Source organism: Streptococcus sp. 2018WUSS126 (assembly GCF_044427425.1).
Taxonomy (GTDB): domain Bacteria; phylum Bacillota; class Bacilli; order Lactobacillales; family Streptococcaceae; genus Streptococcus; species Streptococcus hashimotonensis.
Genome location: NZ_JAOTGB010000005.1, coordinates 1 through 90515 on the forward strand (window position 1 = coordinate 1; position 90515 = coordinate 90515).

Below are 90515 nucleotides of genomic sequence, written 5' to 3' on the forward strand. Positions count from 1 at the left end.
GATTTACGTTGGTATGAAGCCACTCGTCAGTCAGATGGCAGTTATAAGTTAACTGTCAATAAGAAGGACCATAAGTACCGCACAGGCACCTACACGGTTCATTTATATTATAAGGATTCAAATGGTGGTTTGACAGGTGCAGGTGGTACAACGACTCATTTATCAGAAGCGAAGCCAACAGGCACCATCACAATTGAAAATCGTAACGATGCCCAAGGTACCTTTGATGTTCGTGTTACTAATGTTTCATCGCCGAAAGATATATCAAGTGTTATTTTACCTACTTGGTCCCAGACGGATGATTTACGTTGGTATGAAGCCACTCGTCAGTCAGATGGCAGTTATAAGTTAACAGTTAATAAGAAGGACCATAAATACCGCACAGGTACCTACACGGTTCATTTATATTATAAGGATTCAAATGGTGGTTTGACAGGTGCTGGTGGCACAACGACTCATTTATCAGAAGCGAAGCCAACAGGCACCATCACAATTGAAAATCGTAACGATTCCCAAGGTACCTTCGATGTTCGTGTTACCAATATCTCTTCTCCTAAGGATATAGCGAGTGTTATCTTGCCGACCTGGTCGCAGTCAGATGATTTACGTTGGTATGAAGCAAAGCGTCAGTCAGATGGCAGTTATAAGTTAACTGTCAATAAGAAGGACCATAAGTACCGCACAGGTACTTATACAGTTCATCTATATTATAAGGACTCAAATGGTGGTTTGACAGGTGCAGGTGGTACAACGACTCATTTATCAGAAGCGAAGCCAACAGGCACCATCACAATTGAAAATCGTAACGATGCCCAAGGTACCTTCGATGTTCGTGTTACTAATATCTCTTCTCCTAAGGATATAGCGAGTGTTATCTTACCCACTTGGTCTCAGTCAGACGATTTACGTTGGTATGAAGCCACTCGTCAGTCAGATGGCAGTTATAAGTTAACTGTCAATAAGAAGGACCATAAGTACCGCACAGGCACCTACACGGTTCATTTATATTATAAGGATTCAAATGGTGGTTTGACAGGTGCAGGTGGTACAACGACTCATTTATCAGAAGCGAAGCCAACAGGTACCATCACAATTGAAAATCGTAACGATTCCCAAGGTACCTTTGATGTTCGTGTTACTAATGTTTCGTCACCGAAAGATATATCAAGTGTTCTCTTACCTACCTGGTCCCAGTCAGACGATATACGTTGGTATGAAGCCACTCGTCAGTCAGATGGCAGTTATAAGTTAACTGTCAATAAGAAGGACCATAAATACCGTATAGGTACTTATAGTGTTCACTTATATTATAAGGACTCAAGTGGAGGTCTAACAGGTGCTGGCGGCACAACGACTCATTTATCAGAAGCGAAGCCAACAGGCACCATCACAATTGAAAATCGTAACGATGCCCAAGGTACCTTTGATGTTCGTGTTACTAATGTTTCGTCACCGAAAGATATATCAAGTGTTCTCTTACCTACCTGGTCCCAGTCAGACGATATACGTTGGTATGAAGCCACTCGTCAGTCAGATGGCAGTTATAAGTTAACTGTCAATAAGAAGGACCATAAATACCGTATAGGTACTTATAGTGTTCACTTATATTATAAGGACTCAAGTGGAGGTCTAACAGGTGCTGGCGGCACAACGACTCACTTATCAAATCCGTCAGCACAGCGATCCTACACAGTCTATATTGACCCAGGGCACGGAGGGCGAGACTCGGGCGCTTCTTACGGTGGCGTACATGAAAAAAATCTTGCATTGTCTGTTTCAAATAAGTTGCGTGAAAATCTCTTGAAATATGGAATCAATGTTTTGATGACCCGTACAGGTGATTATGATGTAGACTTCAAAACAGAGCGTTCACGAATGACGAATGCAAGTAACGCAGATTTATTTATTAGTATTCATTTTAATGCGACGGGAGCAGGAGTTTCGAATGCGACTGGTATCGAAACATACTGGTATCAATATAATCCAGAATACCAACCTAAAATTAATAAAGAAATGCATAATAACCCTACTCGTTTAGCTGAAAGTGAGATTTTAGCCAACAAGGTCCAGGAGAGTTTAATTAAAGAAACAGGTGCAGTTAACCGTGGCGTAAGAAGAGAAACTTTTGCAGTCCTTCGTGAGACAGCAATTCCTGCTATTCTAGTAGAGTTAGGATTTATGGATAATCCTTCGGAGTTGCAAGTTATCAAACAAGATTCTTACCACACTCGCCTTGCGAAAGCATTGGCACAAGGCGTAATGAATTGGTACGGTGCTGTTGAGGGAAAGTAGAAATTGCAGGTACAGGTATTGAAACAGAAAAACTTTCTAATAATCAAAAAAGTTTCATAGCTAATCTAGTACCTGCAATTGAGCAAAGTTCAAAAGCTAATTCTATCCTTTCGAGCGTCATGTTATCTCAAGCCATCCTCGAAAGTGCATGGGGAACGTCATACTTGGCAACTCATGGGAATAATCTTTTTGGCATCAAAGCGGATGCTGCGTGGACAGGTGCTACAATTGAAATCATTACCAATGAATACCGTGATGGTGAGAAGAAGCAAGAAAAGCACTTGTTTAGAAAATATAATTCATGGAATGAAAGTGTAGCAGACTATGCTAAGTTCTTTACCTCTACTCCGTGGAGAATAAAAAATTACCAGAGTTTCAGAGAGGCAACTGATTATCAACAAGCGATTCTTGCGCTAAGACAATCAGGATATGCTACTGATCCGAAATATGGTGAAAAAATACGATCAATTATCGAGAATTACAAGCTTTATCTTTTAGATAATTAAGTTTTTGGGATGATTGATGATAAATAAATAGCCTTGCTCAAGAACGAGCAAGGCTATTTTTATCACTCATATAAATCTGTTAAAGGTTGTTTGTCAATGGCACTATTGTATTCTAGTTGTAAGTATGTTTGGTAAAGTGGTAGGGTTGATAGATCTTCAATTTGTTGGCCATTATTATCGATATTTCCCCAGCTAGTAATGATAGGTGCTTCGATTTGCATATCACTCAAAAATTGTTGGTAAGGTGATCGAGGAAGGGCATAGTCGGATTCGGATAAAATATCCATCAAATATGGAACGAGATAGTTTGGGCTGATTGTTGTAGATTCGCGCTCCCTAATATCAAAATTCGACCAAATCACTAAAGGGGTAGAATATTTAGCAGCAGGATTATTTTCATCCATAAATTGTGCGTAAAATTCTTGAGTCAAACTAGGTTGGTGATCGCCGTACATGACGATGACCGTTGGCTCTTTGTAAGTGCTAAAGAAAGTAATTAAATCTGCAAATGCTTCATCTGTTCTTTTCATGCTGGTCAAAAATTCTGTTTCAGCTAAGTGTTCAGATGTTGAACCATTAATGCTGACTTCGCGAGGATAAATTTCTTCCGTACTTGGATAGCCTCCATGTCCTTGCATGGTAACAACAAAGCTAAATAGAGGCTGGTTTCCTTTTTGGGTATAAAGTTCTTTTATTCCGTTGAACAAGAATTGATCAGATGGCCAGCCACGATCGATTGTTAGTGGTGCTAAGCTACTAATAGCAGGTTCCGAATCTAAAAAATAAGATTTATTAAACCCTAGTAGAGGATACACTGCATTGCGGTTGTAATTATTTCCAGATTGAGGATGTAGAGCTACGGTGTCGTAATTTTTATTTTTTAGATAAGTTGCGAAACTTGGACGTTCTTGTGTGATAATCTGCTGATATGGGAATAAATTAGAGGATAATAAACTGATTGGGTTACTTGTCAGCACTTCATACTCGGTATTTGCAGTACCACCGCCAAAGACTGAGACATTGAGGGTGCCATGAATAGTATTGTCTGTTAATGCATGTTGGTTTGATAGCGGATCAGGCTCCATATTTAAGCCCTGTAAGTTTGAAAAATCACTCTGTGATTCATTCTGTATAAAGATAATATTAGGTCTGATTGTTTGTTTTTCTGTTTCAGGAGGGTACTTCTCAAGAACTTCATTAAGTTTTGGGAGTGAATATCCCTCAGGCTTAGTTATTTTACTATCTTCATAGAAAGAGGCGAGTGAGAGTGGTAGCCCAAATTGACCATAGGTGACGTACATTCTCCAGTAGTTTAATGATATATTTGCATTAGAGACGACAGTTTTATTAATCATTGGAACGATTGTTATTAAAGTTATGTAGCCCAGTAAAATTCTGCTGAAACGTTTCGGCCATTTGAAATCATAACTAGAATAGAACGTTCTAGAAGGTAGAAGTTTTGGTAAATATAATTTGGGGATAAAGAAAAAGAAGGTCAATAAGATATAAGAAAATACCATGCTTTGTAGCATTCGATTGTTGATATTAATTGCTACGCTAGAAGCTACATTTAATCCGTCTGTAATTTGAAAAAGATTATAAAATAATAGAGGAGCACCACGGCTGTCAATCAAAAGTTGGTTACTTATACCAATAAATACTGAAGCGGATAGAATTAATAGGCTGGCAAATCGTAGGTTAGTTGTAAAGACCAGTATTAGGTAGAGGACTCCGATAATGATTAGATTGTTCCAAAGACTGTTTGGGGAAAGAGTAGAGAATTGTGAGTAGCTATTTTCAATAATAAATAATGAAAAAATGGGAACTAGAAGATAAATCACTGATAGGCTAATCGTTTTGAAGGCTTTAGAGATATGACCTCGGAGCTGTTTGTATCCTAAAAGACCAAAAAATATCAGGAAAGTTAGTGCAACTAATAGCTGTTGAGTTTCCATTTTATTAAAGTTCGAATTAAATAGCACTAATTCATTGCGATATAAACGTGGAAATGTAAAAGTAGTGAATATATATTGAACGATTAATAATATTGTTAAGATACGGATATCTCTTCTTTTGATTCTCCGTGTTGCTCCATTTAAGATAAAGCATGTTAGACCTAAAGCAAGGACTATTAAGTGGAGGTACCAAAATTGATTATCTTTAGTTATCCGTAAAGTATAGGGAAGCTCAATAAAGGCTAAATTTTTATATTTATCTCCAGTTGATGTGTCAATGGATTCAACCAATTGTCCACCGACTTTAATTTTTACAATAGTCGGATTTTCACTAACAAAGTATTCAAATGATAAGGTTCTTACAGAAGAGGAAGATTTAATTACGAGTGAATTTTCTTCACCTAGAGAAGAAAAATTAGGAATTAAATCAGCATCATTGATTCCCCATTGGTTTTCTATAATTTCTGATGAATGAATATAGTGTCCATTTATTTGGATGCTGTCGATTACTTGGTTTGGTTGTTCTGCGATTATTTCTATAGTTCCATCATTTTTTGTAGAACCTAATTCGTTTTGAATGAGATGTGCATAGAGAAAAAAACTTCCAATCAATCCGATGGAGATTAGTATGTGAATAAGCTGTTTGATTAGTTTCATATTTATTAACAATTCTAAGTTTTATATTTTTATGTAAAAGCCAGTACATATTATATCAAATTTTTCTTATTAACTCAAAATTTGTTTTTATCTATACTGTGGAGTTAGAAGTGTAGAAAAAGAAAAGGCTTTATAGCCAAACTAGGATAGAATTAGGAAAAAAAACTAAAAAATGGTATAATGAAAAGAACTGCAATTTGATGGAGAGGATTCATGAAACACGTTTTTATTATCGGTAGTCGTGGACTGCCAGCAAAATATGGTGGCTTTGAGACCTTTGTCCAACAATTGGTCAGTCACCAACAATCTGAAAAGATTCATTACCATGTGGCGTGCTTGTCTGATACAAGTCATCACCAACATTCGACCTACCTGGGTGCAGATTGCTTCACCATTAATCCACCAAAACTTGGACCCGCTCGTGTGATTGCTTATGATATGATGGCGATTACTTATGCCCTTAAAATCATCAAGGAACAGCAGATAGAGCGACCAATTTTCTATATCTTGGGAAATACCATAGGTGGCTTCATAGTGCCTTTTGCAAAAATGATTCACTCTGTTGGAGGTACCTTGTTTGTCAATCCAGATGGTTTGGAATGGAAACGGACCAAATGGGCTAAACCAGTTCAACGCTATCTAAAATTTTCTGAAAAAATGATGGTCAAATATGCTGATTTGATTGTCGCTGACAATGAAGGTATTGAAGATTACTTGCAGTCTGAATACTCAGCTACAAATACAACTTTTATTGCCTATGGTACAGAGTTAAGTCCGACTAAGTTAACCAAAGAATCTGAACAAGTTCGCCAATATTTTACAAATTGGAACATTAAAGAGAAGGAATATTTCCTGATAGTTGGTCGCTTTGTTCCAGAAAATAATTATGTAACAGCTATCAAGGAATTTATGGCCAGCAAGACAAAACGCGATTTGGTCATTATAGCCAATCATGAAGGCTCTGCTTATTTCCAACAGCTCAAAGAAGAAACAGATTTTGCATCTGATTCACGTATCAAATTTGTTGGAACAGTGTACGATCAAGAACTGCTAAAGTATCTTCGACAGGAGTGTCGAGCTTATATCCATGGACATGAAGTTGGTGGTACTAATCCTGGTCTACTTGAGGCCTTGGCACAAACCAATGAAAATTTGGTTTTAGGTGTTGATTTTAATAGAAAAGTTGCCCTAGAAGGTGCTCATTATTGGAGCAAAGATGCAGGAAATTTGGCTCATTTGATTGATCAAATAGATGGACAAGCGGAATCCATTGAGCTTGGAAAAGTTGCAAAAAAACACATGCAAGAAGCCTATACATGGGAAAAAATTGCACGTGAGTACGAGGAATTATTTTTACAATGAAAGTAAATATACTCATGTCGACCTACAATGGTCAACAGTTCTTAGCTGAGCAAATTCGCTCTATCCAAGAACAGACTTACACAGACTGGACACTATTTATTCGTGATGATGGTTCCAGTGACAATACAAAAGAAATACTTAAAGATTTTGAGCGTCAAGATAGTCGAGTTCATCTTATTGATAGTGATAAGAGTGACAATCTTGGAGTTATTAAAAGTTTTCACAAACTAGTGAACCACGATAGGGCTGACTATTATTTTTTTAGTGATCAGGATGATGTTTGGTTGCCAAATAAATTGGAACTCAGTCTAAACGAAGCCCAAAACTATCCAGCTAATCTCCCCTTAATGGTTTATATGGATTTAAAAGTGGTGAATCAAGATTTAGAGATTATGACTGAAAGCATGGTAAAATCTCAATCTCATCATGCCAATACGGAATTGGTGCAAGAGTTGACTGAGAATACTGTGACTGGCGGTGTCGCCATGATTAATCATACTCTCGCTGAAATGTGGCAAGAGACAGATGATATACTCATGCACGATTGGTACTTGGCCTTACTTGCTTCAGCCTTTGGGGATTTGGTGTTTATTGATCAACCAGGTGAATTGTACCGCCAACATTCTGATAATGTTTTAGGTGCTCGAACTCTCTCAAAACGCTTTAAAAAATGGATTCGTCCTCACATTTTATTTGCGGTCTATTGGGACTTGATCAAAAATAGCCAAAAACAAGCCCGGCATTTATTACAAATGCCACTTTCTCAATCAAATAGAGAATTAATAGAAGCCTTTGTAACCATTATGGATAAACCAATGCTTGAACGATTCAGGATTTTGAGAAAATATGGTTTAAGAAAAAACAAAACCTTTCATACATTAGTATTCACAACATTGATTGTGACAAAATTTGCATATAAGGAATAGCTATGAATTTATTAAATAAAGAAAATCAAATACTCTTAAGAGAGATGATTAAAACAGATTTTAAATTGCGTTACCAAGGTTCTCTCATTGGGCATCTCTGGTCGATTTTGAAGCCGATGTTACTTTTTACAATTATGTATTTAGTATTTGTTCGTTTTTTGCGCTTTGATGATGGAACTCCTCATTATGCAGTAGGGCTACTATTGGGTATGGTAACATGGAACTTTTTTACAGAAGCAACTAATATGGGGATGATGTCTATTGTTTCACGCGGGGATTTGTTGCGCAAATTGAATTTTTCGAAAGAGATAATCGTCTTTTCTTCAGTTGCAGGAGCTGCAATTAATTACGCCATTAACTTAATGGTTGTGTTTGTATTTGCTGCTATTAACGGGGTTCCCTTTACTTGGTCCATTTTAATTATAATCCCATTGTTTTTTGAATTGGCATTACTAGCAACAGGTATAGCTTTCATTTTATCCTCTTTATTTGTAAGATTTAGAGATATTGGTCCAATTTGGGAAGTGTTCTTACAGGCTGGATTGTATGCAACACCAATTATTTATTCACTAACATTCATTTTACAGCGTGGGCAAGTAACATTTGCTAAATTGATGATGTTGAATCCTGTTGCACAAATTATTCAAGACTTGAGACATTTTATTGTTTATTCTGGGAATACTACAGTTAGTGAATTGATTGAAAATCCTGTTATTGTGGCAATTCCGTATATTCTTCCAGTCGTTGTTTACCTATTGGGTATAACTGTGTTTAGAAAAAATGCCAAAAAGTTTGCGGAGATTTTGTAATGGTAAAAAAAAATAATATTGCTGTAAAAGTAGAACATGTTAGCAAGAGTTTTAAGCTTCCAACGGAGAGTAGTCAGAGTTTAAGAACTACACTAGTTAATCTATTTAAAGGAATTAAAGGCTACGTAGAGTATAATGTTTTGCAGGATATCAGTTTTGAAGTTGAAAAAGGGGACTTTTTTGGAATTGTTGGTCGCAATGGTTCTGGTAAGTCGACACTGTTAAAAATTTTATCTCAAATATATGTTCCTGAAAGAGGGACTGTAGCTGTGGATGGTAAATTAGTTTCTTTTATTGAACTTGGTGTTGGTTTTAATCCGGAACTAACTGGTAAGGAAAATGTATACCTAAACGGTGCGATGTTAGGATTTACTGCAGAAGAAATTGATGCAATGTATGATGATATTGTTGAATTTGCGGAATTAAGTGAATTCATGAATCAAAAGCTGAAAAATTATTCTAGTGGTATGCAGGTACGTTTAGCCTTTTCAGTTGCCATTAAAGCTCAGGGAGATATTTTGATACTTGATGAGGTTCTAGCAGTCGGTGACGAGGCCTTTCAGCGTAAATGTAATGATTACTTCCTAGAGCGTAAAAAAAGTGGAAAAACGACTATTCTTGTCACCCATGATATGGGAGCTGTGAAAAAGTATTGTAATAAAGCTCTTCTTATAGAGAAAGGATACGTCAAGGCATTAGGAGAACCTGATGATGTAGCTAATCAATACAGTTTTGATAATGTGCTTGCCTCAATAAGCGAAGTTACAGAAAACGAAGAACCTCTACATCAGAGTGATATTGTAAAAGATTTGCAGATTAATCTGGTCTCAAAAAATCAAATTGAACCAGATGAATCAATTGAAATCGAGTTTAAATATACGGTTTTAGAAGATATTGAAACACATATTGCATTTACATTTTTAGATTTAGAACGTCATTTTGATGTATATAACGACAATTCTATGGATTTAAAAACATTTGGCAAAGGTGAGAAGTTTATCCGAGTGAAATGTAAGCTACCTTCAATTAATCAGGCAAAATTAAAAATGGCGGTGTCAGTACGAAATAGTAATAAACAGCCGTTATTATTTGCAAAGACTTCTGACACACCAGCTATTTTTATTAGTAGGAAGTTTAGTACTGATAATATTGCAGAGGAAGACGCAGCAACCGGGTTTATTCAGAGAAATAGCCAATGGGAACTACTAGAATAATAAAATATAACGGAGGCAGAATGTCGCGTTTGTTGGTATATGTTCACTATAATAAATATAATGTTGTCAGTGAATATATTTATTATCAATTAAAGTCGATACGAAGTATTTATTCAGACATAGTTTTTGTTTCTAACAGCCATATTTCAAAGGACATAGTACAATATTTACAGTCGGAACGACTGATTGATTTTTTTATCCAGAGAGAGAATATTGGTTATGATTTTGCGGCATGGAAAGAAGGGCTGAATCAAGTAACATTTTATCAATATGATTCGATAACTCTGATGAATGATACATGTTTCGGCCCCCTCTGGAACCTAGAGGATTATTATAGTCAATTTGAAAGTGATGTTGATGTAGATTTTTGGGGGATGACCAATCACTTAGAGACAAAAATAGATAGTGTAGTTGTCCCGGAACATTTACAGTCATATTTTATGGTATTTAAAAAACGAATCTTGCAGAGTCAAGCATTTGTTGGTTTTTGGTCATCGGTAAGTGAGTTAACAGATATTCAAGATGTTATAAAATTATATGAGAGCCAATTGACAAAAATACTTTTATCAGAGGGCTATAGCTATAAGTGTGTATTAGATACATCCATTTGTTGTAAAACCCTTGAAAATAGAAATGTTACACTAGAATATCCAGAAGTTATACTTAAAAATAATGTTCCATTCATAAAAATAAAGAGTTTTACCGAATATCCAGACAGAATATATTCTTTATTACATCTTATTAGGATGAAAACGGAATATCCAGTTGAATTAATCGAGAGGCATTTGAGGCAGATAATTATTCCGGGTACGAGTTTTATTCCTCAAATACGGGTTTCGCAAACGATGGAAACTGTTCTATCTTCGAGGTCGGTACTTCTTCATGTTCACATAGAATCAGTGTCTATTTTTGAAGAGTATATTGAAGAGTTATGCAAAATAGCCGATAGGTGCCAGTTACTAATAACATTGCCAGAAACTGATTTTTCAAATAATTTTAGTATAGTTGAGAGATATTTATTCACCTACCAATTGAGAGCACAGATTGTAAAACTCACAGATGAATTGCATTTTTTTGAAATAGTAAATAACTATATGGGAGATGCCAAATATCTTGCTCATATAACTGTCAAACAAACAAAGGAAATAAAATATTCTGGAGAGGATATTATTGACAGGCATCAGTTGAGGAAAATGTTTTTTACATCATTCGATGCAGTGATTTCTAATTTTGAATCACAATCTAATTTGGCTGTAGTTATTCCGGACTTAACAATTAATCAAAGATATGATAGAAAAAGCCTTCGTGAGGGCAATCCAGAACTTATTCGTCAATTGAATATACTCTATGAATCACTTGTGAGAACTAAGAAAGTTGATTTTTATAAAGTGCCTTATATAATTGGAGAAGAAGTAAGTTGGTATTGGATAAAAACAGAACACTATAAAAAGCTTGAGGAAAAATTTAGAAACATTGATTTTTCAAAAGAAGATAGATTATTGCTAGTTCCAATATTATTTATTTATAGCGCGTGGGATTTATCAAATGATTATGCAGTGGTCGAGAATACTGAAAATGTGAGTCCAATATTGGAAAAGATTAGTTTTTCCAGCGAAAGGGAATTACGTTTAATTATTGAAGAAAAAGAATTTTTACAAATTGGACTGAGAAGGACACTAAAGATAATATCTGTTGGAATTGTAAGTGTGTTTAAGATGATAAAGAAATCTCTATTAAAAAATTAGGGATAACGGATGACAAACAAGGGGAAGATAGTGTGAAGAGCAAAATAGTATCACCGAAAACAATATTTATTTGGAATTTATTAGGAAGTATTTCTTCAGCAGCAATATCAATATTTTTATTGTTACTAGTAACACGTTTGTTGACGGAATTAGAGGCTGATATTTTTAGTTTTGCTTATGCAGTAGCAAATCTTTTTGTAATCATTGCTAGTTTTCAGGTAAGAGATTATCAAGCGACTGATGTTTCGAAAAAGTTTTCGTTTAGCCAGTATCTTGCAACAAGGCTTATAACAATCACTATTATGCTATTACTTGCCTTAAGCTATATTTTTCTGTCTAAATATGAATTTCAAAAATCTGCTTGTATTTTCCTAATATGTTTGTATCGCGGAAGTGACGCTCTGTCGGATGTTTTTCAAGGATTGTTCCAACAAAATGCTCGGCTAGATATTGCAGGTAAATCACTTTTTTTGAGAAACTCTATTGTGATTTTGACATTTGGACTTGGTTTGTTTATAACCAATAACCTGCTACTCTCATTAATCTATCTAGTCATTAGCTCATATTTATTTGTTTTCTTTTTTGATGTTCCGAATTTGTTTCAATTTACGAGGGTTATCAAAGAAGAAATTAATTTGAAAGCCATTAAAAATATATTGTTAGAATGCTTGCCGTTATTTATTAATGCATTTTTACTTGTTACTATCTATAATCAACCTAAATATGCTCTCAATACTTTTTTTGAGAGAGGTGTTATAGGAACAGGTGTTCAAAGGGATTTTAACATTTTATTTATGCCTGTTTTTTCAATGAATATTTTATTGATTTTGTTTAGACCCATGATAACTCAGTTGGCTATATATAGAAGAGCTGGGGACTATAATCAATTTAAACAATATCAGAAGCGTATCGTTAAAATGGTTGTCGGGTTGGCTGTGTTAGTTTTGGTCGGGGGGATAGTATTGGGGATTCCAGCATTAAATATTCTCTATGGAACGAATCTTAATAAATACTGGCTAAGCTTTATTATAACAATGCTTGGGGGAATTGCGAGTACCTTTGCAACCATTTGTGATAACATGCTTACTGTTTTGAGGAAGCAAAAGTATCTCGTAATTTCATTTGCAATTTCTTGTCTATTATCCATATTGATTTCTAATCCATTGGTAGAATATTATGGAATATTGGGGGCAGCTATTGCTTTTGTGAGTTCGATGTGGACTTGGTTTTTAATTTCTTTAGTAATATATCTAAAATTGCAAAAACATTTGAATTGGGAAGTACAAGAATGAAGATAGAAAAATTATTTTTAAGGTTAGCAATCCCCTTTTTGTTAATTTCAATATTTGTTATGCCTGTGACAAAGGTTCCTGATGAAGCAACACATGCTTTTATGTCGTGGAATATATTATTTGACTCTCCTACAAGTAGAGATACAGAGGCAATGAATGAATTACGGGCAGCAGATTTTACGTATTCAGAACCGGAGATTCATGCAGTTGATTCTACAGAATATTCAAGCCTTTTTACCAAAATTCGTGATTTTTCAAAGGACAAATTATCTATCGATTTTTCTCTGAAATCGTTAATGAGTACACCTCAGCTAATTGGTCTAGTTGTAGGTAAATTGATTTATCCGTCATATGGTATGATGGTCACTATAGGGCGCCTTTTTAATACAATAGTCTATATTATAGGTATCTACTATTTGATAAAAAAAATAAAGTATGGGAAGATGACGCTGTTTTTTGTCTCGCTTTTACCTATGATGATTCAGCAGGCTGGCTCACTGTCTTATGATGTGGTGAACTATCTGGCTGTTGTTGCATTTTTTGTTTTTTATGTTAACTTATTGGTAGACAAGGTGCTGACCACCAGGAAATTTATTAATTTAATATTATTATCCTTGCTATTATATTTAACAAAAGCAAATAATATTTTACTTTTGGCACTATTGTTTTTTGTTGATTTTGAATTTGAAGGTGTCTTATCTAAGTTTAATTCGATTTTAAAATGGATTCAAAAGAGAAGATTACCAATTCTTATTTTGGGATTAGGACTAGTTTTACTTGTTAGCTATCTGTTCCTACATAATAGAGGTGGTGTCGTGCACTTTGTTAAAGTGATGATAAACAGCTTATTTATCAATAATAGAAATGATCATCTTAATGGTATTTTAACGGTTGGTATTTTTGGTTATTTTGGCTGGTTTGTCACTCAATTACCTCTTTGGTTAATTTTCATAGATATTTTCATTTTTACGTTATTATTATTTAATGATGGAAATTTAAAGATAAGTAAAACAGAAGGTCTTGCTTCGTTATTTGTACTCCCTGTTCAGGTAGCTATCATTGTAGCGGGCATGTATTTTGCATGGACACCGACAGCTATTGGACCAAATGCAATGATTTCTCAAGGGGCACAAGGAAGATACTTTACTCCATTTTTAGTCTATCTATTTCCGGCATGTTTAATGTTAAAAGAGCAGGTAAGTGTATCGGTAAAACAGAAGTATTTGATACGGTTGATCACTGGCACAGTAGTCATTAACTTTATCATGTATCTATTTTTGATAGTGGATTATTATTGGTTGTAATTTAAGATAGTGGAAGAGGGAAACGTGAATATATTATTTACATTGAATGATGCTTTTGTCCCGCAAGTTGCAGCTTGTATGGGCTCAATCATGCGAACATTAAACGAAGACGATACATGCCATTTTTATCTTTTCTCAGATGGTATTAGTCAACAGAATAAAGAAAAACTTCATCAATTTGTTACCGACGGAGGAAATAAATTGACAATCGTTGAATTGGAAAACTTGGAATCATATTTTGATTTTGAAGTTGACACAAATGGTTGGGCTTCGGTTGTACTTGCAAGATTACTTGTAGATAAATTACTGCCCGAAGAAGTTGATAGAATCATCTATTTAGATGGAGATACTTTAGTTTTAGAAAATATTCGGGAGCTATGGGAAGTAGATTTAGAGGGGAAAGTCCTTGGAATGTGCCCAGAACCAACAGCTTCATCTGAGAGAAGAGAGAGTTTGGGTTTGGGTACGTATACATATCATAATGCGGGAGTTCTTCTAATCGATTTGAAACGGTGGCGTTCAAAAAGTATAGGAACAATTATTTTTGATTATTATAAAGAAAAAAATGGAGAGCTTTTTGCTAATGATCAAGATGCACTGAATGGAGCATTGAAAGAAGAGATAAAAACACTCTCAATAACTTATAATTATTTTAATATTTTTGATGTTTATCCATATCGTACGTTGGAAAAATTAAGTAGGCCTTCAACGTTTATTTCAAAAGAAGAATTTGTAAAAATTCGTAAGCAACCACGTATTGTTCATTTTTTAGGCGAAGAACGTCCATGGAGAATCGGAAATAAACATCGATTTAGAGAGGACTATGTTTCTGCATTAAATCAGACGCCATGGAAAGGTACTCAATTTGAGAGTGGTTGGCAGCTTTACTTTTTCTGCTTTAATCTTTTTAACATGGTTATGAAGCCTTTTCCTATGTTGCGCTATAAAATTATTACAGTCTTAATTCCTGTATTCATGAAATATAGGAAAATTAGATTACAAAAAGGAGTCTAGGTGTGAAGTTTTCCGTTATTATCCCAGCGTACAATGTTGCTGATTATCTGGAAGAATGTGTGTATAGTGTACTGAATCAGACTTATGAAGAATTTGAAATATTGTTGGTAGATGACGGTTCTACAGATGGTATAACCTCCAATATATGCGATAAATTAGCAGCTAAAGATGATAGGGTGAAGGTATTTCATCAGTCTAATGGGGGATTATCTGCAGCCAGAAATACAGGGATAAAGAACGCTAGTGGTGACTATATTTTATTTTTAGATGGAGATGATTTTTGGACTGATATATGCTTTTTAGATGAAATTAATAGAGAAATAATTTCACATGACGAAGTTATTGATGCAGTTATCTATCCATTTTCCTACTTTTACGGTAAGGATGATGTAGCAGTTCGAAATTTTTCTAAAAAATTACCGTTTCATCAGGTTATTACAGATACGCGCTTACTCGTTGAAACAGGAGCCCTAATCACCCCTGCTTGGAATAAGTGTGTCAGAAGAGATAAATTTACCTCTGCTCTTAATTTCTTGAGTGGATATCTATATGAAGATGGTATTTGGTGTGCAAATCTCTTGAAAGAGTTGAATGTATTTATTGTTGTAAATAATACACAATGTATGTATCGTCAGAACCGACAAGGAAGTATTACAAATAATGTCACGCTTCGACATGTAGAACATGCCTTTAGAGGAATTGAAGAAAATTTAAAGAATTTTAAACAACTATCGAATGAGAAACAAGAAGCACTTTTGATTTATTTATCAAATTCTTATATTTCCATCTTGCCATTTGTATTTCCATATCTGAATAATTCTGATATAAAAATGTTTGTGAAAAAATTTAGATATTTGCTAAAATATTCACATAGGGTAGAACTTGTTTCGTTTAGAATCTCAGGTTTAATGACCAGAGTTCTGGGGATATATGTATCAACATTTATTCAAAACAAACTTTTGAAAATTTATAAAAGTAGATAATAATAGAAAGTGATTGGTAACACTGTGAAAAGGTGGATTAGAAATTTCACAACGCGATTATTTATCTTATCAGGTAAATACAAGCTATTGTTTTATATATTAGAGCTTACCAAAAATATTGCAAAGTTTTTCTGGAGCATTCCAAAATATATAAAGCGAACTCTACTAGCTTTGCAACGTGATAAGCAACGTAGAAATAATTATTCAGATATCAAAAATCGTTACTTGATTTACACAATTTATGAACATCAATCGTATTTACAGGACTATAAAGTAATTTTTTTAGAGGCATTGGCTAAAATTTCTCGAGATGTTTTAATTGTTGTAAATGGTAAACTTCCACAGGCTGATATAAATCGTTTAGCACAATATGGTAAGGTTGTGGAAAGAGAAAATGAGGGGTATGATGTTGCGGCTTTCCGACATGGGATAATGCATACTGGAAAAGAGGCGTTACAACAGTATAATCAGGTCATCTTGGTTAATGATACGAATATTGGTCCTTTTAGAGATTTGGAAGAGGTTTTCTCTGAATTTAATTCCAATCAGCTAGACTTTTGGGGAATTTCGATGGGTGAGGAGCAGCTAGACTTTACCGGCTATAACCCTTATGGTAAAATTCCTAAGCACTTACAATCATATTTTGTTGTTATTGAAAATAGCTTGCTTAGGTATGAAGGATTTTATGATTATTGGGAAAAGCTCTCTGATACGGATTCTCGTAATAAGGCAATTGGAAAACATGAAACTGTGTTTGCAAAATATTTTTATGATCGAGGCTTTAAGTATGATGCATTGATTAAAGACACGAAAGATAGTGCATTGTATATTCATCCGCTTAAATTATTAAAGCAAGGTTGTCCATTAGTTAAGTATTCGGCCTTTAGAAATTATGACAGAGAACAATATTTTTGGCATGGTTTAGAAAGAGAATCTGAGATTCCGGATTTGATGGAGTATATTGCTAAGGAAACAGATTATCCGATTGAAGTGGTGTCTTCTATATTAGAAGATTTTAAAACTAGAGAAAATCAATCTTATATTTTGATTATTGATGGTGTCGAAAATATTATTCCACAATGTACACGTTATCGTGTGTTAAATAAGGCTGAGCAATTGCGAGAACTTGGTTATACAGTTCGAGTGATAAATAATTCTCTTGTACAACTTCAGGATGCACAGTTTGCTAGTCATATTATTATTTATAGAGCTCCATTCAATGATATGCTGAAAGAAATTTGTAGAGCAGCACACATAAAGAACAGACCTGTTTATTTTGATATTGATGATTTGGTTTTTGATACAAAATTTACAGATGAACTTGAATTTACCCAAGGCTTGAGCAAGAGAGAGAAAAAAGGCTATGATACAAGTGTCTTAGCTTACAAAAAAATGCTTTCTCTCTGCGACTATGCTATCACATCGACTTCGAAATTGAAAGACGAGCTTGAACAATATAAAAACAAGGTTATCTTGAATCGCAACGTCATGTCTAAAGAATTAGTTGAGCGTAGTTTACAAGTTAAGAAAAATTCGAACGACAATAAAGTCAAAATAGGATATTTCTCAGGGTCAATTACACACAACGAAAATTTTGATTTAATTAGCCAAGCATTGCTACATCTGCTTCAAAAGTACCCGCAAGTGGAATTACATATAGTAGGATATTTAGACATTCCTAAACCATTCCAAAAATTCAAAAAACAGATTGTGAGTCATGAGTATGTTGATTGGAGAAAGCTTCCAAATTTAATTTCACAAGTTGATATTAACTTGGCGCCGCTTGTAACCACAACCTTTAATGAAGCAAAGTCGGAAATTAAATGGATAGAAGCGGCAGCAGTTAAAGTTGTGACAGTTGCAAGTAATCTTGGAGCATTTGAAGAAATGATTCAAGATGGAGTGACTGGAGTTCTAGCAGATGATAACGAATGGGAAAGTAAATTGGAGAGATTGATTCTTGAACAAGACTTGAGAGAACAAATAGCAGAAAATGCTTTTGAATTTGTAATGAATCATTGCACTACAGCAAATAGAATTAATGATTTTTTGAAAGAAGAGTTAGTCTAATGAAACGTATTTTGTTTATTTCTCCTACGACTAGTATGGATAATGGTGCGGAGAAGTCTATTTATTATCTAATGAAGTACCTTATTCAACTGGGACACACAGTTATAAATGTTACTCATGCAATAGGAGGGGAACCGCAAGATAAGCATGAGCAACTTTATAAAATGATAGGGGTTAAGAATTACTATTTGCCAACTGTCAAGTGGTGGTGGCCGGATGCACCAGGTGGAGAAATCCTTAATAGAGAAGAGGCTACAAGCTACTATCGCCAGAATGTTCAGGACATAGCTGAAATTATTGAGCAAAATGAGATAGACTTGGTTATTTCAAATACTGTTAATGTTTTTCAGGGAGCAATTGCTGCCTCATGTCAAAAGGTTCCCCATTTCTGGCTAATTCATGAATTCCCTAAAAATGAGTTTGCTTATTATGCTGATAAAATTGACTTCATAGAAGACTATTCTTCAGAATTATTTAGTGTGACTGGAGAGTTAAATAATTTTTTAACACCACTATTTAATAAGAAAGTCCGTCCGTTTATTTCTTATACTGAGCAAGAAACAAAAGATTTAAAAAAAGGCAACCAAGTTAGAATTGTTTCTGTTGGTCGATTAACAGAAGGAAAAAATCAATTAGAACTTATAAAAGCATATAAGACACTAAATAGATTAGATATTGAATTGGTTTTTATTGGAGGATGGGATAGTAAATACAAAGCTATTTGTGATGAATATATCCATGAAAATAAATTACAGAAAAATGTTAAATTTTTAGGTAACTTAGATAATCCTTGGGAAGAAGTAACTGATAGAGATATCTGTGTTTTCCCCTCATCTATGGAAACTTTTGGCTTAGTCTATGTTGAAGCAATCTTAAGAGGGCTTCCAGTAATTCTATCAGATAATTTAGGACATTTGACGGCATTTGAAATATTCTCAGCAGGTCAAATTTATAAATTGGGCGATATAGAAGACTTGGTGACTAAGTTAGAGCAAGTGATTGAATCCTTTAGAGATTTTTCAGATAGGGCTCGGCTTGATGTGGAACGTTTACGTACTCTATATACACCGGAAGTTGCCTATAAAGAAATACTGAACGGCATCAATCACTTAGAATATGCTGGACACCAAAATACAAATTTAAGTCACATAAAAGAGTTACTGACTTTAAATATGCATCCAACAAGATTGGAGCGTTATGCAAGATTAATCAGCAATATCGCGACAAAAATCAGACATAAACTTCGACTTTAATGAATAATAGGATAGCTATGCTAAAATATGTATATTATAGTTTCTTCAAATGAGTAAGTAGAATCTGAAAAGTTATATAGAATTCTAGTTTTAGAGAGAAAAAATGAAAGTATTAATGATTATTCCTGCCTACAATGAAGAAGAGAGTATTCTTCAAACGGTTCGGGAGATTATAGATTATAGAAATAGTGTGAATTTCCAATTGGATTATGTTGTCATTAATGATGGCTCAACAGATCGCACGAAAGAAATTTTGATAAACAATAAATTAAATGCAATTCACTTGGTACAAAACTTGGGGATTGGCGGAGCTGTTCAAACAGGATATAAATATGCCTTGGATAATGACTATGATGTAGCTGTTCAATTCGATGGTGATGGTCAACATGACATTCGTTCATTAAATAGCTTAATTCAGCCAATCTTAGTTGGTCAAGCTGATATGGTGATTGGCTCACGCTTTGTTGGTGAAACCTTGTCAGAATTCCAAACCAGTTTTATGAGAAGATTTGGAATAGGTGTTATTTCAAATATGATAAAAATAACAACTGGAAAACGCATTTGGGATACAACATCTGGTTATCGTTTGGGAAATAGAAAAGTAATTGCTCAATTCGCCAGACGATACCCTACGAAATATCCGGAACCAGAATCAACTGTTCATTTACTAAAGCAAAATTTCCAAGTAGTAGAAGCACCTGCTAATATGTTTGAGAGAGTAGGAGGGGTTTCTTCGATTACTCCATTTAAGTCCATCCGCTACATGGTAGAAGTTTGCTCATCTATTTTGATTGCTTCGCTTATGAAGGAGGGGGAATAATGACTATACAAGCATTAGCTATGTTTCTTGCCTCACTAGGTTTTTTGTATTTTATTTTTAGGAATATTAATAAAAATAAGATTTTATTCGAACATGCCTTTATGTGGATTGTTATTGGCTTCGGGCTGATTGTTTTTGCACTCTTTGATGTTATTCCTATTAAATTGGCTTATTTATTCGGGTTTGGTCTGACTTCCAATTTCTTGTTATCTGTGGCAATTTTTGTTCTCTTGGTGATTGGATTTTTGCATAGTATGGCTTTATCTCAACAAAAGCAGCAGATTAAAAATTTAATTCAAGAAGTATCAATGGCTAAAAAAAGAATCTCTGAGTTGGAGGAGCATCATGCAGAATAACCATACATTTGTTATCTGTGCTTATGGAGATAGTAAGTATCTAGAAGAATGCATCCATTCGTTAAAGCAGCAAACACTTCAATCACAACTCATCCTATACACTAGTACTCCGAGTGAATATATAGAACAAATTTGCCAAAAGAATGCAATCGTAATGCATACCGCACAAGGAGGAGGTATTGGAAAAGATTGGAATTTAGCACTCTCTTTTGTAACAACCCCTTATGCTACAATTGCTCATCAAGATGATATTTATTTACCAGACTATTGTGAAAAAATAATGTCTCAGATGACAGAGGAAACGTTGATTGCTTATTCAGATTACCAGGAAGTTAAGGAAGGTGTGGCTATTCCCTTAACTTCAAACTTGAAAATCAAGCAACTCATGTTACGGACAATGGCCATGTTTCCCAAATGGAAGTTTTGGCGGAATAGGGTTTTAGCCTTTGGTAATCCAATTTCTTGTCCAGCTGTGACCTATAATTTGAAGAAACTGAATGATTTCAAGTTTAATGAAGCAATGAAAGTTTCTCTTGATTGGTTTGCTTGGTATCAGATTGCACAAAAAAATGGGAGCTTTACCTTTGTAGATGAAAGTCTCATGTATCACCGCATTCATGAAGAATCTGAGACGACAAATAGCATTGAAAACAATCTTCGTACAAAAGAAGACTATGAAATGTATTTGTTGTTTTGGCCAAAGTTTATTGCCAAGTTTCTCCTGAGTTACTATGTTAAGAGTCAAGAGACGAATAACTAAAATATTTTGGTTGTTGATCATTGTGTTCTCACCAATTCCTACTCAAAATATTTCAAAAACATTTCAGAAATTTTACAAAACATTCAACGTTGTCATGTAAATGTAATAAAAAATTTCAAAAGATAGAGGTTTTCATAGGAAAATCTCTTTTTTTGTGCTAGAATAATAGATGGAGGTCCGATATGATCAAAATTTTTGGTAAAATTCGTTACCATTGGCAACCGGATTTATCATGGGCCATCATATACTGGTCACTTACCTTCACACCTATTTTTATTGGTATGGCACTTTTATTGGAGAAGTTGCAAGTTTCAAGATTATTTATTCTACTTGTCTCACTCTTTGCTGTATTAGTAGTGCTCGGCTTACATCGCTATTTCGAGATAAAAGATGAGCATTTACGGATTGCTTCGGCTAATCCTTTTGCAGTGCAGAAAATTGAAATTGCTACCATAGAAAAAATTGAAGTTTCTTATTTAGCCATTCGTATATTTGCAAAAGAGTTTCCCAACGGACGGATGTATTATATGCGTAAATGGACAAAAAAATACTTTATTAACCATTTAGCTATTCATAGTTGCTTCAAGGGTAAAATTGAATTAATAGACCATTTAATAAAACAGGATTATTTTGAAGAGTATTATACAAAAAAAGCCAAATCAATCCGCTGAAATGGCTTTTGTAGGGCATGATTTGATGGCTTTAAGAATATCTGGATTGGGCTCAATTGTTTTCTCTAATTGTGAGTCGTCTGAAAAAACAACGATACCATTGTCATCATAATCAAACAGAGATGAGTAGGTTTGGCAGAGCCCGCAAGCAATGCACCGTTCAGGAATAAGTTTTACTTTCATATTAGTATTGTAATCATATTTTAATAAAAATACAAGGAGTTTTCTCAATAATGTCACAAGAGCCATGGAATGAAGAAGTTTACCACACAGAAACAACTAGTCGTAAAGAACGTCTGAGTAAGGGGGTAGCGAATACAACAGTATTTACAGTTTTGGCAATTATTTTCTTTGTTATCGTACTGATTATTGGAATTATGGCTGTCTATCTCTCAATCGGTGGCGGTAGTAAAACAGATTCAACAAAAGAATTTTATACCCCAAGCACTACAACAGTCGTAGCAGAGAGCTCTTCATCGGCTGCTGAGACACAAGAATCTACTTCGACTGACACGACAGAAACAAGTTCTAGCCCAGCGGAAGCAACGGATGGCTCTACCCTTACTGTTCAAGCAGGTGAAGGTGTAGGACAACTGGCTGCTCGTGGTGGGATTTCAATTGCAGAGCTAGAGCGTTTGAATCCAGAGAAAATGACAACAGGGTCTTGGATTGCGCATCCTGGGGATGTAGTTCGTATTAGATAAAGAGGAGTTATGAAATCAATTCAAATTGCAATTGACGGTCCAGCTTCAAGTGGAAAGTCAACGGTTGCTAAAATTATTGCTAAAAATTTTGGATACACTTACTTAGATACAGGAGCTATGTATCGCTCGGCTACCTATCTAGCCTTGACAAACGATGTAGAGGTCACAGATCAAAAACGAATCGTGGCCTTGCTTGCCCAGTATCCCATTCGATTTGGGCGTGATGAAAACGGTCAGCAACTTGTTTTTGTCGGTGATGAAGATGTTACTTTGCCTATTCGAGATAATCAAGTAACAAATAATGTATCAGCGGTAGCAGCGCTTCCTCTAGTACGGGAAGAATTGGTCCGCCTGCAACAGGACATTGCGCAAGCTGGTGGGATTGTCATGGATGGTCGTGATATTGGTACGGTTGTATTGCCACAAGCAGAACTCAAAGTATTCCTTGTTGCCTCTGTTGAGGAGCGTGCCCTTCGTCGATTTAAGGAAAATACGGAACGTGGCATTGAGACCGACTTGGAATCCTTGAAAGAGGAGATTGCGGCTCGTGACTATAAAGATTCTCATAGAGAAGTTTCTCCTTTAAAGGCAGCAGATGATGCCATTACCTTTGATACAACAGGAGTATCCATCGAAGGTGTTGTTCAATTTATTTCAGAAAAAGCGAAAGAAATTATTGACAAGTAGTTTTAGACATGTTAGAATAGTCGTATTGAGAAAAGCAGAAGTGAGAACTTCTCGCCTTGCGACTAACGTTGTCTGGCTCTACGGATTAAGATTTCTTCGGAAAGAATAATGGTGTAGTGCGGACTTGTTTAGCAAGTCCGTTTCGTTTTTCTCGAAAAATATAAAATGAGGTGAAAAGCCATAGCAAAGCAAGATTTGTTCATCAATGATGAAATTCGAGTGCGTGAAGTTCGTCTTATCGGTCTTGAGGGTGAACAGTTGGGAATCAAACCACTCAATGAGGCTCAGGCCATTGCTGATAGCGCCAACGTGGATTTAGTATTGATTCAACCCCAAGCTAAACCACCAGTAGCGAAAATTATGGACTACGGTAAGTTCAAATTTGAATATCAGAAGAAACAGAAAGAACAACGCAAAAAACAAAGTGTTGTCACTGTAAAAGAAGTGCGTCTAAGTCCAGTTATTGATAAAGGGGACTTCGAGACAAAACTTCGTCATGCCCGTAAATTCCTTGAAAAAGGAAATAAGGTTAAGGTTTCGATCCGTTTCAAGGGTCGTATGATTACCCACAAAGAAGTTGGAGCGAAAGTATTAGCTGAGTTCGCTGAAGCAACCCAAGATATTGCCATTATCGAACAACGTGCTAAGATGGACGGACGTCAAATGTTTATGCAATTGGCCCCAGCTTCAGATAAAAAATAAGCTTTTTAAGCAAAAGGAGAATTAACATGCCAAAACAAAAAACTCACCGCGCATCAGCTAAACGTTTCAAACGTACAGGTTCTGGTGGATTGAAACGCTTCCGCGCTTATACTTCACACCGTTTCCACGGTAAAACTAAAAAACAACGTCGTCACCTTCGTAAAGCAGGTATGGTACATGCTGGTGACTTCAAGCGTATCAAATCAATGCTTACAGGTTTGAAATAAGCCGACTACTAGAATTTAGATTATTTGGAGGAAAATTAAATGGCACGTGTTAAAGGTGGCGTTGTTTCTCGTAAACGCCGTAAACGTATTTTAAAATTAGCTAAAGGTTACTACGGAGCTAAACATCTCTTGTTCCGCACTGCGAAAGAACAAGTCATGAACTCTTACTACTATGCATACCGTGACCGCCGTCAGAAAAAACGTGATTTCCGTAAATTGTGGATTACTCGTATCAACGCGGCTGCTCGTATGAACGGTTTGTCATACTCACAATTGATGCACGGTTTGAAATTGGCTGAAATCGAAGTAAACCGCAAAATGCTTGCTGATTTGGCAGTAAACGATGCAGCAGCTTTCACTGCTCTTGCAGATGCTGCTAAAGCAAAACTTGCTAAATAAGTATAAAAATCTAAAGAACTTGGTAGTGATGAACCAGGTTCTTTATTTTTGGAAAGTAGCTCACCACTTGCTAAATTTCGATATGGGTGATATACTTAACTAGTAAATAAATCGACGGTTTTTAACTTTCTCGTCATTTAGTTTTTCTTTTATTACTTCGACGAATGAGGAAACTTTGTTTCCTTATTTCCAACTTCAAACACTCCACTGGAGTGTTTGAACTCGCCTTGCCTGATTGAAACAGTCTGGGGGACTGTTTCAAGTCAATGCCTAGAAATAAGAAAGCATTGAGTTATGCCTGTGGCTGTTGACACAAACTTCGTTTGTTTCATTTCCGACCTTCAAAGGTTCCCCGAACCTTTGAAGCTAGTAATAAAAGTAAACTAAAAGACTATAATAAGTGGATGTGGTGATGCTATTTTACAATAGTTGATTACATTTATCATGTCGGTAATATAATAATGGTAAATAAGGAGAGAAACATAGATATGAAACAAGGTAAGACTTTGCTTTATGTAGCAGGAGTATCGCTTATTTGTGCTGTAGCATTGGTTACTTATCAAGCGTCTAACTATAGAGAGCAATCGAACTATCAAAAAACAACAAGCATAGAAACATCGCAATCAAAGCAATCAAAAGAGATTCCTTCAGATTCGAAAAAGGAAGTTCCAGGGATTGATAAGGCGACGGATGATGGTTTTTTACTCACTGATGAGTCACAAATTGAGGAAAAAACTGATTTAGGAATTATTGTCAATCATGGCGATCATAAGCACTTTTTCTTTTATTCAGATTTAAAGAATACAAAATGGGCTTATTTAATTCCTGAAAACTATCAAGAAAAAAACCATTCTTCTCAACCTAAGAGAAGCCAATTATCGTCAGGCTCGAAACAGACCGAAGATGAATACGTTTTTGATCCTAAAGATATTGTCGCAGAGGATGCCAATGGCTATACTGTTCGGCATGGGGATCATTATCACTATATTTTAAAATCAAGCTTAGATGGCACGACACACAGACAATTGACCTCTGATAGTCGTCAGTCGCCAACTTTTTCTATCGTTCACCAACAGGAAGGGATTCCGGGGATTGATTTTCAAACGAGTGATGGTTTCTTGTTTGATGGGCAAAATATCAGCGGTGTAACGGAAACCGGGATTCTAGTAAGGCATGGGAAACATTTGCATCTTATTCATTTTGAAACATTGAAAAGGAGTAAATGGTCTTATCTTGTGAATCAGTATAAACCAAATGTTGAATCGGATAAGAAGTCACAACCTGAGGTAGAAAATATTGAGTATCAAACCAAATTGGACTACTTAGCAAAAGAACTGAATTTAGAGCCATCACGTCTTAAGAAAGTCATTGTTGACGGTCAAATTGGATTAGAGTATCCGCATGGAGATCACACACATATTGTTTTATTAAAGGAAATTGATATAACGAAGCCGTTTGAAAGTCCGGAAGATCGTATTCTTAAACAAAAGGATGGAGAAACTCTTGAACAGAGAAAAGAACGTCTCATTAAACAGTACATGGAGCGTTTTAAAGTAAAACGTGAGGATATTACAATTGATGGGAACTATATGAGTGTACGCCATGGGGACCATGCGCACGTTTATAAAATTGATCCTAGTTTGCCAGATGATCCTGAGCGTGATGTTAAGAGCGAAACGGTAAATCTTGCTATTGAGAAACAATCAGTATATGGACCTTTTTATACAGAAGGTTCGACAGAAAATTTAACACGTAATGGTGTCCATCAAAAGTATCATCCGGAAGGTCTTCAGGATATTAAAAATTTCATTCTAGTAACATTCAGTACAAATAGTGATTTTGGTGATTTTGTCGTTAATGGTAAAAAAACGAAGAGAGTTTATTATTTGGTTCGTAAAGATTTAAATTGGGAGGATTTGAATATCGCCTATCCGCAGACCCTTCAACAAAAGGGACGCGTCTTTAACGGTTGGAATGCTACTTTGCCAAAGTCCGGCAAGATGGCAAGAGAACATCAAAGTTTTTATGCTGATTTTGATAATGTTTATCGTAAGCCAACCAAAAATATTTACACTCCAAGTGATGATGTTTCAAATATTGATCTATCAGACTATGTACCTGTTAAATATAGTGCGATAGCCAATGGTCGTTTAAAATTAAATGGTGAGATTCGAGCAGGGTTCATATACTTTGTGAAATCTGACTTAACTTGGAAACAAGCTAAGGAGCAGGGGCTTGTTGTACCAGAACCGGTTCCAAGCAAAGATTATGAGTTCATTGAGTTTAGGACAGTTATTACTGGTGGAGAAAAAGATACAGATTATGTTAGTGCCACAACGAGCTTGGCAGCATTTGGGACAACGGCTCCTCGTATAGGGCCTTACATTGCTAATAATACGGATAATCCAACGGACATCAATGATCCAAGTAGACATCCAAATTACTATTGGCATGATCCAAAGAATTATGTAGCCCTCGCATTTCGAGCAGGTGAAGGCGGTCAACTTCAGACCCATTTGGGAACTAGTAAAACAGTGGTTTACCTTGTTAGAAAAGGGTTAACACTAAACCAAGCTGGAATTTTTCCGCCATCTTTGAAGAGTGATACAGGTTATAAACGAGATTATACAAAACCTGTTATTCCAAATGTAGCATGGGATACACCTATTTTGGAAGATACTGTCTACGATATTCATTTCGATAAAGTTGAAAGTGATAGCAAAGATGGGACAGTTGAGCCAGGTGATACTTGGTTGCCTGGGAATCCATTGCCGAATACTCCCGATGTCCCTAATGGAGAAGGGAACGCAGATAGCTGGTTAGATGATTTGTTGACACCTAGTCCAGAAGCGACAGATGTAGAAACTGTAACAGAAGCTGAAACTACAACAGAAGATACAAAAGCAATTGAAAGTAGTACTGTTGCTCCCATAGATATCCCTAAAAAATCATCAACAGAGGAAGAGCCTAGTGAGGATTCTATATTTCCTTGATGAAATAGAGATGAGTGATTTGAAATAGTGGTCTAATACTCTTCGAAAATCAAAATCAGACGTTGTTGACTTGATTTGATGAACTTCAGTTCTATCTGCATCTGCGTCGCCTAGCCTGTTTTTGATTTTCATTGAGTATAAAAAGGCTTAGAATCAATGTAGTAACTGACATGATTCTAAGCCTTTTAGTGTATTACCGTGAATTTGAACTGGTACTTGTTGAGCTAGTGCTTGTACCAGTATTTGGTGTGCTAGTAGCAGTTGTACTACCGTGAAGTTCTAGGTAGCTTGGTGCTTTAAATAGGTCAATTGTCGACTTATTGCCGTTTGTACTATACAAACTTGTTGATTGTTTGCCAAGTTTATTCTCTAGTGCAATCTCGGCAGCCAATGAGTCAATGTAGTTATATTGACTTGAATCCAAGGCTGGCAATCCATTGTCAAAGAACCGGATAAGATCACCAGTTTGAATGGCATCGCTAGTCGCCAGTTGTGCTGCAGTAGCTTCTTTAATTGCATCAATTTCTTTCTGAGTTGTCTCATCTGGATTTGTAATTTCAAGACCAGTTTCTGTATAGTAGATTTTACCTTCGTAGCTAGTGTATTTTGGTGTGATGAAACTGCCAGCGGTTCGAAGAGCCACAATTTGGCTGTGTTGGCTGGAAAGTAGGTCTTGACCAACTTGGAGATAGTTATCGGATTTGATTCCTAAAAGATGTTCGAGAGTAGGAAGTGCATCAATCTCACCACCATAGGTATCAAAAATCCCACCGTTGGTCATTCCAGGTACAACAATCATATATGGAACACGTTGCATCATGGCATTGTCAAAATCTGACCAAGTCTGAGAATCTTTTCCAATCAACGGTGCCAAGTCAGGATTGCGTGAATTAGAAATCCCATAGTGATCACCATAGAGAACGATGACGGAGTTTTCGTACAAGCCAGTCGCTTTTAAGTAATCGAAAAATGCCTTTATGGACGCATCGAGATAGTTTGCAGTAGCAAAATAGCCATTAATGGTTTCATCATCTGTATTGGCTAATGGAAAGCCTATCTCATCTCCAATCAAGCTGGTTGTATAGGGGTAGTGGTTGGAAACTGTGATAAATTTAGTATAGAAGGGTTGCTGTAAATGTTCAAGATATTGGATAGAGTCGGCGAACATGATTTTATCATTCAGACCGTATTGGAATGAATTTTCAGCAGTGGCTTTAGAGAAGTAGGATTGATCAAAGAAGTAATTGTAGCCCCACTGTTTATAGGTGTTGTTCCTATTCCAGAAACTGGCTGCATTACCGTGGAATACAGCAGATGTATATCCTCCATTTTGAGAGAGAATATATGGTGCAGCTTGTTGGGTATTGCTTCCACCGTATTGGACCATGAAAGAGCCTTGATTGAGGCCAAAAAGAGAGGTTTCAATCATGGTTTCGGCATCAGAGGTCTTACCTGCCTTAACTTGGTTAAAGAAATTGGAAAAGGCGAGAGTAGAGCTAGAATGATACAGAGAATTGAGGAAAGGTGTGACTTCGTGCTCGACACCGTTGACGTTCAACTTATAGTCAATAACAAATTGTTGTAAGCTTTCTAGGTGGAGATAGATAACATTTCGCCCTTTGGCAATACCGAAGTAGTTGTCATTCGGTTGAGCATAATGTTCTGCAATATATTGTTTCACAGGCTCCAAATCTGTAGATTTTGCTCCAGAACGATTCTTGTGGGCATTGTAGGTTTGATTAGCATTGTAACCAAGGAAAGCAGGTAAACCAAGGGCTCTGACGATATAAGTATTAGAAAATCCTCTCGTAAGTAGCTCTGGTCTATCAATTTCTGCTAAAAAGAGGTTGATGGAGAAAAGCATGACTGATAGTGCTGTAATAGCAAAGCTAGATTTTTTATGAAATGTCTTTTTATCCCACCGGAGTAGTTTACGATAGACTAGGATTCCAAAAATGATAAAATCAATAAAATAGACAATATCCCATAGCCTAAATAACTTAAGAGCTGCTTCCCCTAATCCAGCAGATACACTAGAGGTAGCCATTATAGTAGAGATGGAAATATAATCGGAAAATTCTCTATAATAGACTGCATTTGAAAAGAGCCAGGCGGAAAGAATAATGTAAATGATCATCGCTACGCTATAGAAGACTTTTGTATTCTTTATATAAAGCGAGAGACCGAGTAATAAAATCCCGACTGGTAGAGGATTCATGACAGCAATAAAATTTTGGAAAAACCCTTGTGTATCTAAGTTGAAATCAACATAGTAGGCCCAGAGTGTTTTGAGCCAGTAAATGATTAGCAAAATCAAGACGAAACCAAGTCGAGTTTGTCCGCTCTTCTTGACGTAGTCAATTAGTTTTTTCACAATAAAACCTCATGGTCCTTTCTAAAAGTTTAGTTCATTATACCATAATTTTAAAATAAGCCTCAAAGTTTAGAGTTTTTTTGGCATATATGAAGAAACATGTTATAATAATTCTATGAAAATAAAGGTAAACCGTATTGCAGAACAGAAAATAAACAGAGGGATTCAACTCTTGGATAGCGCTGATTTTTCAGGTTTTTCATTTGATGAAGACAGGCTGGCTGTTTTGTATTCAGAGTCTGGAACCTATTTAGGTCAGGCTTATTTGTCCAAACAGAATAAGGGGATAGGCTGGCTGTTTGGTAGAAGCAACCAAGACTTGACCATGGATTTTTTTGTTAAATTATTCGTGGATGCTAAACAGAAACGCCAACATTTTTATCAATCTGAGATGACGAATGCGTTTCGTTTATTTAATCAAGATGGAGATAATTTTGGTGGAATGACGGTTGACTTGTATGATGAATACGCAGTTTTTTCATGGTATAATACCTTTGTTTATTCTATCAAAGAGATGATTGTTGCGGCCTTCCAACGGGTATTCCCAGAAGTAAGAGGAGCTTATGAAAAGATTCGTTTTAAAGGTTTGACCTTCGAGTCTACTCATCTTTATGGAGAAGAAGCCCCTGAATATTTCACTGTGTTGGAAAATGGAGTTCACTATCAGGTTTTTATGAATGATGGTCTGATGACGGGCATCTTTTTGGATCAGCATGAGGTACGTGGTTCCTTGGTGGATGGTCTGGCGGCAGGCAAGTCACTTTTGAACATGTTTTCGTACACGGCAGCATTTTCTATTGCTGCTGCTATGGGCGGAGCAGGGGAAACGACTTCTGTTGACTTAGCCAAACGCTCACGTGAACTTTCTAAAGCTCATTTTAAGGTTAATAGTTTAGACTTAGATAATCATCACTTTGTAGTAATGGATGTATTTGAATATTTCAAATATGCCAAACGTAAAGGCTTGACCTATGATGTGATTGTCTTGGATCCGCCAAGCTTTGCACGAAATAAGAAACAAACCTTTTCAGTAGCCAAGGATTATCACAAGCTGATTTCTCAATCTTTGGAAATACTAAATACAGGTGGAACTATTATTGCTTCGACCAACGCTGCAAATGTTTCTGTTGAAAAATTCAAGCGGCAGATTGAAAAAGGGTTTGGTGTTAGAAAACATCGCTATGAGGCAACTTATCGCTTGCCAGCCGATTTTGTAATCAATAAAAATGATGAAAGTAGTAATTACCTAAAGGTCTTTACGATACAGGTAGATAAATGAAAATAGTAGTTCCTATTATGCCTAGAAATCTGGAAGAGGTAGAGGCCATTGATGTAGAACGTCTAGCAGAGGCAGATATTGTTGAATGGCGAGCAGACTATCTTCTGAAAGATGATATTTTAAGAGTAGCACCTGCTATATTTGAAAAATGTAGTGGTAAGGAAGTAGTTTTCACCATTCGGACAACACGTGAAGGCGGTCACTTGGATTTGGACGATCAAGAATATGTCAATTTAATCAAAGAAGTTGCAGCGCTTTATCAGCCAGATTATATTGATTTTGAATATTATTCTTATAAGTCGGTTTTTGAGCAGATGTTGGATTTTCCTAACCTTGTGTTGAGTTATCATAATTTTGAGGAAACACCGTCTAATTATATGGAAATCATGTCTGAACTGACTAGCCTATCACCAGCTGTTGTTAAAATGGCTGTAATGGCTAAGACAGAGCAGGATGTCCTAGATGTTATGAATTATACTCGTGGTTTTAAATCACTGAACACTGAGCAGATATTTGCGACGATCGCCATGGGTGAACTAGGGAAGTTAACACGTATTGCAGGTGTGATTACAGGCTCCTGCTGGACTTTTGCCAGCTTAGATGAAACATCTGCACCAGGACAAATGTCTTTAAGCAACACTCGTAAGTTTCTGGAAATTTTGGAGAATTAAGTTATGCGTTATTTAACAGCTGGTGAGTCTCATGGACCACGTCTAACAGCCATTATTGAGGGAGTTCCAGCGGGTCTTCCTTTAACAGCCGAGGATATTAATGAAGAGTTAAAACGGCGCCAAGGTGGATACGGTCGTGGTAGTCGTATGCAGATTGAAACAGATTGCGTAGAGATTACAGCTGGTGTTCGTCACGGTAAGACAACCGGTGCTCCAATTACATTGAATGTGACCAACAAAGACCATCAAAAATGGTTGGATATTATGGCAGTTGAGGACATCGAAGAGAAGCTCAAAAGTAAGCGTCGTATCAAACATCCACGACCAGGGCATGCTGACCTAGTTGGTGGTATGAAATATCGCTTTGATGATTTGCGTAATTCCTTGGAGCGTTCTAGTGCGCGTGAGACAACTATGCGTGTGGCTGTTGGTGCGGTTGCCAAACGGATTTTGGCTGAGTTGGATATTGAAATTGCTAACCATGTAGTCGTTTTCGGAGGGAAAGAAATTGATGTCCCAGATGGTTTAAGCGTAGAAGAAATCAAAGAGCGTGCAGCCCAGTCAGAAGTATCCATTGTCAACCAAGAGCGTGAAGAAGAAATCAAAGCCTATATTGATCAAATCAAGCGAGATGGAGATACTATTGGCGGAGTGATTGAGACTGTTGTTGGAGGAGTTCCAGCTGGCTTGGGGTCATATGTGCAATGGGATAAAAAGTTAGATGCAAAATTAGCGCAGGCTGTTGTTTCGATCAATGCTTTTAAGGGAGTAGAATTTGGAGTAGGCTTCCAAGCTGGCTATCTCAAAGGGAGCCAAGTTATGGACGAAATTCTCTGGTCCCAAGAAAAAGGATATACACGCCGAACCAATAATCTAGGTGGTTTCGAAGGTGGTATGACCAATGGCGAGGCCCTAATCATTCGCGGTGTTATGAAACCAATTCCGACCCTCTATAAGCCATTGATGTCGGTTGACATTGATACCCATGAACCTTATAAAGCTACTGTGGAGCGTTCAGATCCAACGGCTCTCCCAGCAGCTGGCGTAGTCATGGAATCAGTCGTAGCTACAACTCTAGCGACAGAAATCCTAGAGAAGTTCTCTTCCGATAATATGGAGGAATTGAAAGCTGCAGTAGCCAGTCATCGTGACTATGTTAAAAATTTCTAAGTAATTAATGAAAAAAACGATTTTAATTGTAGGTCTAGGGTTGATTGGAAGTTCACTTGCGCTCTGTATCCGTAAAGACCATCCTGACTATCACCTCATTGGCTTTGATCCTAACGAACAATCATGCCAAATTGCCTTGGGCAAGGGGATGGTTGATGAGGTGTCAACGGAATTGGAGGGTGTAGCAAAGCAGGCTGATGTGATTCTTCTTTGTGTTCCAATTCAAGTTTCTTTGCGCTTGATTGAAGAATTTAGCGCCCTTGAATTGAAGGATACGGTCTTGATTACAGATGCAGGTTCAACGAAGTCTGCAATTGTGGTTGCTGCAGAGGAACATTTGGCGCCAAGACAAATTAATTTTATCGGTGGACACCCTATGGCAGGTAGTCATAAATCTGGTGCCAGTGCAGCAGATCTCTATCTATTTGAGAATGCTTACTACATTATGACACCGTGTCAGGCTACCAAGCAGGATGCGGTTCCCCGATTGACAGATTTGTTATCTGGAACGGGGGCACGTTTTGTTCAGATTGATGCAGCAGAACATGACCGTGTGACCAGTCAAATTTCACATTTTCCCCACGTATTGGCTTCTAGTTTGATGCATCAAGCTGGAGAGTTTGCGCAAGAACATCCCTTTACGAATAATTTTGCAGCTGGAGGATTTAGAGACATGACACGGATTGCGGAAAGTGAGCCGAGCATGTGGACTAGCATTTTGCTGACCAATGCAGATTCTATTCTAAATCGAATCGAGGAATTTCAAGAACGTCTTTCAGAAATTTCAGATGTGCTCAGATCTGGCGATCAAAAAGCAATTTGGGACTTTTTTGATAAGGGGCGTCAAACTCGTAAAGCCATGGAAATTCACAAGCGTGCAGGTGTTGATTCTTTCTACGATTTATTCCTTAGTGTTCCTGATGAGGAAGATACGATTTTGAAGGTTTTGGAAGTCTTACGGGGTATTTCCATTGTCAATATTCGTATCAATGAAGAGAACCGTGAAGATATACACGGTATTTTACAAATTACGTTTAAAAATAAGGGAAATTTGGAAGACGCTGCGAAACGTTTAAGAGAGCAGACGACTTACAAAATTCATTTAGATTAGGAGAAAATTATGTCAACAAATATCTATGATATAGCAAATGAATTGGAACGTGCAATCCGTAACCTGCCTGAATATAAGGCGGTGGAAGCCGTTAAGGTCTCAGTTGAGGGGGATTCAGAAGCCAAAGAAATATTGGAAAGTTATATTTCTTTCCAAAAAGAAATCCAATCTAAATTGCAGGCTGGTGAAATTCCTACTGAAGCTGACCAAAAGAAAATGTTGGATTTCAACAAGAAAGTTCAGGGAAATCCACTTTTGACGGAATATTTCAGCAAGCAACAACAATTGGGAACTTATGTAGCTGATTTGGAACGTATCATCTTCAAGCCTCTCAACGAATTGTTGTAATATATTTATATTTGATAGGAGCAGGGTGTTAGGTCATGGATTGACGCCTAGTATATACTGCTTACGTAGAGTTCTTATCTCCAAGTACAGATTCAGAAACGGTACTTTGGGGAGTAAGAACTTTTTTTCTACCTTCTCACAGCATCCATTTCTTATAAAGTTATGGTAATTACTTGACATTTTCTAATAGAAGTTCTACAATATATTTAGTATATGGTTATAACCAGTTCGATGAGTATATATATCAATAAAGGAGATAGTATGACAGTATTTATAAAAGCAAAATCTATTATTTTACCAGAGAGTGAGGTCGAATCAGCCTATTTGGAAATTACTGACAAGGGTCAATTTGGACGGATTGTGACTGAAAAGCCTGAAGGGGAAATTGTTGATTATTCGGACTTTCATTTAGCACCAGGGCTAGTTGATACACATATCCACGGCTACGCTTCTCACGATGTTATGGACAATGATTTTGAAGGGATCAAGGTAATTTCAGAAGGCCTCTTGTCTTGTGGGGTAACCTCTTGGCTTCCAACGACCTTAACAGATACGACTGAAAATTTAGATGCAGTTTGTGAAACGATTGGGACTTATGCAGGGCAGGAAACAGGCGCCAAGATTCAAGGTATTTTCTTAGAAGGTCCCTTCTTTACAGAAAAATACAAGGGAGCACAAAATCCTAAGTACATGAGCGATCCATCCATTGAAAAGTTGGACAACTGGCACAGCTTATCGAAAGGTTTAGTCAATAAAATTGCTATTGCTCCAGAACGTGAAGGTGTCAAAGAATTCATCGAGTTTGCTAACAGCAAGGCAATTCATACTGCCTTGGCTCACAGCGATGCGACCTATGCACAAGCGGAAGCGGCAGTAGAAGCTGGTGCCAATATCTTCGTCCATGTGTACAATGGGATGAGTGGGCTTCATCACCGTGAACCAGGTATGGTCGGAGCTGCTTTGAATTTAAAAAATGTCTATGCGGAAATGATTTGTGATGGACACCATGTTCATCCAGTTGCGGCAGAAATCGTGGTCAAAGCACGTGGAGCAGAGGAAACTGTTTTGATTACGGACTGTATGCGAGCTGGCGGTATGGGTGAAGGGGAGTCCCGCCTCGGTGAATTTGAAGTTGTTGTAAAAGATGGAACTGCTCGTTTAAAAGAAAGTGGTAGTTTGGCAGGTTCTATCTTAGAATTGATCGAAGCAGTGCAGAACGTTGTGAAATGGGGCTTGGTGTCCCTACCTGATGCCCTTCGTATGGCCTCTCTGGCACCAGCTCGCTCTGTCAATATTGACAATATTTGTGGTCGGATTGCAGAAGGCCGAGCTGCAGACTTTATCGTCGTAGATGATGCAGGACGCTTACAAGCGACCTATCTAGATGGCGTGAAACGATTTGGTTAATAAAATTCCTTAGGAGGAAACTAATGACAAAATTACAACTTTCTCAGGCTAAATTCAATCACATGACCCGCTTGTCAAACAGCAATCAGGTGATTGCTGCCTTGGCGATTGACCAACGGGGGGCTTTGAAACGCTTGCTTGCTGCTGCAGCAGGCGGTGGCGAATTTGGAGATGACATTTTGATTGACTTCAAGAAAGTCATCTCAAGTGATTTGACCCCTTATGCAAGCTCTATCCTCTTGGATGCTGAGTATGGTGTTCCAGCTTCAGAATTGCGTCATGCAGATTGTGGCTTCATTGCAGCTTATGAAAAAACAGGTTACGATGCGTCCACACCAGGTCGTTTGCCAGACCTTTTGCCAAATTGGTCAGCCAAACGCATCAAGGAATTGGGTGCAGATGCCGTAAAAATCTTGCTTTACTATGATGTAGATGACAAGCCAGAAATCAACGACATTAAGCATGCCTGGGTAGAACGTATTGGTGGTGAGTGTATCGCAGAAGATATTCCTTACTTCGTCGAAATCTTGACTTACGATGCCAGCAATATGGATGTGACTTCTCGTGAATACGCAGCCCTCAAACCACACAAGGTCAATGGTGCCATGCGTGAATTTAGCAAGTCACGTTATAATGCCGACGTGCTCAAGGTTGAAGTGCCTGTCAATATGAACTTTGTAGAAGGCTACACAGATGAAGAGCCAGTCTACACAGTTGAGGAAGCCAAGGCCTTCTTCAAGGAACAAACAGACAGTACTCACTTGCCATTCATCTATTTGAGTGCAGGTGTATCTGCCAAACTCTTCCAAGAAACACTTGTCTTTGCTAAAGAAGCAGGTTCAAGCTTTAATGGTGTTCTTTGTGGTCGGGCGACTTGGAAGGATGCAGTAGCCATATTTGCAAGCGAGGGTGAAGAAGCAGCCAAAGCTTGGTTGGCAGATCAAGGCCGCCGCAACGTAGAAGAACTCAACGAGGTTCTAGCAACTACAGCATGTCCTTGGACTGAAAAAGTTGAAGTAAAATAATTGTTTTAGTAGGGTCTGGGCTTAGGTTCAGACTTTTTTGTGACATCAAATATAGTCACTTATACTCTTCGAAAATCAAAATCAGTCGTTGTTGACCTGATTTTGCAATCCGCTCTTATATCTCCCGCCTTGAACAGTCCATTTATTGTGCAAGCAATCCCAGAAACAAGAAAGCATTGAGTTATAGCTGCGGCTGTTGACAGATCGTTTTATAGCTAATAATATAGGGGGTTATTTTTAGAAAAATTCGAAAAAACTTGAAAAATCTGAAAATTTACGCAATTTCCTATTGACAAATAATTTGAAAACAGTTATGATAGTTACAAATAATTGAGAAAGGGAAACAGAGATGTTACAAATGTGTCAAAATCATTCAGCTAATCATACTTATTTCTACGGCTATTTTAGATAGTGTTTGTAGACATGGTAAACATGGATGCAAACACGGGAACGTAAAGTTTGTATCTATGTGGCTGTAGCTATTTTGACATGTGCCCATAGATGATACATCTAGATGGCACGGATAATTCATTCTGTTTTCCTATACAGATGAAATATAAGGACCGTTTAGAGTGTAGTCTAAGCGGTCCTTTCTTGTTTGCTATTATATTTATAAAAGGAGAATAATCATGGGATTTAAAAAAATTATACTTAGTTCAGTAGCACTTTTGTCAGCAGTAACGCTTGCTGCATGCAGTTCCAATTCGTCAGATTCAAGTTCAGTCAATGTTGGTATTATTCAATATGCTGAACATGAAGCATTGACCTCAGCTCGTGAAGGTTTTGTAGAGGCACTCGAAGAAGCAGGCTACAAGGAAGGTGAAAATCTGACGATTGATTTGCAAAATGCCCAAGGTGATCAAGCAAACTTACAGACAATGGTTGAGAAATTGGCAGGGAAAAATGATCTTAACTTTGCCATCGCAACACCGGCAGCCCAAGCCATGCTTAATGCAGATAGTGAAACATCAAGTGTATTCACAGCTGTCACAGATCCAGTTGAAGCAGGTTTGGTTGAATCATTGGAAAAACCAGGCGGGACCATGACAGGATCGACTGATGCAACTGATGTGGAAGGTCAAATTGAGATGTTGCTCAAAGTTGTACCAACTGCGAAGACTGTCGGTATTTTCTACAATTCTAGCGAGGTAAACTCAGAAGTTCAAGCTGAGCAGGCTAAAAAAGCACTCGAAGCAAAAGGTGTAAAGGTAGAAGTGACAACAGTTACGACGACAAACGATGTTCAGCAAGCTATTACTTCACTTGCAGGAAAAGTCGATGCTATCTATCTTCCAACTGATAACACAGTTGCCTCTACAGCTTCAACAATCGGTGATATTTTAAAAGAAGCAAAAGTTCCAGCTATGGGAAGTGACGCAGCAGTTATTGACGCAGCTCTATTTACCTACGGTGTCGACTACCATGCTATCGGTGTTCAAGCTGGTGAATTGGCTGTGAAGATTTTGAAGGGTGAAAAGCCAGCTGACTTAGCAGTTGAAAAACCAAATACAGCGGCTATTACCGTCAATGAAGAAATGGCTAAAGCTGTTGGTATTGATGCAGCGACTATAAAAGCATTAGAAGAGTAAAATATTTAGGAGAAGAAACGTTTATGTATTATAAGCTAGTAAAAAAATTGGCAACTATTTCAGTAGCAAGTATGGGTTTGCTAACACTTGCAGCTTGTTCCTCATCATCAGAACAAGCTTCCTCAGATGTGGTCAAAGTTGGAGTTCTCCAATATATGGAGCATGAATCATTGACAGCTGCCCGTGAGGGTTTTGTGGCGGAATTAGAAGCAAATGGCTATAAAGAGGGTGAAAAATTGGTTTTGGATTATCAAAATGCCCAAGGCGATCAAGCTAACCTTCAAACCATTTCAGAACAATTAATCGATGGAAACGATATTGTCTTAGCAATCGCTACGCCGTCTGCCCAGAGTTTAGCGACTGTATCTACTGAAACGCCGATTGTCTTTACTGCGGTTACAGATCCCTTGTCAGCTGACTTGGTAGAATCCATTGAAAAACCAGGTGGACTTTTGACAGGTACTTCTGATCAAGCTTCAATTGACAAACAGGTTGAATTGCTAGGACAAGCTGTTCCTGATGCTAAGACAGTTGGTATTTTGTACACTACTAGCGAACGTAATTCAGAAGTCCAGGTAGAGCAAGCTAAGGAATTGCTAGAAAAAGCAGGTTATAAGGTAGTGGTAAAAGGAATCACTTCGACTAATGAAGTACAAGATGCGACAACAAGTTTGATGAAGGATGTAGATGCTCTCTTTATTCCAACAGACAATACTGTCGCTTCAACCATGACCATGATCGGTGAATTATCTGTGGAGCATAAGGTTCCAGTAATCGGTGGTTCAACGGACATGGTGGATGAAGGAGGTCTTTTGACTTACGGTACCAACTATGAAGCTTTAGGTCGTCAAACTGCAAAAATGGCTATTAAGATTATCGAAGGAGCCAATGTGTCAGAAACAGCGGTAGAATACCCAGAGACCGTCAGTCTTCACGTTAATGAAGAAATGGCTCAGAAATTAGGTATCGATACTTCTAAGCTTGCTGTATCTGAATAAGATCGGTAAGTATAGAACCTAGTATTGACTACGAATTTAGAAAAAGGAGAAAATCGTGGATATTATTTTATCAAGTATCTCGCAAGGCTTGCTTTGGTCAGTTATGGCGATTGGTGTTTACTTGACGTTTCGTATTTTAGATATTGCTGATATGACAGCTGAGGGGTCTTATCCGCTTGGAGCTGCTGTTTGTGCGACAGGGATTGTGAACGGAGTGAATCCCTTGCTGGCAACCTTTATGGCTATGGTAGCTGGTATGGGTGCAGGATTGATTTCTGGTTTACTTCATACAAAACTAAAAATTCCAGCCCTTTTGACTGGTATTGTAACCTTGACAGGACTCTACTCCATCAACTTGAAAATTTTGGGTAAGGCCAACGTAGCCCTGCTCAAACAAGAAACACTGGTGACCAAATTGCAGGATTTCGGTTTGACAAAAACAAATGCTGTTTTGGTGATTGGTCTGGTCTTTGTACTAGCAGTTGTAGGCCTATTGACGCTCTTGCTCAATACACAAATTGGTCTAGCTATTCGTTCAACAGGGGATAACATTCCAATGAGTGAGGCCAATGGTATCAATGTAGACAATATGAAAATCTACGGCTATATGTTGTCGAATGGTCTAATTGCCCTTTGTGGTGCTCTTCTTACTCAGAATAATGGCTATGCAGATCTCAATTCAGGTACTGGTACCATTGTTATCGGTCTAGCATCTGTCATTATTGCAGAAGTTATCTTGCGTAACTTACGCCTGGGTTGGAGACTCCTATCGGTTGTTCTCGGCGCAGTTGTTTACCGTTTGATTATCTTAGCGATTTTGGAAATTCCAGGTATGGATGCAGACCTTGTTAAACTCTTCTCAGCTATCCTTCTGGCAACCGTTCTCTATGTGCCAGAATTGCAGAAGAAATTGAATATTCGTCGTCCAAAATTGAATGGAAATGCTTAGGAGGAAGTCATGTCTACAATTTTATCAATCCAAAATATTCATAAAACCTTCGAAGCTGGAACAGTTAATGAGAACCATGTCCTTCGTGGGTTGAACTTAGATGTAAAAGAGGGTGATTTTATTTCCATTATCGGTGGTAATGGTGCTGGTAAATCAACTTTCATGAACTCACTTGCAGGTGCCTTGACGGTTGATTCGGGCGATATTTTGCTTGAAGGTAAATCCATTAAGCATGTCTCAGCTGCCAAACGTTCTAAGGACATTAGCCGTGTCTTCCAAGATCCTAAGATGGGAACAGCTTCTCGCTTGACCATTGAAGAAAACATGGCTATTGCCTATCGTCGTGGATTGTCACGTGGTCTTGGCTGGGGTGTTAAGGATAGTGAACGCGCGATTTTTAAGGAAGCCTTGAAAGAACTCGGTTTGGGTTTGGAAAACCGTATGAAGGTTGATACGCAATTTCTTTCAGGTGGTCAACGTCAGGCTCTGACCTTGATGATGGCTTCACTGGTGAAACCAAAGGTTCTGCTCTTGGACGAACACACTGCGGCCCTTGATCCAAAAACTAGCGATATGGTCATGGAATTGACTAAGAAGATTGTCGAGAGTCACCAGTTGACAGCTCTGATGATTACGCATAATATGGAAAACGCCATTGAATATGGTAATCGTTTGGTCATGTTGCACCGTGGTCAGATTGTTGTCGATGTAGAAGGAGAAGAGAAGAAGAACTTGACCGTTCAAAACTTGATGGACCTTTTCTACAAAAACAGTGGTGAAAAGCTAACTGACGATGAGATGATTTTATAAAAAAATAAGACTACTGATGATTTTGAATCAGTAGTCATTTTTCTTATATCGTCATTTAGTTGACCTTTATTACTTCGACGTAAGAGGAAACTCCGTTTCCTTATTTCCAACTTCCAACTATCTACCAGATAGTTAGAGCGAGTACTAAAAGTAAACTAAAAGACTATACTTGTAGAAATTCTAGCATTTCTACCATTGGAATTTGATGGATGGCAGCCTGTCCCAATTGAGGGACGATGACGAGTTTGATGGTCTTGCCACGTGCTTTTTTATCGTGAGTTAGGGCGGCGTATAATTCATCTACATTCCAAGGCTGGTATGTAGTCGGCAAGCCGAATTTTTCACACATGGCGATAATCTTTTCTGTCATATCAGCTGGCATCAGTCCTTTTTTCTCAGCTGCGCATGAGATTTGTACCATACCGATGGCAACAGCTTCACCGTGCATGACCTGACCGTAGCCAGCGGTCGCTTCAATAGCATGTCCAATCGTGTGACCGAAGTTGAGGTAGAGTCTGACACCGTTGTCTAATTCATCTTCGACAACAACCTTGCGTTTGACTTCACAGGAGTGGTAGATGATATAGTCAGCATGCTCCAGAATGCTCTCGACAGAGCCGTCTAATTGGTCTAGGGTTTCCCAGAGATCCACATCATCTATTAAGCCATATTTGACAACCTCGCCCATTCCTTCAATCAATTCTCGTTTGCCGAGTGTTTTTAGGGTATCAGGGTCGATGAGAACGCCGTCTGGTTGGCAGAAGGTCCCCACCATATTTTTGGCAAATGGGGTGTTCACGCCAGTTTTTCCCCCGATAGAAGAATCAACTTGGGCAGTTAGGCTGGTTGGGATTTGTAGGAAATGGATACCACGCATATAGGTAGAAGCGACAAAACCTGCCAAATCACCAACGACTCCCCCGCCGAGAGCAATGATTCCATCACTTCGTGTCATACCATTTTTTACGAGAAATTCGTAGGCCTGATTGACGGTATCAAGATTTTTTGAGGCTTCACCTTCTGGAAATTCAAAGACAATGGTTTCAAAACCAGCTTGTTCTAAGCTTGACTGAACTGTTTCACGGTAGAGTGAGCCAACATGGTCATCTGTAATAATGGCGATTTTCTGAGGTTTCCAAAGTTCTTTGACCCATGTACCTGTCTGTGCTAAACTTCCTCTTTGGATAAGGATGTCGTAGGGAGTGTTGGGAAGATTGACGGTCAGTTTCATCTGATTTCCTCTCTATTTGATATCGTATTTCTGGACTAATTGGTCCCAAATCAAGTCAGTCGGCATTTCCTTACCAGTCCAGGCGTGGAATGCTTCAGCCGCTTGGAAAAGGAGCATGCCCAAACCATTGATAGTTGGATTGCCTTGTGACTGGGCATGCTTCATTAAAGGTGTTTCGAATGGTTGATAGATCACATCTGCAACCAAAAGATTTTCAGGAAAGCGAATGGTAGAAGGAACAGGTTGAGAATACCCATCCATGCCTACACTGGTTCCGTTGACTAGTAAGTCGGAGTTGGTAATATGTTCCTGTAGTAATTGGCTATCTTCAAGCGCTAGAACCTTCATGGGAACTCCAGTTGCTTGAGCAATAGGTGTTAGACTTACCTGTGTTCTTTCCAAGCTTTGTTGACGGCAGAAAATGGTAATTTCCTTTGCACCATCCAATGCAGCCTGAGCTATGATAGCAGTAGAAGCACCACCACCACCTAGAATGGTCAGTCGCTTGTTGCGTACTTGGAATCCTCTTAGTTTTTCTAAACTTTTGAAGAATCCAATGCCATCGGTATTGTGACCGATTAGTAAGCCATTCCGATGAATGACAGTATTGACAGCGCCAATCAGGCGTGCAGAGGCTGTTAAATCATCTAGATAAGGAATGACAGCTTGTTTATAGGGCATGGAAAGATTGATGCCAAACATATCGTAGCGTTTGATATTTTCAAGAGTAGCAGCCAAATCCTCTTCTGGAATTTCCAAAGCGACATAGACACCGTTTACACCTGTTTCCTTAAAAGCCAGATTATGAATGAAGGGGGAAATGGAGTGTTTGATTGGCTTTGCAACAACGGCAGCAAGACGAGTGTAACCATCAATGTTCATAGCTTACCTCCAAATTATTTATCCTATAAAAAATTAAGGAAAGAATTAGACAGTTTGATGAATTTCACGAATTAGAGCTTCCGTTTTTTCCCAACCTAAGCAAGGATCGGTAATGGATTTGCCGAACACCTCAGGGCTATCTTGACGGCCGTCTTCCAAGTAGGATTCAATCATGAAACCACGAACATATTTGCGAATAGCTTCATTCCAATCACGGTTGATGAGGGTTTGACGGACGATACGGATTTGTTCCAGGTAATTTTTACCAGAATTGTCGTGGTTGGTATCAATTACGATAAATGGATTTTTAAGACCAAATTGTTCATACTGTTTGATGGTTTTCAAGAGAATATCGTAGTAGTAGTTTGGCTCATAACCGCCCTTTTCAGTATTGGCACCACGAAGGATAGCATGAGCTAGAGGGTTGCCATCTGTATCAACTTCTGCGTCGCGGTAAATAAAGTTCTGTTTGTTTTGTGCGGCGTAGATACCATTGAACATAACGGTCAAATTACCAGAAGTTGGGTTTTTCATACCAGTTGGCATATCGACACCTGATGCAACAAATCTGTGTTCTTGGTCTTCAACCGAACGTGCTCCGATAGCATGGTAGGACACCAAGTCTTCCACAAGAGGGTAGTTGGCAGAGTAGAGCATTTCATCAGCAGTTGTGAGTCCGGTCTCAGTAATGACACGGTAATGCAAATTACGAACGGCTGCAATTCCGTTAATGAGGGCTGGTAATTTAGAAGTATCTGGCTGATGAACCAGTCCTTTATAGCCTTCCCCATTGGTACGTGGTTTAGCTGTGTAAACCCGCATGACCATGAAGATTTTATCTTTGACTTCCTCTTGAAGCTTAGAGAGACGACGTGCATACTCTAGAACGGCCTCTTCATTATCTGATGAGCAAGGGCCGATAACCAAGAGCAGACGGTCATCTTCACCTCGGATAATTCTTTTCAGTTCTTCATCGCGCTGATTTTTTGCAACTAGAAATTCTCCTTCTAGCTTGGAAAGTTCCTTTACTTTATCAATGTCTAAACTGGTGCTACGTTTGTGGATTCCCATAGTATTTTCCTATCTGTTGTAAATTTCTCGGATGAGTTCTTGTGTTTTTTCCCAGCCTAAGCAAGGGTCTGTGATGGATTTTCCATAGACATCTGGATTGTCTTGGCGACCATCTTCAATGTAGGATTCAATCATGAAGCCGCGAACGTAGTTACGAATGGATTCGTTCCAGTCACGGTTGATTAAGGTTTGACGGACGATACGGATTTGTTCCAAATAATTTTTCCCAGAATTGTCATGGTTGGTATCGATAATAATAAATGGATTTTTCAAGCCAAATTGGTCATAGAGCTCAATGGTTTCTAGAAGATTGTCATAGTAATAGTTTGGTAGGTATTTACCATTTTCATTGACTGCGCCACGAAGGATAACGTGAGCAAGTGGATTGCCAGATGTTTCAACTTCAGTATTGTTGAAGAGGAAGGATTGCTTCTTCTGAGCAGCAAAAAGACCGTTGAACATGACTTTGAGGTTACCAGATGTTGGATTTTTCAAGCCTGTTGGAACATTGATGCCTGATGCTACAAAGCGGTGCTGCTGATTTTCAACCGAACGAGCTCCGATAGCGATGTAGGAAACCAAGTCATCAACCAAAGGCAGATTTTCAGGATAGAGCATCTCGTCAGCAGTAGTTAAACCTGTTTCCGTAATGACACGATAGTGGAGGTTACGAACTGCTTTGATTCCGTTGATGAGGCTTGGTGCAGCATCTGTATCTGGTTGGTGTATGAGTCCTTTATAACCATCACCATTGGTACGTGGCTTGGCAGTATAGACGCGCATGACCATGAAAATTTTATCTTTGACTTCTTCTTGGAGCTTGGCCAAGCGGTGAGCATAATCTAAGACAGCCTCTTCATTGTCAGATGAACATGGTCCAATCACTAGGAGAAGACGATCATCTTCTCCTTTTAAGATGGCTTCAAGTTCACGGTCACGAGCTTGTTTTTTAGCAAGTGTTTCAGGAGAAAGTTTAGAATGCTCTCGGACTTGATTGATGTCAATTTTTTCGCTGATTGGTGTAAACAATAGATCTCCCTCTTTCATTTATAGATTCCTCAATTATACCATTATTTTTAAGAATTTAAAATTAATATCCATGATTTTATGTAAAGTTTACAGTAAATTCTGAATATTTTATATAAAGGAAATTTAAGAAATTTTGCTTACAATAGGTTAACGATTTTTGCCTCATACACTTTGGATAAAAATGTAATGGAGAGAAACGGAGAAGATATAAATTTATCAAAAAAGTTTGTTTATGTCCTTGAAAAATCTTCCCAAAAGGAACGATAGTCCTTGAGTGTGGGAAGATGCTTGAAGATAATGGCTATGAGATAAAAATCTTATTCATTTATTGAAAAGACAAGAACCATAATTTGGATAAAGGTGAAGCCGAGGATAAAGGGGAGGGCATCCCACGAAATAACAGCAAGCATTTCATCAATAACGACAGTTGGTCTGGTAAAGATGTCCCATGAATTCAGTCTTGCATATCGTCCGATATGAATGGCAAAGCTGGATAGTAGGGAAAGACCACTAATCATAGACAGTTTTAGCCAGTAGGATTTGATAGAAAAAGCAGAGAAAATAAGTCGTACACTTTCAACGCCAGCCATGACCCCAAAGAAAATACTTGGGACGTAAAGCATAAATAGAATCATGCTTTCTCGTTGCCATAGTACTGTGTTGGCAAAGTGCATATGGACGATGTCTGTCACCATGTAAAAAGTATTGGGGTAGAAAAAGAGCCAGAGGAGACCTGCTATCACTTTGAGGATATGGGACTTTGTATGATTGGTAAGGATTGCAAAATCAAGTGCTACCAATGCCAAGAACATATTCCATGTCAAGTCAGGTGCCGTGACACCGTACCGTTTTAGTCCGACTGCTATGATGAGGAAAAAGAGATGAGTAAGAATATTTTTCTTTGTAAACATAGATGACCTCTTTCTGTTTGAGTTGTATCATAGTATAGCATAGATAGAGGAAGAATTGTAGTTAGAACCATTTTGTGATTTAGCTGAAAATATGATAAAATAGGATGTTGTCAATAACAGGGTTTCATTTGCTCTGAATTTGAAAGGAAAAAAGCATGACAAAAACACCGTTTTATATCACCACACCGATTTATTATCCGTCTGGAAAACTTCATATCGGTTCAGCCTACACGACCATTGCCTGTGATGTACTGGCTCGTTACAAACGCCTTATGGGACATGATGTCTACTATCTGACAGGGCTTGATGAGCACGGACAGAAGATTGAGGAGAAGGCAAAAGAGGCTGGTCTAACACCGCAAGCCTACGTTGACGGTATGGCGGTTGGCGTCAAGGAGCTCTGGAGCTTGCTAGACATCTCTTACGACAAGTTCATCCGCACGACTGATGATTACCACGAGGAAGTGGTGGCGGCTGTTTTTGAAAAATTGCTGGCGCAGGACGACATTTACTTGGGAGAGTATTCTGGATGGTACTCCGTATCGGACGAGGAATTCTTCACCGAGAGCCAATTGGCAGAGGTCTTCCGAGATGAAAACGGTAAGGTAACAGGTGGTATCGCTCCGAGCGGTCACGAGGTTGCCTGGGTATCAGAAGAGTCTTACTTCCTCCGCCTCAGCAAGTATCAGTATAAATTGGTCGAGTTTTTCAATGCTTATCCAGACTTTATCCAGCCAGACGGCCGCCTCAATGAAATTATGAAAAACTTCATCGAGCCAGGTTTGGAAGATTTGGCAGTATCTCGTACATCATTTACTTGGGGCGTGCCTGTTCCGTCAAATCCTAAACACGTTGTCTATGTCTGGATTGATGCCCTACTCAACTACGCAACTGCCTTGGGTTATGGTCAGGAAGAAACAGCCAACTATGACAAGTTCTGGAATGGAACAGTTTACCACATGGTTGGGAAGGACATTCTTCGTTTCCACTCGATTTACTGGCCAATCATGCTCATGATGCTGGATATGAAGTTGCCAGACCGCTTGGTTGCTCATGGCTGGTTTGTCATGAAAGACGGCAAGATGTCCAAGTCTAAGGGCAATGTGGTCTATCCAGAAATGTTGGTCGAGCGTTTCGGCCTGGATCCACTCCGTTACTACCTCATGCGTAGTCTGCCAGTTGGCTCTGACGGTACCTTTACACCAGAAGACTACGTTGGCCGTATCAACTATGAACTAGCCAACGACCTTGGAAACTTGCTCAACCGTACAGTTGCGATGATTAACAAGTACTTCGGCGGTCAGGTACCAACTTTTGTTGCCAACGTGACGGATTTTGATGCGGACTTGGCGGCAGTAGTAGCTGACAACTTGGTAAGCTACCATACCTACATGGACGCTGTGGACTACCCACGTGCCTTGGAAGCGGTCTGGAACATCATCTCCCGTACCAACAAGTACATCGATGAAACAGCTCCGTGGGTCTTGGCAAAAGAAGAAGCTGACCGTGACAAGTTGGCAGCCGTTATGGCCCACTTGACAGCAGGTCTTCGTGTGGTGGCTCATTTGATTCAACCATTTATGATGACGACGTCTAATGCTATTATGGAACAGCTTGGTTTGGGAACAAGTTTTGACCTTGAAAACCTTGACTTTGCAGGTCTTCCAGCTGGTTTGACAGTGGTCGCAAAAGGCACGCCTATCTTCCCACGACTTGATATGGAAGAGGAAATCGCCTATATCCAAGCTCAAATGGGTGGCAGCTCTGCTATTTCCCAAGAGGAAGAAAAAGAGTGGAACCCAGCTGACGTGGAGCTGAAAAACGAGAAAGCCGCGATCAAGTTCGAGGACTTCGACAAGGTGGAAATCCGCGTGGCTGAAGTCAAGGAAGTCGCCAAAGTAGAGGGATCTGACAAGCTGCTCAAGTTCCGTCTGGACGCAGGTGACGGTCAGGACCGCCAAATCCTGTCGGGTATCGCCAAGTACTATCCAAATGAGCAGGAGTTGGTCGGCAAGAAAGTCCAAATCGTTGCTAACCTCAAGCCACGTAAGATGATGGGCTTGCTCAGCCAGGGCATGATCCTCTCAGCCGAACATGGTGACAATTTAACACTCTTAACAGTAGACCCATCAGTGCCAAACGGCAGTCAGATTGGGTAAGAAAGTTCAAACACTCAGCACAGCTGGGTGTTTTTTTGCGAACTAATATAGAAAGGAGGTTTTATGTTAGTTGCACTTGATGAAGATGGACAAGTTTTTAATGTCTTGGAAAATCCTGCGCCGCAAGGTCGCTTTTGCTGTCCAGGTTGTGGAGGTCCTGTCCGATACAAATCCGGAAAAGTTCTGCGTTCGCACTTTGCCCACGTAACCCTGCGGAACTGCACATACTTTTCCGAGAATGAGTCAGCCCAGCACCTGTCCCTTAAGTCCAGTCTCTATAACTGGTTGGCTAAAAATGAACAAGTTGAACTTGAAAAATGCTTGCCAAAGATTGGCCAGGTCGCTGATTTATTGGTCAAAAATAGTCTAGCCTTGGAAGTCCAATGTTCCAGTCTACCGATTTCTCGTTTGCAAGTGCGGACACAAGCCTATCGTGAATCAGGTTATCAGGTTGTCTGGTTGCTTGGTAAAGATTTGTGGCTCAAGGAACGACTGACCAATTTGCACAAGCAATTTCTCTCTTTTAGTATGAATATGGGTTTTTATCTCTGGGAATTGGATAACGAGAAAAAAGAATTGCGTCTTCATTACCTTATTCATGAAGACTTACGAGGTAAGGTCCACTGTCTGACAAAGATTTTTCCATTTGGCGAGGGAAATTTATTGGAAATCTTGCGTCTGCCATTTGCCAAGCAAGCTTTATCGCATCTTACTTGCCCGTTAGATAGGGATTTGCCTCGCTACATTGCTCAACAGCTTTATTACAAATCCCCCAATTGGTTAGCCCTGCAGGCAGAGTCTTATAGCCGAGGGGAGAATTTGCTGACAAAGACGGCAGAAGAATGGTATCCCCATATCCGTCTGCCCCGCTCTGCCATTGGCTTTGCCCAAATACAAAAAGATTTAACCCTAGTTTATCAGGATTTTGACCAGTATTACGGCAATATTGAAGACAAGCAGAAACAGGTTCTATATCCACCAATAATTTATAGAAAACCAATGTAAATAGAGATAGCTGATGGAGGTGTATATATTGCTTTTGAAAATATGCTCAACATTTTATGTTAGTCATGCTACTGTTGGTGAAGGTTGTAGACTTTGTTATCCTAGTGGCGACTTGCGATAGCGAATACCAAAAACTATTTTTCAGTTGAAATAGTAACCTACTAAGCCCTCACTTTCCGTTGGAAAGAGGGGATTTTTTATGTTAGAATAAAGGATACGGAGGATTAATTATGTCTAAACAACGTTACGAAATTGAAGAAAAATACCAGTGGGATTTAACCACTATTTTCCCAACCGATGAAGCCTGGGAAGCAGAACTTGCAGATTTACAAGCTGAAACTGAAAAAACAAAAGAATTTGCAGGTCACTTGCTCGACTCAGCGAAGAGCCTTTTGACGATTAGCGAGACTCAGCTTGGTCTTATGCGTCGCATTGAAAAACTCTATGTCTATGCGTCTATGAAGAACGACCAAGATACTCGTGAAGGCAAATACCAGGAATTTCAAGCTAAAGCCATGGGTTTGTATTCGGTCTTTTCACAGGCTTTTGCCTTCTATGAGCCTGAATTTATGACCATTACTGAAGAGAAATTGGAAGCCTTTAAAGCAGAAGAGCCGGCTCTTGTTCAGTACAGCCATCAATTTGAAAAACTTTTAGCAGCTAAGGACCACGTCTTGTCACAAGAGGTGGAAGAAGTATTGGCAGCGACCAGCGAGATTTTCGAATCACCTGCTGAAACCTTCTCAGTCTTGGACAATGCCAGTCTGCGTTTCCCAGAAATCGCAGATGAAGACGGTCACTTGGTGCCCCTTTCACACGGAAACTACATTCACTTTATGGAGTCTAAAAACCGTGATGTCCGTCAAGAAGCCTATGAGGCCATGTACGGAACCTACGAGCAGTTCCAGCATACCTACGCTAAGACTCTGCAGTCTAATGTCAAGGTCAATAACCTGAAAGCTCGTTTGCGGAAGTACGATTCAGCCCGTCACGCATCACTTGCAGCCAATTTTATTCCAGAATCTGTTTACGATACATTAGTTGAGGCAGTCAACAAGCACCTTCCGCTCTTGCACCGTTATATTAATTTGCGTAAGAAACTCCTGGGTATTGATGACTTGAAGATGTACGATATGTACACACTATTGTCAGATTTCAGTACCAAGATTTCTTATGAAGATGCACTCAAGAAATGCCAAGAAACCTTGGAAATTTTCGGTGAGGATTATTCGGCTATTGTAAAAGAAGCCTTCGAAAACCGCTGGATTGACGTCCATGTCAATGAAGGAAAACGCTCAGGAGCATACTCAGGAGGTGCCTACGACACAAACGCCTTCATGCTTCTCAACTGGCAGGATAACTTGGATAACATGTACACCCTTATCCATGAAACAGGACATTCTCTTCATTCCATGTTGACTCGTAAGACTCAACCCTATGTCTATGGTCATTATTCACTTTTCTTGGCTGAAATTGCGTCAACAACCAATGAAAATCTTCTGACTGAAAAACTCTTGGCAGAAGTAGAAGATGACAAGGAACGCTTTGCTATTCTCAACCATTACCTAGATGGGTTCCGTGGTACTGTTTTCCGCCAGACCCAATTTGCCGAGTTTGAGCAAGCGATCTACAAGGCAGACCAGGAAGGTCAAGTCTTGACGGCTGATTTCCTCAATGAATTGTACGGTCAGACAAATGAGAAGTACTACGGACTTTCTGCAGAAGAAAATCCAGAAATCCAGTTTGAGTGGGCTCGTATTCCACACTTCTATTACAATTTCTATGTCTATCAGTATGCGACAGGTTTCGCAGCAGCATCAGCTCTAGCAAACAAGATTGTCAATGGTAGTCCAGAAGACAAAGAAAACTATCTCAACTACTTGAAGGCTGGTAGCTCAGATTATTCTCTCAATGTCATTGCCAAAGCAGGTGTAGACATGACCAAGGAAGACTATCTTAATGATGCTTTCAAAGTTTTTGAAGCACGCCTAACTGAGTTAGAGGAGCTTGTTGAAAAAGGGGTACATCTCTAAAATGATTTCCTATAAACGTTCGATTGTCATTCCCAGTGTGATTAGTCTTGTTTTCATCTTGCTCGGTCTTGGTGGTTTGACCAGACCTGAACCATCTGTGGGAAGTGTTGTCTATTTGATATTTTTACAACCTTTGCTGGTTTATTTATATATATTGAGAAAGCAAAAGGCTGTTTTTATCTTGACAACACAGTACATAGAATTTCAAGAACACTTTTGGAGTGAACGTCAACGCCATTCGTTAGAAGAGATTGCGGAGATTCGCTACCTTGTTTCTCCTGTCTATCGTGGCTATCAGTCGAAACGTTTGCGAATTGTAGGAAATAAGGGGGTACTACTTGCAGTCGTTAGCTTGAATAGGCTTGATGGTGCAGATTTTAATGATATTTACCATTTTGTAGAGCAAGTAGCACCGCATATAAGATGGGATTTTTCAAATTAATAAAGAGAGGGGACTATGTTAACAGAAGAACAACTACAAGATATTTTTGAATTAGCAGATTTAATGTCAAATGGTGATAGGGAACTATTTCTCCAACTTAGAGAAGTAGTCTTCGCCAGTGATCCACACCAGATTCTCAATTTTATGGAACGTATTTTAGATTCAGAGTCATTCGATGATTTCTTGGATCGTGTTGGAGAGTCTGAAAAGGAAAATCTTTGGTTAATCTTGATAAAATTACTAGAGCATTTGAACTATATTTGTGTGCGTGATTATAAGGACAATCTTGAAGATTTTATCTACTTTTTTGATTGCCTTCAGCAGGTCCGCAATGCGGGAATTTCTCTTAAATTGGATTCAGGTGGATTAAGTCCAATTGCATCTATTTCAGAATGGGCAAGAGTCATTGATAACAAATATCTTGATGAAAACTTTTGTCTAGGGGCAGTAGATATGGACACGGATAGTTACTATCTCTTTTTCAGTAAGCAGGCGACTTTTATTCGACTTCAAGAACTAGCTGGAAATTTAGGGTATCGAATTGATTACGCCAAAAATATGTAAAGAAAAGGTGGGGAAACCTACCTTTTAGTGTGTTGAGTTTTAGTGTGTTGAGGAAGAAAATCTTGTCGGCTTATGATATAATGGAGTCTATGGTCGAATCATATAGTAAAAACGCAAATCACAATATGCGCCGTCCTGTCGTTAAGGAAGAAATTGTGGATTTTATGCGAACACGTCAGGCGCAAAATACAGGTTTTTTGAAAGAACTGGAAGAGTTTGCTCATCAAGAAAACATTCCAGTCATCCCTCATGAAACGGTAGCTTATTTCCGCTTGCTGATGCAGACACTCCAACCTAAACGTATTTTAGAAATTGGAACTGCTATTGGCTTCTCTGCGTTACTGATGGCTGACAATAGTCCGCATTCGAAGATTACAACGATTGATCGAAATGAAGAAATGATTGGCTTTGCAAAGGAAAACTTTGCCAAATATGATCAGCGCCAGCAGATTGAATTGCTGGAAGGGGAAGCCATGGATATTCTTCCGACTTTACCAGATAACACATATGATTTTGTTTTCATGGATTCTGCTAAATCAAAATATATTGTATTTTTACCAGAAGTCTTGAAAAAGGTCAAAGTGGGTGGTTTAATCATTTTGGATGACATCTTCCAAGGAGGAGATGTTGCCAAAGACATCAAGGATGTCAGAAGAGGGCAGCGAACGATTTATAAGGGATTGCAACGTTTATTCGATGCGACATTGGATAATCCAGATGTGACTGCTAGTCTTGTTTCCATGAGTGACGGTCTTCTTATGTTGAGGAAAAATGTAGAGAATGTTGACTTAAAACATATAGAAATTTAAGAAGTTTTTAAGCTTTTGTGTTATAATAAAGGGGTTAATAAAAAAGGAGAGAGTCTTTAATGAAACAAACTAAAAAAATTCTCGCAGGTGCAGTAACACTCTTTGCTGCAGTAACACTCGCTGCTTGTTCCAATGCAGCTGATAAAGATATCATTACGATGAAAGGTAACACGATTACTGTGTCTGAGTTTTATGAGAAAGTGAAAACAAACTCACAAGCTCAACAAGTTTTGCTGTCAATGGTTATCAGTAATGTATTTGAAAATCAGTATGGTGACAAAGTCTCTGCAGAAGAAGTAAATAAGGAATATGATAAGAAGGCAGAACAACTTGGTGCTTCTTTTAATGCGGCACTTTCTTCGGCAGGATTGACAGAAGAATCCTATAAGGAACAAATTCGTACCAATAAATTGGTTGAGTATGCTGTAAAACAAGCTGCTGAGAAAGAATTGACAGATGAAAACTACAAGGCAGCTTATGACGCCTATACACCTGAAGTAACAGCACGTGTCATCAAGTTGGCAGACGAAGCTAAAGCAAAAGAAGTTTTAGCTGCTGCACAAGCTGAAGGTGCAGATTTTGCTCAATTGGCGAAAGACAATTCCACGGATACTACTACAAAAGACAATGGAGGCGAAGTTAAATTCGATTCAACTTCAACAACTGTTCCAGCAGAGGTACAGAAAGCAGTATTTGCCTTGGATGCAGGTCAAGTCGGAGCGTCGGTGATTTCTTCGGTAGATATGAAGACGTATACAACGAGCTATTATGTTGTAAAATTGGATGCTAAATCAGAAAAATCTGCTAAATGGGAAGATTATAAAGATAAGCTGAAAGAAATTATTTTGGCACAAAAGCAAAGTGACTCATCATTTGTTGCTACTGTGCTGAAAGAAGCACTCCAAAAAGCAAACGTTAAGGTTAAAGATAGTGCTTTCCAAAATCTTCTTTCACAATATGTGACAACAGAAGAAAGCAGTTCTTCTTCAACGAAGAGTAGCTCTTCATCGACTGAAAGTTCTTCTTCTACAACAGAATCTTCTAGTTCATCAGGTCAGTAATTGACGATTTACTTATTAAGAATCGGTACTTGACACCTTAGTTCAGAAAATTGGCGGTTGCTGCGAGCCATCTAAGCCAAGTATCTTGCTACTTAATATTACAATTGAATAGTAGAGCCTGTATTCACAGTTTTCGGCTTATATATAAAAGTTTTTTGCTTGTGGATACAGTTTCTTAAATGAGAATGACAAGTCATTGAATGAAGGTGGTACCGCGGTTTTTCGCCCTTCGTTTGGTTTCTTGTTATTTTTTTGGAGGTTATCATGAAGCAATTTCAAGTGAAACAGCGCTTTACCTTTGGTGGTGAAAAATTTGATATTCGTAATAGTTTTGGGAATCTTGCCTATCAAGTGGAGGGCTCTTTCCTCGAAATTCCAAAACGATTTATCGTGAGAAATTCCAGAGGTGGAGAAGTTTGTCAGATTACCAAGAAGTTTTTGACCTTCCTGCCCCAGTTTACCATTGATATGGCAAATGGTCATTCTTTCTACTTGCAAAAGGAATTTACTTTTTTCAAGGATCGCTATACTGTGGAAAATCTAGGTTTAATCCTAGATGGAAATATCTGGGATTTGGATTTTCGCTTGAAAAGGGCAGATGGTATGCTCGTAGCTGAAATCTCCAAAGAACTCTTTCATTTAACTTCTCATTACTCCGTTACTGTATTGGAGGATTCCTATGCAGATTTGGTCATTTCCTTAGTGGTCGCAATTGACTACATCGAAATGATGGAAGATGCATCGAATTAATCGTGAAATAATCATTCAGTTTAACAGTTTCGTTAAATTGAACCCGCCTAACTATCACTTATGAAAGGAAATGTTTAATTTAACTGTTTCGTTAAATTGAACCCGCCCGGAAGGCTCGGAAAAAAGATAAACTGTCTAGGAAATCAATATTTCCTGTCAGTTTCCTATTTTTCAGTCGCCTTCTAATCGGGCTTAGTATCTTAAACTTATGAAAAATCTATCTTCTGCTCAAATTCGTCAAATGTGGTTGGATTTCTGGAAATCAAAGGGTCACTCTGTTGAGCCTTCAGCAAATCTTGTCCCAGTAAACGATCCAACTCTTTTGTGGATAAACTCTGGTGTGGCAACACTTAAAAAATATTTCGATGGCTCTGTCATTCCTGACAACCCACGGATTACAAATGCCCAAAAATCCATCCGTACCAACGATATTGAAAACGTTGGTAAGACAGCCCGCCACCACACCATGTTTGAAATGCTTGGCAACTTCTCTATTGGGGATTATTTCCGTGATGAAGCGATTGAGTGGGGCTTTGAGCTCTTGACAAGCCCAGAATGGTTTGCCTTGCCAAAAGACAAGCTCTATATGACTTACTATCCTGATGATGTGGATTCATACAATCGTTGGATTGCTCTTGGTGTTGAGCCAAGCCACTTGATTCCGCTTGAAGATAACTTCTGGGAAATCGGTGCAGGTCCTTCTGGTCCAGATACGGAGATTTTCTTTGACCGCGGTACTGACTTTGACCCTGAAAACATTGGTATCCGTCTCTTGGAAGAAGATATTGAAAATGACCGTTACATTGAGATTTGGAATATCGTATTGTCCCAGTTTAACGCAGACCCAGCTGTTCCGCGCTCTGAGTACAAGGAATTGCCAAATAAAAACATCGATACGGGCGCTGGTTTGGAGCGTTTGGCAGCTATTTTCCAAGGGGCTAAGACTAACTTTGAAACGGACCTCTTCTTGCCAATCATTCGTGAAGTAGAAAAGATTTCTGGTAAGACCTATGACCAAGATGGCGACAACATGAGCTTCAAGGTTATCGCAGACCACATCCGTGCTCTTTCATTTGCCATTGGTGATGGTGCCCTTCCTGGAAATGAAGGCCGTGGTTATGTCCTTCGTCGTCTCCTTCGTCGTGCTTCTATGCATGGTCAACGTTTGGGTATTACGGAGCCATTCTTGTACAAATTGGTGGAGACAGTTGGCAATATCATGGAAAGCTACTATCCAGAAGTGCTTGAAAAACGTGCCTTCATTGAGAAGATTGTTAAGAGTGAAGAAGAGTCGTTTGCTCGTACCATCCACACAGGTTCACAATTTGCTGAGCAATTGATGGACAAATTGGCGGCAGAAGGCAAGTCTGAGATTGATGGTCGTGACATTTTCAAACTCTATGATACCTATGGTTTCCAAGTAGAATTGACAGAAGAATTGGCTGAGCACCGTGGTATGACCCTTGACATTGCGGGATTTGAAGCGGCTATGAAAGAGCAACAAGACCGTGCCCGTGCTTCAGTTGTCAAAGGTGGTTCAATGGGTATGCAAAATGAAACCCTGGCTGCTATCACAGAAGAGTCTACCTTTGTTTATGGGCAAACAGCTCTTGAGGCAAGCTTATCTGTCATTGTGGCTGATAATGAGCGTACAGAAGCAGTCTCAGAAGGTCAAGCCCTCCTTGTCTTTGATCAAACACCATTCTATGCAGAAATGGGTGGTCAGGTTGCAGACCATGGTTTTGTGAAAAATGCTGCTGGAGACATTGTTGCGACTGTCATCGATGTGCAGAAAGCACCAAATGGTCAACCATTGCACACAGTTGAACTGTCCGCAAGCATTTCAGTTGGTCAAACCTACACACTTGAAATCGAAACAAAACGCCGTAAGGGTGTTGAGAAGAACCACACAGCAACTCACTTGCTCCATGCAGCTCTTCACAATATTATCGGTGAGCATGCAACGCAGGCTGGTTCCTTGAATGAGCAAGACTTCCTCCGCTTTGACTTTACTCATTTTGAGGCAGTTACTGCGGAAGAACTTCGTCGTATCGAAGAAGAAGTCAATGAGCAAATTTGGAATGCCATTCCAGTTGTGACGGTTGAAACCGATATTGACACAGCTAAGGAAATGGGTGCCATGGCCCTCTTCGGTGAAAAATACGGTAAAGAAGTCCGTGTGGTGACAATTGGTGACTATTCTGTCGAACTCTGTGGTGGTACCCATGTTGGCAACACCGCTGAAATCGGTATCTTCAAGATCTTGAAAGAAGAAGGTATCGGTTCAGGTACTCGCCGTATCATCGCGGTAACAGGCCGTGAAGCCTTCCTTGCCTATCGTGATCAAGAAGATGCCCTCAAAGAAGTGGCAGCAACCATCAAGTCACCACAGATCAAGGAAGTACCAAACAAGGTTGAAAGTCTTGCTCAGCAAGTTCGTGACCTGCAAAAAGAAAATGCGGCTCTGAAAGAAAAAGCAGCGGCAGCCGCTGCTAGTGATGTCTTCAAAGATGTCAAAGATGCTAACGGCATTCGCTACATTGCCAGCCAAGTCCAAGTATCAGATGCAGGTGCCCTCCGTACCTTCGCTGACAACTGGAAACAAAAAGACTACTCAGATGTTTTGGTGCTAGTTGCTGCAATCGGTGACAAGGTCAATGTCCTTGTAGCCAGCAAATCAAGCGATGTTCATGCAGGGAACCTCATCAAAGTCCTTGCTCCAATCGTAGCAGGTCGTGGTGGTGGTAAGCCAGATATGGCTATGGCAGGTGGTAGCGATGCCTCTGCTATCCAAACCCTCTTGAACAGCGTAGCTGATAACTTGTAATCTATACTGAAAAACTCTTTTATCCATTGGATAGAAGAGTTTTTTGCGCGTTATTCTAGTCAATTTGACAAACTTCATAAACTTTTTGACAAACTTCATAAACTTTTTGACAAACTTCATAAACTTTTTGACAAAAATTATTATTTTTTTGACAAAGATACTTGTTAAAAAAGAAAAAGAAGTGTTACAATGATATCAAGATAAAGAGATGAAAACGGATTCATCACTTAATTAAACAGAAAGTAGGAAATAAATATGAAAAAGATAAACAGTCTTCACATCGCACGATTTCTACAAGTAGCAGTAATTGCCTATCTAGTTTTTGTCCTACTGGCTGACATTATGAAGTGGCAGCAGTTGGATAAAACCCATGTCGTTCTTGCCATTTGCACCATTGCCGTGACAGATGAGCGCTTGAGGAAACTAGGTAGCAGAAAAGAGTAAAAGGAACAAGATTAAAATTAGCCGAGAGTAAGTGGTGGAAAGTTATGAAAAACAATAGCAATAAAAAAGGAATTTTAATTACAGGAACAAGCGTTGTGCGAGGAGTGCAGGTTCTAGTTGCACTATACTTGATTTATAGTTTCGTTCAACTCTTTGTATTTGGTCAGGAGATAGATACAATGCCACTCTTGATGATGTCGAGTTCTCTCCTTATTTTAGATTCCACTCTCAGCAGAGAAAAGGAGAAGAAAAATGAACAAGACAGTTAAAAATGGAATGAAAGTAGTCCTACTGTTTTTCGCACTCTTCTTGATAACTATTTTGGTATTTAAAGTTCTAGCCTTGCTAGGATTTGACCTTAGTTTGAATGAAGAGAGTTATTTAATTCCACCATTGATGGCGACACTGGTGTTAGTTCTGCAATTTATCAAAAAGAAAAATAGTGAAAAAGCTAAGGAAAGATAGGAGAAACCTTATGAAACGACACATTTCAGCAGATATGGCAGCAATTATTATTGCAGGCGCAAGTATTATTGGTTTACTGATTGGAGTTGCTCTAGGACTATATAGTTTAGTCTAGCTTGTAGGAAAATGAAGGAGAAGAAAGATGGAAGCGAAGAAGAAATTATTCGAAGTTAATATCATGGAAAATAAGAAATTTGTCTGGGGATTGAACATTCTTGCTGTGGCACTCATCTTTCCATTTGCCTTGGTATTTGGAATGATAGGCAGTTGGTTGATAGCTAACGGTTCGCAATACTTGGAACTGAACGTGTCGGAGGTATGGTTGCTTTTCCCTCTCTATATTCTTTTAATAGTTGTGCACGAGGCTATCCACGGCATCTTCTTCAAGGTTTTTTGTCCTGAAAATCCTGTCAAATACGGGTTTAAATGGAAATCGGGGATGGCCTATGCGACCAGTCCAGGTTCACTCTACAATCGGATGCAAATGCTAGTAATCAGCTTGGCTCCCTTTGTTGTGATTAGTTTGGGCTTGACCATGTTAGCAGGTTTGGGGATGATGAATACCACTCTTTACTTCATGGTAGCAACCATGCATGCGGCCTCTTGTGCAGGCGATTTCTACTATACTTATCTTTTATTGGTCAAGTTTGCCAAGGAAAATATAGCTGTCGAAGACACAGAAACAGGCTTGATTATCTACCAAGCCTAGAAAGGAAAATTCATGGAATATGTCTTAAAAAATCGGCTCAAGGAATTGCGAGCCAGAGATGGTCTCAATCAGACAGAGCTAGCAAAATTAGCAGAGGTATCACGGCAGACTATTAGCTTGATTGAACGGGGCGAATACACGCCCTCGGTGGTCATTGCTATGCGAATTTCACAAATTTTTAATGAAAATGTGGAGAATGTCTTTCAATTAGTGGAGGTAGAAAAATGAAACAGGGGAAACAAATTTCAACGAAACAAAGATGGATGAGATATTCAGCCTATATGCTGATTTCAGCAATTTTGGGTGGCTTTATCGGTTTCTTTGGAGTATTAATCTTTAAATTCAACCTGCCTTCTTATCTCAATTTAGATAACTTTCTAATTTGTTTGAGGATTATTACATTTGTAATTTTCGATGGAACCGTATATTTTGGTGTTAAAGCTAATCAAAATTATAAACTTTATCATTCCATTTCAGATGAGGATGAAGAACGCGTTGATGAACTATATAAGAAAATGTATCGTAACCTAGAATATGCGACCATTTCATTCAATGTTGCTGTATCATTGACATTGTTAAATTTGGTTTTAGGATTCGGGGTTACTTTCTTAGAAGAGAGTGCAGTTATGTATGGTTCCATTCTTGACGTAGTTTTCTATGTTATCCTTCTCATCTCTCAGGTTTTTATTGTGAAACTAACTCAGAAAATTCGTGACTATAAGTTGTCCGCTTTTGCTACGGTGAAAGAAATGAAGGACTTTGCTGAGGCGATGGATGAAGGTGAGAAGCAAGCCAACTACGAAATGAGTTTCCAGATTGTTTTTACTCTTAATCAAATTGTGTTACCAGGTTTGTATCTATTCCTGTTTGTACTCAGTATGTTACTGCAGGAGCGACAAATTACAGCCTTTCTAGTTGTGGCGTTTTTGCACATTTATATCAATGTGATGCAGGTTCGCATGATCCGTCGTTATTTTAAATAATGAAAGGTTTTGGTAGTGATTATGAAAGAGAATAAAAAGTTTACATCGATTCTAAAAATTGTTTATTTCGTGGGGTTAATCGGCCTTGGTATGTACGCAGTTGGCTATATTTTCGGAGAGTGGCTGGCTATTGGGCAGATTGATTTGTCAAATCTGAATATTCTATTGCCATTGGTTTTGGGCTTGCCAGCTCTGCTGTCGTCATTTAGTTTCTCTTTTATTACTTCGTTAACTCGCCTTGCCTAACTCCAGTTATGCCTGCGGCTCGTTGCCTCGTACTAAAAGTAAACTAAAAGACTTTATCTTTCAACAAACGAAAAATAATTATTTATATTAAGGTGATTGCTATGAATAGACTTGGAAGTGTCAAAGATTGGAATGTGGTTAAAAATTGGAAGTTTCTCTTAGTGGGACTGGCTGTCGTTGCACTAAATGTATTGACCCAGTTGGCCATGTTTACCCTACCAAATTTTGATGGGAATAACATATTGATTGCTGCAGCCCTTTTATTGTTAGCCGTGGTGCTTGGTCTTATATTGACTGGTAAATTAGGTCTATGGAAAGGTGAGCAGAAGTGGGGGATGGGTGCGAATGCTGGTTTTGTAGCCCTCGCCTTTATCGTTATGTTTGGTTTGAAAATAATTGGTGGGCAATTGATTATGCTGGAAGAAGGATACGGTCAAACGACTGCCAATCAGGAAATCATCAATAATTCAGGCTTACCAACCTTAGTTTTGTTTCTCTTTGCAGTTTTCTTTGCTCCAGTTTTGGAGGAACTGCTTTTCAGAGGGATTCTTATGGGGAAAGTCTTTGGTAAGGATTCGATTGTGGGATTATTGCTATCGAGTTTTCTGTTTGGACTTATTCACAATCCGACCAATATCGGATCTTGGGTTGTCTACGGAGGTATGGGCCTGGTCCTGGGACTCGCCTATCGTATTTCTGGCAAATATACAAACGTACTCATCCTACACAGTCTGAATAATCTTCTCGGATTTTTGTTGATGCTACTGATGCAGAGTCTGGGCTTGATATAGGAGGATACGATGGAACTATTTTTATGGATTCTTGTAGGATTTTTATTTTTCAATTCTCTATCAGATAGGAAAAAAGTGAAGCAGTTGCAAGCTAGGGTAAAAAAGTTGCAGAAAACTACAAAAGGAGAAAATCAGATGTCAGTTTTATTGAAAGAATTGGTCGGAAGTAAGGCTAAAATCCGCTTTGATGAGGAATTTATGACCATTTACGAATACAGCATTTTAGCTGTGGATGAGGAGTGGGTTAAAATTTCTCGTGAATTAGCGGAAGGAGAGATTGAAACCAAGTTGGTACGAATTGATAATATTGTTGATTTGAGTTTTTAGGGAGGGAGTGTGTTAAAATTTATCAAACACATTGCATTATTGTTTTTATTTTTTGTTGCTTATCAAATTATTTCTGGGTTTTTGATGGTAGGACCGTCATTACAAGCTATTCCAGAATTTCCAGCTCAATTGATTGTGAATATGATTTTGATTTGTGCGATTATTGGCATTGTTCTCGGAATTGCATTTACAATTGTATTATGGAAATTTGTGTATTCTCGGCCTACCATTGACTATAGTGTATCTTCATCATGGTTCCATAAGATTCAATGGCCTATTTTGCTCTATATTGCATTTTTCATCTTCCAACTTTTGGTACCTATATCTGAAAGTCAAAATCAAACCTTGGTCATCCAATTTGTGTCTGCCTACCCCTTGGTTTCATTTTTATCAGTCGTAATCTTTGCTCCGATTTTAGAGGAGTTGATTTTTAGAGGTTTGTTGGCGACCTATTTCTTCCCTAAAATGGCAGATATGAAGGCTGTTGGAATCTATCTTGCTGTAACGGGTTCTTTGTTTAGTTTGGTCCATATGCCAACAACCATTCCGCAGTTTCTAATTTATTTCACTATGGGTCTCAATCTTGGTTGGCTCTATTTAATTAGACGAGATATTCGTTATCCGATTGCGCTACATATGTTAAATAATGGAATTTCCTATTTGATGATTCTATTTTTGGTATAGTCATTTAGTTTGCTTTTAGTACTCGCTTCAAAGGTTCGGGAGCCTTTGAAGGCTGGAGATAGGGCGAAACAAGTTCGCCTCAATAGCTACAGGTTGCTAGAACAGCCTAAAATCTGTTCTAGGTTGGAAATAAGGAAACGACGTTTCCTCGCTCGTCGAAGTAATTAAAGATAAACTGATATGACTATATAAAATGAATTACAGAATATACGATTGAGATAGATGGTACCTTGTTGCACGTTGCAATAGGGTATTTTTTATTTAGAGTAGTAAACACAGGGTAAAAATGTTAATGTTTGAGTTCCTATTAACATCTAGGCGGAGTGGTTGAGTTTCGAATATTCTGGAGATTGTTTGAGGTGGGAAATTGGTAGTAAGGGAGTCAGTCGTATCACTTCCCGCTCCCATTTTGTATGGTTTACTTTTGTGAATGTAGTATAGTCCATTTTGGATAGTATATGAATAATGACATGTAAAATGTTTACTAATGATTGATAAAATCGAAGAAGAAAATCATATTTGTGCTAAGTATATTTTATTGCTTGGGGAATGAAGATACTCGAATTTTATAAGATTATATCAAGATTCGTTTTGAAAGTATTTAAAATAAATGATAAAAATCGTTGACAAAACCGGTTTACTATATTACAATACAATTTGTAAACGCTTTACAAAATAAAATACAAGGGAGTTACGAATATGAATCAGCAATTTTCATTGGATCAATTTTCTCTGAGAGGAAAAATTGCATTGGTAACAGGAGCATCGTATGGGATTGGCTTTGCGATTGCATCAGCCTATGCAAAAGCAGGGGCGACAATTGTTTTTAATGATATTAATCAAGAGTTGGTTGATAGGGGAATGGAAGCCTATAGGGCAGCAGGTATTAATGCGCATGGCTATGTTTGCGATGTAACTGATGAGGATGGAATACAGGCTATGGTTGCTCAAATTGAATCAGAAGTTGGAGTTATTGATATTCTAGTGAATAATGCTGGTATTATTCGTAGGGTTCCAATGATTGAAATGACAGCAGCTCAATTTCGTCAAGTTATTGATATTGACCTAAATGCTCCGTTTATTGTTTCTAAAGCGGTTATTCCATCTATGATTAAAAAGGGGCATGGGAAAATTATCAATATTTGTTCCATGATGAGTGAGTTAGGACGAGAAACAGTGTCTGCTTATGCAGCGGCTAAAGGTGGGCTTAAGATGTTGACGAAGAATATTGCTTCGGAATACGGTGAAGCCAATATACAATGTAACGGCATTGGTCCTGGGTATATTGCAACTCCACAAACAGCTCCGTTACGTGAACTCCAGAAGGATGGTTCTCGTCATCCATTTGATCAATTTATTATCGCGAAGACCCCTGCAGCTCGTTGGGGTGAAGCTGAGGATTTGATGGGTCCAGCAGTCTTTTTAGCAAGTGATGCTAGTAATTTTGTGAATGGGCACATTCTTTATGTTGATGGAGGAATTCTAGCTTACATTGGTAAACAGCCGGAAGCGTAATAAACGAATTAACAAATTTAACAAATTTTGATATAAGAAGGGAAAAAACGATGAAAATTGCACTTATTAATGAAAATAGTCAGGCGGCTAAAAATAGTCTTATTTTTGAAACATTGAAGTCAGTAACAGATGCTAAAGGGTATCATGTTTTTAACTATGGAATGTATGGTAAAGAGGGAGAAAGTCAGTTGACTTATGTACAAAATGGTCTGCTGGCTTCAATCCTTCTAGTTAGTAAGGCAGCGGATTTTGTTATTACAGGTTGTGGCACGGGGGTAGGTGCCATGTTGGCGGCTAATAGTTTTCCAGGGGTAGTTTGTGGCTTCGCGGTAGATCCGACGGATGCATACCTCTTTTCACAGATAAATGGAGGAAATGCTTTGTCTCTGCCATTTGCAAAGGGATTCGGTTGGGGAGCTGAATTAAATCTCAAATTACTTTTTGAGCGACTGTTTGCAGAGGAAATGGGGGGCGGTTATCCCCGTGAACGCGTTATTCCAGAACAACGAAATGCCCGTATTTTGAATGAAATGAAAGCAGTCACCTATAAAGACTTACTGACAGTACTTCAAGAAATTGATCAAGATTTTTTGAAAGAAACTATTTCAGGTGAACATTTCCAAGAATATTTCTTTGCCAACTGTCAGGACGAGTCAATTGCAGCATATTTAAAAACAGTATTAGAAAGTTAAAGAGTGAGGGGCGGTTATGAAGAAGGTATTACTGATTGGTGAACCTTTAATTCGCATTACACCAACAAACTATCAAGAATTGACAGATGGTGTAGAAAGTCGTGTGTTTTTTGGAGGTTCAGAAATAAATGTCGCTTGTAATCTTCAAGGATTTGGATGTGAAACCAAGCTTTTGACCGCACTACCACAAGGCTCTCTAGGTGATAGATTTTTAGATTTCTTAGATGGGAAAGGGATTGATACTTCCAGTGTTCAACGTAAGGGGGAACGTGTGGGAGTATACTATATGGAAGCAGGATTTGGTTGTCGTTCTAGTCAAGTCTACTATGATCGGGGTCAGTCTAGTTTGGAAGCTATTCAAGTCGATCATTTTGATATGGATCAATTGTTTTTAGAGGTTGGGTTGGTTCACTTTAGTGGTATCACCGTGGCCATTGGTTCAGCTGTTAGGGAATGGCTTGTTCAAGTATTAAAAGAAGCAAAGCGTCGTAAAATTCCAATTTCGATGGATCTTAATTGGCGTTCTAAGATGATTGGATTAAGAGATGCAAAAAAAGTGTTCTCGCAATTTGCGACCTATGCAGACTATTGTTTTGGTCTGGAACCTATTATGGTTAATGAAAAAGATTGGGAATTATTTGAAAGAGATACGGCTACTGTCCATACAATAAGAGAACGGATGCAAACTTTAAAGGAAGCCTATAAGTTCCAAGCAATCTTCCATACGATTAGGCAGACAGATGAACTAGGAAGAAATTTGTATAAGGCTTACGGATTGGCTGATGAATTTTGTTGCTCTCAAGAATTGAAAACTCAGGTGTTACAACGTGTTGGCAGTGGTGATGCGTTTGTTGCTGGGGCATTATATAAATTGTTAGAGAGGACGTCGTTAAAGGCGATTTTAGATTTTGCAGTTGCTAGCGGAACTTATAAATGCAGCATAGAAGGGGATCACATGCGGCAATCTCTTAGCAAAGTTGAGTCTTTATTAGAGGGGAAAAATGACATTATACGATAAAGGAGAAAAAATGAGTCCATCACAAATTATTTCAAAATTGAAGGAGCAAGGGCTTGTTGTAGTCGTTAGAGGAGATGACAAAGAAGTCGGATTTAAGACGGCACAGGCCTGTATTGCAGGAGGAATTACAGCTATAGAGGTTGCTTATACAAATCCTGACGCGAATATGATTATTACAGAACTTAGTCGATGCCATAAAGATGATGTTTCTGTTTTAATTGGGGCTGGAACGGTTCTAGATTCTGTAACGGCACGGCAAGCCATTATGGCAGGAGCAAGTTATATTGTTTCACCATCTTTTAATATAGAAGTTGCAAAAATCTGTCATCTTTATGCAGTGCCGTATCTTCCGGGCTGTATGACTTTAACGGAGATTACAAATGCTTTGGAAGCAGGCTGTGAAATGGTTAAACTGTTTCCTGGTAGTGTTTTGGGGACAAACTATATTACTGCAATCAAAGGACCATTACCGCATGTTTCAATCATGGTAACCGGTGGAGTAAAGCTTAATAATGTTTCAGAATGGTTTAACGCTGGTGCAACTGTTCTTGGTATTGGTGGGGAATTTAATCAATTAGCTACTAAAGGAGAGTTCGGCACAATTCAAGAATTAGCGTCCTCTTATACAAGTGTTAGAGATAAGATGAAGTAGTTTATTTCAAAATAAGGACTGTATTTTAACGTTTTCACTTTCTCCTGCCTCCAACGGGGTTGAATGTGGGAGAAAGTGAGATGTTACAGGGGAAATTTTGAACGGAAACATGGAGAGATTTGGTGCTCCTGTTTATGAAAAGAGGGAGCTGGAGAATATTTTTTAAATAAAAGTCCAACAAAATATAAAACGCTTACATTTTTTTTATAAAATCTATTGACAAGTGGTTGTCAATAGTCTACAATACAAAGTGTAGGTAAACCGGTAAAGTTAAAAGGAGAGAATTATGATTAAAGTGATTGTCGTTGCTCATGGACAGTTTGCTAGTGGGATTCTTACTTCACTAAAGTTAATTGCAGGAGAGGTGGAGAATATTGAGGCAATTGATTTTAGTGAAGGAATGTCGGCGCAAGAACTAAAAGCACGCATCAAAGCAGCTATATTAGGCGAAAGAGAAGTTTTGATTTTAACTGATTTACTAGGAGGTACGCCTTTTAAAGTTAGTGTAGAATTAGCAGCAGAACAGAAAGAGCAGAATGTTGTCGTTCTTTCAGGTTTAAATCTTGCGATGATTTTGGAAGCGAATTTTTCACGGTTAACAGATAATTTAGAACAATTGGTTGGTAAATTGATTACCACCTCTAAAGATGGAATCGTTGATTCGGTCAGTCTGTTAGCAGAGGATAACCATGATGAAGAGTTATTTGAAGATGGTATATGAGGGAGAAATACATGATTAAGGATGTTTTGATTGAGTCAATTGCCAAAAAAAGAGAGTTTAGAAATTCCACTCTATTGAGTAAGAAAGAAGTTGAGGCTGCAATAGAATTGGCGATTCAACAACTTGTTATCAATTGTGAATATTTTGGTGAGTCGTTCCCGACTCCGGCCACATTTGATAACCATTATCCAAAGATGGATAATACAGAGTGGACAAATGGTTTTTGGACGGGCGCGCTTTGGTTAGGACATGAGTATTCTTTGAACAACAAAATGAAAGCGTTAGCAAAAAAGAATACGGCATCTTTCTTGGAACGTGTCAAACAAAGAATTGAATTAGATCATCATGATTTGGGATTTCTGTATTCACCATCAACGGTAGCTGATTATAAATTGACAGGTAGCAAAGAGGCTTTAGAAGCTTCGCTCTTGGCTGCTGATAAATTAATGGAGCGCTATCAAGAAAAGGGCGGTTTTATTCAGGCCTGGGGGCAACTTGGTAAAGCAGAAGATTATCGACTGATTATTGATTGTTTGTTGAATTTACAATTACTTTTCTTTGCTTATGAGGAGACAGGTGAGCAGAAATATTATGATGTAGCTCTTAGTCATTTCTACGCTTCTGTTAATACAGTTATTCGAGATGATGCTTCAACATTCCATACCTATTACTTTGACCCTGAAACAGGAAAACCTCTCAAAGGGGTTACTCGACAAGGATTTAGTGATGATTCTTCCTGGGCGCGTGGTCAATCTTGGGGTATTTACGGTATTCCGTTAGCTTACCGTAAAATTAAAGATCCCGCATGTTTAAATTTGTTTAAAGGAGTAACCAACTACTTTCTTAATCGTTTGCCAGAGGATAACGTTTCCTATTGGGATTTAATTTTTAATGATGGTAGTGGGCACGCTCGTGATTCTTCTGCGACAGCAATAGCGGTTTGTGGTATTCACGAGATGCTTAAATATTTGCCAGAAGTTGATGAGGACAAGGAAACTTATAAATACGCTATGCACACGATGCTACGGTCCTTGATTGATAACTATGCTAATCGTGAGTTAGCTCCAGGTCGCCCATTGCTTCTACATGGGGTCTACTCTTGGCATTCAGGAAAAGGTGTCAATGAAGGAAATACTTGGGGCGATTATTATTACTTAGAAGCTTTGCTTCGTTTTTATAAAGATTGGGAATTATATTGGTAGGAGGTTAAAATGGCAACACCAAATATTGTAATGGCTCGTATTGATGAGCGACTAATTCATGGACAGGGACAACTATGGGTTAAATCCTTAGGTTGTAATACTGTCATCGTGGCAAATGATAAGGTTAGTGAGGATAAGATTCAGCAGACATTAATGAAAACGGTTATTCCTGATTCAGTAGCTATGCGTTTCTTCTCTTTGCAGAAAGTGATTGATGTGATTCATAAGGCTAATCCTGCTCAAACTATTTTCTTAGTTATTAAAGATTTGCAAGATGCACTAACTTTGGTTAAAGGTGGAGTGCCAATCACAGAATTAAATATTGGAAATATTCATAATGCGCCTGGAAAAACGCAAGTAACACGGTCTATCTTTTTTGGTTCAGAAGATAAGGCTATAGTGAGAGAGTTGAACGATGTTTATAAGATTCGCTTCAACACAAAGACAACGCCTTCTGGTAATGATGGGGCAGTTGAAGTTAATATATTGGATTATATTTAAAAAATAAGGAGAATTATCATGACGATCAGTCTAATTCAAGCGGCTCTTATTGGTCTGTGGACAGCTTTCTGTTTTAGCGGTCTATTATTGGGGCTTTACACAAACCGATGTATCGTGCTTTCTTTTGGGGTCGGAATCATTTTAGGAGATCTACCAACGGCTTTAGCTATGGGTGCTATCAGTGAGCTGGCATACATGGGATTTGGTGTTGGTGCTGGGGGGACCGTTCCTCCAAATCCAATCGGACCTGGTATTTTTGGTACTTTGATGGCTATTACAAGTGCTGGAAAAGTAACACCAGAAGCAGCTTTAGCACTTTCAACACCTATTGCGGTAGGTATTCAATTCTTACAAACTTCAGCATATACTCTACATGCGGGTGCTCCAGAATCAGCTATCAAACATCTTCGTGCAGGAAACCTTTCTAAATTTAAACGTGTTGCAAATGGTACAGTGATTACTTTCGCCTTTTTAGGATTTGCTCTCGGTTTCTTGGGTGCCTATTCAATGGATACTCTTTTGAAATTGGTTGAAATGATTCCACCAGTATTATTAACTGGATTGAGTGTGGCAGGTAAGATGCTTCCAGCTATCGGTTTTGCAATGATTTTGTCTGTAATGGCTAAGAAAGAATTGATCCCGTTTGTATTGCTTGGCTATGTTTGTGCAGCCTATCTACAACTGCCTGTAATTGGTATCGCAATTGTCGGTAGTATCTTTGCACTTAAAGAATTCTTTAATAAACCAGAACAAGTGGCAGTGAAACAGGAGGAAGCACACGATGACTGGATCTAAACTAACTAAAAAAGATTATCTCAACACATCTCTACGGGCCTTCTTCTTGCAGAATGGTTTCAATTACAGTAATTATCAAGGGATTGGCTATGCAAATGTCATGTATCCAGCTTTTAAGAAGCATTTTGGTGACGACAAAGAAGGATTAACTAAAGCTTTAGAAGAAAACTGTGAGTTTTACAATACCAATCCACATTTTCTTCCATTCATTACTAGTCTTCATTTGGTCATGTTAGAAAATGATCTCCCAGAAGAAGAGACTCGTGGGATTAAGATGGCACTGATGGGGCCGTTGGCAGGAATTGGTGACTCACTTTCACAATTTGTATTAGCCCCACTTTTATCTACGATTGCTGCCTCTCTAGCAGGTCAAGGACTGGTTATGGGACCGATTCTTTTCTTCCTTGGAATGAACATTATCTTGACCTCTATCAAGTTATTGACTGGTTTGTATGGCTATAAATTTGGTACCAGCGTGATTGATAAATTGAGTGACCAAATGGCAACAATTTCTAAGGTAGCCAATATCATCGGTGTGACAGTTATCTCTGGTTTAGCAGTAACCTTTGTAAAAATTTCGGTGCCAATTACCTTTGCGGCGGGTGAATTAACAGAAGGAGCAGATCAGAAAATTGTAACCATCCAGGGAATGTTAGACAAGATTGCCCCTGCATTGCTTCCAGCCTTGTTTACGATTTTAGTTTATTATCTCATCAAGAACAAGAAATGGACTACCTATAAATTGGTTATCTTGACAGTTATCATCGGTATTTTGGGTAGCTGGTTGGGCATCCTTGCATAAGCAATTATGGATCAACAAACACTCTACTATGCACTAATTATTTTAGTAGCTCTATCGACCATACTTCCTGTACTCACTTCTTATGTCAATCGTAAACGACAACAAAAAGCTCTTGAGGAGCAACTGGAAAAACGCCAACGCTACTTATCAACCTTACAGGCTGGAGATGAGGTTATCCTCTTCTCTGGACTGCATGGTAAAATTATCAAACTAACAGATAGCTTGGTAGAACTACAGATTGCAAAAGGCATTATTGTTTACGTTGAAAAAGAGTCGATTATGGGAAAAGCCAAAGAACTACTTTTTACGAAGTAGTTCTTCTTTCTTTAAGAGAGAAAAGCGATTGCGAAATAAAAAATGTTGTAGTAACATTGTTTTACACTATATAAAAAGGAAAGGAAATACCAATGGGGATTTTTACCAGTCAAACGAAGCGATATTATAGCATTCGTAAATATAAAATTGGAGTTTGTTCAGCTCTTATTGCGCTGTCTATATTGGGAACAAGGGTTGCAGCCAATCAGTTGCCAAGTACAGAAACAGCTAGTCCACAAACTAGTCAGTTAGTGGAAACAACTTCAGAAGCGACAGAAGTAGCTAATCATACGACAGAACCAGTAACGACAAGTGAGGTCAGCTCTGAAGCTAGTCCTGTTACGTCAACAGAAAGCCAGCCTTCAAGCACCGCTGCAGAAACTGTTGCCAGTCCGCAAGCTGTTCAGGCGACAAAAGAAGAGAAGAACCTAGTAGCCAATGGGGAGTTCATCAGTACAACGGCACCATCAGGAAACTGGAAAAAATCGGCTGCCACAGACTGGGAAACGTGGATTCCGAATGATATTAAAAAAGAAAATGGAGCTGTTTCTATTGATGATGGGAAACTTCATATTTCTTCAACAAATACTTACCGAGTGGCAGTGCACCAAACAGTGGATGTAGATCCTAGCAAGCGCTACCTCTTTAGCTATGATGTCGAAACCAAGGATCTGAAGGGAAGCGGTGTTCGTGTTCGCTTGCGCAGTTTGACTGCAGAAGGCAAGGATTTGAGCCCGCAAGAATTTACTTTCACAAATTTTGTGGCTGGTACACAACAAAGAAAGGTGGAGAAGGAGTTAACAGTTTCTCCCGAAACTCGTAAATTGAAGGTAGAGCTGTTTTTTGAGAATGGTATAGGTCAAGCCTGGCTGGATAACATCTCGCTGGTAGAATATGCTGAAAAAACACCAGAAACACCAGAGTCAAGCCCAGAACTTGTCCAACCTGAAACAGGGGAAATTACCCTTGCCAGCAATAAGGTTTACCTGCCTGTTCGCCCAGACCTGACCTATCGTATTGCAGATGCGACTGTGGCCACTGTGGAGAAAAATATGATTCGTCCGCTTGTGGCTGGAAAAACTCAGGTAGATATTTATGATAAAGACACTAAACTATCTAGTTTCGAGCTGACAGTTACGAAGCATCAAGCAACAGTCTTTGATACCTTAAGGAACAACTGGGAAGATATTTCTTTAGCCAATAAACGCTACCAATCTAATGATACTCAGATGAAAGCCTTTCTAGGGCGTTTAGATGCCGGCGTAGCTTCTTCTCTTAAAAAATGGGTTGAACCAACAGAGCAGGGCAAAACGATTTTCAACGATATTGACTTTAGTAAATCCAGCCACCTGACAACGGTCTATCGCCGCTTGGAGCAGATGGCTCAAGTAGTTGAGAATCCAGACTCAGCCTATTACCACGACCGCTCACTTACCGATTTGGTCAGAAAAGGAATGAACTGGCTTTACACCAATGTTTATAATGAAAATAAGTCAATTGATGGGAATTGGTGGGATTATGAAATTGGGACTCCGCGTGCAGTTGTCAATACATTAATCTACATGTATCCCTACTTTAGTCAGGAGGAGATTCTAACCTATACCAAACCGATTTCAAAATTTGTGCCAGATCCAACCACTATTCGTAAAACCTTGTCCAATCCTGTTCCAGCAGTGGGTGGTAATCAGACGGATTTGAGCAAGGTGGCCATCTTGGAAGGAGCTCTTCGCGAAGATGCTGACCGTGTGAGGGCTGGTGCGCAAGGTTTGACAACGATTATGAAATTTGTAGATAAGGGAGAGGGCTTCTACAAGGACGGCTCCTTTATCGACCACACCAATGTTGCCTACACAGGAGCGTACGGAAATGTCCTCATTGAAGGTTTTTCACAGTTACTACCAGTTATTCAGCCAACGGAGTTTGCCCTCAAGGAAGAACAGACCAACATTCTTTATGAATGGATTGAAAAAGCCTTTATGCCAATATTGGTTCGCGGTGAATTGATGGATATGACCCGCGGTCGTTCCATCAGTCGGGCAACTGGTGAATCACATGTTCAGGCCATGGAGATTTTAAGGTCTTTGGTCCGTATTGCAGAATCGGCTCAGCCTGAGCAAAAAACCAAACTTCTCTCCTTTGTTAAGGCGCAGCTGACCTCTGATACCTTCTATGACAGCTACCGCAGCCTCAAATCCTATAAGGATATTGATTTGGTCAACAAGCTTTTAACTGATAATCAAATCCCTGCTGAAGTGGATAAAGATTATATTGCAGCCTTCAACAATATGGATAAGTTTGTTTATCGAAGTGCTCAAGAAGGCTTTACCTTTGCTTTGTCCATGTACTCTTCTAGAACTCAAAACTATGAAGATATGAACAATGAAAACCGCAAGGGTTGGTATACAGCAGATGGTATGTTTTACCTCTACAATGATGATTTGAGTCATTACAGTAACCACTACTGGGCAACAGTTGACCCGTATCGCTTACCGGGAACGACAACGACCAAGGACAAACGAGAAGACGGCAGTGGCGAGGTAACTCTTGCAAGTGACTTTGTTGGAGCAAGCCAGTTAGGCAACCGCTTGGCGACGATTGCAATGGATTTCAATAACTGGAACAATAGTCTGACTGCTCGTAAGGCTTGGATTGTTCTGGGAAATAAGATTGTTTTCCTAGGTACTGATATACAGCATCAATCTGCTCAAGGCGCCGTGACAACGATTGAAAATCGTAAACTCTTGACCGGAGAAAAATATAGCTATTACATAAATGGCCAGCCAGTTGATTTGTCCAAAGAAGTAGTGACAGATAAGACTCAATCCTTTTACATGACCAATGGCAAGGACAATCAGTCCATCGGCTATGTCTTCTTGAACCAATTGCCGACTCATGCCAAGTTAGATCAGCGAACCGGCAAATGGAGCGACATCAACCACAATCAGTCCAAAGAAGAAGTGAGCAATTCCTTTGTTAGCCTATGGCATGAACATGCACAAACATCAAGTAACTATGCTTATGTCCTTGTTCCAAACCAATCTATGGAAAAAGTAAATCAGGCAGCTGCTAGTGTGAAATTGCTTCATCAAGACAGGGATTTGCAAGTGGTATACGACCAAGAACAGAATGTCTGGGGCGTTGTGAAATACACGGATACAGCCTACAAGCTGACAGATGATATTACCTTAACAGATGCCGGTTTGTATACCATTCAGAAAGTCGAAGGTGGCTATCGCATCGCCTTTTACAATCCGTCTACCCGAACCGTAAAGAATGGCATTGAGTTGACAAAGGCAGGTTCCAGTCTGACTGTTGAGATGGAGCCAACGGCGGCTTATCCATCCACTGTCTGGAAGGTTACTATGCCAGAAGGTTCTGATAAACAAACTGGAAGTGTCGAAAAAACAGAAAAAGAAGAAAAACAACTCAAGGAAAACCAACCAAGTCCAGAGGTGAAACAAGTGGTTCATCATGCCGCTGAAAAAACAAAGCCGAGTAAGCCCCGTCTGCCCCAGACAGGAGAAGAAGCAAGTCTAGGTCTTGGTTTCTTAGGTTTGCTAACCTTGGGGGCAGTGGTGGATTTCAAGTGTCGCAGATCGCACTCCTAAATGAAATTCGTGGGTGAAGGGGGAGCGTGAAAGAACTCGACGGATAAAAAAGTTCGTCAACAAGTCTTTATTTCTAGTTGTTGAGCTGAAACAGTCTATCCCCAGACTGTTTCACTCCCACCCCCGCATAGTTGATTAGATCAGATTCGGAGTATGAAATACGAATTGCTGAGATTTGTTTTGGAACTCCTATCTCCAACCTTTAACAGTCCACTGAACTGTTAAAGCCGAACAATCACTGCGCTGAGATGTTGATATGAACTTTGAGGAGTGGATCTGGGCTTTGCCCAGCCTCTCTTCTTTTGGAGAAGCAATAGAGAAAGGACTTGTTATGCAAACAATATTCGAAAAAATAGTAGCTAATCAGTCAGCAGAGTCGGTCAAAACCTATATTCTCAATCAACAAGATGCAGCTTATAAAGAGCTTCTCCTTTCCTGTCAAAATTTATTAAATGATATTTTTATCTTTGAAGACAATTGGGATATGGAACCTTGTTCAGTCGGGTATCATCTTGCTCCTCTTGACTGGACAGCCGACTGCCATGGGGATGAGGAATGGACCTTTATGCTCAATCGGCAGGAATACTTGTGGAAATTAGTTTTGGCCTATCTGGTTGAAAAAGATTCGCACTACATGGAGCAGGTTAAACGGTTTATCTTTAGTTGGATAGAACAAGTGACAGATTGGTATCCTAAAAGAACGAGCAGTCGCACCTTAGATACAGCTATCCGTTGTTTAAGCTGGCTCAATATTCTCCCATTTTTAATTGATTGGGGCGGACTAAGTGAAGCTGAGCGTAGCCAACTGTTAGTATCCATTCAAAAACAATTATTTTATCTTCACAGTCATTACCGTGCCAAAGATACGTTGAGTAATTGGGGAATTTTCCAGACTGGCGCAATGCTCTTGGCCCATGCTTATATCGGCGATCAGGTGGATTTAGTAGAGCTTCACCATTTTGCTCGTCAGGAAATCGAAGAGCAAATTCAAACTCAGATATTGGAAGATGGAACTCAGTTTGAGCAGTCTTTTCTCTACCATGTGGAAGTTTATAAACTCTTGCTAAGACTAGCTTTCTGCTTGCCAGATTATCGAAAACAGTGGACACCTATTTTGAAAAAGATGGCAGACTATGTCTTACAGATGACGGGACCAGATGGTAAAAGTGTGGCTCTTGGCGATAGCGATGTTCATTGTACTTCTGACATCTTACAGATGACTGCGATTTTCTTTGAAGATGGCACCTACCTAGTAGATAATTCCAAGCTAGATTTAGGCGTTCTCTTCTTGGTCGGAGAAAATGGCTTGCGCATATTTGAACACTTGACCGCTCAACCCAGCTCGTCAGGGGGACAACATTTTTCTGAATCAGGTCACAGTATTGTCAAAGAAGTGGACAGCTATTTATGTTTCAAGGCCGGTCCCATGGGAAGTGCCCACAGTCATTCTGACCAAAACAGCTTGTGCTTTTACCACAAAGGACAACCGATAATCATCGACAGCGGTCGTTTCAGCTACCGTGAATGCGAGGAGCGCTACTTGCTTAAAAGTGCTTGGGCTCACAGCACTTGTATCCTTGATGACAACGCTCCAGAGCAGATAAAGGGTTCATGGGAATATGACACGTATCCTCAGTTTATTAGTCACAGTTATAAGGTTTTTGAACGCTGTCATTGGATGCAGGGCATTTATCAGGCTCAGACCAGCCAAGGCTTGCCTTACTGGCATAAACGACAGCTCCTTATGGTTGGAGGCGATTTATTGCTGATAGTGGATAGCGTTGATTGCTCAGGCCAGCATGAGTTGACCAGTCAATTGATTTTAGATGAAAGGGTCAAGATTGGAGAAGAGCAGTTAAATGATCTTCGGCTATATAGCCAAAAGGATTTTGAAATCCAGAAAACCGTGCGTTCTCCCCGATACAACCAACTAGTAGAGACCAATAAACTGGTCAAAAAAGAGAGTTTTCGAGATCGATTAGTTACATTTACTCTATTAGCAGATGAAGCAATTCGTGTCAAGCAATTGCCAGTTTACCAAACAGACTATCATTTGATAGAAAGTGGTTTGGCTTTTAGCTGTCAAGGAAAGGGAATGAATATTCTGTTAGTGGTTTCTGATAATGATATATACAAGGGAGAGAAATTACTTCAAGTGGCTGGTTATAAGTTGAGAGGTAAGTGCTTAGTAGTGGATAGGGATAAGAGACAAGTTGTCCGACTCAAAAATTAGAAGGGACAGAAAAATACAGTCATTTCTGTGCGAAATAACTGATAAAGTACGGATAGTATGATAGAATAAAGTAACTAAAGGAGGTATCGGTAAGGTGTCAGAGAAGTTTACCATCAAAGATATTGCAGAACTGGCTCAGACTTCAAAAACAACAATTTCCTTTTACTTAAATGGTAAATATGAAAAGATGTCCAAAGAGACACGCGAAAGAATTGAGAGAGTCATTCGCGAAACAGACTATAAACCCAGCGTTGTCGCGCGGAGCCTAAATTCAAAAAATACTAAGTTGATTGGAGTATTGATTGGAGATATTACAAATACATTTTCCAATCAAATTGTCAAAGGTATAGAAGAAGAAGCGCATAAGAGTGGCTATCAAGTTATCATCGGAAACAGCAATTACAATCAAGAAAGCGAAGATAAGTATATTGAGAGCATGCTGATGTTGGGTGTAGATGGTTTTATTATTCAGCCGACATCGCATTTTAGAAAATATTCGCGCATTATTGAGGATAAGAAAAAGCATATGGTTTTCTTTGACAGTCAACTTTACGAACATCGTACCAGTTGGATTAAGACAAATAATTACGATGCTGTCTATGATGCAACTCAACTATGTGTAGAAAATGGCTATCAAAAATTTATTCTTATTACAGCTGACATTAGTCGCTTAAGTACACGGATTGAACGAGCTACAGGGTTTATGGATGCTTTGTTAGATTGTAAACAAAGTTATCAAGATTTAACAATTGCAGATGAAAATACGGACATAGAGGAAATTAAACGTTTTCTTCAAGGGGTGGTAAATCCTCAGGAAAAGACCCTAGTGTTCGTTCCGAATTGCTGGGCGTTACCTTTAGTTTTTAATGCTATGAAAGAACTTAAATATGACTTTCCTCAGGTTGGTCTTTTGGGGTTTGACAATACTGAATGGACAAATTTTTCATCCCCTACGATCTCTACCATTGTTCAACCCGCCTTTGAAGAAGGGTGTCAAGCAACAAGGATGCTGATCAATCAGATTGAGGGTGGAAACCAAGTGGAACGACAGCAGGTTTTAGATTGTACAGTTCATTGGAAAGAATCTACATTCTAAGTTAAGTTAAATTTTACTTCTTAGGAAGAGGAGCAGAACGAAGTAGAATATTCTGATTGAGAGCTCACTGAAACCCTCCTTGAATCGCCTAATATATACAAAAAAATAGGAATTTTCCCTTAACTGGTGGGAGAATTCCTATTTTTATGCCAATCTTATCAAGATTGCATATTAATATTATATATATGATTTTAAACTCAACAGATTTCTATAGTCTTTTAGTACTAGGCAACGAGCTGCAGACAGCTTGTACAGTCGAGTGACTGTGCAAGGTTGGAGATAGCACTTGCGGAGCAAGTCACCCCTGCAGAGTACGGCAAAGCGAGTTCAAACCCTCCGGTGGAGTGTTTGAAGTTGGAAATCCACGCTCGTCGAAGTAATTAAAGAGAAACAAAATGACTATAAAACGGAAAAATAGAAATGATATTTTTCCAGATCTACAACCCATATAAATAATCATCATCTGTCATAGCTTCCACTTCACCAAGAAGATAGCCGTTACCAACTTGGGAGAAGAAGTCGTGGTTAGATGTACCGGTTGAGATACCGTTCATGATGATTGGGTTGACATCATCTGCTGAATCTGGGAAGAGTGGATCCTGTCCCAAGTTCATGAGGGCTTTGTTGGCATTGTAACGAAGGAAAGTCAAGACTTCCTCAGTCCAGCCAACTGCATCATAGAGAGAGCGTGTGTAGCCTTCTTCGTTTTCATAAAGTTGGTAGAGCAAGTCGTACATCCAGTCGCGGAGTTTGTCCTGTTCTTCCTCGGACAATTCATTGAAACCAAGTTGGAACTTGTAACCGATGTAGGTACCGTGAACTGACTCGTCACGGATGATCAGCTTGATGATTTCCGCAACGTTGGCCAATTTGTTGTTACCAAGGTAGTAGAGTGGCGTGAAGAAACCAGAGTAGAAGAGGAAGGTTTCTAGGAAAACGCTGGCTACTTTCTTTTCAAGTGGTGTACCTGTTTCGTAGATTTCGTTGATAATCTTTGCCTTGCGTTGCAAGTATTCGTTGCTGTTGGTCCATTCAAAGATGTCTTCAATCTCAGACTTGGTGTTCAAGGTTGAGAAGATAGAAGAGTAAGACTTGGCATGGACTGACTCCATGAATTGGATGTTGTTGTAAACAGCTTCTTCGTGCGGTGTACGAATATCGTTGCGAAGAGCTTGGACACCTGTTTCAGATTGAAGGGTATCCAAGAGGGTCAAACCGCCAAAGACCTTACCAACCAGGTCTTTTTCTTCAGCAGTAAGTTTACGCCAGTCATCCAAGTCGTTTGATAATGGGATACGTGTATCGAGCCAGAATTGCTCGGTCAACTTTTCCCAAGTTGACTTGTCAATAACATCCTCAATGGCGTTCCAGTTTATAGCTTTGTAGTAGGTTTCCATCATATTCTCTTTCTTTTTCTTATACTTCAAATATTATATCACAAATAGATAGTAGCCTGTAAAAAAATCCCCTAAAAGGGATTTTTAATCGAGCGCTCATTAGTTGCTTCACATCATGAACGACAGTGTCGTAAGGTAGTCAGTACCGTTCATTCATTTGATGCTTTAGCATCAATGTCTTACGACACGTAGAAACTGAAGACGATATTTCTTCAGTTTCGGAGTTAGTGAGGTAGCTAGCTAATCCGCTTATAGCGGTTAGCGTAGATTAGCTAGTTGATTTATCAACAGCTAATCTTGCTACGTTAAATCACACAACTTTCACATTGATTTGCGCCGACTTCTTCGCCGTCATCGGTAAAGGTACGGATGTAGTAGATAGATTTGATACCTTTGTTGAAGGCGTAGTTACGAAGGATAGAGAGGTCACGTGTAGTTTGTTTGTTCTCTTTTTTCCATTCATAGAGTTCTTTTGGAAGTTCGCTGCGAAGGAAAAGAGTGAGTGACAAACCTTGGTCGACGTGTTCTGTTGCAGCAGCATAGACATCAATGACCTTACGCATATCCATATCGTAGGCAGACTTGTAGAATGGAATAGTTTCTGTTGCCAAGCCAGCTGCTGGATAGTAGATTTTACCGATTTTCTTCTCTTGGCGTTCTTCAATCCGTTGTGTGATTGGATGAATAGAAGCAGAGACATCGTTGATGTAGCTGATAGATCCATTTGGAGCAACAGCTAGTCGGTTTTGGTGGTAAAGACCATCTGCCATGACTTTCTCACGTAGGTCAGCCCAATCTTGTCCGCTTGGAATGAAAATCCCTTCAAAGAGTTCTTTGACACGCTCGGATTGTGGTTGGTAGTCACCAGTCACGTATTTATCGAAATAAGTGCCGTCTGCGTATTTTGATTTGTCAAAATTATGGAAGGTTGCCTTGCGTTCGCGGGCAATGTTATTTGATTCTACCAAGGTCCAGTAGTTGAGGAGCATGAAGTAGATGTTGGTAAATTCTACGGCAGTTTTTGATCCGTAATCAATCAAGTTCTGTGCCAAGTAAGAATGAAGTCCCATGGCACCAAGACCGATAGAATGCGCCTGACTGTTTCCTGCTTCAATAGATGGTACAGCTGAAATGTGTGAATGATCTGTGACATAGGTCAAAGCGCGTGTCATTGTACGAACAGAGCGACCAAAATCAGGTGACTTCATTAGGTTGACGATATTGGTTGAACCGAGGTTACATGAAACGTCAGTACCCATGGTCAAGTATTCTTGAGAATCGTTTAGAATGCTTGGTGTTTGAACTTGAAGGATTTCTGAACAGAGGTTTGACATGATAATCTTGCCGTCAACAGGGTTGCTACGGTTAGCTGTATCGATGTTGATAACGTATGGATAGCCAGACTCTTGTTGGAGTTTGGAAATTTCTGTTTCCAAGTCACGTGCCTTGATTTTTGTCTTACGAATGCGAGGGTTTGCCACCAATTCATCGTATTTTTCTGTGATGTCAAGGTAGCTATAAGGGACACCGTATTCCAATTCAACTGAGTATGGGCTGAAGAGGTACATATCTTCGTTTTTACGTGCCAATTCGTAGAATTTATCAGGAACGGTGATACCGAGTGATAAGGTCTTCACACGAACTTTCTCATCGGCATTTTCTTTCTTAGTCGAAAGGAAGGAAATAATATCTGGGTGGAAAACATCCAGATACACTACCCCAGCCCCTTGGCGTTGCCCAAGCTGGTTAGAATAGGAGAAGCTGTCTTCGAAGAGTTTCATAACAGGAACAACCCCAGAAGCCGCCCCCTCATAGCCCTTGATTGGAGCACCTGCCTCACGCAAGTTGCTGAGGGAAATACCAACACCACCACCGATACGGGACAATTGCAGAGCAGAGTTGATAGAACGTCCGATCGAGTTCATATCGTCAGTGACTTGGATGAGGAAACATGATACCAACTCACCACGACGGGCACGACCTGCGTTGAGGAAAGAAGGTGTTGCTGGCTGGTAACGAAGGTGAATCATTTCGTTAGCCAAGTTCAAGGCCAACTCTTCATTTCCTTCTGCAAAATACAAGGCATTGAAGAGAACGCGATCTTCCATACTTTCCAAGTAATAGGCTCCATCATTTGTTTTGAGGGCATACTGATTGTAGAACTTGTAGGCAGCCATGAATGACTTGAAGCGGAAATTTTGGTCTTTCAAGAATTGATCAATTTTGATGATAAATTCTGGACTGTATTGGTCCAAAAACTCTTTTTCAAGGTAATTTTCTTCTAATAGATAAGCAATCTTGTCTAAAATACTATCAAATTGCTTGGTATTTGGGAGGACGTTTTCTTTAAAGAAGGCCTTAACCGCTTCTTGGTCCTTGTGGAGTGGGATTTGCCCATTAACAGGACGGTTGATTTCGTTATTTAAACGGAAGTAGGACACATCGCCTAGCTCTTTTAAACTCATAGTCGCAATCTCTTTCTATAAACAGTAGGGAATTAAACCAAGGCTTTTAGTTTTCCTGGTTGAAAACCTGAGAAAACATCATTTTCAGTTTCGATAACAGGTGCAGCTGAGAAACCGAGACCTTTTACGTGATCGATAAATTCAGGCTGTTCATCTAGATTGATTTCTTTATAATCTACACTATGTTGGTCCAAGAATTTCTTGGTCATTTTACACTGTACACAATCATTTTTTGAATAGATCGTTACCATTCAATTTCTCCTTTGTCCATGAGGGATTAATAAAAAATCCCAATTTTGTTACCAATCTAGGATACAAGATTTTAAGGTTAAAGTCAAGAAGGAAGTTTATTTAAAATCACAAAATATAGTGCATAATATTTTTATAAAACACCATATATTGTACCTTTGCTCATTGTCGCTAAGTCGAAAAATAGCGTTTACATAGCTGTTTCTATTTAGTTTGATAACCCTAACAATCTCTCAGTAAAATATAGATTAGCTTTTCTGCAAATGTCATAATATTTTGAAGGAAACATACGGTGTTACAAAATATAACATTTATAGTTATACATGTATTGAATATATATTACATTTTGTACTATACTATTCAATAATGCTGAAAGAGGTTATCAAATATGGAAAAATTACATAGAAAAAGCTTGTTTCATAAAGGGAAAGAATATTCATATTATGCATTGGATTCGATTTCAACGGAAGAAAAAGTGGATATTCATTCACTTCCCTATACTATTCGTATTTTATTAGAAAGTCTTTTAAGAAAAGAAGATGGCGTAGACGTTACAAAAAATCACATAATGGAGTTGCTTCATTATCAGGCGGCATCTCCTAAAGGAGAAATCCCCTTTAAACCTAGTCGTGTTATTTTGCAAGATTTTACAGGTGTTCCTGTTGTGGTAGATTTAGCCTCCATGCGTGATGCGGTGGTGAAAGCAGGTGGAACCCCTGAATTGATTAACCCAGAAATTCCAGTGGATTTAGTCATCGACCACTCTGTTCAAGTTGATTTTTTTGGGACTGAAGATGCTCTGGAGAAAAATATTGCCTTAGAGTTCGAAAGAAATAATGAACGCTATGAATTTCTGAAATGGGCAGAGAATTCCTTTGAAAATTATCGTGCTGTGCCTCCAGCGACAGGAATTATCCATCAGGTAAACATTGAATTTCTAAGCGATGTTATTATCAACAAGGATGGCTTGCTTTATCCAGATTCTATGTTTGGTACAGACAGTCATACGACCATGATTAATGGTATTGGTGTACTTGGTTGGGGTGTGGGTGGTATTGAGGCGGAAGCTGCAATGTTGGGTGAAGCATCTTATTTTCCTATCCCTGAGGTGATTGGTGTTCGCCTAGCAGGGCAATTGCCTAAGGTTGCTACTGCAACGGATTTGGCTCTTAAGGTCACTCAACTTCTACGTCAGGAAAATGTAGTTGGGAAGTTTGTCGAGTTCTTTGGACCAGGTTTATCTTCTCTCACATTAGCGGATCGAGCAACTGTTTCCAATATGGCTCCAGAATACGGTGCGACTTGTGGCTATTTCCCGATTGATGGAGAAACTTTACATTATATGAGATTGACCAACCGTTCGGAGGAGCACGTGGAGTTGACAGAAGCCTATGCTAAGGCTAATTATTTATTCTATGATGCTGAACGTTTTCCGTCTTATAGCAAGGTTTTAGAATTGGATTTATCGACAGTAGTTCCATCTATTTCTGGTCCTAAAAGACCACAAGATTTGATAGAACTAACAGATGCAAAAGCGGAGTTTCAGGCTAGTTTAATACGTGAAGTAGGTGTGCGTGGATTTGGTTTGGAGGAAGCAGAGTTAGATAAAACAGCCACGGTTAAGTATGTTGAAGGAGAGGAGCAAATTCAAACAGGTCATGTTGCTATTGCGGCGATTACCTCATGTACAAATACATCCAATCCGTATGTCCTTTTGGCGGCAGGATTACTGGCAAAAAATGCGGTAGAAAAAGGTTTGGCGGTTTCTAAGACGGTCAAGACGTCATTGGCACCAGGCTCAAAAGTAGTGACTGGCTATTTGAAAAAATCAGGTTTGCAGACCTACCTAGATGCCTTAGGGTTCAATTTGGTTGGTTATGGTTGTACAACTTGTATCGGTAACTCAGGTGATCTGCGTCCTGAAGTAGCAGAGGCGATTAAGGAAGAAGATTTATTGGTCTCTGCGGTATTATCTGGAAATCGTAACTTTGAAGGACGGATTAATCCATTGGTAAAAGCTAATTTCTTAGCGAGCCCACCGCTTGTTGTTGCCTATGCTATTGCGGGAAATATGAATGTAGATTTAACAAGGGAACCGCTGGGGTATGATGAGAAGCAACAAGCTGTCTACCTTGCGGACATTATGCCAAGTCGTGAGGAGGTAGATGACTACATTGAGCGTTATGTGACTCGTGACCTTTATAAGGAAGAATACCAACAGGTATTTACAGATAGTCAGGCTTGGAATGCGATTGAAACAAAGACAGATAAGAATTACAATTGGAATTCCTCTTCTACCTATATTCAAAATCCGCCCTATTTTGACAATATGCAGGCAGATTTATCCATAAAACCACTGGAAAATTTATCTGTTTTGGCTAAATTTGGCGATTCTGTAACGACAGATCATATTTCCCCGGCAGGGAATATTACACGATTGAGTCCAGCCGCTCGTTATCTCGAAGAGAATGGCATTGTTTATAAGGATTTTAATTCTTATGGAAGTCGTCGTGGAAATCACGAAGTCATGATGCGTGGGACTTTTGCAAATATTCGTATAAAGAATGAGCTGGCAGATGGAAAAATTGGTGGTTGGACAAGAGTTGGCGATGAGATTCTTCCAATCTATGATGCGGCTATGAGATATAAGGAAGCTGGTGTCGGTAGTATTGTTATTGCTGGTAAAGACTATGGGATGGGGTCAAGCCGTGATTGGGCAGCCAAGGGTTCAAGTTTACTTGGTGTGAAGGCTGTTCTTGCTGAGTCATTTGAGCGGATTCACCGTTCAAATTTAGTGATGATGGGTGTTCTTCCTTTACAATTTTTAGAAGGTCAGTCGGCAGAAAGTCTTGGCTTGACTGGACACGAAAGCTATACAATCGACTTGCCAGAAGATGTCGGTGTTGGTCAAATTGTAACAGTCCATGCGCAAACAGACGATGTTACAAAGGAGTTTCAAGCTCTGGTGCGGTTTGATGCGGAGGCGGATATTCGTTATTATCGCCACGGAGGTATTTTACCTATGGTAGTAAGAAAGAAACTAGGAGGAAAGGTATGACAGAAACGAATGGGTTAAAAGATGCGATTGCCTGTGATACGCGAATCAGTGCAATTGAAAATGACCGCTTGTCCTATGCAGGATATGACATTGCTGAATTGATGGAGAATAACGCTTCTTTTGAGGAAGTCATCTATCTTCTGTGGAACCTGCATTTGCCAACTCAGATTGAATTAAATTATTTTGAGAAAAGCCTGCGAAAAGAATATGCGATTTCAGATGCGGTAGAGCAATGTATTCTGATTCAATCGCGGCGACATTTGCATCCTATGAGCGTATTGCGTTCGACAGTATCTCTCCTTGGAGTATATAATGTACACGCTGAGGAGAATTCGTTAGAAGCTTTGTATGAACAATCTATTCAGATTATGGCCAAGGTTCCGACGATTATTGCAACATTTGCTCGTTTGAGACGCGGATTGGTTCCAATCGAACCGCGGGCTGATCTTGGTTTTGCGGCGAATTTTCTTTATATGCTGAACGGTGAGGAGCCGAGTGATTTGCAAATCAAAGCGTTTAACAAAGCTTTGGTGCTTCATGCTGATCATGAGTTGAATGCGTCTACTTTTGCTGCGCGTGTCACGGCATCAACGTTAACGGATTTATATTCTTGTGTCACCACGGCAATTGGGACTCTGAAAGGCTCATTGCATGGTGGTGCAAATGAACGAGTGTTTGACATGTTGCTGGCTATCCGTGAGAGTGGTGATACCGAGAGATATTTGCAGAAGAAGCTGGATTCGAAGGAAAAAATTATGGGATTTGGTCATCGAGTCTATAAAACGGTTGATCCTCGTCAAGAGTATTTGAAGGAGATGGCGCGTGATTTGACATTCGGAACAGACGACGAGGCGTTTTATAGATTGTCAGAGGAAGTAGAGAGTTTTATTAAAAACAAAAAAGGTTTAATTCCAAACGTAGATTTTTATTCGGCGACAGTTTACCATGTGCTAGGTATTGATAGTGATATTTTTACATTGATTTTTGCAATGAGCCGTATGGCGGGGTGGATTGCACATGTCCAGGAACAACGGAAAAATAATAAATTGATTCGTCCGCGCTCTTCCTACTTAGGTGGTAGGAATTTGGTTTACATCCCGATTGGAAAGAGGTAAATATGGCAGAAAAAATCCTGATGAGAGAGGGACGGTTAATTGTCCCAGATTGTCCCGTTATTCCTTATATTGAAGGAGATGGTATTGGCAGGGATATTTGGTCAGTCAGTCAAAAAGTTATTGATGCTGCAGTGAAAAAAGCCTATGCAGGTCAACGTTCTATTCAGTGGAGGGAGGTTTTTGCAGGAGAAAAGGCTTATGAATTAACGGGAACTTCTTTGCCGAATGAGACATTGTCAATAATCCGTGAGTATTTAGTTGCAATCAAAGGTCCCTTGGGGACGCCGATTGGGAAAGGTCATCGTTCTCTTAATGTTGCACTTCGTCAAGAATTAGATTTGTATGCCTGTGTGCGCCCGATTCGCTATTTTAAGGGGGTGCCAAGTCCGCTGAAAGAGCCTGAAAAGACAGATATTACTATTTTTCGTGAAAATACAGAAGATATTTATGCAGGTATTGAATGGGAGGCTGGTTCAGATGAAGTTGCCAAAGTCATTTCCTTTCTGCAAGAAGAAATGGGAGTGGTAAATATTCGTTTTCCAGAATCTTCAAGTATTGGTATCAAACCGATTTCGGAAGAAGGGAGTAAACGCCTCATTCGCTCTGCAATAGAATATGCCTTAGAACATCAACTGAAGATAGTGACCTTAGTTCATAAGGGAAATATTCAAAAGTTTACAGAAGGTGGTTTCCGCAAGTGGGGTTATGAATTGGCAAAAGAAGAATTTGCTACAGAACTTGCAGAGGGGACTTTGGTAGTAAATGACATTATTGCGGATAACTTTCTGCAGCAGATTTTATTGGCGCCGGAAAACTTCCAAGTGGTTGCTCTTACAAATCTAAATGGAGATTATGCATCAGATGCTCTTGCGGCACAGGTCGGAGGAATAGGGATCTCACCAGGTGCTAACATTAATTATCAGACAGGTTATGCTATCTTTGAAGCGACACATGGAACTGCTCCTGATATTGCAGGAAAGGATCTGGCTAATCCATGTTCTCTCTTGCTTTCAGCTTGTATGATGTTGGAATATATAGGCTGGAAAGAAGCAGCTACTTTAATTATTCAGGCCTTGGAAGACGCTTTTATAAATAAAAATGTTACGCTTGATTTTGCTAAAATTTTGGACGTTGCTCATCTATCTACCAGTCAATTTTCAGAAGTTCTACTAGATTCTATTTAATGAAGAAAAAGTAAAATGAACCTCTCTTTTTATGACGGAAACATGAAAGAAAGGTAAAAAAATCTTGAAAATGATTTCAAAAAGTGGTATAATGTCCTTTGTAAGGGTTATCACAAATAACTCACAATTTTGTAAAAATAAAGGAGAATCCAAATATGGCTTCAAAAGACTTCCACATTGTGGCAGAAACAGGTATCCACGCACGTCCAGCAACTTTGCTTGTGCAAACAGCTAGTAAATTTGCTTCAGACATCACTTTGAACTACAAAGAAAAGTCTGTTAACCTTAAATCTATCATGGGTGTTATGAGTCTTGGTGTTGGTCAAGGCGCTGACGTAACAATCTCTGCTGAAGGTGCTGATGCTGACGACGCAATCGCAGCTATCACTGAAACAATGGAAAAAGAAGGATTGGCATAAGAATATGACAGAAATGCTTAAAGGAATCGCAGCATCAGATGGTGTTGCTGTTGCTAAGGCATATCTACTCGTTCAGCCAGATTTGTCCTTCGAAACTGTTACAGTTGAAGATACAAATGCAGAGGAAGCTCGTTTGGATGCTGCTCTAGAAGCATCTCAAAACGAGCTTTCTGTTATTCGTGAGAACGCAGTAGCTAGCCTAGGTGAAGAGGCCGCAGCCGTATTTGATGCACACTTGATGGTTCTTGCTGACCCAGAAATGATTGGTCAGATTAAGGAAACAATTCGTGCGAAGAAAACAAATGCTGAGACTGGTTTGAAAGAAGTTACGGATATGTTTATCGCTATCTTTGAAGGTATGGAAGATAACCCATACATGCAAGAGCGTGCCGCAGATATTCGTGACGTAGCAAAACGTGTATTGGCACACTTGCTTGGTGTTCGCTTGCCAAACCCAGCAACTATCGACGAAGAGTCAATCGTTATCGCGCATGACTTGACACCTTCAGATACAGCGCAATTAAACAAACAGTTTGTAAAAGCTTTTGTAACGAACATTGGTGGTCGTACAAGTCACTCAGCTATCATGGCTCGTACACTTGAAATTGCTGCTGTTTTGGGTACAAATAACATTACTGAAATCGTTAAAGACGGTGATGTATTGGCTGTTAACGGTATCACAGGTGATGTAGTGATTAACCCTTCTGAAGAAGTGATTGCAGAATTTAAAGCAGCTGGTGAAGCCTATGCTAAACAAAAAGCTGAATGGGCTCTTTTGAAAGATGCTCAAACAGTTACAGCTGACGGCAAACACTTTGAATTGGCAGCAAACATCGGTACACCAAAAGACGTTGAAGGTGTAAATGATAACGGTGCAGAAGCTGTTGGTCTTTACCGTACAGAATTCTTGTACATGGACTCACAAGACTTCCCAACAGAAGACGAGCAATACGAAGCTTACAAGGCTGTTCTTGAAGGTATGAACGGCAAGCCTGTTGTGGTTCGTACAATGGATATTGGTGGGGATAAGGAGCTTCCTTACTTCGACCTTCCACACGAAATGAACCCATTCCTTGGTTTCCGTGCCCTTCGTATCTCTATCTCTGAGACTGGTAACCAAATGTTCCGTACTCAGTTGCGTGCCCTTCTCCGTTCATCTGTACATGGTAAACTTCGTATCATGTTCCCAATGGTTGCCTTGTTGACTGAATTCCGTGCAGCAAAAGCAATCCTTGATGAAGAAAAAGCAAACTTGTTGGCTGAAGGTGTAGCAGTTGCAGATGATATCCAAGTTGGTATCATGATTGAAATCCCTGCAGCAGCAATGCTTGCAGACCAATTTGCAAAAGAAGTTGACTTCTTCTCAATTGGTACAAACGACCTCATCCAGTACACTATGGCAGCAGACCGTATGAACGAACAAGTTTCATACCTCTACCAACCATACAACCCATCAATCCTTCGCTTGATCAACAACGTTATCAAGGCTGCACATGCAGAAGGCAAATGGGCTGGTATGTGTGGTGAGATGGCTGGTGATCAACAAGCTGTTCCACTTCTTGTCGGAATGGGCTTGGATGAGTTCTCTATGAGTGCAACATCTGTACTTCGTACACGTAGCCTTATGAAGAAACTTGATACAGCTAAGATGGAAGAATATGCTCACCGTGCCTTGACAGAATGTGCAACGGCAGAAGAAGTTCTTGAACTTCAAAAAGAGTATGTTGATTTTGATTAATCATTGAAAAAAAGCAGGGAATTGAATCAATGTCATTAAGTTAAGCATTTAAGCAGCTAAAGAAACTATTCCCGTCTGAGCAGTTCATGACAAAACGGGAATAGTTTTTGTATTTAGGGCGCACAAAAAGGAAGTTTTTAACCCAATTTTTTAACTATTATGATATTCTATAAGTGAAGCTTACGGGAGCCTGGCTTTTTATCTTTCTTTGGAAGGTTCGATTGGGTCGAATAATGGATAAATGCTTAGCAATGTAGGTTTCTAATTGGAAGGAAGTGAGTTCAGCTCTAAGAAATTTTCGACAGGCATAAACAGCGTCTGAAAAACAAATTTTATAAGTCTGTTTTAACTTTGATGTTTTAATGGTAACGTGTGAGGTTAGCCATTTACAAACATTAAAGTTGATAAAGCGAGCGTAGATTTCTTGGAGAATCCCTTCCTTCTTTTTCGCGTGAAAATGAGTCAGACCGATACTATATTTTAGGTCACGAAAACTGGTCTCTATGCCCCATCTGTAGGCATAGAGATCTTTTAATTTTTCTGGAGAATAATCGGTGTTTGTCACCAAAGTTTCAAAGAAACCAGGCTTGATTTCGAGACGCACCATTCGGAAATGCAGCTCATAAAAGCTGGTCGGGGTGCTTTTTCGACTAGAACATGGCAGAAAGTCAAAGGAGGCATTATTAGGTAAAAAATGATACTGATTAGGGAAGTACCGATACAGGTGTTTCATCTCATTGGTTTGTTTGCGACAGATATTTAGGTCAAATGCCTCATCAAAACAAGGAGTATCAGGGAGATGAAAACTCTTTTTCATAGAATTATTTCCATCGCGAATACGAATAATATACGACCAATTTTTCTCCTGGCAATGCGCCATGACAT

General features: G+C 39.0%; 83 protein-coding genes and 1 other annotated feature. Of the genes, 71 read left to right on the plus strand and 12 right to left on the minus strand.

What is annotated here, in order from left to right; all coding sequences use genetic code 11:
- Positions 1-2292: GBS Bsp-like repeat-containing protein (locus ODU34_RS02790; RefSeq protein WP_398582918.1), on the plus strand; the 2292-nt coding region annotated here is incomplete at its 5' end.
- A 77-nt stretch (positions 2293-2369) separates the two neighbouring features.
- Entirely contained in the window at positions 2370-2798 is a 429-nt protein-coding gene (locus ODU34_RS02795) for a glycoside hydrolase family 73 protein (RefSeq protein WP_079268065.1), read from the plus strand.
- A 62-nt stretch (positions 2799-2860) separates the two neighbouring features.
- Here the strand turns inward: ODU34_RS02795 and ODU34_RS02800 are convergent, their stop codons facing one another.
- Complete coding sequence (locus tag ODU34_RS02800) at positions 2861-5410, minus strand: LTA synthase family protein (RefSeq protein ID WP_205014844.1); 2550 nt, start codon at positions 5408-5410, stop codon at positions 2861-2863.
- 213 nt (positions 5411-5623) lie between these two features.
- Between ODU34_RS02800 and cps2T the strand changes: the two genes are divergently transcribed.
- The 15 genes from cps2T to ODU34_RS02875 all read left to right on the plus strand — a co-directional run bounded on the left by cps2T (position 5624) and on the right by ODU34_RS02875 (position 21989).
- Positions 5624-6772: a beta 1-4 rhamnosyltransferase Cps2T gene (cps2T, locus tag ODU34_RS02805; RefSeq protein ID WP_398578300.1), complete on the plus strand. Its 1149-nt coding sequence runs from the start codon at positions 5624-5626 to the stop codon at positions 6770-6772.
- Positions 6769-7698 (plus strand): glycosyltransferase family 2 protein, encoded by a 930-nt coding sequence (locus ODU34_RS02810; protein WP_105106130.1) that lies wholly within the window; start codon positions 6769-6771, stop codon positions 7696-7698. Before cps2T ends, ODU34_RS02810 begins: the two co-directional genes overlap by 4 nt.
- Before the next feature lie 2 nt (positions 7699-7700).
- On the plus strand, positions 7701-8507 hold the full coding sequence (locus ODU34_RS02815) for an ABC transporter permease (RefSeq protein WP_002937101.1): 807 nt from the start codon (positions 7701-7703) through the stop codon (positions 8505-8507).
- On the plus strand, positions 8507-9721 hold the full coding sequence (locus tag ODU34_RS02820; protein WP_105106129.1) for an ABC transporter ATP-binding protein: 1215 nt from the start codon (positions 8507-8509) through the stop codon (positions 9719-9721). Before ODU34_RS02815 ends, ODU34_RS02820 begins: the two co-directional genes overlap by 1 nt.
- Positions 9703-11466 carry a rhamnan synthesis F family protein gene (locus ODU34_RS02825; RefSeq protein WP_238145677.1) on the plus strand — a complete coding sequence of 588 codons (1764 nt, stop codon included), beginning with the start codon at positions 9703-9705 and terminating at the stop codon, positions 11464-11466. Before ODU34_RS02820 ends, ODU34_RS02825 begins: the two co-directional genes overlap by 19 nt.
- 32 nt (positions 11467-11498) lie before the next feature.
- Positions 11499-12758, plus strand: coding sequence for a polysaccharide biosynthesis C-terminal domain-containing protein (locus ODU34_RS02830; RefSeq protein ID WP_024378821.1), 1260 nt, complete (start codon positions 11499-11501; stop codon positions 12756-12758).
- Positions 12755-14062 (plus strand): DUF2142 domain-containing protein, encoded by a 1308-nt coding sequence (locus ODU34_RS02835; RefSeq protein ID WP_398578301.1) that lies wholly within the window; start codon positions 12755-12757, stop codon positions 14060-14062. Before ODU34_RS02830 ends, ODU34_RS02835 begins: the two co-directional genes overlap by 4 nt.
- Before the next feature lie 24 nt (positions 14063-14086).
- The gene (locus ODU34_RS02840) at positions 14087-15076 is read left to right on the plus strand and encodes a glycosyltransferase family 8 protein (RefSeq protein WP_395408927.1); all 990 of its coding nucleotides are present in this window, start codon (positions 14087-14089) and stop codon (positions 15074-15076) included.
- A gap of 2 nt (positions 15077-15078) precedes the next feature.
- Entirely contained in the window at positions 15079-16059 is a 981-nt protein-coding gene (locus tag ODU34_RS02845; RefSeq protein WP_398578302.1) for a glycosyltransferase family 2 protein, read from the plus strand.
- Between the two features lie 9 nt (positions 16060-16068).
- Positions 16069-18129: a rhamnan synthesis F family protein gene (locus tag ODU34_RS02850; protein WP_398578303.1), complete on the plus strand. Its 2061-nt coding sequence runs from the start codon at positions 16069-16071 to the stop codon at positions 18127-18129.
- Positions 18129-19382, plus strand: coding sequence for a glycosyltransferase family 4 protein (locus ODU34_RS02855; RefSeq protein ID WP_398578304.1), 1254 nt, complete (start codon positions 18129-18131; stop codon positions 19380-19382). Before ODU34_RS02850 ends, ODU34_RS02855 begins: the two co-directional genes overlap by 1 nt.
- A gap of 103 nt (positions 19383-19485) precedes the next feature.
- Positions 19486-20202: a glycosyltransferase family 2 protein gene (locus ODU34_RS02860; protein ID WP_398578305.1), complete on the plus strand. Its 717-nt coding sequence runs from the start codon at positions 19486-19488 to the stop codon at positions 20200-20202.
- Entirely contained in the window at positions 20202-20558 is a 357-nt protein-coding gene (locus ODU34_RS02865; RefSeq protein ID WP_002937073.1) for a DUF2304 domain-containing protein, read from the plus strand. Before ODU34_RS02860 ends, ODU34_RS02865 begins: the two co-directional genes overlap by 1 nt.
- Entirely contained in the window at positions 20548-21318 is a 771-nt protein-coding gene (locus ODU34_RS02870; RefSeq protein WP_398578306.1) for a glycosyltransferase family 2 protein, read from the plus strand. Before ODU34_RS02865 ends, ODU34_RS02870 begins: the two co-directional genes overlap by 11 nt.
- Positions 21319-21500: 182 nt before the next feature.
- Positions 21501-21989 (plus strand): EbsA family protein, encoded by a 489-nt coding sequence (locus ODU34_RS02875; protein WP_012027226.1) that lies wholly within the window; start codon positions 21501-21503, stop codon positions 21987-21989.
- On the opposite strand, the gene ODU34_RS02880 is transcribed toward ODU34_RS02875, so the two are convergent.
- Entirely contained in the window at positions 21978-22172 is a 195-nt protein-coding gene (locus ODU34_RS02880) for a ferredoxin (RefSeq protein ID WP_044671351.1), read from the minus strand. The genes ODU34_RS02875 and ODU34_RS02880 overlap by 12 nt on opposite strands.
- Before the next feature lie 50 nt (positions 22173-22222).
- Here ODU34_RS02880 and ODU34_RS02885 point away from each other — a divergent pair, with 50 nt between their 5' ends.
- The 6 genes from ODU34_RS02885 to ODU34_RS02910 all read left to right on the plus strand — a co-directional run bounded on the left by ODU34_RS02885 (position 22223) and on the right by ODU34_RS02910 (position 27701).
- Positions 22223-22693 carry an SAG1386/EF1546 family surface-associated protein gene (locus ODU34_RS02885; RefSeq protein WP_044671322.1) on the plus strand — a complete coding sequence of 157 codons (471 nt, stop codon included), beginning with the start codon at positions 22223-22225 and terminating at the stop codon, positions 22691-22693.
- A gap of 9 nt (positions 22694-22702) precedes the next feature.
- The gene (gene cmk / locus ODU34_RS02890; RefSeq protein ID WP_398578307.1) at positions 22703-23380 is read left to right on the plus strand and encodes a (d)CMP kinase; all 678 of its coding nucleotides are present in this window, start codon (positions 22703-22705) and stop codon (positions 23378-23380) included.
- Between the two features lie 26 nt (positions 23381-23406).
- Positions 23407-23535, plus strand: a sequence feature (ribosomal protein L20 leader region).
- A gap of 40 nt (positions 23536-23575) precedes the next feature.
- Positions 23576-24082: a translation initiation factor IF-3 gene (gene infC, locus ODU34_RS02895; RefSeq protein ID WP_002940606.1), complete on the plus strand. Its 507-nt coding sequence runs from the start codon at positions 23576-23578 to the stop codon at positions 24080-24082.
- 26 nt (positions 24083-24108) lie between these two features.
- Positions 24109-24309 (plus strand): 50S ribosomal protein L35, encoded by a 201-nt coding sequence (gene rpmI / locus ODU34_RS02900; RefSeq protein WP_012027223.1) that lies wholly within the window; start codon positions 24109-24111, stop codon positions 24307-24309.
- A gap of 39 nt (positions 24310-24348) precedes the next feature.
- Positions 24349-24708, plus strand: coding sequence for a 50S ribosomal protein L20 (gene rplT / locus ODU34_RS02905; protein ID WP_012028296.1), 360 nt, complete (start codon positions 24349-24351; stop codon positions 24706-24708).
- A gap of 488 nt (positions 24709-25196) precedes the next feature.
- On the plus strand, positions 25197-27701 hold the full coding sequence (locus tag ODU34_RS02910; protein ID WP_398578308.1) for a pneumococcal-type histidine triad protein: 2505 nt from the start codon (positions 25197-25199) through the stop codon (positions 27699-27701).
- A gap of 193 nt (positions 27702-27894) precedes the next feature.
- Here ODU34_RS02910 and ODU34_RS02915 read toward each other — a convergent pair whose 3' ends face one another.
- A complete protein-coding gene (locus ODU34_RS02915; protein ID WP_398578309.1) occupies positions 27895-30075 on the minus strand; it encodes an LTA synthase family protein in 2181 nt (726 codons plus the stop codon).
- 115 nt (positions 30076-30190) lie between these two features.
- On the opposite strand from ODU34_RS02915, the gene ODU34_RS02920 reads away from it, so the two are divergent.
- From ODU34_RS02920 to ODU34_RS02970, 11 genes are all read left to right on the plus strand, one after another.
- The gene (locus ODU34_RS02920; RefSeq protein ID WP_398578310.1) at positions 30191-31354 is read left to right on the plus strand and encodes a class I SAM-dependent methyltransferase; all 1164 of its coding nucleotides are present in this window, start codon (positions 30191-30193) and stop codon (positions 31352-31354) included.
- Positions 31351-32025 (plus strand): type I 3-dehydroquinate dehydratase, encoded by a 675-nt coding sequence (gene aroD / locus ODU34_RS02925; RefSeq protein WP_398578311.1) that lies wholly within the window; start codon positions 31351-31353, stop codon positions 32023-32025. Before ODU34_RS02920 ends, aroD begins: the two co-directional genes overlap by 4 nt.
- Positions 32026-32028: 3 nt before the next feature.
- Positions 32029-33195, plus strand: coding sequence for a chorismate synthase (aroC, locus tag ODU34_RS02930; RefSeq protein WP_398578312.1), 1167 nt, complete (start codon positions 32029-32031; stop codon positions 33193-33195).
- A 7-nt stretch (positions 33196-33202) separates the two neighbouring features.
- Positions 33203-34306 (plus strand): prephenate dehydrogenase, encoded by a 1104-nt coding sequence (locus ODU34_RS02935; protein WP_024407372.1) that lies wholly within the window; start codon positions 33203-33205, stop codon positions 34304-34306.
- Between the two features lie 9 nt (positions 34307-34315).
- On the plus strand, positions 34316-34654 hold the full coding sequence (locus tag ODU34_RS02940) for a YlbF/YmcA family competence regulator (protein WP_024401417.1): 339 nt from the start codon (positions 34316-34318) through the stop codon (positions 34652-34654).
- A gap of 261 nt (positions 34655-34915) precedes the next feature.
- Positions 34916-36061: an N-acetylglucosamine-6-phosphate deacetylase gene (nagA, locus tag ODU34_RS02945; RefSeq protein WP_398578313.1), complete on the plus strand. Its 1146-nt coding sequence runs from the start codon at positions 34916-34918 to the stop codon at positions 36059-36061.
- Between the two features lie 23 nt (positions 36062-36084).
- The gene (lacD, locus tag ODU34_RS02950; protein WP_398578314.1) at positions 36085-37086 is read left to right on the plus strand and encodes a tagatose-bisphosphate aldolase; all 1002 of its coding nucleotides are present in this window, start codon (positions 36085-36087) and stop codon (positions 37084-37086) included.
- 629 nt (positions 37087-37715) lie between these two features.
- Positions 37716-38675 (plus strand): ABC transporter substrate-binding protein, encoded by a 960-nt coding sequence (locus tag ODU34_RS02955; RefSeq protein ID WP_024400040.1) that lies wholly within the window; start codon positions 37716-37718, stop codon positions 38673-38675.
- Positions 38676-38698: 23 nt separating this feature from the next.
- A complete protein-coding gene (locus tag ODU34_RS02960) occupies positions 38699-39673 on the plus strand; it encodes an ABC transporter substrate-binding protein (RefSeq protein WP_029752587.1) in 975 nt (324 codons plus the stop codon).
- Between the two features lie 55 nt (positions 39674-39728).
- Positions 39729-40622 carry an ABC transporter permease gene (locus tag ODU34_RS02965; RefSeq protein ID WP_136671372.1) on the plus strand — a complete coding sequence of 298 codons (894 nt, stop codon included), beginning with the start codon at positions 39729-39731 and terminating at the stop codon, positions 40620-40622.
- A gap of 9 nt (positions 40623-40631) precedes the next feature.
- Positions 40632-41432, plus strand: coding sequence for an ABC transporter ATP-binding protein (locus ODU34_RS02970; protein ID WP_002940641.1), 801 nt, complete (start codon positions 40632-40634; stop codon positions 41430-41432).
- A 163-nt stretch (positions 41433-41595) separates the two neighbouring features.
- On the opposite strand, the gene aroB is transcribed toward ODU34_RS02970, so the two are convergent.
- The 5 genes from aroB to ODU34_RS02995 all read right to left on the minus strand — a co-directional run bounded on the left by aroB (position 41596) and on the right by ODU34_RS02995 (position 46556).
- Positions 41596-42663 (minus strand): 3-dehydroquinate synthase, encoded by a 1068-nt coding sequence (gene aroB, locus ODU34_RS02975; protein WP_398578315.1) that lies wholly within the window; start codon positions 42661-42663, stop codon positions 41596-41598.
- A gap of 12 nt (positions 42664-42675) precedes the next feature.
- Complete coding sequence (locus tag ODU34_RS02980) at positions 42676-43545, minus strand: shikimate dehydrogenase (RefSeq protein WP_398578316.1); 870 nt, start codon at positions 43543-43545, stop codon at positions 42676-42678.
- A gap of 45 nt (positions 43546-43590) precedes the next feature.
- The gene (locus tag ODU34_RS02985; RefSeq protein ID WP_398578317.1) at positions 43591-44616 is read right to left on the minus strand and encodes a 3-deoxy-7-phosphoheptulonate synthase; all 1026 of its coding nucleotides are present in this window, start codon (positions 44614-44616) and stop codon (positions 43591-43593) included.
- A gap of 9 nt (positions 44617-44625) precedes the next feature.
- Positions 44626-45663: a 3-deoxy-7-phosphoheptulonate synthase gene (locus tag ODU34_RS02990; protein WP_105121702.1), complete on the minus strand. Its 1038-nt coding sequence runs from the start codon at positions 45661-45663 to the stop codon at positions 44626-44628.
- Positions 45664-45962: 299 nt separating this feature from the next.
- A complete protein-coding gene (locus ODU34_RS02995; protein ID WP_024400034.1) occupies positions 45963-46556 on the minus strand; it encodes a DUF1361 domain-containing protein in 594 nt (197 codons plus the stop codon).
- A gap of 155 nt (positions 46557-46711) precedes the next feature.
- On the opposite strand from ODU34_RS02995, the gene metG reads away from it, so the two are divergent.
- From metG to ODU34_RS03155, 32 genes are all read left to right on the plus strand, one after another.
- Positions 46712-48715 carry a methionine--tRNA ligase gene (gene metG, locus ODU34_RS03000; protein ID WP_398578318.1) on the plus strand — a complete coding sequence of 668 codons (2004 nt, stop codon included), beginning with the start codon at positions 46712-46714 and terminating at the stop codon, positions 48713-48715.
- Between the two features lie 63 nt (positions 48716-48778).
- Positions 48779-49720: a competence protein CoiA gene (locus ODU34_RS03005; RefSeq protein ID WP_398578319.1), complete on the plus strand. Its 942-nt coding sequence runs from the start codon at positions 48779-48781 to the stop codon at positions 49718-49720.
- Between the two features lie 230 nt (positions 49721-49950).
- Positions 49951-51753, plus strand: coding sequence for an oligoendopeptidase F (gene pepF / locus ODU34_RS03010; protein WP_398578320.1), 1803 nt, complete (start codon positions 49951-49953; stop codon positions 51751-51753).
- A 1-nt stretch (position 51754) separates the two neighbouring features.
- Positions 51755-52195, plus strand: coding sequence for a hypothetical protein (locus tag ODU34_RS03015; protein ID WP_044758942.1), 441 nt, complete (start codon positions 51755-51757; stop codon positions 52193-52195).
- A gap of 15 nt (positions 52196-52210) precedes the next feature.
- Positions 52211-52759 (plus strand): DUF6630 family protein, encoded by a 549-nt coding sequence (locus ODU34_RS03020; RefSeq protein WP_029751865.1) that lies wholly within the window; start codon positions 52211-52213, stop codon positions 52757-52759.
- A gap of 89 nt (positions 52760-52848) precedes the next feature.
- Complete coding sequence (locus tag ODU34_RS03025; RefSeq protein WP_105153199.1) at positions 52849-53568, plus strand: O-methyltransferase; 720 nt, start codon at positions 52849-52851, stop codon at positions 53566-53568.
- A gap of 59 nt (positions 53569-53627) precedes the next feature.
- On the plus strand, positions 53628-54629 hold the full coding sequence (gene prsA / locus ODU34_RS03030) for a peptidylprolyl isomerase PrsA (RefSeq protein WP_014735705.1): 1002 nt from the start codon (positions 53628-53630) through the stop codon (positions 54627-54629).
- Positions 54630-54893: 264 nt separating this feature from the next.
- On the plus strand, positions 54894-55379 hold the full coding sequence (locus ODU34_RS03035) for an LURP-one-related/scramblase family protein (protein ID WP_105183431.1): 486 nt from the start codon (positions 54894-54896) through the stop codon (positions 55377-55379).
- Positions 55380-55587: 208 nt separating this feature from the next.
- Complete coding sequence (gene alaS, locus ODU34_RS03040; protein WP_398578321.1) at positions 55588-58206, plus strand: alanine--tRNA ligase; 2619 nt, start codon at positions 55588-55590, stop codon at positions 58204-58206.
- Between the two features lie 255 nt (positions 58207-58461).
- Positions 58462-58650, plus strand: coding sequence for a hypothetical protein (locus ODU34_RS03045; RefSeq protein ID WP_105178638.1), 189 nt, complete (start codon positions 58462-58464; stop codon positions 58648-58650).
- Positions 58651-58694: 44 nt separating this feature from the next.
- A complete protein-coding gene (locus ODU34_RS03050) occupies positions 58695-58919 on the plus strand; it encodes a hypothetical protein (protein ID WP_105178639.1) in 225 nt (74 codons plus the stop codon).
- On the plus strand, positions 58903-59115 hold the full coding sequence (locus ODU34_RS03055; protein WP_105178640.1) for a hypothetical protein: 213 nt from the start codon (positions 58903-58905) through the stop codon (positions 59113-59115). The genes ODU34_RS03050 and ODU34_RS03055 overlap by 17 nt, the downstream gene beginning before the upstream one ends.
- A 142-nt stretch (positions 59116-59257) precedes the next feature.
- Positions 59258-59824 carry a DUF3267 domain-containing protein gene (locus tag ODU34_RS03060; protein WP_105178641.1) on the plus strand — a complete coding sequence of 189 codons (567 nt, stop codon included), beginning with the start codon at positions 59258-59260 and terminating at the stop codon, positions 59822-59824.
- A gap of 12 nt (positions 59825-59836) precedes the next feature.
- Positions 59837-60052: a helix-turn-helix transcriptional regulator gene (locus ODU34_RS03065; protein WP_105120949.1), complete on the plus strand. Its 216-nt coding sequence runs from the start codon at positions 59837-59839 to the stop codon at positions 60050-60052.
- Positions 60049-60807: a DUF3169 family protein gene (locus ODU34_RS03070; RefSeq protein ID WP_105178642.1), complete on the plus strand. Its 759-nt coding sequence runs from the start codon at positions 60049-60051 to the stop codon at positions 60805-60807. Before ODU34_RS03065 ends, ODU34_RS03070 begins: the two co-directional genes overlap by 4 nt.
- A 21-nt stretch (positions 60808-60828) precedes the next feature.
- The gene (locus ODU34_RS03075) at positions 60829-61053 is read left to right on the plus strand and encodes a hypothetical protein (protein WP_105197399.1); all 225 of its coding nucleotides are present in this window, start codon (positions 60829-60831) and stop codon (positions 61051-61053) included.
- Positions 61054-61154: 101 nt separating this feature from the next.
- Positions 61155-61844: a CPBP family intramembrane glutamic endopeptidase gene (locus tag ODU34_RS03080; RefSeq protein WP_105178643.1), complete on the plus strand. Its 690-nt coding sequence runs from the start codon at positions 61155-61157 to the stop codon at positions 61842-61844.
- Positions 61845-61979: 135 nt separating this feature from the next.
- Positions 61980-62171, plus strand: coding sequence for a hypothetical protein (locus ODU34_RS03085; RefSeq protein ID WP_228381485.1), 192 nt, complete (start codon positions 61980-61982; stop codon positions 62169-62171).
- Positions 62172-62180: 9 nt separating this feature from the next.
- A complete protein-coding gene (locus ODU34_RS03090) occupies positions 62181-62855 on the plus strand; it encodes a CPBP family intramembrane glutamic endopeptidase (protein ID WP_105178644.1) in 675 nt (224 codons plus the stop codon).
- Positions 62856-63554: 699 nt separating this feature from the next.
- Entirely contained in the window at positions 63555-64370 is an 816-nt protein-coding gene (locus tag ODU34_RS03095; protein ID WP_029188565.1) for a gluconate 5-dehydrogenase, read from the plus strand.
- Positions 64371-64420: 50 nt separating this feature from the next.
- The gene (locus ODU34_RS03100; protein WP_002936092.1) at positions 64421-65062 is read left to right on the plus strand and encodes an RpiB/LacA/LacB family sugar-phosphate isomerase; all 642 of its coding nucleotides are present in this window, start codon (positions 64421-64423) and stop codon (positions 65060-65062) included.
- Between the two features lie 16 nt (positions 65063-65078).
- Positions 65079-66080, plus strand: a complete 1002-nt coding sequence (locus tag ODU34_RS03105) for a sugar kinase (protein WP_398578322.1) — start codon at positions 65079-65081, stop codon at positions 66078-66080.
- Between the two features lie 10 nt (positions 66081-66090).
- Positions 66091-66732, plus strand: coding sequence for a bifunctional 4-hydroxy-2-oxoglutarate aldolase/2-dehydro-3-deoxy-phosphogluconate aldolase (locus tag ODU34_RS03110; RefSeq protein ID WP_024399468.1), 642 nt, complete (start codon positions 66091-66093; stop codon positions 66730-66732).
- 286 nt (positions 66733-67018) lie between these two features.
- A complete protein-coding gene (locus tag ODU34_RS03115; protein WP_105178645.1) occupies positions 67019-67453 on the plus strand; it encodes a PTS sugar transporter subunit IIA in 435 nt (144 codons plus the stop codon).
- An 11-nt stretch (positions 67454-67464) separates the two neighbouring features.
- Complete coding sequence (locus tag ODU34_RS03120) at positions 67465-68655, plus strand: glycoside hydrolase family 88 protein (protein ID WP_105178646.1); 1191 nt, start codon at positions 67465-67467, stop codon at positions 68653-68655.
- 9 nt (positions 68656-68664) lie between these two features.
- Positions 68665-69156: a PTS system mannose/fructose/N-acetylgalactosamine-transporter subunit IIB gene (locus ODU34_RS03125; protein WP_002936080.1), complete on the plus strand. Its 492-nt coding sequence runs from the start codon at positions 68665-68667 to the stop codon at positions 69154-69156.
- 18 nt (positions 69157-69174) lie between these two features.
- Positions 69175-69951, plus strand: a complete 777-nt coding sequence (locus ODU34_RS03130; protein WP_002936077.1) for a PTS mannose/fructose/sorbose/N-acetylgalactosamine transporter subunit IIC — start codon at positions 69175-69177, stop codon at positions 69949-69951.
- Positions 69938-70753 (plus strand): PTS system mannose/fructose/sorbose family transporter subunit IID, encoded by an 816-nt coding sequence (locus ODU34_RS03135; protein WP_002936073.1) that lies wholly within the window; start codon positions 69938-69940, stop codon positions 70751-70753. The genes ODU34_RS03130 and ODU34_RS03135 overlap by 14 nt, the downstream gene beginning before the upstream one ends.
- A 6-nt stretch (positions 70754-70759) precedes the next feature.
- The gene (gene yajC / locus ODU34_RS03140) at positions 70760-71068 is read left to right on the plus strand and encodes a preprotein translocase subunit YajC (RefSeq protein ID WP_024399466.1); all 309 of its coding nucleotides are present in this window, start codon (positions 70760-70762) and stop codon (positions 71066-71068) included.
- A 92-nt stretch (positions 71069-71160) separates the two neighbouring features.
- Positions 71161-74676, plus strand: a complete 3516-nt coding sequence (gene hylA, locus ODU34_RS03145) for a hyaluronate lyase (RefSeq protein ID WP_105178647.1) — start codon at positions 71161-71163, stop codon at positions 74674-74676.
- Positions 74677-74932: 256 nt separating this feature from the next.
- Positions 74933-76909 (plus strand): heparinase II/III family protein, encoded by a 1977-nt coding sequence (locus ODU34_RS03150; RefSeq protein ID WP_169050999.1) that lies wholly within the window; start codon positions 74933-74935, stop codon positions 76907-76909.
- A gap of 94 nt (positions 76910-77003) precedes the next feature.
- A complete protein-coding gene (locus ODU34_RS03155; RefSeq protein ID WP_105178648.1) occupies positions 77004-78005 on the plus strand; it encodes a LacI family DNA-binding transcriptional regulator in 1002 nt (333 codons plus the stop codon).
- 437 nt (positions 78006-78442) lie between these two features.
- Here the strand turns inward: ODU34_RS03155 and nrdF are convergent, their stop codons facing one another.
- From nrdF to nrdH, 3 genes are all read right to left on the minus strand, one after another.
- Positions 78443-79402: a class 1b ribonucleoside-diphosphate reductase subunit beta gene (gene nrdF / locus ODU34_RS03160; protein ID WP_002936057.1), complete on the minus strand. Its 960-nt coding sequence runs from the start codon at positions 79400-79402 to the stop codon at positions 78443-78445.
- A 305-nt stretch (positions 79403-79707) separates the two neighbouring features.
- Positions 79708-81867, minus strand: a complete 2160-nt coding sequence (gene nrdE / locus ODU34_RS03165; RefSeq protein ID WP_024384832.1) for a class 1b ribonucleoside-diphosphate reductase subunit alpha — start codon at positions 81865-81867, stop codon at positions 79708-79710.
- Between the two features lie 32 nt (positions 81868-81899).
- Positions 81900-82118: a glutaredoxin-like protein NrdH gene (nrdH, locus tag ODU34_RS03170; protein ID WP_004299071.1), complete on the minus strand. Its 219-nt coding sequence runs from the start codon at positions 82116-82118 to the stop codon at positions 81900-81902.
- Positions 82119-82504: 386 nt separating this feature from the next.
- On the opposite strand from nrdH, the gene acnA reads away from it, so the two are divergent.
- The 5 genes from acnA to ptsP all read left to right on the plus strand — a co-directional run bounded on the left by acnA (position 82505) and on the right by ptsP (position 89630).
- Positions 82505-85174, plus strand: a complete 2670-nt coding sequence (acnA, locus tag ODU34_RS03175; RefSeq protein ID WP_105178649.1) for an aconitate hydratase AcnA — start codon at positions 82505-82507, stop codon at positions 85172-85174.
- Complete coding sequence (locus ODU34_RS03180) at positions 85171-86289, plus strand: citrate synthase (RefSeq protein WP_029171369.1); 1119 nt, start codon at positions 85171-85173, stop codon at positions 86287-86289. The genes acnA and ODU34_RS03180 overlap by 4 nt, the downstream gene beginning before the upstream one ends.
- Before the next feature lie 2 nt (positions 86290-86291).
- Entirely contained in the window at positions 86292-87473 is a 1182-nt protein-coding gene (gene icd, locus ODU34_RS03185; protein ID WP_105178650.1) for an NADP-dependent isocitrate dehydrogenase, read from the plus strand.
- Positions 87474-87628: 155 nt separating this feature from the next.
- Positions 87629-87892: a phosphocarrier protein HPr gene (locus tag ODU34_RS03190; protein WP_002936050.1), complete on the plus strand. Its 264-nt coding sequence runs from the start codon at positions 87629-87631 to the stop codon at positions 87890-87892.
- 4 nt (positions 87893-87896) lie between these two features.
- Positions 87897-89630, plus strand: coding sequence for a phosphoenolpyruvate--protein phosphotransferase (gene ptsP, locus ODU34_RS03195; protein WP_014637790.1), 1734 nt, complete (start codon positions 87897-87899; stop codon positions 89628-89630).
- A gap of 157 nt (positions 89631-89787) precedes the next feature.
- On the opposite strand, the gene ODU34_RS03200 is transcribed toward ptsP, so the two are convergent.
- Positions 89788-90515: transposase (locus tag ODU34_RS03200; RefSeq protein ID WP_398578323.1), on the minus strand; the 728-nt coding region annotated here is incomplete at its 5' end.

What these genes read in the sequence shown, in the direction of transcription:
- ODU34_RS02800 (WP_205014844.1), bottom strand. Translation starts at nt 5,410, where the DNA reads ATGAAACTAATCAAACAGCTTATTCACATACTAATCTCCATCGGATTG.
- cps2T (WP_398578300.1), top strand. Translation starts at nt 5,624, where the DNA reads ATGAAACACGTTTTTATTATCGGTAGTCGTGGACTGCCAGCAAAATAT.
- ODU34_RS02810 (WP_105106130.1), top strand. Translation starts at nt 6,769, where the DNA reads ATGAAAGTAAATATACTCATGTCGACCTACAATGGTCAACAGTTCTTA.
- ODU34_RS02815 (WP_002937101.1), top strand. Translation starts at nt 7,701, where the DNA reads ATGAATTTATTAAATAAAGAAAATCAAATACTCTTAAGAGAGATGATT.
- ODU34_RS02820 (WP_105106129.1), top strand. Translation starts at nt 8,507, where the DNA reads ATGGTAAAAAAAAATAATATTGCTGTAAAAGTAGAACATGTTAGCAAG.
- ODU34_RS02825 (WP_238145677.1), top strand. Translation starts at nt 9,703, where the DNA reads ATGGGAACTACTAGAATAATAAAATATAACGGAGGCAGAATGTCGCGT.
- ODU34_RS02835 (WP_398578301.1), top strand. Translation starts at nt 12,755, where the DNA reads ATGAAGATAGAAAAATTATTTTTAAGGTTAGCAATCCCCTTTTTGTTA.
- ODU34_RS02855 (WP_398578304.1), top strand. Translation starts at nt 18,129, where the DNA reads ATGAAACGTATTTTGTTTATTTCTCCTACGACTAGTATGGATAATGGT.
- ODU34_RS02860 (WP_398578305.1), top strand. Translation starts at nt 19,486, where the DNA reads ATGAAAGTATTAATGATTATTCCTGCCTACAATGAAGAAGAGAGTATT.
- ODU34_RS02865 (WP_002937073.1), top strand. Translation starts at nt 20,202, where the DNA reads ATGACTATACAAGCATTAGCTATGTTTCTTGCCTCACTAGGTTTTTTG.
- ODU34_RS02870 (WP_398578306.1), top strand. Translation starts at nt 20,548, where the DNA reads ATGCAGAATAACCATACATTTGTTATCTGTGCTTATGGAGATAGTAAG.
- ODU34_RS02875 (WP_012027226.1), top strand. Translation starts at nt 21,501, where the DNA reads ATGATCAAAATTTTTGGTAAAATTCGTTACCATTGGCAACCGGATTTA.
- ODU34_RS02880 (WP_044671351.1), bottom strand. Translation starts at nt 22,172, where the DNA reads ATGAAAGTAAAACTTATTCCTGAACGGTGCATTGCTTGCGGGCTCTGC.
- ODU34_RS02885 (WP_044671322.1), top strand. Translation starts at nt 22,223, where the DNA reads ATGTCACAAGAGCCATGGAATGAAGAAGTTTACCACACAGAAACAACT.
- cmk (WP_398578307.1), top strand. Translation starts at nt 22,703, where the DNA reads ATGAAATCAATTCAAATTGCAATTGACGGTCCAGCTTCAAGTGGAAAG.
- rpmI (WP_012027223.1), top strand. Translation starts at nt 24,109, where the DNA reads ATGCCAAAACAAAAAACTCACCGCGCATCAGCTAAACGTTTCAAACGT.
- rplT (WP_012028296.1), top strand. Translation starts at nt 24,349, where the DNA reads ATGGCACGTGTTAAAGGTGGCGTTGTTTCTCGTAAACGCCGTAAACGT.
- ODU34_RS02910 (WP_398578308.1), top strand. Translation starts at nt 25,197, where the DNA reads ATGAAACAAGGTAAGACTTTGCTTTATGTAGCAGGAGTATCGCTTATT.
- ODU34_RS02920 (WP_398578310.1), top strand. Translation starts at nt 30,191, where the DNA reads ATGAAAATAAAGGTAAACCGTATTGCAGAACAGAAAATAAACAGAGGG.
- aroD (WP_398578311.1), top strand. Translation starts at nt 31,351, where the DNA reads ATGAAAATAGTAGTTCCTATTATGCCTAGAAATCTGGAAGAGGTAGAG.
- aroC (WP_398578312.1), top strand. Translation starts at nt 32,029, where the DNA reads ATGCGTTATTTAACAGCTGGTGAGTCTCATGGACCACGTCTAACAGCC.
- ODU34_RS02935 (WP_024407372.1), top strand. Translation starts at nt 33,203, where the DNA reads ATGAAAAAAACGATTTTAATTGTAGGTCTAGGGTTGATTGGAAGTTCA.
- ODU34_RS02940 (WP_024401417.1), top strand. Translation starts at nt 34,316, where the DNA reads ATGTCAACAAATATCTATGATATAGCAAATGAATTGGAACGTGCAATC.
- nagA (WP_398578313.1), top strand. Translation starts at nt 34,916, where the DNA reads ATGACAGTATTTATAAAAGCAAAATCTATTATTTTACCAGAGAGTGAG.
- lacD (WP_398578314.1), top strand. Translation starts at nt 36,085, where the DNA reads ATGACAAAATTACAACTTTCTCAGGCTAAATTCAATCACATGACCCGC.
- ODU34_RS02955 (WP_024400040.1), top strand. Translation starts at nt 37,716, where the DNA reads ATGGGATTTAAAAAAATTATACTTAGTTCAGTAGCACTTTTGTCAGCA.
- ODU34_RS02960 (WP_029752587.1), top strand. Translation starts at nt 38,699, where the DNA reads ATGTATTATAAGCTAGTAAAAAAATTGGCAACTATTTCAGTAGCAAGT.
- ODU34_RS02970 (WP_002940641.1), top strand. Translation starts at nt 40,632, where the DNA reads ATGTCTACAATTTTATCAATCCAAAATATTCATAAAACCTTCGAAGCT.
- aroB (WP_398578315.1), bottom strand. Translation starts at nt 42,663, where the DNA reads ATGAAACTGACCGTCAATCTTCCCAACACTCCCTACGACATCCTTATC.
- ODU34_RS02980 (WP_398578316.1), bottom strand. Translation starts at nt 43,545, where the DNA reads ATGAACATTGATGGTTACACTCGTCTTGCTGCCGTTGTTGCAAAGCCA.
- ODU34_RS02985 (WP_398578317.1), bottom strand. Translation starts at nt 44,616, where the DNA reads ATGGGAATCCACAAACGTAGCACCAGTTTAGACATTGATAAAGTAAAG.
- ODU34_RS02990 (WP_105121702.1), bottom strand. Translation starts at nt 45,663, where the DNA reads ATGAAAGAGGGAGATCTATTGTTTACACCAATCAGCGAAAAAATTGAC.
- ODU34_RS02995 (WP_024400034.1), bottom strand. Translation starts at nt 46,556, where the DNA reads ATGTTTACAAAGAAAAATATTCTTACTCATCTCTTTTTCCTCATCATA.
- metG (WP_398578318.1), top strand. Translation starts at nt 46,712, where the DNA reads ATGACAAAAACACCGTTTTATATCACCACACCGATTTATTATCCGTCT.
- ODU34_RS03005 (WP_398578319.1), top strand. Translation starts at nt 48,779, where the DNA reads ATGTTAGTTGCACTTGATGAAGATGGACAAGTTTTTAATGTCTTGGAA.
- pepF (WP_398578320.1), top strand. Translation starts at nt 49,951, where the DNA reads ATGTCTAAACAACGTTACGAAATTGAAGAAAAATACCAGTGGGATTTA.
- ODU34_RS03015 (WP_044758942.1), top strand. Translation starts at nt 51,755, where the DNA reads ATGATTTCCTATAAACGTTCGATTGTCATTCCCAGTGTGATTAGTCTT.
- ODU34_RS03020 (WP_029751865.1), top strand. Translation starts at nt 52,211, where the DNA reads ATGTTAACAGAAGAACAACTACAAGATATTTTTGAATTAGCAGATTTA.
- ODU34_RS03025 (WP_105153199.1), top strand. Translation starts at nt 52,849, where the DNA reads ATGGTCGAATCATATAGTAAAAACGCAAATCACAATATGCGCCGTCCT.
- prsA (WP_014735705.1), top strand. Translation starts at nt 53,628, where the DNA reads ATGAAACAAACTAAAAAAATTCTCGCAGGTGCAGTAACACTCTTTGCT.
- ODU34_RS03035 (WP_105183431.1), top strand. Translation starts at nt 54,894, where the DNA reads ATGAAGCAATTTCAAGTGAAACAGCGCTTTACCTTTGGTGGTGAAAAA.
- alaS (WP_398578321.1), top strand. Translation starts at nt 55,588, where the DNA reads ATGAAAAATCTATCTTCTGCTCAAATTCGTCAAATGTGGTTGGATTTC.
- ODU34_RS03045 (WP_105178638.1), top strand. Translation starts at nt 58,462, where the DNA reads ATGAAAAAGATAAACAGTCTTCACATCGCACGATTTCTACAAGTAGCA.
- ODU34_RS03050 (WP_105178639.1), top strand. Translation starts at nt 58,695, where the DNA reads ATGAAAAACAATAGCAATAAAAAAGGAATTTTAATTACAGGAACAAGC.
- ODU34_RS03055 (WP_105178640.1), top strand. Translation starts at nt 58,903, where the DNA reads ATGAACAAGACAGTTAAAAATGGAATGAAAGTAGTCCTACTGTTTTTC.
- ODU34_RS03060 (WP_105178641.1), top strand. Translation starts at nt 59,258, where the DNA reads ATGGAAGCGAAGAAGAAATTATTCGAAGTTAATATCATGGAAAATAAG.
- ODU34_RS03065 (WP_105120949.1), top strand. Translation starts at nt 59,837, where the DNA reads ATGGAATATGTCTTAAAAAATCGGCTCAAGGAATTGCGAGCCAGAGAT.
- ODU34_RS03070 (WP_105178642.1), top strand. Translation starts at nt 60,049, where the DNA reads ATGAAACAGGGGAAACAAATTTCAACGAAACAAAGATGGATGAGATAT.
- ODU34_RS03075 (WP_105197399.1), top strand. Translation starts at nt 60,829, where the DNA reads ATGAAAGAGAATAAAAAGTTTACATCGATTCTAAAAATTGTTTATTTC.
- ODU34_RS03080 (WP_105178643.1), top strand. Translation starts at nt 61,155, where the DNA reads ATGAATAGACTTGGAAGTGTCAAAGATTGGAATGTGGTTAAAAATTGG.
- ODU34_RS03085 (WP_228381485.1), top strand. Translation starts at nt 61,980, where the DNA reads ATGTCAGTTTTATTGAAAGAATTGGTCGGAAGTAAGGCTAAAATCCGC.
- ODU34_RS03095 (WP_029188565.1), top strand. Translation starts at nt 63,555, where the DNA reads ATGAATCAGCAATTTTCATTGGATCAATTTTCTCTGAGAGGAAAAATT.
- ODU34_RS03100 (WP_002936092.1), top strand. Translation starts at nt 64,421, where the DNA reads ATGAAAATTGCACTTATTAATGAAAATAGTCAGGCGGCTAAAAATAGT.
- ODU34_RS03105 (WP_398578322.1), top strand. Translation starts at nt 65,079, where the DNA reads ATGAAGAAGGTATTACTGATTGGTGAACCTTTAATTCGCATTACACCA.
- ODU34_RS03110 (WP_024399468.1), top strand. Translation starts at nt 66,091, where the DNA reads ATGAGTCCATCACAAATTATTTCAAAATTGAAGGAGCAAGGGCTTGTT.
- ODU34_RS03115 (WP_105178645.1), top strand. Translation starts at nt 67,019, where the DNA reads ATGATTAAAGTGATTGTCGTTGCTCATGGACAGTTTGCTAGTGGGATT.
- ODU34_RS03120 (WP_105178646.1), top strand. Translation starts at nt 67,465, where the DNA reads ATGATTAAGGATGTTTTGATTGAGTCAATTGCCAAAAAAAGAGAGTTT.
- ODU34_RS03125 (WP_002936080.1), top strand. Translation starts at nt 68,665, where the DNA reads ATGGCAACACCAAATATTGTAATGGCTCGTATTGATGAGCGACTAATT.
- ODU34_RS03130 (WP_002936077.1), top strand. Translation starts at nt 69,175, where the DNA reads ATGACGATCAGTCTAATTCAAGCGGCTCTTATTGGTCTGTGGACAGCT.
- ODU34_RS03135 (WP_002936073.1), top strand. Translation starts at nt 69,938, where the DNA reads ATGACTGGATCTAAACTAACTAAAAAAGATTATCTCAACACATCTCTA.
- yajC (WP_024399466.1), top strand. Translation starts at nt 70,760, where the DNA reads ATGGATCAACAAACACTCTACTATGCACTAATTATTTTAGTAGCTCTA.
- hylA (WP_105178647.1), top strand. Translation starts at nt 71,161, where the DNA reads ATGGGGATTTTTACCAGTCAAACGAAGCGATATTATAGCATTCGTAAA.
- ODU34_RS03150 (WP_169050999.1), top strand. Translation starts at nt 74,933, where the DNA reads ATGAACTTTGAGGAGTGGATCTGGGCTTTGCCCAGCCTCTCTTCTTTT.
- nrdF (WP_002936057.1), bottom strand. Translation starts at nt 79,402, where the DNA reads ATGGAAACCTACTACAAAGCTATAAACTGGAACGCCATTGAGGATGTT.
- nrdE (WP_024384832.1), bottom strand. Translation starts at nt 81,867, where the DNA reads ATGAGTTTAAAAGAGCTAGGCGATGTGTCCTACTTCCGTTTAAATAAC.
- nrdH (WP_004299071.1), bottom strand. Translation starts at nt 82,118, where the DNA reads ATGGTAACGATCTATTCAAAAAATGATTGTGTACAGTGTAAAATGACC.
- acnA (WP_105178649.1), top strand. Translation starts at nt 82,505, where the DNA reads ATGGAAAAATTACATAGAAAAAGCTTGTTTCATAAAGGGAAAGAATAT.
- ODU34_RS03180 (WP_029171369.1), top strand. Translation starts at nt 85,171, where the DNA reads ATGACAGAAACGAATGGGTTAAAAGATGCGATTGCCTGTGATACGCGA.
- icd (WP_105178650.1), top strand. Translation starts at nt 86,292, where the DNA reads ATGGCAGAAAAAATCCTGATGAGAGAGGGACGGTTAATTGTCCCAGAT.
- ODU34_RS03190 (WP_002936050.1), top strand. Translation starts at nt 87,629, where the DNA reads ATGGCTTCAAAAGACTTCCACATTGTGGCAGAAACAGGTATCCACGCA.
- ptsP (WP_014637790.1), top strand. Translation starts at nt 87,897, where the DNA reads ATGACAGAAATGCTTAAAGGAATCGCAGCATCAGATGGTGTTGCTGTT.